The organism is Paraclostridium dentum, from assembly GCF_048568265.1.
Lineage (GTDB): Bacteria > Bacillota > Clostridia > Peptostreptococcales > Peptostreptococcaceae > Paraclostridium > Paraclostridium dentum.
The window spans coordinates 2,018,500-2,133,842 of the sequence record NZ_CP183813.1; the positions used below are offsets into that span (position 1 = coordinate 2,018,500).

The 115,343-nt window shown below is 27.8% G+C and carries 109 protein-coding genes and 4 riboswitches (2 of these 113 only partly in view); of the genes, 23 read left to right on the forward strand and 86 right to left on the reverse strand.

The annotated features are described in order from the left end of the window. The 7 genes from ACN6I1_RS09215 to ACN6I1_RS09245 all read right to left on the reverse strand — a co-directional run. Positions 1-428: the start of a PLP-dependent aminotransferase family protein gene (locus ACN6I1_RS09215; protein WP_419741711.1), read on the reverse strand. The gene continues 1,033 nt to the left of window position 1, outside the view; the window shows 428 of its 1,461 coding nt (coding positions 1-428); its start codon is at positions 426-428; its stop codon lies off the left edge, out of view. A gap of 139 nt (positions 429-567) precedes the next feature. Beyond that, positions 568-966: a hypothetical protein gene (locus tag ACN6I1_RS09220; RefSeq protein WP_085282065.1), complete on the reverse strand. Its 399-nt coding sequence runs from the start codon at positions 964-966 to the stop codon at positions 568-570. Positions 967-1,003: 37 nt separating this feature from the next. Then, positions 1,004-2,542 carry a YfcC family protein gene (locus ACN6I1_RS09225; RefSeq protein ID WP_419741712.1) on the reverse strand — a complete coding sequence of 513 codons (1,539 nt, stop codon included), beginning with the start codon at positions 2,540-2,542 and terminating at the stop codon, positions 1,004-1,006. 152 nt (positions 2,543-2,694) lie between these two features. Continuing rightward, positions 2,695-3,636 carry a carbamate kinase gene (arcC, locus tag ACN6I1_RS09230; RefSeq protein WP_021430501.1) on the reverse strand — a complete coding sequence of 314 codons (942 nt, stop codon included), beginning with the start codon at positions 3,634-3,636 and terminating at the stop codon, positions 2,695-2,697. An 89-nt stretch (positions 3,637-3,725) separates the two neighbouring features. Then, positions 3,726-4,721 carry an ornithine carbamoyltransferase gene (argF, locus tag ACN6I1_RS09235; RefSeq protein WP_021430502.1) on the reverse strand — a complete coding sequence of 332 codons (996 nt, stop codon included), beginning with the start codon at positions 4,719-4,721 and terminating at the stop codon, positions 3,726-3,728. A gap of 32 nt (positions 4,722-4,753) precedes the next feature. Beyond that, positions 4,754-5,974, reverse strand: coding sequence for an arginine deiminase (gene arcA / locus ACN6I1_RS09240; protein ID WP_029878201.1), 1,221 nt, complete (start codon positions 5,972-5,974; stop codon positions 4,754-4,756). A gap of 183 nt (positions 5,975-6,157) precedes the next feature. Further along, positions 6,158-7,348, reverse strand: coding sequence for a MerR family transcriptional regulator (locus tag ACN6I1_RS09245; protein WP_419741713.1), 1,191 nt, complete (start codon positions 7,346-7,348; stop codon positions 6,158-6,160). 359 nt (positions 7,349-7,707) lie between these two features. Between ACN6I1_RS09245 and ACN6I1_RS09250 the strand changes: the two genes are divergently transcribed. After that, complete coding sequence (locus ACN6I1_RS09250; protein WP_419741714.1) at positions 7,708-9,048, forward strand: alanine/glycine:cation symporter family protein; 1,341 nt, start codon at positions 7,708-7,710, stop codon at positions 9,046-9,048. Between the two features lie 73 nt (positions 9,049-9,121). Here ACN6I1_RS09250 and ACN6I1_RS09255 read toward each other — a convergent pair whose 3' ends face one another. The 3 genes from ACN6I1_RS09255 to ACN6I1_RS09265 all read right to left on the reverse strand — a co-directional run bounded on the left by ACN6I1_RS09255 (position 9,122) and on the right by ACN6I1_RS09265 (position 12,556). Further along, entirely contained in the window at positions 9,122-10,018 is an 897-nt protein-coding gene (locus ACN6I1_RS09255) for a D-alanine--D-alanine ligase (RefSeq protein WP_419741715.1), read from the reverse strand. Positions 10,019-10,114: 96 nt separating this feature from the next. Further along, a complete protein-coding gene (locus ACN6I1_RS09260) occupies positions 10,115-11,002 on the reverse strand; it encodes a cation diffusion facilitator family transporter (RefSeq protein ID WP_419741716.1) in 888 nt (295 codons plus the stop codon). A gap of 372 nt (positions 11,003-11,374) precedes the next feature. Next, a complete protein-coding gene (locus ACN6I1_RS09265) occupies positions 11,375-12,556 on the reverse strand; it encodes a M20 metallopeptidase family protein (protein WP_419741717.1) in 1,182 nt (393 codons plus the stop codon). A 159-nt stretch (positions 12,557-12,715) separates the two neighbouring features. Here ACN6I1_RS09265 and ACN6I1_RS09270 point away from each other — a divergent pair, with 159 nt between their 5' ends. Further along, positions 12,716-13,624: a LysR family transcriptional regulator gene (locus tag ACN6I1_RS09270; RefSeq protein WP_419741718.1), complete on the forward strand. Its 909-nt coding sequence runs from the start codon at positions 12,716-12,718 to the stop codon at positions 13,622-13,624. A gap of 26 nt (positions 13,625-13,650) precedes the next feature. Here the strand turns inward: ACN6I1_RS09270 and ACN6I1_RS09275 are convergent, their stop codons facing one another. From ACN6I1_RS09275 to ACN6I1_RS09305, 7 genes are all read right to left on the reverse strand, one after another. Further along, positions 13,651-13,836 carry a hypothetical protein gene (locus ACN6I1_RS09275; RefSeq protein WP_021430512.1) on the reverse strand — a complete coding sequence of 62 codons (186 nt, stop codon included), beginning with the start codon at positions 13,834-13,836 and terminating at the stop codon, positions 13,651-13,653. 151 nt (positions 13,837-13,987) lie between these two features. Then, a complete protein-coding gene (locus ACN6I1_RS09280) occupies positions 13,988-14,398 on the reverse strand; it encodes a flavodoxin domain-containing protein (protein ID WP_021430513.1) in 411 nt (136 codons plus the stop codon). A gap of 202 nt (positions 14,399-14,600) precedes the next feature. Beyond that, positions 14,601-15,464 carry an ABC transporter ATP-binding protein gene (locus ACN6I1_RS09285; RefSeq protein WP_419741719.1) on the reverse strand — a complete coding sequence of 288 codons (864 nt, stop codon included), beginning with the start codon at positions 15,462-15,464 and terminating at the stop codon, positions 14,601-14,603. Continuing rightward, positions 15,464-16,546 (reverse strand): FecCD family ABC transporter permease, encoded by a 1,083-nt coding sequence (locus ACN6I1_RS09290; RefSeq protein ID WP_247011456.1) that lies wholly within the window; start codon positions 16,544-16,546, stop codon positions 15,464-15,466. Before ACN6I1_RS09290 ends, ACN6I1_RS09285 begins: the two co-directional genes overlap by 1 nt. Further along, positions 16,546-17,574, reverse strand: a complete 1,029-nt coding sequence (locus tag ACN6I1_RS09295) for an ABC transporter substrate-binding protein (protein WP_419741720.1) — start codon at positions 17,572-17,574, stop codon at positions 16,546-16,548. The genes ACN6I1_RS09290 and ACN6I1_RS09295 overlap by 1 nt, the downstream gene beginning before the upstream one ends. Before the next feature lie 142 nt (positions 17,575-17,716). Beyond that, on the reverse strand, positions 17,717-17,971 hold the full coding sequence (locus ACN6I1_RS09300; RefSeq protein ID WP_021430517.1) for a hypothetical protein: 255 nt from the start codon (positions 17,969-17,971) through the stop codon (positions 17,717-17,719). A gap of 177 nt (positions 17,972-18,148) precedes the next feature. Beyond that, on the reverse strand, positions 18,149-19,171 hold the full coding sequence (locus tag ACN6I1_RS09305; protein WP_419741721.1) for a hypothetical protein: 1,023 nt from the start codon (positions 19,169-19,171) through the stop codon (positions 18,149-18,151). 191 nt (positions 19,172-19,362) lie between these two features. Here ACN6I1_RS09305 and ACN6I1_RS09310 point away from each other — a divergent pair, with 191 nt between their 5' ends. Continuing rightward, positions 19,363-20,295, forward strand: a complete 933-nt coding sequence (locus tag ACN6I1_RS09310) for a hypothetical protein (protein WP_220797841.1) — start codon at positions 19,363-19,365, stop codon at positions 20,293-20,295. A 112-nt stretch (positions 20,296-20,407) separates the two neighbouring features. Then, entirely contained in the window at positions 20,408-22,021 is a 1,614-nt protein-coding gene (locus ACN6I1_RS09315) for a hypothetical protein (protein WP_419741722.1), read from the forward strand. Positions 22,022-22,067: 46 nt separating this feature from the next. Here the strand turns inward: ACN6I1_RS09315 and nagZ are convergent, their stop codons facing one another. The 4 genes from nagZ to ACN6I1_RS09335 form a co-directional block, all read right to left on the reverse strand. Further along, a complete protein-coding gene (gene nagZ / locus ACN6I1_RS09320) occupies positions 22,068-23,207 on the reverse strand; it encodes a beta-N-acetylhexosaminidase (RefSeq protein WP_419741723.1) in 1,140 nt (379 codons plus the stop codon). A gap of 13 nt (positions 23,208-23,220) precedes the next feature. Beyond that, positions 23,221-23,736, reverse strand: a complete 516-nt coding sequence (locus ACN6I1_RS09325) for a S8 family serine peptidase (protein WP_419741724.1) — start codon at positions 23,734-23,736, stop codon at positions 23,221-23,223. A gap of 284 nt (positions 23,737-24,020) precedes the next feature. Then, positions 24,021-24,905, reverse strand: a complete 885-nt coding sequence (locus tag ACN6I1_RS09330; RefSeq protein WP_419741725.1) for a S8 family serine peptidase — start codon at positions 24,903-24,905, stop codon at positions 24,021-24,023. Positions 24,906-24,926: 21 nt separating this feature from the next. Next, complete coding sequence (locus ACN6I1_RS09335) at positions 24,927-27,134, reverse strand: S8 family serine peptidase (protein ID WP_419741726.1); 2,208 nt, start codon at positions 27,132-27,134, stop codon at positions 24,927-24,929. Positions 27,135-27,505: 371 nt separating this feature from the next. Here ACN6I1_RS09335 and ACN6I1_RS09340 point away from each other — a divergent pair, with 371 nt between their 5' ends. Beyond that, on the forward strand, positions 27,506-29,425 hold the full coding sequence (locus ACN6I1_RS09340; RefSeq protein WP_419741727.1) for an FUSC family protein: 1,920 nt from the start codon (positions 27,506-27,508) through the stop codon (positions 29,423-29,425). Positions 29,426-29,480: 55 nt separating this feature from the next. On the opposite strand, the gene ACN6I1_RS09345 is transcribed toward ACN6I1_RS09340, so the two are convergent. From ACN6I1_RS09345 to ACN6I1_RS09395, 11 genes are all read right to left on the reverse strand, one after another. Next, on the reverse strand, positions 29,481-30,350 hold the full coding sequence (locus ACN6I1_RS09345) for a uroporphyrinogen decarboxylase family protein (RefSeq protein WP_419741728.1): 870 nt from the start codon (positions 30,348-30,350) through the stop codon (positions 29,481-29,483). An 8-nt stretch (positions 30,351-30,358) separates the two neighbouring features. After that, on the reverse strand, positions 30,359-31,273 hold the full coding sequence (locus tag ACN6I1_RS09350; RefSeq protein ID WP_419741729.1) for a GTP-binding protein: 915 nt from the start codon (positions 31,271-31,273) through the stop codon (positions 30,359-30,361). An 11-nt stretch (positions 31,274-31,284) separates the two neighbouring features. Then, entirely contained in the window at positions 31,285-33,081 is a 1,797-nt protein-coding gene (locus tag ACN6I1_RS09355) for an ASKHA domain-containing protein (RefSeq protein WP_419741730.1), read from the reverse strand. 11 nt (positions 33,082-33,092) lie between these two features. Continuing rightward, complete coding sequence (locus tag ACN6I1_RS09360) at positions 33,093-34,112, reverse strand: methylcobamide:CoM methyltransferase MtbA (RefSeq protein WP_419741731.1); 1,020 nt, start codon at positions 34,110-34,112, stop codon at positions 33,093-33,095. Position 34,113: 1 nt separating this feature from the next. Further along, a complete protein-coding gene (locus ACN6I1_RS09365; protein ID WP_142729989.1) occupies positions 34,114-34,791 on the reverse strand; it encodes a corrinoid protein in 678 nt (225 codons plus the stop codon). Positions 34,792-34,804: 13 nt separating this feature from the next. Then, positions 34,805-35,878 (reverse strand): uroporphyrinogen decarboxylase family protein, encoded by a 1,074-nt coding sequence (locus ACN6I1_RS09370; protein WP_021431443.1) that lies wholly within the window; start codon positions 35,876-35,878, stop codon positions 34,805-34,807. 155 nt (positions 35,879-36,033) lie between these two features. Next, complete coding sequence (locus tag ACN6I1_RS09375; RefSeq protein ID WP_419741732.1) at positions 36,034-36,576, reverse strand: hypothetical protein; 543 nt, start codon at positions 36,574-36,576, stop codon at positions 36,034-36,036. 122 nt (positions 36,577-36,698) lie between these two features. After that, positions 36,699-37,385 (reverse strand): hypothetical protein, encoded by a 687-nt coding sequence (locus tag ACN6I1_RS09380; protein ID WP_419741733.1) that lies wholly within the window; start codon positions 37,383-37,385, stop codon positions 36,699-36,701. Between the two features lie 100 nt (positions 37,386-37,485). Further along, positions 37,486-39,171, reverse strand: coding sequence for a bile acid germinant receptor pseudoprotease CspC (gene cspC, locus ACN6I1_RS09385; protein WP_419741734.1), 1,686 nt, complete (start codon positions 39,169-39,171; stop codon positions 37,486-37,488). A gap of 15 nt (positions 39,172-39,186) precedes the next feature. After that, complete coding sequence (locus ACN6I1_RS09390) at positions 39,187-41,628, reverse strand: S8 family serine peptidase (RefSeq protein ID WP_419741735.1); 2,442 nt, start codon at positions 41,626-41,628, stop codon at positions 39,187-39,189. A gap of 138 nt (positions 41,629-41,766) precedes the next feature. Continuing rightward, entirely contained in the window at positions 41,767-42,135 is a 369-nt protein-coding gene (locus tag ACN6I1_RS09395; protein ID WP_021433496.1) for a VOC family protein, read from the reverse strand. Positions 42,136-42,288: 153 nt separating this feature from the next. Between ACN6I1_RS09395 and ACN6I1_RS09400 the strand changes: the two genes are divergently transcribed. Beyond that, complete coding sequence (locus ACN6I1_RS09400) at positions 42,289-42,612, forward strand: winged helix-turn-helix transcriptional regulator (RefSeq protein ID WP_035117583.1); 324 nt, start codon at positions 42,289-42,291, stop codon at positions 42,610-42,612. Positions 42,613-42,649: 37 nt separating this feature from the next. On the opposite strand, the gene ACN6I1_RS09405 is transcribed toward ACN6I1_RS09400, so the two are convergent. The 3 genes from ACN6I1_RS09405 to ACN6I1_RS09415 all read right to left on the reverse strand — a co-directional run bounded on the left by ACN6I1_RS09405 (position 42,650) and on the right by ACN6I1_RS09415 (position 49,921). Further along, positions 42,650-43,813, reverse strand: coding sequence for a class I SAM-dependent methyltransferase (locus ACN6I1_RS09405; protein ID WP_419741736.1), 1,164 nt, complete (start codon positions 43,811-43,813; stop codon positions 42,650-42,652). Positions 43,814-43,995: 182 nt separating this feature from the next. Next, the gene (locus ACN6I1_RS09410) at positions 43,996-47,919 is read right to left on the reverse strand and encodes a SpaA isopeptide-forming pilin-related protein (protein ID WP_419741737.1); all 3,924 of its coding nucleotides are present in this window, start codon (positions 47,917-47,919) and stop codon (positions 43,996-43,998) included. 53 nt (positions 47,920-47,972) lie between these two features. Next, positions 47,973-48,056: riboswitch (cyclic di-GMP riboswitch) on the reverse strand. Positions 48,057-48,095: 39 nt separating this feature from the next. Continuing rightward, a riboswitch (cyclic di-GMP riboswitch) is annotated at positions 48,096-48,179 on the reverse strand. Positions 48,180-48,218: 39 nt separating this feature from the next. Next, positions 48,219-48,302: riboswitch (cyclic di-GMP riboswitch) on the reverse strand. 39 nt (positions 48,303-48,341) lie between these two features. Next, positions 48,342-48,425, reverse strand: a riboswitch (cyclic di-GMP riboswitch). Positions 48,426-48,469: 44 nt separating this feature from the next. Next, entirely contained in the window at positions 48,470-49,921 is a 1,452-nt protein-coding gene (locus tag ACN6I1_RS09415; protein ID WP_419741738.1) for a DEAD/DEAH box helicase, read from the reverse strand. Positions 49,922-50,041: 120 nt separating this feature from the next. Between ACN6I1_RS09415 and ACN6I1_RS09420 the strand changes: the two genes are divergently transcribed. Together ACN6I1_RS09420 and ACN6I1_RS09425 are read left to right on the forward strand one after the other, a co-directional pair. Continuing rightward, positions 50,042-50,722, forward strand: a complete 681-nt coding sequence (locus ACN6I1_RS09420; RefSeq protein ID WP_419741739.1) for a hypothetical protein — start codon at positions 50,042-50,044, stop codon at positions 50,720-50,722. A 79-nt stretch (positions 50,723-50,801) separates the two neighbouring features. Further along, positions 50,802-51,134 (forward strand): hypothetical protein, encoded by a 333-nt coding sequence (locus ACN6I1_RS09425; RefSeq protein WP_419741740.1) that lies wholly within the window; start codon positions 50,802-50,804, stop codon positions 51,132-51,134. Positions 51,135-51,185: 51 nt separating this feature from the next. Here ACN6I1_RS09425 and ACN6I1_RS09430 read toward each other — a convergent pair whose 3' ends face one another. Beyond that, complete coding sequence (locus tag ACN6I1_RS09430) at positions 51,186-51,578, reverse strand: hypothetical protein (protein ID WP_278683618.1); 393 nt, start codon at positions 51,576-51,578, stop codon at positions 51,186-51,188. A 151-nt stretch (positions 51,579-51,729) separates the two neighbouring features. Between ACN6I1_RS09430 and ACN6I1_RS09435 the strand changes: the two genes are divergently transcribed. After that, complete coding sequence (locus ACN6I1_RS09435) at positions 51,730-51,882, forward strand: hypothetical protein (RefSeq protein WP_419741741.1); 153 nt, start codon at positions 51,730-51,732, stop codon at positions 51,880-51,882. Between the two features lie 17 nt (positions 51,883-51,899). Here ACN6I1_RS09435 and ACN6I1_RS09440 read toward each other — a convergent pair whose 3' ends face one another. The 6 genes from ACN6I1_RS09440 to ACN6I1_RS09465 form a co-directional block, all read right to left on the reverse strand. Beyond that, positions 51,900-53,309: an ATP-binding protein gene (locus tag ACN6I1_RS09440; protein ID WP_419741742.1), complete on the reverse strand. Its 1,410-nt coding sequence runs from the start codon at positions 53,307-53,309 to the stop codon at positions 51,900-51,902. A gap of 1 nt (position 53,310) precedes the next feature. Beyond that, positions 53,311-54,033 carry a response regulator transcription factor gene (locus tag ACN6I1_RS09445; protein ID WP_419741743.1) on the reverse strand — a complete coding sequence of 241 codons (723 nt, stop codon included), beginning with the start codon at positions 54,031-54,033 and terminating at the stop codon, positions 53,311-53,313. Positions 54,034-54,194: 161 nt separating this feature from the next. Continuing rightward, the gene (locus tag ACN6I1_RS09450; RefSeq protein WP_419741744.1) at positions 54,195-55,220 is read right to left on the reverse strand and encodes a hypothetical protein; all 1,026 of its coding nucleotides are present in this window, start codon (positions 55,218-55,220) and stop codon (positions 54,195-54,197) included. Positions 55,221-55,279: 59 nt separating this feature from the next. Further along, on the reverse strand, positions 55,280-56,038 hold the full coding sequence (locus ACN6I1_RS09455; protein ID WP_419741745.1) for an ABC transporter permease: 759 nt from the start codon (positions 56,036-56,038) through the stop codon (positions 55,280-55,282). Positions 56,039-56,041: 3 nt separating this feature from the next. Next, positions 56,042-56,929: an ABC transporter ATP-binding protein gene (locus tag ACN6I1_RS09460; RefSeq protein ID WP_419741746.1), complete on the reverse strand. Its 888-nt coding sequence runs from the start codon at positions 56,927-56,929 to the stop codon at positions 56,042-56,044. Between the two features lie 152 nt (positions 56,930-57,081). Continuing rightward, positions 57,082-57,969 carry a YitT family protein gene (locus ACN6I1_RS09465; RefSeq protein ID WP_419741747.1) on the reverse strand — a complete coding sequence of 296 codons (888 nt, stop codon included), beginning with the start codon at positions 57,967-57,969 and terminating at the stop codon, positions 57,082-57,084. 595 nt (positions 57,970-58,564) lie between these two features. Between ACN6I1_RS09465 and ACN6I1_RS09470 the strand changes: the two genes are divergently transcribed. After that, a complete protein-coding gene (locus tag ACN6I1_RS09470) occupies positions 58,565-60,202 on the forward strand; it encodes a Na/Pi cotransporter family protein (RefSeq protein ID WP_419741748.1) in 1,638 nt (545 codons plus the stop codon). A gap of 34 nt (positions 60,203-60,236) precedes the next feature. Here ACN6I1_RS09470 and ACN6I1_RS09475 read toward each other — a convergent pair whose 3' ends face one another. From ACN6I1_RS09475 to ACN6I1_RS09515, 9 genes are all read right to left on the reverse strand, one after another. Beyond that, complete coding sequence (locus ACN6I1_RS09475; RefSeq protein ID WP_419741749.1) at positions 60,237-61,064, reverse strand: ATP-binding cassette domain-containing protein; 828 nt, start codon at positions 61,062-61,064, stop codon at positions 60,237-60,239. A gap of 12 nt (positions 61,065-61,076) precedes the next feature. Next, positions 61,077-62,030, reverse strand: a complete 954-nt coding sequence (locus tag ACN6I1_RS09480; protein ID WP_419741750.1) for an ABC transporter ATP-binding protein — start codon at positions 62,028-62,030, stop codon at positions 61,077-61,079. A 1-nt stretch (position 62,031) separates the two neighbouring features. Beyond that, the gene (gene opp4C / locus ACN6I1_RS09485) at positions 62,032-62,850 is read right to left on the reverse strand and encodes an oligopeptide ABC transporter permease (protein ID WP_419741751.1); all 819 of its coding nucleotides are present in this window, start codon (positions 62,848-62,850) and stop codon (positions 62,032-62,034) included. 10 nt (positions 62,851-62,860) lie between these two features. Continuing rightward, positions 62,861-63,814: an ABC transporter permease gene (locus ACN6I1_RS09490; protein WP_419741752.1), complete on the reverse strand. Its 954-nt coding sequence runs from the start codon at positions 63,812-63,814 to the stop codon at positions 62,861-62,863. A gap of 82 nt (positions 63,815-63,896) precedes the next feature. Continuing rightward, a complete protein-coding gene (locus ACN6I1_RS09495; protein WP_419741753.1) occupies positions 63,897-65,570 on the reverse strand; it encodes a peptide-binding protein in 1,674 nt (557 codons plus the stop codon). A gap of 299 nt (positions 65,571-65,869) precedes the next feature. Then, the gene (gene eam, locus ACN6I1_RS09500; RefSeq protein WP_419741754.1) at positions 65,870-67,135 is read right to left on the reverse strand and encodes a glutamate 2,3-aminomutase; all 1,266 of its coding nucleotides are present in this window, start codon (positions 67,133-67,135) and stop codon (positions 65,870-65,872) included. Between the two features lie 201 nt (positions 67,136-67,336). Next, positions 67,337-67,978: an isochorismatase family cysteine hydrolase gene (locus tag ACN6I1_RS09505; RefSeq protein ID WP_220797917.1), complete on the reverse strand. Its 642-nt coding sequence runs from the start codon at positions 67,976-67,978 to the stop codon at positions 67,337-67,339. 120 nt (positions 67,979-68,098) lie between these two features. Beyond that, the gene (locus tag ACN6I1_RS09510) at positions 68,099-68,716 is read right to left on the reverse strand and encodes a HutD family protein (RefSeq protein ID WP_419741755.1); all 618 of its coding nucleotides are present in this window, start codon (positions 68,714-68,716) and stop codon (positions 68,099-68,101) included. A gap of 127 nt (positions 68,717-68,843) precedes the next feature. After that, positions 68,844-69,032, reverse strand: coding sequence for a hypothetical protein (locus tag ACN6I1_RS09515; protein WP_021429477.1), 189 nt, complete (start codon positions 69,030-69,032; stop codon positions 68,844-68,846). A gap of 187 nt (positions 69,033-69,219) precedes the next feature. Here ACN6I1_RS09515 and ACN6I1_RS09520 point away from each other — a divergent pair, with 187 nt between their 5' ends. After that, positions 69,220-69,744, forward strand: coding sequence for a 2'-5' RNA ligase family protein (locus ACN6I1_RS09520; protein ID WP_419741756.1), 525 nt, complete (start codon positions 69,220-69,222; stop codon positions 69,742-69,744). A 60-nt stretch (positions 69,745-69,804) separates the two neighbouring features. On the opposite strand, the gene ACN6I1_RS09525 is transcribed toward ACN6I1_RS09520, so the two are convergent. Both ACN6I1_RS09525 and ACN6I1_RS09530 read right to left on the reverse strand, forming a co-directional pair. Further along, on the reverse strand, positions 69,805-70,008 hold the full coding sequence (locus ACN6I1_RS09525; protein WP_021429438.1) for a hypothetical protein: 204 nt from the start codon (positions 70,006-70,008) through the stop codon (positions 69,805-69,807). Between the two features lie 138 nt (positions 70,009-70,146). Further along, positions 70,147-70,338: a DUF1450 domain-containing protein gene (locus tag ACN6I1_RS09530; protein ID WP_419741757.1), complete on the reverse strand. Its 192-nt coding sequence runs from the start codon at positions 70,336-70,338 to the stop codon at positions 70,147-70,149. A gap of 357 nt (positions 70,339-70,695) precedes the next feature. On the opposite strand from ACN6I1_RS09530, the gene ACN6I1_RS09535 reads away from it, so the two are divergent. The 3 genes from ACN6I1_RS09535 to ACN6I1_RS09545 all read left to right on the forward strand — a co-directional run bounded on the left by ACN6I1_RS09535 (position 70,696) and on the right by ACN6I1_RS09545 (position 74,920). Next, complete coding sequence (locus ACN6I1_RS09535) at positions 70,696-71,307, forward strand: acetate uptake transporter (RefSeq protein ID WP_021429465.1); 612 nt, start codon at positions 70,696-70,698, stop codon at positions 71,305-71,307. Positions 71,308-71,499: 192 nt separating this feature from the next. Continuing rightward, positions 71,500-72,921: a spore germination protein gene (locus ACN6I1_RS09540; protein ID WP_419741758.1), complete on the forward strand. Its 1,422-nt coding sequence runs from the start codon at positions 71,500-71,502 to the stop codon at positions 72,919-72,921. A gap of 301 nt (positions 72,922-73,222) precedes the next feature. Then, the gene (locus ACN6I1_RS09545; protein ID WP_419741759.1) at positions 73,223-74,920 is read left to right on the forward strand and encodes an oleate hydratase; all 1,698 of its coding nucleotides are present in this window, start codon (positions 73,223-73,225) and stop codon (positions 74,918-74,920) included. A gap of 37 nt (positions 74,921-74,957) precedes the next feature. Here ACN6I1_RS09545 and ACN6I1_RS09550 read toward each other — a convergent pair whose 3' ends face one another. Then, positions 74,958-75,518: a TetR/AcrR family transcriptional regulator C-terminal domain-containing protein gene (locus ACN6I1_RS09550; RefSeq protein WP_419741760.1), complete on the reverse strand. Its 561-nt coding sequence runs from the start codon at positions 75,516-75,518 to the stop codon at positions 74,958-74,960. Between the two features lie 259 nt (positions 75,519-75,777). Here ACN6I1_RS09550 and typA point away from each other — a divergent pair, with 259 nt between their 5' ends. Further along, positions 75,778-77,604: a translational GTPase TypA gene (gene typA / locus ACN6I1_RS09555; RefSeq protein ID WP_419741761.1), complete on the forward strand. Its 1,827-nt coding sequence runs from the start codon at positions 75,778-75,780 to the stop codon at positions 77,602-77,604. Between the two features lie 45 nt (positions 77,605-77,649). On the opposite strand, the gene ACN6I1_RS09560 is transcribed toward typA, so the two are convergent. Then, complete coding sequence (locus ACN6I1_RS09560) at positions 77,650-79,329, reverse strand: ribonuclease J (protein WP_419741762.1); 1,680 nt, start codon at positions 79,327-79,329, stop codon at positions 77,650-77,652. Between the two features lie 209 nt (positions 79,330-79,538). Between ACN6I1_RS09560 and ACN6I1_RS09565 the strand changes: the two genes are divergently transcribed. From ACN6I1_RS09565 to ACN6I1_RS09575, 3 genes are all read left to right on the forward strand, one after another. Further along, positions 79,539-80,084, forward strand: coding sequence for an NADH peroxidase (locus tag ACN6I1_RS09565; RefSeq protein WP_419741763.1), 546 nt, complete (start codon positions 79,539-79,541; stop codon positions 80,082-80,084). 159 nt (positions 80,085-80,243) lie between these two features. Further along, positions 80,244-80,615 carry a Fur family transcriptional regulator gene (locus ACN6I1_RS09570; RefSeq protein WP_419741764.1) on the forward strand — a complete coding sequence of 124 codons (372 nt, stop codon included), beginning with the start codon at positions 80,244-80,246 and terminating at the stop codon, positions 80,613-80,615. A gap of 120 nt (positions 80,616-80,735) precedes the next feature. Beyond that, the gene (locus ACN6I1_RS09575) at positions 80,736-81,590 is read left to right on the forward strand and encodes a DegV family protein (protein ID WP_419741765.1); all 855 of its coding nucleotides are present in this window, start codon (positions 80,736-80,738) and stop codon (positions 81,588-81,590) included. A 391-nt stretch (positions 81,591-81,981) separates the two neighbouring features. Here the strand turns inward: ACN6I1_RS09575 and ACN6I1_RS09580 are convergent, their stop codons facing one another. Then, positions 81,982-82,440: a metal-dependent transcriptional regulator gene (locus ACN6I1_RS09580; RefSeq protein WP_419741766.1), complete on the reverse strand. Its 459-nt coding sequence runs from the start codon at positions 82,438-82,440 to the stop codon at positions 81,982-81,984. A 163-nt stretch (positions 82,441-82,603) separates the two neighbouring features. Between ACN6I1_RS09580 and ACN6I1_RS09585 the strand changes: the two genes are divergently transcribed. Beyond that, a complete protein-coding gene (locus tag ACN6I1_RS09585) occupies positions 82,604-82,831 on the forward strand; it encodes a FeoA family protein (protein WP_021429491.1) in 228 nt (75 codons plus the stop codon). Positions 82,832-82,859: 28 nt separating this feature from the next. Further along, positions 82,860-84,986: a ferrous iron transport protein B gene (gene feoB / locus ACN6I1_RS09590; RefSeq protein WP_419741767.1), complete on the forward strand. Its 2,127-nt coding sequence runs from the start codon at positions 82,860-82,862 to the stop codon at positions 84,984-84,986. Between the two features lie 42 nt (positions 84,987-85,028). Here feoB and ACN6I1_RS09595 read toward each other — a convergent pair whose 3' ends face one another. The 17 genes from ACN6I1_RS09595 to ACN6I1_RS09675 all read right to left on the reverse strand — a co-directional run bounded on the left by ACN6I1_RS09595 (position 85,029) and on the right by ACN6I1_RS09675 (position 100,290). Next, positions 85,029-85,874, reverse strand: a complete 846-nt coding sequence (locus ACN6I1_RS09595) for a DegV family protein (RefSeq protein WP_419741768.1) — start codon at positions 85,872-85,874, stop codon at positions 85,029-85,031. A gap of 641 nt (positions 85,875-86,515) precedes the next feature. Further along, on the reverse strand, positions 86,516-87,385 hold the full coding sequence (locus ACN6I1_RS09600; RefSeq protein ID WP_035114892.1) for an NAD(P)/FAD-dependent oxidoreductase: 870 nt from the start codon (positions 87,383-87,385) through the stop codon (positions 86,516-86,518). Between the two features lie 99 nt (positions 87,386-87,484). Continuing rightward, a complete protein-coding gene (gene trxA, locus ACN6I1_RS09605) occupies positions 87,485-87,799 on the reverse strand; it encodes a thioredoxin (RefSeq protein WP_021433534.1) in 315 nt (104 codons plus the stop codon). Positions 87,800-87,966: 167 nt separating this feature from the next. Continuing rightward, positions 87,967-89,199: a sensor histidine kinase gene (locus ACN6I1_RS09610; protein WP_419741769.1), complete on the reverse strand. Its 1,233-nt coding sequence runs from the start codon at positions 89,197-89,199 to the stop codon at positions 87,967-87,969. Beyond that, positions 89,189-89,860 (reverse strand): response regulator transcription factor, encoded by a 672-nt coding sequence (locus ACN6I1_RS09615; RefSeq protein WP_035114899.1) that lies wholly within the window; start codon positions 89,858-89,860, stop codon positions 89,189-89,191. The genes ACN6I1_RS09610 and ACN6I1_RS09615 overlap by 11 nt, the downstream gene beginning before the upstream one ends. A gap of 115 nt (positions 89,861-89,975) precedes the next feature. After that, entirely contained in the window at positions 89,976-90,272 is a 297-nt protein-coding gene (locus ACN6I1_RS09620) for a hypothetical protein (RefSeq protein ID WP_419741770.1), read from the reverse strand. Beyond that, positions 90,262-90,681 (reverse strand): DUF1284 domain-containing protein, encoded by a 420-nt coding sequence (locus tag ACN6I1_RS09625; RefSeq protein ID WP_419741771.1) that lies wholly within the window; start codon positions 90,679-90,681, stop codon positions 90,262-90,264. The genes ACN6I1_RS09620 and ACN6I1_RS09625 overlap by 11 nt, the downstream gene beginning before the upstream one ends. Then, on the reverse strand, positions 90,675-91,217 hold the full coding sequence (locus ACN6I1_RS09630; RefSeq protein WP_021429426.1) for a biotin transporter BioY: 543 nt from the start codon (positions 91,215-91,217) through the stop codon (positions 90,675-90,677). The genes ACN6I1_RS09625 and ACN6I1_RS09630 overlap by 7 nt, the downstream gene beginning before the upstream one ends. A 185-nt stretch (positions 91,218-91,402) precedes the next feature. Then, a complete protein-coding gene (locus ACN6I1_RS09635; RefSeq protein ID WP_035115600.1) occupies positions 91,403-92,527 on the reverse strand; it encodes a sodium ion-translocating decarboxylase subunit beta in 1,125 nt (374 codons plus the stop codon). 35 nt (positions 92,528-92,562) lie between these two features. Next, positions 92,563-92,919: a biotin/lipoyl-containing protein gene (locus tag ACN6I1_RS09640; protein WP_419741772.1), complete on the reverse strand. Its 357-nt coding sequence runs from the start codon at positions 92,917-92,919 to the stop codon at positions 92,563-92,565. Between the two features lie 37 nt (positions 92,920-92,956). After that, positions 92,957-93,253 carry an OadG family protein gene (locus tag ACN6I1_RS09645; RefSeq protein WP_035114910.1) on the reverse strand — a complete coding sequence of 99 codons (297 nt, stop codon included), beginning with the start codon at positions 93,251-93,253 and terminating at the stop codon, positions 92,957-92,959. Positions 93,254-93,270: 17 nt separating this feature from the next. Then, a complete protein-coding gene (locus ACN6I1_RS09650; RefSeq protein WP_021429473.1) occupies positions 93,271-94,671 on the reverse strand; it encodes an oxaloacetate decarboxylase subunit alpha in 1,401 nt (466 codons plus the stop codon). Positions 94,672-94,906: 235 nt separating this feature from the next. Continuing rightward, complete coding sequence (lepB, locus tag ACN6I1_RS09655; RefSeq protein WP_419741773.1) at positions 94,907-95,440, reverse strand: signal peptidase I; 534 nt, start codon at positions 95,438-95,440, stop codon at positions 94,907-94,909. Between the two features lie 152 nt (positions 95,441-95,592). Further along, the gene (locus ACN6I1_RS09660) at positions 95,593-96,432 is read right to left on the reverse strand and encodes a YjjW family glycine radical enzyme activase (RefSeq protein ID WP_419741774.1); all 840 of its coding nucleotides are present in this window, start codon (positions 96,430-96,432) and stop codon (positions 95,593-95,595) included. After that, positions 96,432-97,910, reverse strand: coding sequence for a YjjI family glycine radical enzyme (locus ACN6I1_RS09665; protein ID WP_419741775.1), 1,479 nt, complete (start codon positions 97,908-97,910; stop codon positions 96,432-96,434). Before ACN6I1_RS09665 ends, ACN6I1_RS09660 begins: the two co-directional genes overlap by 1 nt. A gap of 161 nt (positions 97,911-98,071) precedes the next feature. Beyond that, positions 98,072-99,463 carry a YfcC family protein gene (locus ACN6I1_RS09670; protein WP_419741776.1) on the reverse strand — a complete coding sequence of 464 codons (1,392 nt, stop codon included), beginning with the start codon at positions 99,461-99,463 and terminating at the stop codon, positions 98,072-98,074. A 218-nt stretch (positions 99,464-99,681) separates the two neighbouring features. Further along, the gene (locus tag ACN6I1_RS09675) at positions 99,682-100,290 is read right to left on the reverse strand and encodes a DedA family protein (protein ID WP_419741777.1); all 609 of its coding nucleotides are present in this window, start codon (positions 100,288-100,290) and stop codon (positions 99,682-99,684) included. 277 nt (positions 100,291-100,567) lie between these two features. Here ACN6I1_RS09675 and ACN6I1_RS09680 point away from each other — a divergent pair, with 277 nt between their 5' ends. After that, positions 100,568-100,786 (forward strand): hypothetical protein, encoded by a 219-nt coding sequence (locus ACN6I1_RS09680; RefSeq protein ID WP_419741778.1) that lies wholly within the window; start codon positions 100,568-100,570, stop codon positions 100,784-100,786. A 42-nt stretch (positions 100,787-100,828) separates the two neighbouring features. Here the strand turns inward: ACN6I1_RS09680 and ACN6I1_RS09685 are convergent, their stop codons facing one another. From ACN6I1_RS09685 to ACN6I1_RS09700, 4 genes are all read right to left on the reverse strand, one after another. Continuing rightward, complete coding sequence (locus ACN6I1_RS09685) at positions 100,829-102,499, reverse strand: dynamin family protein (protein ID WP_419741779.1); 1,671 nt, start codon at positions 102,497-102,499, stop codon at positions 100,829-100,831. Further along, entirely contained in the window at positions 102,492-104,165 is a 1,674-nt protein-coding gene (locus ACN6I1_RS09690; RefSeq protein ID WP_419741780.1) for a dynamin family protein, read from the reverse strand. The genes ACN6I1_RS09685 and ACN6I1_RS09690 overlap by 8 nt, the downstream gene beginning before the upstream one ends. A 160-nt stretch (positions 104,166-104,325) precedes the next feature. Then, positions 104,326-105,210, reverse strand: a complete 885-nt coding sequence (locus ACN6I1_RS09695) for a sigma-70 family RNA polymerase sigma factor (RefSeq protein ID WP_021429490.1) — start codon at positions 105,208-105,210, stop codon at positions 104,326-104,328. A gap of 411 nt (positions 105,211-105,621) precedes the next feature. After that, complete coding sequence (locus ACN6I1_RS09700; protein WP_419741781.1) at positions 105,622-106,167, reverse strand: type I restriction enzyme HsdR N-terminal domain-containing protein; 546 nt, start codon at positions 106,165-106,167, stop codon at positions 105,622-105,624. Positions 106,168-106,516: 349 nt separating this feature from the next. Between ACN6I1_RS09700 and ACN6I1_RS09705 the strand changes: the two genes are divergently transcribed. Both ACN6I1_RS09705 and ACN6I1_RS09710 read left to right on the forward strand, forming a co-directional pair. Continuing rightward, positions 106,517-107,365: a CAP domain-containing protein gene (locus tag ACN6I1_RS09705; protein ID WP_195945711.1), complete on the forward strand. Its 849-nt coding sequence runs from the start codon at positions 106,517-106,519 to the stop codon at positions 107,363-107,365. Between the two features lie 184 nt (positions 107,366-107,549). Further along, positions 107,550-108,797 (forward strand): DUF1002 domain-containing protein, encoded by a 1,248-nt coding sequence (locus ACN6I1_RS09710; protein ID WP_419741782.1) that lies wholly within the window; start codon positions 107,550-107,552, stop codon positions 108,795-108,797. Between the two features lie 37 nt (positions 108,798-108,834). On the opposite strand, the gene fliN is transcribed toward ACN6I1_RS09710, so the two are convergent. The 9 genes from fliN to ACN6I1_RS09755 form a co-directional block, all read right to left on the reverse strand. Beyond that, positions 108,835-109,098 (reverse strand): flagellar motor switch protein FliN, encoded by a 264-nt coding sequence (gene fliN, locus ACN6I1_RS09715; RefSeq protein WP_021429427.1) that lies wholly within the window; start codon positions 109,096-109,098, stop codon positions 108,835-108,837. Between the two features lie 4 nt (positions 109,099-109,102). Further along, entirely contained in the window at positions 109,103-109,990 is an 888-nt protein-coding gene (locus ACN6I1_RS09720) for a flagellar motor switch protein FliM (protein WP_220797745.1), read from the reverse strand. A 118-nt stretch (positions 109,991-110,108) separates the two neighbouring features. Next, a complete protein-coding gene (locus ACN6I1_RS09725) occupies positions 110,109-110,462 on the reverse strand; it encodes a response regulator (RefSeq protein WP_021429429.1) in 354 nt (117 codons plus the stop codon). Positions 110,463-110,504: 42 nt separating this feature from the next. Next, positions 110,505-111,311 (reverse strand): CheR family methyltransferase, encoded by an 807-nt coding sequence (locus ACN6I1_RS09730; RefSeq protein WP_053831535.1) that lies wholly within the window; start codon positions 111,309-111,311, stop codon positions 110,505-110,507. Further along, on the reverse strand, positions 111,298-111,777 hold the full coding sequence (locus ACN6I1_RS09735; RefSeq protein WP_021429450.1) for a chemotaxis protein CheW: 480 nt from the start codon (positions 111,775-111,777) through the stop codon (positions 111,298-111,300). Before ACN6I1_RS09735 ends, ACN6I1_RS09730 begins: the two co-directional genes overlap by 14 nt. 18 nt (positions 111,778-111,795) lie before the next feature. Next, on the reverse strand, positions 111,796-112,281 hold the full coding sequence (locus ACN6I1_RS09740; protein ID WP_021429432.1) for a chemotaxis protein CheD: 486 nt from the start codon (positions 112,279-112,281) through the stop codon (positions 111,796-111,798). An 11-nt stretch (positions 112,282-112,292) separates the two neighbouring features. Then, positions 112,293-112,907: a chemotaxis protein CheC gene (locus ACN6I1_RS09745; RefSeq protein ID WP_021429539.1), complete on the reverse strand. Its 615-nt coding sequence runs from the start codon at positions 112,905-112,907 to the stop codon at positions 112,293-112,295. A gap of 17 nt (positions 112,908-112,924) precedes the next feature. Continuing rightward, the gene (locus ACN6I1_RS09750; protein WP_419741783.1) at positions 112,925-114,004 is read right to left on the reverse strand and encodes a protein-glutamate methylesterase/protein-glutamine glutaminase; all 1,080 of its coding nucleotides are present in this window, start codon (positions 114,002-114,004) and stop codon (positions 112,925-112,927) included. Positions 114,005-114,064: 60 nt separating this feature from the next. Beyond that, on the reverse strand, positions 114,065-115,343 hold the 3' portion of the coding sequence (locus ACN6I1_RS09755) for a chemotaxis protein CheW (RefSeq protein ID WP_419741784.1). The gene runs 896 nt beyond the window's last position; only the last 1,279 of its 2,175 coding nucleotides appear in the window; the start codon falls outside the window, past its right edge; the stop codon is at positions 114,065-114,067.

Below are 115,343 nucleotides of genomic sequence, written 5' to 3' on the forward strand. Positions count from 1 at the left end.
TTTAAAAAGGCCTTTTTAAACTCATCTATATCAAATAGCTCTCCATTTGGAGCTATACTTTTAAAAGATATTAAATCACTCCTCCATGGAATTTCATTTTTTACAATATCCATATCATTAGCTATTTTTGTCTGTTCATTTTCAAGGCATCTAAAATCTATATTCCAAGATTTATTCACAGATACATTTTTATGATTTACGAAAGTTCCTTTTCCATAAACTGAGTAAATTACACCATCTGCTTTTAATTCCTCATATGCAGAAATTATAGAATTTCTACTTACATTTAAAAACTGACTTAACTCCCTTGTTGATGGCAATTTACTATTGTCTGGTATTAACCCTTTATTTATCATATCATCTATATACTCTTTGATTTGTATATAGATTGGCTGTTCATCATTTAGTTTTAAATTTGAAAATAGCACTTAATCACCTCTTACCCTTTTTAGTCCTATTCAATATAATATCAATTATTTTATACAACTTGCAATTATATATTGATATTTTAATAATAAAAGGGCTTATTCAAAACATCTTAACATCTTGAATAAGCCATTATTATAATTATTTCAATTTTAAATTTAAATTAACCTTACTCTGTAACATATACACTAATATAGGAATATACATATAAGTTAAATATCCTTTGATATTAAACATTGTTATTATCAATAAGAATGAAAATATACTTGCTATTCTAATTGATGCTTTTTCACTTTTGTGTAATATAGTAAGTATAGTTCCACTCATTATGCCAAATAGAATTATCATAAGTGAAAATGCAATAAATATACTTAGTTCTTGAAATTTAATAGGCATCTTAGGTATCGATGAATATAAAATTACAAATGTATATGTCATTGCACCAAATGCAATATATGTCTTTCCCATAGTTTTTTTCTTTATTATAAGAACAAAAGTAAAAATTAAATATAATAAGCTAAGCAAACTTACCAAACTCATATACATCACCCGTAATTAATTTTATTTTGAATTATGTTTATATACCTAATATCATCGGCATTATAGCTAATATTAATAATGTAGCAATAAATAAAATTAATAGTAATTTGCCTATAAACTTCACCCATGTTACATAATCAATTTTAGATATTGCCAATCCTCCCATTACAACTCCGGATGTCGGAGTTATTAAGTTAACTATACCACTTCCTGCTGAAAACGCTGAAACTACAATTTCAGGTGCAATATTTAATTTCTGAGCAAGCGGGGCAAATATAGGCATAGATACTGATGCTAGCCCCGATGTGGATGGTACTAAAAATGATAGACCTATATAAATAATGTAAGTCATATTTGCAAATAAAATTCCTGATACTCCACTCAATACCCCAGATGCTTTATCTAATATATATATATCTAACCCCGCATTTGCCATCATAAAAGATATTCCTCTTGATATCCCAATTACTAAAGCAACTCCCACCATATCTTCGCAACCTGAAATAAATGAACTTACAATATCGCGTTCTGACATTCTATATACTAATCCTATTATCACAGCCATTATGAAAAACCATGATGTTAACTCAGGGAACCACCATGATCCTAGTGAAGCTCCGTTTAACCATGATGTTGAATTTTCAAATATTTTTATTCCAAAGTCACTCCATGGAACAACTCCTAAAATCATAACTACAAATGATAAAACAAATAACACTAGTACAGATTTTCTTTTTCCTGTAAGTTCTAATATTTCCTCTTTGTTTTTGCTAAATGATTCATTAGCATCCATAATTTCTTTTTTAGACAATATAGTGTTTGACTTATCCAAATGTACTTTCTTAGCATATCTCATTACATAAATTATAGATATAGACAAAGTTACAATCCATAAAACAATACCTATTATTATTATCGTTCCTTGATTTATTTGAACTCCTGCAGCACCCGCTGCTGAAACAGCTGCTCCTATAGCAAATGGATTAACCGTAGACCCTAATACTCCACACCCACATCCTAACAATAGTATAGACGCCCCTACAATAGGATCAAACCCAGCTGCTATCATAGTGGCAGTTATAAGTGCATAAAATGCTAATGATTCTTCTGCCATCCCATAAGATGTACCTCCTAGTGAAAAAATTATCATTAATACTGGTATTAGCATCAATTCTTTTCCTTTAAGACGTCTTACAAGACCTCCTACACCAGCATCTAATGCCCCGGTTTTAGTTACAACACCTAGAAACCCACCTATTATAAGAACAAATAGTGAAACATCAATAGCTCCCTTAACCTGCCCCACATTAGTTACACTAACTAATGCTTCTTCTTTATTATTTATTGTTTTGAGAGCACTTTCTACTCCACCAGAATTCATAGAATCATTTATTTCACTTTCTAAATTAGCATCTTTAACTCCTATCATCCCTGTAACAGGTGCCATAACAACATCTGATAATTTAGCATTTTTCACCCCTGGAACAAATTGTGTCGCTAAGGCTATACATATCATTATAGCTAGTAAAACTGTGTATGCAGAGGGGAATTTAAATTTATTTTTTTTATTTAACATTTTCCGTACCCCTTTATTGTTTATTTTACAAAAGGGCTGACTCAAAATTTAAATTGCTAATGGATAAATATATATTTCAATTATATGTTTACCATTTGCCATAGATTTCGAGTCAGCCCTTTTTAGTAATGTTTGTTTATATAATTTTACTTTTATTTTCTTTTATATATTATAGTTCCAGTTTTTCCATGTAAAGCTTCTTTAGCTTTTTCTAATGATGTTATTAAAGCTTTCCCATTTGTAGATGATTCTACAAAATCTATACAAGCTTCTATTTTCGGTAACATAGAACCTTTTGCAAAGTGTCCTTGTTTTGAAAATTCAATCGCTTCATCGAGATTTATAGAATCTAAATCTTTCTGGTTAGGCTTATTAAAGTTTATAGAAACCTTATCAACAGCAGTTAAAATTAATAGCATTTCTGCATCTAAATCTTTTGCTAATTGAGCACTAGATTTATCTTTATCTATAACTGCATCTACTCCTTGAAGTGATCCATCTGAATTTTGAATTACTGGTATACCTCCACCCCCAACAGTTATAACTATGCTTCCACTATCGACTAATTGTTTGACAGTATCTAGCTCAACTATTTTTTGAGGTTTAGGTGATGCAACAACTCTTCTATAACCTCTTCCTGCATCTTCTACAAACTTAAATCCTTTTTCATTAGAAATTTTTTCAGCTTCTTCTTTTGAATAAAACATACCAACTGGCTTTGTTAAATTTTTAAAAGCATCATCATTTTTATCCACTATAACTTGAGTTACAATAGATGCAACATTGCTTTTTAAATTTCTTGCATTTAATTCATTTTCTATAGACTGTTGTAAGTGATATCCTATATAACCCTGACTCATTGATCCACACTCTGCAAATGGCATAATTGGCGTATTAGCTCCATTTTGAGATGCAAAATCCATAGCTAAGTTTATCATCCCTACTTGAGGTCCATTGCCATGCCCAACAATTACATTATATCCATCTTCATGTAAGTCTACGATTGTTTTTGCAGTGTGTTTAACTAAATCTAACTGCTCCTTTGGGTTATTCCCTAAGGCATTTCCCCCTAATGCTATAACTAATCTTTTCATAATCTCATTCTCCCATTAAGTATATTTCAATGAAATTTACTTATCATATATATTTTTAATATGAAAAGTTTTTAATTTTATATTATTTGTTACTGGCCTATTGTAGCTGCCATTATAGCTTTTATTGTATGCATTCTATTTTCAGCTTCATCAAATACAACCGATTGCTTAGATTCAAATACTTCATCTGTAACTTCCATTTCAGTTATACCAAATTTTTCATGCATCTCTGCTCCAACTCTAGTTTTCAAATCATGGAATGCTGGTAAACAGTGCATAAATATTGCTTCTGGATTAGCATTATTCATAACTTGTTTATTAACTTGGAAAGGTTTTAATTGTTTTATTCTAGCTTCCCAAACTTCATCTGGCTCACCCATAGACACCCAAACATCTGTATATATAACATCAGCATTTTTAGTACCCGCCATAACATCTTCTGTTAATGTTATAGTGCATCCATTTTGACTAGCTATTTCCTTGCATGTATTTACCAAATCTTCCGCTGGGAATAATTCACTTGGAGCACAAGCCGTAAAGTTAAGACCCATCTTAGCACAAGCAACCATTAAAGAGTTACCCATATTGTTTCTTGCATCTCCCATATAAACAAAGTTAACACCTTTTAATCTTCCTAATTTTTCTTCTATAGTTAATAAGTCAGCTATCATTTGAGTTGGATGGAATTCAGTAGTTAATCCATTCCATACTGGCACTCCTGCGTAAGCTGCTAATTCTTCTACTATTTCTTGTGAAAAACCTCTATATTCTATACCATCATACATTCTTCCTAAAACTCTAGCAGTATCTGCTATAGATTCTTTTTTACCCATTTGAGAACCTGTAGGTCCTAAGTATGTAACTCCCATTCCTAAATCCATTGCTCCAACCTCAAAAGAGCATCTAGTTCTAGTTGAATCTTTTTCAAATAAAATTGCAACATTTTTTCCATTTAAAGTTTTATTAACCACTCCAGCTCTTTTTAAATCTTTTAAGTTTTTAGATAAATCTAATAAGTATCTTATCTCCTCGCTTGAAAAATCTAATAATTTTAAAAATGAACGACCTCTTAAATTAACTCCCATTTGTTATTCCTCCTAATAATATATTTTTAATTTTATAATTCTCTAATTAAAGGCATTGACATACATCTTGGACCCCCACGCCCTCGTGATAATTCACTTGACGGTATTACGTGTATTTTAATTCCATTATCTACTAATAATTTATTAGTAACATAATTTCTAGAATATACTATTACTTCTCCTGGTTTTATACACAATGTGTTTGAACCATCATTCCATTGTTCTCTGTCTGCTATAACTTTATCTCCCCCTCCACACTGTATTAATTTGACTTTGTCAACTTCAAGATGTTTAGCTAATATACATTCCAACTCTTCATTGACTTCTTTTATATTAAGTTCTTGGCATTTGCCTTTTGTTATTTCAAACACTTGTAATGGTCCTTGTATTCCTGGATGTATAGTAAATTTATCAACATCTATTTGTGTAAATACTGTATCTAGATGCATCATTGCTCTATTATTTGGAATGTTGACTGCTAGGATAGTTTCTATTTTTTGATTATTACTATTGAAGAAAATTTGCTTAGCTATATGCTCTATTGCTGAAGCTTCTGTTCTTTGTGATATGCCTATTGCTAGAGTTTTTTCAGTTAAATTTAATATATCTCCACCTTCTATATGAAACTCAAAATCTCTATCATAAAATCTTTCTACTTTTCCTTTAAAGTCTTTATGATATTTAAATATATAATCTGCATATAAAGTTTCTCTATTTCTAGTCACTGAATACATTTTATTTAAACTGACTCCATTTCCAATACTTGCAAATGGATCTCTTGTAAAATATAGATTTGGCATAGGATCAGCTACAAAAGGATATTCATCAGCAGTTAAATCTGATAAACTTTTTTTACTTAATTGTGGTAATTCATTTTTATTTATACCTGCCATAGTTTTTCTTATTAATTCTTCATTATTTTCAAATGTTTTGAGAAACTTATAAACGTTTTTTTGAAGTTCCTCACTTTTAATTCCAGCCTCTTGTATGAATTGATTTATAAATTTTTCTTTTATATCCTCATCTTCTATAGCTTCAGCTGCTAATTCATGTAAATATACAACCTCTACCCCATTAGATCTTAACGTATCAGCAAATGCATCATGCTCTTGCTGAGCTACTTCTAAAAATGGAATGTCATCAAATAATAACCTTTCCAAATATTCAGGCGTTAAGTTTTCTATTTCTTCCCCTGGCCTATGAAGTAGAACTTTTCTTAATGGCTTTATTTCACTTGTTACTGTAATTCCCATAATAATTCCCCCTTCATTCAATTAAATCTTATGTTTTTTTTATTATTAATATGTCAATAATTTAATGGTATATTTAAAAAATTTTATATTTTATAGCTGTTAATGTTTTAAATTCAATTTTTTTGTTTATTATTTAACATGGTTACTTATAGCTATAAAATCTAAATTTATTAAAACCTAATTTTATAATTTATTACTTTTAAATAAAATGTGACTATTAGTTATATTAATTGCATTATTTTTTTTTATATTTTTATCAATATAAAATTCAAAATCTTTTTTCTTATTATCTACTATTTCTAAAATATTACCTGGAATAGTGTATATGTACTCTAATATAGCTTTTGTGTCATTTACAATTAAGTTGTCTTTATACAAATATTTATCAATATTTTCAAAGTATTTATTTAGTATTAGTTCGGCATTATCAATTCCAAACTTAGCAGATAATCTTTCTTCAGAAATTTTCATCTTTTCATTAAATCCTAGCAATAATTGTTCTAATTCTCTCATATGATCATTTCCAATAGTTGAACAATAAAACTGTCCTTTTTTCTTTAATACTCTATGTATTTCTGATAATACTTTATCTAAGTCATTCATGTAAAATAATATATGATTTGCGATTACGATATCAAAACTTTCGTCTTCAAAAGAAATATCATTAGGATTTATTCTCTTAAATGATAAATTTTTATTATATTTGTCTAAATTTCCTTTAGCTTCATCTATCATGTCCTGACAAATGTCTGTTAGTGTTATGTCTATATCGATATCTATATTATTTAAATTTTTTAACCATAAGGCTCCATTACCACATCCAATTTCTAGTACTCTACATTTTTTATTTAAATCCATATTTCTAAATACCCAGTTATACCATCCATCTTTATTTGAGCTAAACTTTTCTTGCAAAATTATATTTGCATTTAAATTAGATGAATCTATGTACTGTTGCAATAATTGTTCTTCACTTTCCAGAATTTTTATTATATCGATTGTATTATTTAAATCTAATTCTGGAGCACTTTCCATACTAGTCTCTGCAGTCTCTATTATGTCTAAAATTATTTTCATATGATTTATTTTATTTTTAATGATATTTTTTTGTAATTTAAAAGAATTAGCCATGTCATCTTTTCCAAAGCTTTGAGTTTCAATTTCCATAACTTCATCTAATGATAGACCTAAATATTTTAATACTAGAATTTGTTTTAATTTCAGAAAGTCTTGTTCTGAATATAACCTGTGACCTTGATTGTTGTGATGTGATGGTTTTAGTATGCCTTTTGTATCATAGTACCTTATAGTTCTGATTGTTACACCAGCTTTTTTAGCAAATTCACCTGTAGTATATAATTTTTCCTCTTTCATTATATCTCCCCCAAATTCATTGCCTAATTATATTCTATAGGGTTACGTTACGTAACAGGCAATATATAATTTAAAAATTTTTTATTTTTTTTTATTTTTTTCTTATTACTATGCTTATGCATGTTTTATTTTTAAAATTAAGAAATATAAATTCTCATTAGAATTTTGCAATTATAACTAGTTAAATACTAAAAAATCTAACTACAGTTATTTATCACTTCAATAATTTAATTATAAATCTAATTAATTACTCTATAAATATATTTTTACATATTAAATTTTAATTCACATATATAATAACAAAGGACTCAATTAAAATTTATTAAAACAAGCATACAAATTTATAAGGGAGGGGTTTTATGTTTGATGCTTTCAAACATTTAGTAGATTGGCTCTGGCTTTATCCTATTTTAATCATATTAGTTGGTGGCGGGATAACAATGTCAATTACTTTAAGATTTTTTCAAATAACAAAATTGCCATTTATATTAAAAGAAACATTTGGAAAAATATTTAAAAAAGGAGAAGGAGATGGAACTATTACTCCATTTCAAGCTGCTACATCTGCTCTAGCTTCTACAATAGGGGCTGCAAATATAGTAGGGGTACCTCTAGCTATAGCTACAGGAGGTCCTGGTGCTATATTTTGGATGTGGATTATTGCCATATTTGGATGTGCACTTAAATACTCAGAAATTATATTAGGTATTAAATATAGAGTTAAAAATGAAAATGGTGAATATGTTGGCGGTCCTATGTACTACCTTAAAAATGGCGCAAAAATGCCTATTTTAGGTTCATTGTTTGCATTTTTCTTAATGGTAGAAATTGCTCCATCTATAGCTACACAGTCAGCTTCTATTGTCCAAACTGCAGAAACTATAAATATACCACCTGTAATATCAGGCATTGCAGTTGTATTTATAGTTGGATTAGTTGTTTATGGAGGTATAAAAAGAATTTCGAAAGTTACAGAAAAATTAGTGCCCTTTATGGCAATCGCATATTTTTTAATCGCACTTATAGTTGTATTGTTTAGCTTTGAAAATATACCATCTACATTTAGCTTAATATTTAAAGGTGCTTTTAATCCTACTGCCGCTGCTGGTGGTTTTGCAGGGTCTGTTGTTTCTGCAACAATAAGAACTGGTGCTGCTAGAGGAGCTTATTCAAATGAAGCAGGTATGGGTACATCAACAATTGCTCACTCTGCTGCTGTCACTGATTATCCAGCAAGACAAGCTCTTTGGGGTGTATTTGAGGTAATAGTAGATACTCTTTGTATATGTACAATAACCGCATTATTAGTTTTAACTACAGGTACATGGTCTGGTGTTGGCGCTGACAAAGCTGCTGCTATGCCTTCAATGGCAATTCAAAGCGTTTTAGGAACTAAATTCGGTGGTGGATTTTTAACTATCTGCATGCTTATGTTTGTTCTATCAACTTTAATAGTAATAATTTTTTACGGTGAAAAACAAGCTGAATATTTATTCGGATTAAAAACCTCTAAAATTGTTAGAGTAATTTATTTATGCTTTATAATGATAGGTGCATTATGTAAATTAGATAATATAGTTGTATTGTTAGACTCTTCCCTAGCATGTGTTATAGCTACAAACATGATAGGGGTAATAAAACTTCGAAAAGAAGTAAAAGAAGAATCAGATAAATTTTTTGAATCTCAAAATTTAAAATAATATAAATAAAAAACAAAACAAGCTAACTTGATTTAGAGATATATCTCTATTTTAAATTAGCTTGTTTTTTATATTAGTTTAAAGAATATTCTATTATTTTATTTATTAACTCACTAAATCCTATGCCGTTAGCCTTTGCACTTCTTGGAATTAAGCTAGTTTGTGTCATTCCTGGTAATGTGTTTAATTCTAATACATAAGGTACTCCATCACTTATTATTACATCTACTCTAACATAAGCTTTGCAGTTAAAAGCTTCCCAACATCCTTTAGATATTTCATTTACTTTTTCTTGTAATTCTTTTTCTAAATAAACCACTTCTTCTGTAGCGCCGTTTGAACTATATTTTGATTCAAAATCGAAAAACTCTGAATTTGCTGTTATTGATATAGTAGGGAATACTTCTCCATTTAATATAAATGATGTATACTCCCCACCTTTTATATATTTTTCTATCATAACACAGTCATCAACTTCCAGTCCTTTTTGTACTGCATTCAATACTTCTTCTTTAGACTTTATTAAAAATGTTGCTAGACTTGATCCTCCACTATTTGGTTTTATAAATACTGGATATCCTATTTTTTCTATTTCTTCGTAATCTATATCTTCTATCTTTCTAACTACTGTCCATGGAGCTGTTGGTAAATTAGAATCTCTTAATATTTTTTTAGTCATATTCTTATCCATACATAAAGCACTAGTTAATGGATTACATCCTGAGTATGGAATATCCATAGCTTCTAAAATAGATTGGACACATCCATCTTCTCCAAATTTACCATGAAGAGCTAAAAATGCAAAATCTATATCATCTGTTACCTTAGTAAATATATCTTTTTTATCATTTAATACAATCTTTACTGCTTCATGTTTATCTCTATCTATATTGTTAAAAACCTCTTCGCCTGATCTTAGTGATACTTCTCTTTCAGAAGATATACCACCCATTATAACTGCTATTTTCATCTATCTCACTCCTAATTATTATCTTTTACGTCATTACTTATATAAACAGTATATGATTTATGGATTATATCTTAAAGTACCACCCATAGTCAAGTTTTATATATCAGTGGTTTTCTTATTATAAAATGGTTCTATATGAATTATGACTTGAGCGCTTTTATTTATATTCTTTCTTATAGAGGCTTCAATATCATGGTTTAATTTATGAGATTTTTCAACAGTTATATTAGGTTCAACCATTATATGCATATCTATATGCACATCATTTTCACTACCTCTACTTCTAATGTTATGAACATCTTTTATTTCATTAAAGCTTTTAAGTATATCTTTTATAGCCTCTTCATCAACTATTGCTTTATCAACTAAAACATCTATAGTAGATTTAAAAATTTCATATGAGGCATGAAGTATAAACCCTGCAACAACTAAAGATGCAATAGGGTCAATTATAGCTGGTAACCCTAATCTAACCCCAACTAAAGTTAATAAAACTCCAATAGAAACAAATATATCGCTTTTAGTATGAAGTGAGTCTGATATTAGTATATAACTATTTAGTTTTTTACCTATTCTATATTCATAAGTACATACAAATACATTTATTATAAGAGTTAATATTAATACAAGCAAACTTCCAATTGTTATTGTTGGTTCAACTGGATTTTGAAATTTTAAAATACCTTCAAAAATAATTTTACCACCTATAAATAAAAGCATTGCCCCTATAAAAAGACCTGATATAACTTCAAATTTCTTGTGCCCATATGGGTGTTCTTTATCTTTTGGCTTAGATGCAATGGATACTCCTATTAAACCTACAATATTTGATGTTCCATCAGATATTGAGTGAAATCCATCAGCAGTCATACTTGCACTTTTTATAATACTACCTATTGCTATTTTTAATATTGCAACACCTATGTTTGCAAATAATATTATCCATAAAACTTGTTTTACTTTTTTATAATTATCAGATAACATCCCTAACCTCCTTAATTTTATAAACAAAAATTCGCTTTGCTTGAGCGACTACGTCTGCGAACCACTTCATGTCGCCAACGACTTTGTCCGTTGCTCAAAAACTTTTTTGCGCTTAAAACCAAACTTAAAAATTCCTATACCTGTTTAATCTACAATTTTTCGGTTCGTTAATTCCTAAAGCACAAAAAAATCCATGGAAAAGTTTTTAAACTATCCCATGGATTTATAATATCCACTGCTTCCTAAGAAACCCAGCACATAATAATACGTGCCTGATAACTCTATTTAACATGTTAAAATTAATTTTAATTCTATCAATTAAATATATCGCTGTCAATATTAATTTATATTCAAGTTAGACTAATTATGTTACTAATTATTTAAAAAATTTATTGCTCCTTCTACTAAAAGCTTGCATCCTTTTTCAAATACTTCTTCATTAAGTTTTACTTTTGGATTGTGAAGAGGATAAACTTCCTCTCCCTCTATTATTGTGTTTAATCCATAGTATACTCCAGGTATTTTTTCGAAGTAATAAGATGCATCCTCGCTACCCATAGCTCCTTTAGGTAGAAGTATCATTGCGTTTTCACCCCATATTTTTTTGCAAACACTTAATAATTCATCTACCATATCATTATTATTATTAAGTGCTGGATATCCATATTCATATTCATACTCATAACTTCCACCCATAGTTTTTGTTACCCCAGATACAATTTCTTCTAATCTTTTGTTTACAAAATCTCTTGACTCATTTTCTAAACATCTTACAGTTCCTAATATCTCCACATAATTAGGAATTATATTGTATACGGGAGTTGCTGGTTGTTCGCTTTTTATATTAGATATACTTATTACAATAGGATTTTGAACATCATTTTCTCTTGTTAATATTCCTTGTATCATGTTTATAATCTGATTTGTCATAAATATTGGGTCTTTTGAAAATTCTGGTGTTGATGCATGTGCACCCTTTCCAATAATTTTTATTTCAAATCGGTCTGATGACGCCATCATCCCTCCTTTTTTTGTTACAATCTGGCCAGGTTTAAAGTATGGTATGCTCATAACATGTTGAGCTATAATAGCATCTACTTTTGGATTTTCTAAAACACCTTCATCCATCATTACTTTCGCACCTCCCCCATATTCCTCTCCAGGTTGAAAAATAAGTTTAACTTGCCCATTTAATTTATCTTCATTTTCTTTTAATATTTTTGCTGCACCTAAAAGCATTGCAGTATGTGCATCATGTCCGCATGCATGCATATTTCCATTTGTTGACTTAAAATCTACTTTTGTTTCCTCAGTTATAGGAAGCGCATCCATATCAGCTCTTAATCCTATCACCTTTTTATTTGTTTTTTTACCTATCAATGCTGAAAGTCCTGTACATGTTTTAAACTCTTTATAATCTATTCCCATATTTTCCAATTCATTTTTTACGTAATCTAATGTCTTTGGTAAATTTAATCCGATTTCTGGTATTTGGTGTAAATCTCTTCTACATTTAATTATATATTCACTTATATTTTCTTTATATCTTAACATTTTAATTACCTCCAATATCAATAAATATTTAAAAATAAATTTGATGTATTCTTAACTTAATGTATAATTTAATATTACTACTTATTATTATTTTTAAAAAATCTAAAATATTTATACCTATATATAAATAATATTTATACCTATTATTGGAGGATTAATATGAAACTTGAACAAATTGTATATGCTCTTGAAATTGCAAGATGTGGATCTATATCTAAAGCAGCTAAAAATTTACTTCTAACTCAGCCTAATTTAAGCTCATCTATAAAGAATTTAGAGGATGATATTGGATTTAAAATTTTTCAAAGACTTCCTAGAGGTGTTTCTGTTACAACTAAGGGTACTCAATTTTTAGAATACGCTGAGTCAATTTGTAGAGACGTAGAAAATATCAATGCAATAGGATCAAATTCTAATTCATTAACTCCTATTAATTTTTCTTTATCTACTCAATCATTTTCTTACATAATGGATAATTTTTTAGCTCTTCATTCAAATTATAATAGCAATATTACTAATTTTAAAATTAAACATTCTCACTACTTTGAAGTTTTAGATGATGTTGTAAGAAAACAAGCAGATATTGGGATAATATCTATATCAAACGAACATATGGATTTATGGAATAAACTTTTTAAATCTAAAAATATTGAATTTAATACTATAACTTCTGGTAAATTACATGGTTATATATTAGATAGTCACCCTCTATTTAATAAAGAAAAATTAGTAATTGAAGATCTATTTGAATATCCATTAGTTACATGTAATCATGATGACTATAATGCTTTGTATTCAAATGATTTTTATAAAAATAAATTATCTTTTAAAAATAATATACTTGTATCTGACTATGGAGCCTTAATTTATACAATGGAATCTGTAAATGCTGCAACTATAATACTAAAATTGGAAAATAGTTATACAAAATTGTATTTTGATAGCTCTCACAAAGGTCGTTATGTCAATATTGATATCTTACCAAAAATTACACTTGGTTGGATTAAACTTATTGATTCTCCCATTTCATCTATAGCAAGTGAATTTATAGATTTAATAACAAAATAAAAAATAGGAGTATACACTCCTATTTTTTATTTTGTTAATGACCACTCGTCATTCTTTATATATATCCTTTTTGTATTACAACTTCTATCCATTACAAGTAAGCTATCATCTTCTATGTTATTGCTTAAAAGCATTAAATCATTATCCCTACAAAAATTTCTTGCAAGCTCTAACGCATCTGACTCCATATTTAGTTCTAATAATCTTCCCATTTATTTTCTCCTTAAAAATATAATTTAACTCAATTTTATTATAATATATATTACCCTTTTAAAAAAATAAAAATCACTAGATATATGTTTTCTATATAACTAGTGATTTTGTTAAATATATATTTTGTTGATATTACAATGGGCTATTTTATTAATTATAAGCTAATGCTAAATTATTATTTAAAACATCTACAAAATTATAAATTTTTTCTTCATCTTCTTTTTTAAAGTGTTCTTCAAAGTTTATAAGTCCTGTAAATTCTTTTGGTAGATTATTATCGATATAATTTATTTGTTTTTCATCTTTATTTACGGTGAAAAATCCTAATTTCTTAAATTTAAACTCTTCTATGTTATTTTCTATAAATCTTTGAATTTCAGTTGAAATTTCTCCATCTTCTAGGTTTATTCCTATTAACACATTCTCATATTTATCTAGGTAAAAAGATGAATTATATTTTGTATTTCTTACATCTACTTCTGAGTCTAATTTTTCTGATAAAGACATTGCTAAGTTTTTAGTTATTCCATTATTACTCCCATAAGCTATTAAAGTACACATTAACACTACCTCCACCAATATATAGTATATACTATTGATATTTTTTATTCCTTATACGTTATACTATATACTATCAACCATCTTTTTGCAACCATTTTCATGGAAAATTCTGTGTTATATATATAACATAATCCATATAGTACATCTCATTGGTTAAGTTATGTATACAAATAAAAAAATAAACTCTAAATTAGAGTTTATTTTATCCTTGATATGCTGCATGCTTATGGAAGTGTTCATGTTCCCCTGTAAATCCATCTTCATGTATATGATCATGTCCAATTCCGTTTATGTGTGAGTGACTATGCATAAATGATACCTGTAATTTATTATTCATAGGATTTACACCTACATATGCATTTACACCAAAAATTTCTTTTAACATTTCCTCAGTTATAACTTCTTTAACGCTTCCACAATTTTTAATTTTTCCATCTTTCATAACAATTAGATAATCACAATACATAGAAGCCATATTCATATCATGTATAGCCGATAAAATGGTTATATTTAAGCTCTTTACTAAGTCCATTAACTGTATTTGATATCCTATATCCAAATGATTTGTAGGCTCATCTAAAATCAAAAATTCAGTATCTTGAACTAATGCTCTTGCTATTAAAGTTCTTTGTTTCTCTCCTCCTGAAAGCTTTGAAAAACTTCTTCCAACATAATCTTCAAGCCCTACTCGTTTTAACATATTAGTAACCATATCCAAATCTTTCTTTGAATAATCTTCAAATACAGATTTGTATGGGTACCTCCCCATTTTTACAATTTGCTCTACAGTGAAATCGAATTGAGAGTTACTTTCTTGAGCTAAAACTGCTATTTCTTTTGCACAGTCTTTATCTTTCATATTAAGTAAATTTTTATTATCAAGTAGTATCTGCCCACTATCTGGCTTATACAGTCTATATATGTTTTTTAGTATAGTAGATTTTCCTGATCCATTTGGTCCAATAATTCCAACAAACGATCCTTTAGGTATTTCAAATGATATATCTTTTAAAATTTCTTTTTTATCTATACTAAATTCCAAATTTTTAACTTGTAATTTAAACATTAGTCTCTTCCTCCAAATGTATAATTTTTCTTAGAAATCAGATATAAGAAGAATGGTCCACCTATTAAGGATGTTATTATACCTATTGGTATTTCTACTGGAGGGAAAAGACCTCTAGCTAAAACGTCCGATGCAATTAAAAATATAGATCCTATAAGTGCAGATAAAACTATAAGTTTTTTATGATCACTTCCAGCTATAGTTCTACATATATGAGGAACTACTAATCCTATAAATCCTATAGCCCCAGTTATTGCAACCAGCGTAGATGTTAAAAGTGTTGCCAATATTAGTATTATTGATTTTATTAATTTTACATTTATTCCAAGTATTATCGCACTATCATCTCCTAAAAGAAGGATATCTAAAGATTTTGACATTGTAAATGCTACAATCATAACAACTATTAATACTAAAAATGGAATTAACAATACATCCCATTTAGCTCCGCCTAAACTACCTACAGTCCAAAACAATGCATTTTTAGCCTGATTTGAGTTTTTAGCTGAATATATAAGTAAGTTTGTTAATGCTGAAAATATAGTAGAAATAGCCATACCTGTAAGCACAAGCCTCGTAGTTGACGTAGTTTTACCCATTTGAGTCCCTATTGCAAAAACTAGTACTCCAGATAATAATGACCCTACAAAAGCCCCACTAGTTATACTATTTATTCCTACACTTGATACTCCACCTAAAACTATAACAAAAACCGCTCCACAAGAAGCTCCTGAAGATATTCCAAGTATATAAGGCTCTGCTATTGGATTTTTTGTTACACACTGCATTAAAACACCACATATTGCAAGCCCTGCTCCACATATTGCACCTAAAATCACTCTAGGAAATCTTATTTCCCATATTATATTTTGAGTCATAACTTCGCCTACACCGCTAAATAATGTTCCATTTGTCAATCTATTAAGTAATACTTTATATACTTCACCAGGTTCTATATAAGTACTTCCAACTGCTATTGCTCCAACTATTGTACCTGCTAATATTATAGTTAAAGCTATAACCCAAAATAAGAAACCTTTCTTTTTAGAAAGGCTTCTTTTGTTTTCAACCGAAACTTGCATTATTTTTTATCTCCATAGAAGTATCCATGCATTTCTTCTATTACCATTGGATTTCTAACACCTGGTGACAAATCAGCTAACTTAACTACATATATTTTATTATTTTTTATAGCAGGTACATCTTTAAGTGCTGGATTTGATTTTAAATAATCAATTTTTTCTTTTACAGGTTGTCCAGCTAAGAAATCTGTTACTAATATTACCTCTGGGTTTTTTTGTACTATGCTTTCCCAAGAAACATTTATATAAGGTTTTTTAGCATCCTTTCCAAATACGTTGTTTCCTCCAGCTATTTCTATTAAGTTATTTGCAAGGCCTGATCCAACTACCATTGCATCTTTTTCTCCAGAGTCATAAACCATCATTTTAACTCTATCTTCTTCTTTTACATTACCAACTTTATCCTCTACAACTTTTATATCACTTTTCATTTTATTTACAACTTCAGTAGCTTTATCTTCTACTCCAAATATTTTTCCAAGTAAGCTAAAATCATCATATACATTGTTTATTGTTGCATCCGGCTTATATGCTGATGCCATAAAGGGAGCTACCCCTTTATCTATAAGTTCCTGAGGAGATCCTGTCGTTTGCTCATTTATAGACGAGTCCCATCCACTAACAAAATCTGCTCCAGTAGCTACAAAAGATTCTTTTGATATAGAGTGACCTTCCCCTACTTTAAGTTCTGGTATTTTTTTATATGCAGCTTCAAATTGTGGAAGTATTGGGTTATCTAAAAGAGCCGTTCCAACCATTCTATCCCCTAAATCAAGTGCTAATAACATTTCTGTCATAAATTGAGATAATGTAACTGCTTTTTGCTTTGGTGAATCAACTTTCACATTATAATCTTTAGCTCCATCTGAATAAACATACTCTACTGTTTTAAAATTACTTGATTCGACTTTTGTATCTGATGATTTAGATTCTTTATTGTTGTTTGATGAACAACCTACAACGCTAAGTGTTAATCCTGCTATAGCCATTAATGCTATAAACTTTTTTAAACTTTTACTTTTTATCATTTTAATTTCCCCCATTTTTCATATGTTTAGTAAATTATCCCTAAAAAATATTAAAGCCATGAAGTCACTTAAATAAAGGTACAAAAACAGACCTTTTTCTTAAGTAAAACCTTCATGGCTTCTATTTCATAATATCTAATTTTTACTCGTGGCTATGCCCATGTTCCCCATTGTGGTCATGTCCATGCTCATGTGTATGATCATGATCATGTGAATGAACCCCTGTAAATCCATCTTCATGGTTATGATCGTGACCTAATCCATTTACATGTTCATGATCGTGTAAGTGATTGTGAGTATGTTCATGAGCATGTTCGTGTTCATCAGACCCACAAGTACCACAGCATCCATTTACATGTGGATTATGATGTAGTCTAAAATTTCTTTGTAAAAACATATTTTGTCCCCCTATAATGTTTTAGTTACTTCAGTAACTAACGTTTTCATTCTTAATTTATACTATATTATGTTTTTGCATAATAGTAAAGATTTCTGTATGTTTTTGGAAAATTTAGTTTTATACAGATAATTACATTTTTTTACATTTTTCTATATTTTATTTAATTTTTATATTTTATACAATACAATCTATTTCAAAATTATTATTTTTTATATTATCTAAATTCGTAAAAATAGTATTACATTTACATAATTTATCTTTTTCATAGTTTGATTTAAATATATATCTTCTTAGAGCTTTATCTGATTTTTTCTCATAAATATTTTCTATATCCCAAACCTCTCCTAAGTCATTTGACTTACATGTATACACATAGTTATATTCCCCCCATTGTATGTATAAATCATTTTTATAATTAATTAAATGAGGAAATAAACACATAGTTCTTGTCTTTATAGTTTCTACTCTCATTTCATTAAAACTGTTCTTATTTAAATTTAACTTTATGTATTTACAAAAATATTTTCCTCCACTGTTTTCTGAAAAAACTATATGACAGTTATTGTTTATATCCTTTAATACAGATAAATATATTTTAAGTTCTTTAGAGTCTGTTAGCTTCAAAGGTTTTGACCATGAAAGTTTGTTTTTGTCAAATGTTGTAGAAAATAATTCTTCACATCCATCTATAGATTTAAAATAAAATAAAATAGGACTATCATCTCTCCATACAACTTCAAAATTACTCATTATATTATAAGGTATATAATCAACTTTAGATTTTATAGTTTTATCTCCATCTATGTATATATGTATTAAATTGCACATTAATGGATTTTTTTTATTTATAGAATAATAAATTATATGTTTTTTATGTGAAAAAATTTTTATATAAGGAAACTTCACATAAAAATTTTTATAATCATATTTAAGTACAGTATTAAACTTTATACTTTCTTCTAATTTCATTTCTATTAACTTGCCTTTTTTATCACTTAAAATACCATATATATTATCATCTTTATCTATATCAGCATAAGCATCTATAAATGAAAACTCTCCGTTAATAACTTCTTGGCTACATACTTCATTTGAATCATTTTTTATAACATGATATGTTATACCACTACCTAAATTAAGTATGTTTAAATCTTGATTTGATTTTTTTATTAGTATATCAGTATCATTAAAAAGCATAATTTCATCCCCTTTTTAATAGATAATTTCATTCTATCATTTATTTATATCTATTATAAATCTTTTATTTTATTCATATTTTAGACAAATTTTCTTTAAAATAAAGTAACATAGTATATTCATATCTCATATATTTAATTAAAGAGAAAACATCTCTTTAAATATATTATGCATAGGAGAGAATATATAACATGAGTGAAAATAAAACTAATCATGAAGTATGTACAGAATGTAATCACCCACACGGTCCAGAAAACGATTGTTGTTGTACAAAACCACCAAAACCACAACCAAATGAATGTATGAAGTGTTGTGATCCTTTAGAATTTAAGTGCCCTGATATACGTAGAGCAACTTGTATACCTATACTAGGAGAAAGAATATATGACTTTAAATGTATAAATAAAAAGCAAGAAAGAGTTGCTTCTGCTTTAACATTTAGTGTTGTTTCTCAAGGACCATGCCCTTATACAAATGGAGATAAAGTATGTATAGAAAAAATTTCAGTTAAATATGATTGTCTAGGATTTACAAATACTGATCCTGCACTAGCTGAAAATTTATTACCAATAATAATAGATTCAAACGCTACTACACTTACTGCAACTCCATTAAGTTGTTCTACAACATTGAATTTATATTCTAGTTATACAGGCCAATTAACTCCTAATTTTATATGTTGTGAAGAAGGAAGAAATGTTAACTTAGCTCAAGGACCTATACAAGTTGGAGTAGTTAATTTCCAATATGTTTTACAAGGTAAAATAGGATGTATACCATTTGTAGCAACATATCCTGCTGCTCCTTTAACTGGTGAAGTCGCTTCATTTGGAGACATAACATTATATAATAATATTTGTCTTCCTCAAGTTACAGACCCTATTGATGTTAAAGCAGATTTCCAACTTGAAATACTTCCTAAGTGTGTAATACCTACATCTACGTATACTTCAACTAGTAATACATTTACAGCTAATGTATTTGATTGTCTTTCTATAAAAGAGAAATTCTATGTAACTATAAAAGACGAATTAGTTGTTTATACTGCATTTAATGGGTTAGAGTGCAAAGATGATTGTCATCATTATTCACATGAGTTTTACGAAGACTGGTGCAAAAAATAAACTCAATACAAAATTAGTAAAGACCTATGATTAGGTCTTTACTAGAGTTTGTAATAAATTTACTTTAATATACATAAAAATAATATATACTATTATTTTAGGGAGGCTTTTTATGTGTGATCAAAAAACTACCATACAAGCTCTTATAGATACAATTATATTAATTGAGGATTTGTCATACATAGTTGGTTATGAAAAATATTTTTTTGTACCTATTTCTATTACAACTGATGACGGCTCAATTATTGACATGGTAATATCAAACTCTAAAGATGATACAATTTTAATAAGTAATGATGTAATTATTTATAAAAATACAGCTATAAATTTAAGTAATATAACTAAAGTTAAAATTCTTACCCAAAATATACCTTCTAGTAAATTTAAATCTTTATTATTAAAAAAACTAGAAAATTTAGTTGCTTTTGACAATAACACCTATAACTTTAATTCATTTTCTAATTCAAACGAAATTAATAGTTTTAATCAATTTAATAGCACTTCTAATATCCAAGACTACATAAATGAAAATATAGAAAATATAAAAACTGTAAGTTTTAATACTCCTTTAAAAACTAGTCATACCTTAGATACAAAAACAATGTATGATAATGTTTTAAATGAATCTTCATCTTTAGATATAACAAAAGAACATATATTAACTGATTTTAATCTAGATGTAAATAATATTGATGTTGTAAGTCATATTGAAAAGTTAAATTCTAATTTAGTTTCAAATATTGAAACTGACGAAAAATTAGTTCTTACTGATAAGTCCAATGAAATAGAAGTTTCAAAGCCTATAGATACTAAGCCTATAGATGTCTTAACTGACTTAACTGTCCCAAATTATAAAGTCTCTATAAATCCTACATCTACTTCCGCTATAGATAAAGTAAATACATCTACTATTGATTGTTTATCTGATATAGATATATTTAACTTAAAAAATACTCTATCAAATATAGATGAAAATACTCAAATAATTAAGTCTCACACTATAGAAATTTTAGATTTTTCTCCTATTAATAAAGGTATAAATAAATCTGAATTTGATGGAAAACCTCTTATCGTTGATCCTACAGGAGAAAGATATATAGGCGTAGTATTAGAAGATGGGACCTTTGAACCTCTAAAAATAACTCTAAAAAAATTAACAGTAATAGATGAGGACGTTAACAACTTATTAGGTAACATAGATGTAGAAACTCAATTAAATAGCACAATTGCTAGTATATCTAAAAATCACACACCAGTTATAAACGATATAGATGTAAATTATAATACAAAAATAGCTGAGTATAATAACAAGAATATAGCTTCTCTCAACTCCTCAATAAAAATACAAAAACAACAAATTAAAAATATAACTAATTCGCCAGAAAGTACTAAAGCTGTTTGCAAGGGTAAATTTGAATCAGTAAGTAATTTAAATAGAATTGATAAAACTGATATATCTCATATCACTGATGTTAAGTACAATACTGCTATTGATACAATAGATGTTAAAAAGAATAAACACTATGTTGTAGAAGACCTTACTTTTAATAAAAAAACTTCAAATGTTTTATCAGGTTTTGAATTATTTAATATTGATCATATATCAAAATCATATGAAAACATTAATGGAACTGTTGATTATGTTGGAAATGGTATAGTAATTGTAAATAATAATGATTCTAACATAACTATATATCCAATAAGTAAAATAAGTGTTATAAATTAATAAAAATAACCTCATTTCAAGTTGAAATGAGGCTATTTTTATTAATTTATAGTTTTTCTTTTAATTTTAAAATTCTATATACACTTTCATCTATTCTTTTTTCTGAAATTTCATTTCTTTCGACAGCTAATTTTATTTTTTCTATAACCGATTTAGTTTTTCCTATATCACTTCCTATTAAAATTATGTCACTACCAGCTTTTATAGACTTTATACTTGCTTCTTCAACTGATAACCTGTTAGTTATAGCTTTCATACACATATCATCCGTAATTATAACATTGGAAAATTCCATGTCATTTCTCAATATCCTGGTTATTAGATTGTAGGATAAAGTAGCTGGGTTTTTATCATCAATTTGTTTCATTAGTATGTGAGATACCATTACTGCATCAGCTCCACTTTCTATAGCCTTTTTAAATGGTACCAATTCAAAATCATATAATTGATCTATGCTTTTCTCAACTACTGGTAATCCTATATGTGAATCTACTTCAGTATCTCCATGTCCTGGGAAATGTTTTATTACAGGTATCACGTCCTCGTCTTTTAGGCCCTGCATTGTAGCTATTCCCATAGTTTCTACAATTTTTTCATTATTCCCAAACGCTCTATCTCCTATAACCGTGTTTTTAGAATTACTATAGATATCTAATACGGGTGCAAAATTCATATTTATTTTATACGTCTTTAGAGTTTTTCCTATTTCTTTTCCATTTTCATATGCATACTTTATATCTCCTTTATCTCCAATTGATTTAGCACTTTCAAATCTTTTTATATTTTTAGCTAATCTATTTACTCTCCCGCCTTCTTCATCAATTGATATGAATACAGGTATATTTTTATTTGCTTCTTCAATATCTAAATTTAATTTTTTTAATTGATTAGAATCCTCTATATTTCTTGAAAAAAGTATTACTCCTCCGACTTTCAAGTCATTTATTAATGTATCTAATTCACCATTAAAATCAGTTCCATTAAATCCGCTTAATACCATTTGCCCAATTTTTTCATCTAATGTCATTTCGTTAATCTTTATCATAATTTCATCATTTGTATCCGCTTCTATATGTTGTTTATTTTTATATTTATTACTATTAAATAAATTTATCATAATAAATATTAACAGTATAATCAGTACTATAATAACTAACATATTAATATAGTTTTTTTTACTTTTCATTAGATACCTCTGCTTATCTTATATTTTTTGCAATTTGCTGTATAGTGTTTTTAAAATTCAAAACACCATACCCCATTCTTACATTTGGATACTTATAAATATCTAATCTATCAGCTCCTACCATTAAATAAGTTTTTATTACATCTGTAAAAATCAGACTTTTATTTAAATCACTTTGTGTAATTAAAAAGTCAACTATAAGTGCAGTTACTCCACTTGCAATAGAACTTGCTATTCCAGTTCCGCTTGCTTTTGTGTATGAATCATTTTCATAACATCCCATGATATCTACGCTAGGTGCGACAATGTCAGGTCTTATAGGTACTTGATTGAGCGTTCCAACAGAAGATTCAATCCACATACTGTCAGTTTTATTATTAAATCCACCTACTGCAATTACGTTTTCAGTTGTAGCAAAAATATTAGTTGTTGAAAAATAATTAGAATTTATAAATCTAGTTTCTTTATCTATTAAATTTTTGTTTGGTAAGTATATATTATATTCCCCTATTAAAATAAATTCTGGCATTAATCTTAAAGTCCATATGCCTTGCTTTACATTATTTAATGAAATTATTATTTCTTGTGTTCCAGATTTTATCCAAAGATAAATAAATTTACTACTGTATCTAGTTCCTTCTACATTAAAAGTTCCCTTATATATATTCTCATCTGGAGCATATTGAGCTGGATAACCTACTTCTCCGGATGGAGATATTAAATTTGCTGAAATTTTATCTGGGCCAACACAACTAATTGTTATATCTAAATTTTTTTGCTCCCCTACTTGAATAAGTATATCTTCAGATTCGTTTATATTCTCAAATTTTCCACTATAATGAATGTCTGTATTTCCTTCATTCCCAAGCCACTAACTAGTATATTCCCTCCTGATTTTAGTTCTTCAAATGTATCTAAAAAATTAGTTACAATTATTGATTTGCTTCTTTCTGCAACTGTCAAATTTAATATAAAAGTTTTTCTATAATTTTTAGATATTTCTATAATATATTTTACAGCTAATAAAAAGTCACTCAATTCGTAGCTTTTTATTCCTTCTTTGTATATGCCCTCGTACTCTCTTAATTTTACAATTACTAGCTCACTTCTAGGAGATATTCCTTTATATAATCTATTTATATTTCCACTTCCTGAACATATGCCTGCAGCTATTGTTCCTGTACCAGTGAGGTCTTTAGTTAAACTATCATCTTTTAATTTTATATATTCATTAATTTTTTCTTTTTTAAATTCACTTCCTAAATTTATATTATTAGGAGGTTTGCCAATCTTGCTCTCTTGATCCCATATAGATATTATTTTACTACTTCCATCATTATTTATAAAATCTGGATGTAAGTAATTTATTCCAGAATCAATAATTGCAATTACAGTGTCCTTTCCATATGAAGATATATATGGATTTTGATCAATATAATTTACCCCTGAAATTTCCCTTGGAGATTCCCCACTTTCTTTGTTATTGCTTATCTCTATAAGTGAACTTAAAGTCCTGGAAGCTGTCCAGTCATATATAGAATCAAAATTATAAAAATTAGATTCTAAGAAATTTTCATCTACATATATTATTGCAATTTTATTATTTAAAATATTGTATTCATTAATGTTGTTATCTTTTAATTCTTCTTCCAATTTCAGCTTTTTCCCATTGTATGTTACAATATATGGTTTTAACAACAATAATCCTCCTTATTATAATTACTTTAATTGATTAAACATTCCTTTTATATCTAAAATTCCATATCCATAAATATTATTAGGATATTTTAACTGATTATCTCGTTTTGCTCCACCTCTTAAAAAAGTTCTTATTTTTTGAACTACAGATTTATTTTTATAATTTTTATCAACAAATGTGTATTGCATAATTAAAGCTATTCCACCTGCTGTATATGATGCTGCAACAGAACTACCCGTAACTGTGCAATATTTTCCACCTGGATATGGTGCAATTATGTTTACCCCTGGACAGATTATATCCGGACTTATATTTCTTGCTACTGTTCCTATTATCGGGCCTCTTGATGAGTTTGCCCATATACTATTATTTAGACTATCATAAGTTCCTACGCTAATAGCATCTCTATATCCTGCTGGAAAATTTATTGTACATTCTGGACTATTTACTCTAAATTTTGTTTTATCTCCTATTAAAGTTTTATTTGGCAAATATACATTGTAAATTCCATTAGTTATAAATTGTCCAATCAGTCTAATTTTCCATGTTCCTTTTTTTGCATTTTTTAATCTTATAATAGTTTGTTGCTGTCCTCCATAAGGCATTGGATATATTGACCATATACTGTAACGAGTTCCTTCTAAATCAAACAAGCCATCCATTACACTATAATTTGATACAGAAGATAACTTGCTTTCTTCTCCTGAAGGAGATATTATTAATACATTTGATTTATCTGGCTTATTTACCCATAAATCCATTTCAAGCTCATCCTCATCTTCATCTAATTCAATTTCTATATCTTTAATATCTCCTTTAAATTCAATACTTCCTGTAGAGTGAGTAGTTCCTTTTCCCTCATTTCCAGCTCCTACTACATCACAAATTCCATAATCATAAAAATTATCATTTTCTACAATAGTAGTTCCTATTGCAACAGATTGATTACTTCCTAATGTTATATTGTTAACTAACGGTATATTCTCTTCCTTTGATTTTTTATACATATAATTTATTGCAGCTTCTAATGTTGCACTATTATAAAATCCATTTATCTTCTTTAACTTAACTATTATTAATTCACTTTCTTCTGCTACTCCTGAAAATTCATTTTTTACATTTCCCAGTCCTGCACATAATCCACTAAGTGCTGTTCCTACTCCCTCTTCATCAACAGATAAATTAGTATTTTTTTCTTTTATAGCTTTATTTATATCTTCTCTAGTATATTCTGTTCCAATATTAAATTTCTCAGGAGGACTCCCATCTTTTGTTTGATCCCATAAATATCTAATTTTAGATGTTCCATCTGGGTATATAAAGTCTGGATGTAAGTAATCAATTCCAGAATTGGCTATCCCAATTAAAACTCCACTTCCAGTTACACTTATATTAGGATTTGTTTTAAAATAATTTGAGCCTATTTCTTCTGTCGCAACTATCCCATTTTGGATACCTCTATTTATAGTGGCAAGCTGTGACATTTTTGTATATCTTTCTATATAATTTATTCCATCTAACCTATATAGTTCAGAAAACATCTCTATATTATTTTGGTCTATATATACTACCCCAAAATCATTACTTATTTTGTATAACTTAACTATATTTTGAAAATTTTCTAATTCTTTTTCTAAATTTTCATTAAAATATATATTAAACAGTGGGATATACTTGTCAGGATCAATTGCATTAAAATCCCTAACTATATTTATACTTTTTAAGTCGTTAAATCCATTGAATATAGCTATATGCCTATTAAAGTCATTTTTTGATAAACTTTTTAATGATTCCATGTTTTTTACTTTCAAATAAATTTCTAAATTAATACTTTTCAAACTAGTATTATCAAATATAAATTTCCACTTACCTTCTTCTATATCTTTGCTACTTTTCAATGTAATATTTAAATTTTCTTCTTTAATATAATTAGTATCTATACATGTTTCACGTACAAAGTATTTATTGCTTTCTTTTTTTATACCTTTAATTTTATAATTCGATGGAGTTATTAAGTCAATTGAACCTTTATTTACATTAAATATATCTATTTCTAATTCGTTTATTCCACTTTCAATATCAATTTCAAACTTACATTTTTTTCTATTTCCATCAAAGGTTATATTTTTTTTAAGATATATATTTGATTTATATTTTTCTATAAAATTTAAATACTCTTTATAAAAAAAGCATGGAATTTCTAAATCAACTATAATTGGTATTTTCAACATTTTACCTTTTTCTAATATAGTTTCAACTTCTTTTATTATGTATATAAATTCTGTTTCTTGAAAACTTCCAAGTAAACTTATGAAAACTTTCTTACATTTATCTATCCTGCTAATTTTATATTTTGTTTTAATATAGTTTTCTATATATATATCTTTTGCTAAAAACTTTGATATTATTTTAATTCTCTCATATATATTAATGGTGCATTTATCATATTCTAAAATAGCTTTACACTTTATAAAAATCCCCCCCTAAATAAATTCTTCTATCAAAACATTATATGTATATATTTGTATGTAATGATAGTTTTGTCACTAATTAATATGGGTAATATTTTTACTATACATAATTTTTAGGTGGTGGAAACATGGAAAGCATAATATCAAAAACAATTATTTTTATAGGTATGATTCCTACTGCATTTTTCTTTAAAGAATTTTTTGGAATGGATAATATGTTGATTGGAATAACAGGGTTTATGGCTGCTATTAATTTAATAGACAACGACTATACAATAAACCCTATAAAAAATACAATTAAGTTTATCATTATAGAATTATCAATAGGGACTTGTGCTTTTATATCCGTAATATCTCCTCCTTTAACTTTAATATCCACTTTTCTAATTGTATTTGCTGTAGTTTATATATTTACATATGACACTACTAAGCCTATATATATGCCTTTTGTTTTAGGATATTTGTTTATGGTTTATTTTCCTATTAAATCATCCATTATGCATGTTAGGGTTGAAGCCTTAATATTATCTGCTTTACTTATAATGTTTGTTCAATTGATTTCTAATAAAAATAAGTTTTGGAATAAATCAAAGCAGCAATTATGCAAAGACATAGGATTAATAGTTGATGAAATAGACATTTTAATTGCTAAAGAAAACTTCGATGATTTTAAAAAAATTAGTTTTACTTTAGATAATGATTTAAAAAATCTATCTCAGTCACTATATTCTAGGAAAGAAAAAACCTTTTTAATTTCAGATATAAGTAGACTTTATTTATGTATTACTCAAATATTAGATGGCACTAATTCTATTTTAGAAAAAATAGTAGATGATAAAAATAGTATTAAAGCTAATACTAATGAGTTAAATATTTTAAAATGTTTATTTTTAGATATATCGTACTTTTTAAATAAAGAAATAGGTCTCCTTGATTTAAAAAATAAAGTATATACATATATTCATAAAGATAATAAAAATGAATTTGATAACTATATAGCCTATGAGTTAAAACAAAATATGACTCTTTTAGATGATATATTAAAAAACATATCAAGCGGAGGATTATCTACTAGTGATAAAAAATATGGAGTTCCTGGAAAGGTAAAAGATATAGAAATTATAAAAAGACGCTTTAATAGAAATTCACTTAGATTTACTTTTGCATTTAGAATCGCTTTATGCGTTAGTTTAGGAGCTTTTATTGTTAATTACTTTAAATTATATGAAGGTAAATGGCTAGTTTTCACTTTAGCTTCAGTCATACAACCTTATATAGAGTCTAGTGAGTCGAAAATGATAGATAGGATAAAAGGTACTCTTATAGGGGTGTTTATATTTGAATTGACTTTTCATATTGTAAAAAATGTAGATGCAAAAATATTTATAGCATTCTTTTGCGGTTATATAAGTAATTACTTTAAGGACTATTCTAAAAGAATGACCTTCATGACAATATTTGCATTAGGAATAGGTTCTACTCACAATAACTTTAATATCTTATCATTTGACAGAATAAAATTCATTTTAATAGGATGTATTTTAGCATTTATAGCTACTCGAGTTATTTTTCCTTATAAAATTAAAGATGTTACATTTAATTTAGTAAATAGCTCCCTTGATTTAAATAAAAAAATAGTTAATTTATTAAAAGATTTAAAATTTAAAGAGTTATATCATTCTAAAATTGACAGCTATGATTTAAGAGAACTAGTTTTAACTAATAGGTTAACAAATGATAAAATTAGTATAAATAATAATACAATACGTTGTGATGAAATTAATAAGTTTTTATATAGTGAGCGAGTTATAATGAGTAATTTAATACTTCTAAAAAATAGTATTTCAAATGATAGAGTTAAATCATTAGATATATGTGCTACCTCTATTAAAATGCAACAGTATACAGATGGAAAATTAGGTAAGGATGATATGTTAAAAGAATTATATTCAATTGATAACTTAGATGATAAGTTAATTTTTATGAACATATACGAAATCTTTAATAACTTAAAAATTGCTCAAAATTTTTCAAAGTTAGTATGTTAAAACTAAAAAAGAAACTGCAATTAAATTTTATTAAAATTTGATTGCAGTTTCTTTTTTAATTAATCTCTACTATATAAATTTGTGAATTTTTCAAATTATATTGAGTCCTTTTCATGCAATTGTTACCTATAATCTTGACTTTTTTACTTTCTATAATATTGGAGATAGCTTCTCCATAGGTTAAACCACTTTCATATTCAACTTTTATAAATTTACATTTGTTTAAATTAAAAAGTGCTGAAGATGTCTTCCCACATATATGTATTACACCTTCTCCAATGCATTCTGAGGCTCTCTTTAATATGTTTATAGTTGTTTCACTAACTACTTCTTCATATACTTTTGGGCCAACAATATTTATATCTCCTACTGGGTCACTATAAGATATTATCTTAGCTCCTTTTTCATATCCTTTAACTATATAATTAACTATATTATCCTCAATAATATTCATTAACTTGTCTATACAATCAAGGTTCTTTCTAACACCTTTATAAAAATACTTTAAGTCTACAAGTAAAGATATAATTGTCATAGGTCCGCAAACATTCAAAGTTACTATTTCATTTTTTGAACTTAGTATACTTATTGATTCTAATACTTCTTTTATCCTTCCGTTGTCAAAATCTATATTATCTAATTTAGATAATTCTTCTAAACTAGAAAATGCATAAGCTCTTGACCTAGGACAGTTTTTTTCATCTCCTAAGTTTATACTTGCACCAAAAGCTTCAGCCTCTACTGTAGTACAAAATGGCAACTTGCAAATACTATCTTTTCTATAATCTTTTAAACTTTTAGATATGTATGCTATATCATTGGCATTTTTATGTAAATTAGGAAAACTTAAATTAGAACCCTGTATTATCTCTAGTGGTATATTTTCATTATCTATCTGATCACATTTAAACTCTAATTTTTCCATATTTCCCCCTATATAAAAGTCTTTTTTAATTCTTCAAACTTTAACTCTGTTCCTATTATACAAAGTTTAGGACAAATTTTTAAACAACTTTTTTTAATGTCATATTTTCCATTTACATAGTTGAACTCCAATAGACTATTTCCACTATTTACAAAACCTTTGCATCTTATTATTTTACCTAAAGACTCTGTTTCTAAAATTCCAAAGATTTTTTCTATATCTTTTGTAGAGTATGTTTTAATAGGCATTAAAGCTATAGATGAGATTTCTTTCATGCTTTCACTTATATCTTTAATTTTTATTTTTTTTATATCTTCATCGCTAAAATGTGCTAACTCATTAATATGTTTAATTGCTTTATAAAATTCTTCACTATTCCAATCTTCATAAATTATGTAGGAGTTTTCATTTATATTTTTCAATGAATTAATTACACTATTTAAATTTTCATGATCTATAAGTTGAGATTTACTTATTATTATTGTATTAGCATTTTTTATTTGATCTTCATAAAATTCACCAAAATTATCTATATAATCGAAATAATTAACTCCATCTACCACAGTAATTATAGAATTTAGCTTTAAATATTTTTTAATCTTTTTATCATTTAGCATTATTAATATTTCACTTAGCAAACCTACTCCAGTTGGCTCTATTATTATTCTATCCGGATTAAGTTTTTCTATAATTTCCTCTATAGTGTTTTTAAAATTTAATTTTATACTACAGCATATACATCCATTTTGAAGTTCTATAACTTCTAGTCCATCTTTTTTTATAAGTTCTCCATCTATTCCTATTTGTCCAAATTCATTTTCTAAAACTACAACTTTTTCATTCTTATTATCATTTAACATTTTTTTTATAAGCGTAGTTTTTCCAGAACCTAAGAATCCAGAGACTATATCTATTTTTATCATTTAATCACCTTTTAAAATTTTAAGCAGTCTGTAAATAATCTTTCATATCCTTCTTTTGTAGATAGTTCAAAATAATTTATATCACTTGCTATAAAATCCATATTTTTTCTAATGTCCTTAGATAATAAGCTCATAATAGCTCCTGTTTTTGAAGAATTACCTATGTATGTTATCCTATCTTTAAGCTCTTTTGGTATTATGCCAACCCCAACTAAACTTTCTATGCTTAGGTGTTTACCAAATTGCCCTGCTATTATTACTTCATCTAATTCATTTATTTCCATATTAACTTGATCTGCCAATGCGTATATTCCTGACAAAATAGCCCCCTTAGCAAGTTGAACTTGTCTTATGTCTTCTTGAGTTATAGATATTTCCTTATCAAGTTTAGATATTATAAATCGTCTCTTTTTATTTTCATCTACTATGTAATTACTTAAGTGACTTATTTTTTCATTATCTTTCACAGCATCTTTTTTTGCTATACGTCCTGTTTTTCCTATAAGCTTCACTCTTGCTAATTCACTAATTGCATCAACAATTCCACTTCCACATATTCCTACAGGTTGCTGATTTCCTATAGTATTGATACTTATTTCATTTCCAATTTTAATATTTTCAATAGCTCCATCTCCAGCTCTCATTCCACAGCTAATATTCATACCCTCTAACGCAGGCCCAGCTGCACATGAACAAGATACCAACTCGCCTTTTTTAGATAAAACCATTTCTCCATTTGTACCTATATCTATAAATAATACATTTTTATCCCTCTCTTTTAAGTTACTAACACACACACCGGCTACAATATCAGCTCCTATATAACTAGATACGCCTGGAAGTAAATATACGCTTCCAAACTTAGATATTTCTATACCTAAGTCTTTAGCTCTAATATTTTTACTTTTCACAAACGTAGGTGAATATGGAGATTTCCCTATAGACATAGGATTAATATTTAATAATACATGCATCATAGTTGTGTTTGCAGCTATTGAAACTTCATATATATTAGATTCATTTATAGAGTTTTTGATGCATAGTTTTTTTATTAAATCATTTATACAATTTATAATTAATTTATGTAAAGTTTCTAATCCATTTTCTTTGTTCTTGATAAAATGAATACGAGATAAAACATCTAATCCATATTCTTTTTGTGGATTTATTTCACTTTCAGAACTTATTTCACATTTATTTTTAACATCAATTAATGAACAAACCACAGTTGTTGTTCCAATATCTATAGCAACTGAATATAGTTTATCCTGTGTATCATTTACTTCTATTCCTATTAATTTTTCACCTATATACACACCTGTACATTTTTCACATTCAAATATATTAGGTATATCTTTCAATAAGTAGTAATCATCTTTAAAATCACATTTAAAATGTTTTTCAAGTATTTCTTCATAAGGTATGTTATTATCTAGAGTAGGTTTTTCTATATCATATACTTCTTTTCTAAGTAGTGGTTTTTTTTCAAAGTTTGGCATGTAGCCATCTGATAATATCTTATGATTTGTATCTTTTTTATCTAAAAATTCTATGTGTATATCACCTTGAGGATAAACTAAACATCCTAACCTTACTTTATTATCAATTTCATCTCTAGATAAAAATTTAAATTCTTCATTAGTTAAAGGATTAATATTTCCACTTAAAACTTTAACTTTGCACTTCCCACATAGCCCCTTTCCACCACAAGGACTTTCCATACCTAAGTTATTACTTTGTATTATATCTAAAAGATTTCTCCCGACTTCAAATTTATAACTTTTGTCCCCATCATATAAAAGACTCATAAAATCCCTCTTTATCTGCTATAATTTTTTGTACATTCTAATAGAACTTGTATATTATCTAATTTAGTTCTTACTCCTATTCCACAAGCTGGAGATATTATATCTACTCCATTTTTCAAACATGAATCGCACATAGCTTTTAAACTTTCTGTATCACTATTTTCAAGTGCAAAAGTACTTACATTTCCCATAATTGCTTTATTTGATACATTTTCAATAACTTGTTTAACACTAGTTATTGAGTCAAAACTAATTGCATCGCTATGTAATGAATTTAATTCTTTATATATGCTTTTTAACCTTCCACATATATGTATTATAGTTCCCCCATTTGCATACTCTTTTAATTCATCTATTATTCTATTTAAATATGGAACTGCAAATTCATTAAAGTTTTTAGCACCTAATATTTCGCCTGTCCCACTAGGGTCTGATATTGTTAAGATATCCGCACCTGCTTCAAGCTGAGCTTTTCCAAAAACTATAAGGTTATCAGTTACCAAGTTCATAAGTTCATGAATCATTTCAGGTTTTTTTCTTATTTCTTTAAAAAATATCATAGGTTCAAGTAGTGATGATGCCAAACTAACTGGTCCTGTTAAATTTGCAATTATTGGAATATCTTCATTTCTTTCTTTTAATATCTTAATAGCATCTACGACTACTTTTGCTCTTCCTTCATTAACATTTATATTTGTTAATTTTTTGTATTCTTCACTAGACATAATCGGATATTCAGTTACTCTAGGTTCTGTATTTTTAGTTCCCATATACACAGTAGCTCCCATGCCTTCAGCTTCTACTGTCATACAAAATGGAACTCCAAAGTTTTCAAATGCTTTGTTTTTATACATACCTTGTGTTAAGTCAGCCATCATTTTTGGATTTAAATGAGCTTCTGGCCAAGTTACACCCTCTATATCCATAACATCTTCAATTATCATATTCATCATCCCCCCAGGACATATGCATGGGGGTCTGTCTACATTCTCTTTTTTTAAAACTTTAAACAGTCGCTCTTTTGGGTTCATTTTATACCACCTCTTTAACTGTGGCTCTTTTTTTATCTACTAAATCTTTTGCAAGTTTTACTGCTTTAGAAGCTTCATGAGCATATCCATCTGCTCCAATTTGATCTGCAAAGCTTTGTGATATAGGCCCTCCACCTACCATGACAATTACATCATCACGCATATTTTCTTCTTTTAATAAGTCTATTACTACCTGCATGTTATCCATTGTAGTTGTCATAAGAGTAGACATTCCTACCACATCAGCATTAATTTCTTTTGCTTTGTTTACAAAATCTATTGGTGGAACATCTCTTCCTAAATCAAAAACTTCAAATCCTGAAGTTTCTAACATTATTTTAAATAAGTTCTTTCCTATATCATGAGTATCACCTTCAACAACACCTACTACAGCTCTATAATGCTCTCCTGTTTGATGTTTTTGTAAACGTGGTTTTAATATATTAATTCCTTCATACATTGCATCTGAACATAAAAGTAATTCAGGTATATAATACTCTTCTTCTTCATATAGTTTTCCAGCTTCCTCCATACCTGATGCTAATCCTTTAGATATACCTTCGTATGCATCAAAGTCATTTTCTATATATTCATTTGCTACATCTATAACTTCTTCATCTTCCATTTCAAGTACACATGAAGCTAATTTATTTAATAAAGATTCTTTTAAGTTTTCCATGTTTATATTCCCCCTATAAATTTTTTATGTTAATTGGGTATGCTCCAAATATTCTGGCAGCATCCATTAATGCTATAATTTTTTTAGGATCAGTTCCTATTGGGACATCGCAGCCTGTACTTAATATAAATCCACATTTACTATCATGAGCTTTTTTTATACATTCTCTAGCTTCATTATATATATCCTCAATACTACCTCTCATTATAGTTTCAACAGGGTCAACATTACCTATTAAGCAAACCTTATCCCCATAAGCTTCTTTTAATTCTCCAATATCATCTACATTATCTAAACTTAAATTAGATATTCCGATATCTACCATATGTCCCCATACTTTTTTAGTTTTCCCACATATATGTAAAGTTGTCCCACTTCCAGTTCTTTCAACAATTCTATCCATACATCTTTTTAAGTACGGTTTTGCAAATTCTACAAAGTTTTTCTCGCTTATCATAGTGCATGATGCATTTGGCTCTGCTAAGCTTGGGGCAAGCCCAATGTCACATGCTGCATCTATATAGTTTATAACACTCTGAGTTGAAAGCTCTAATAATTCATGAGCTTGATCTTTATTTTTAGTTAAATCTCTTAAAAATTTATCTGTTCCTCTTAAAAAAGAAGCTGTAGTAAATGGTCCTCCAACAGAAGTTCCAACACCAACTACTGAATTTAATTTATCTTGAGTGATCTTTAAAGCTTCTAAGAAATATCTTATTCTTCCATCTTTATAAGGATCTATAGGCTTTAATTTTCCTATTTCGCTATAATCATTTATAGCAGATTTACTTATATACGGTGTATTATGTGTTGGAAATGTAACTTCACTCCCCATGGCCTCCGGTATACCTTGTAACCCTGGTCCAAAGCCTATACTATCTGGTCTAAATAATTCATAGCTTCCTACTGCTACATCTACAAGTGCATCTACCGAGTGATTGTATTCATATATCGTATGCCCAAATATAGCTGATACACTTTCACCTAAAAAAGGTGAACATAAAATTCTATCCATTGGCTCTCCCTTAGAGAAAGCTTCCATTCTTTCTTTCGGCGTCATTTGATCTTTATTAATTTTATATTCCATAGCCCTACCTCTTTATCTTTTTAAATATTACATATTCATATTACAATATATGTTAATTTTCTACAAATTGATAATATCGATACACAAAAACAAAGCTATCGATATTATCAATATAAAAAAAATATCTAACTTAACAAAGTTAGATATTTCTTTATTTATCTAATACCATAAAATCTTTCAAGATAATTAATCATTTCATCTGCTATATTTAAATAATAATATATACTTACTAAATATTCTGAGAAAAACAAGTCTGTAGCTTCTCCCTGGGCTAATCTATCTACTAAAAGTGATTGTTGCTGTAGTGATGAATCTAGTATAAATGCTACTATTTCAATTTGATTTGCAACAAATAAATCTGAAGGTGAATCTTTGTATACAACTTTAAATCTAGCTATAAGATTTAAAATTGTTTTTAGTTCTGATGAATAAGATGTAATTTGTTTTTGTATAGTATCTGCTTTTTGTTTAGCTGTTTCTGAATTGATACTTATAGTATTCATATTATTTCTTATTCTTTTTATTTCACTAAAGTATTTTATTAATTCTTCTTTTCCCTTTAATTCTTTACTTATTTGAGGTGGAGCTGAAGAAATTTTATAGCTTTTATCAACTCCATATATTGTTGAAGATGTTATTGTTAATAAAATAATGGTAGCAATAAAAATTGATATGAATCTAGATGCAGTGTTCTTCATTGTTATCCTCCTAAAATTTTTCTTATCTATTATTTTCTTCATTAAAAAAATATATATTCCAAAAAAATAAAAAATACTATGCTCAAATTTGAGTATAGTATTTTTTATTTTCATTCGAATTTTTAATTGTTAATATTATTAAAATCTATAATCATATTTATTTTCAAATCTTTAGATTCTAAAGATATATTTTTCAATATTACTTCCTTGAAATTATTTTTATCAATTACGACATTTCCTTTTTCAAATTTAACATTTATATTGCTATCTTTAGAAAACCAATCTTTTATAAAGCTTTTCAATGCTATATCAACTATCCAATCATATAACTTTAAATCCAGTAATTTAACTTCTTTAATATTTAAAATCAAATTATTATTCTTATCCACAGTTGGCAAAAACTTAACTTCAATGGGAGTTGTTATGTTTTGATTTACTTTATAATCAACCTTTGCAATTATCCCATTCTCTTCTATGTCTATATTTACATTGTTTATTTTATCATTTTTAGTCTCCTTTAAAAAATAGTTTATTCCATTTAAAATAGACTTTTCAGGAACTAAAAATTCACCTTTTACGCCTACTGGATTATCTATTAATTCTATATTTGTTGCTTTAACTCCAGCTATATCTCTAAAGAAAGTTAAATTTTTTGATTCTGAATTTTCAACTATATCTTTATTTTTTTCTATTTTTTTAACTTGTTGAATTTGCTGTGTATCTAATTTTTTAATAGAAAATATTATAGTTGCAGATAAAATCAAAAAAATTATTATACCTAAAAAAATTTTTTGTTTTTTATTTTTCATTCCAATTGCTCCCCTTTAATATTCATTATTTATATATAATACCCTTATTTTCAAAAAAATAAAGTGTTTGAATATTAATTTTAATATTCAAACACTTTACCTATCTTAAATTCTCAGCTATACTTTCCATAGTTTTTTTAAAGTTTAAAACTCCATATCCTAAGTTAACATTTGGATAACTGTATATGTCCTGCCTATCTGCACCTATCATTAAGTAAGTTTTTATTACTTCTGTAAATAATAAATTTCTTCCAAGCTCACTTTGAGAACTTATATACTCCATTAAAACAGATGCCACTCCACTTATAATAGAACTGCTTACTCCAGTTCCCGTTCCCTTTGCATACTTATTGTTTTTATAAGGTCCTATTATATCGACTCCTGGAGCTACTATATCCGGTTTTAAAGGGTTTTGATTTAATGTTCCTCTTGATGACTGAATCCATATACTATCAGTATTATTATTATATGCGCCTACAGATAATACATTTTCAGTAGAGGCAAACCATGTTGTTGTTGAAAACGAATTTGAATTTATAAACCTTGTATCTTTATCTAATAAATTTTTATTTGGCAAAAATACGTCATATTCCCCAGATATTAAAAATTCTGCCTTTAATCTTAAGGTCCAAATTCCAGGTTTTATATCCTTTAAATTTATTACAATTTCTTCTGTTCCTGATTTAAGCCATGGGTATAAAAATCTCATGTCATAATTAGTTTTCTCTATATTAAATCTACCTTTATATATGAATCTGTCTGGTGAATATTTTATATCATAGCTCAACTCTCCTGATGGAGATATTAGAGATGCATTTATTTTATCTGGTCCAACACAAGATACTATAATATCTAAGTTTTTTTGTTCTCCAACTTGTATTAATATATCTACAACATCATTAATATTTTTAATATTCCCTTTATAATGAGTATCTGTATTGCCCTCATTTCCTAATCCACAAACAATAATTACTCCAGGAATTGTTAAGCTTTCAAATGATTCTAATAATGTCGTTTCAACAACACCTTCACTTTTACTTGCCACTGTCAAATTTATAACCAAACTTTTGGGGTGCTTTCTTAAACTATCAATAACATATTTAATTCCTGCTAAAAAGTCACTAAGTGCATAACTTATTCGCCCTTCTTTATATACACCAACTTCTTCTCTTAACTTAACTACTATCAATTCACTATCTGTTGCAATACCTTTACATTCAAAGTTTTCATTTCCCAACCCAACAGCAATGCCAGCTGCTAGTGTTCCTGTTCCAATATTATCTTCTGTTAGAGTTGAATCTTGTCTAGAAATATATTCATTTATCTGTTCATTTGTAAACTCACTCCCAAAGTTTAAGCCTTCAGGTGGATTTCCTTTATCAGAGTCTTGATCCCAAATAGATATTATTTTTGATGTTCCATCTTTTTTTATGAAATCAGGGTGCATATAATCTATCCCCGAATCTATAATCGCTATAATAGTGCCTTTTCCAGTTGGATTTATATATGGGTTTTTTTCAATGTAATCTAATGCTGAAATAGACCTGGCAGGCTTACCATTGTCACTGTTTAAATTTATTTCTATAAGTGAACTCATATGAGTTGAAACTCCCCAATCATATATACATTCAATTTTAAAGAAAATTTCTTCATCAAAGTCTTCACCAACATATATAGCAACAGCTTTTCTATTTAAAACAATATAGTTATTTAGGTTTTTTTGACTTAATTGAGTTTTTAACTCTTCCTCATTTCCATTGTATATAGCAACATATGATTTCCCCAAATAATCACCCCTTAACTATTTAATTTGATCAAAAGTATTTTTTATATTTAAAATTCCATACCCATAGCTTGCATCAGGATAACTTATTTTACTATCTCTCTTAGCCCCTGCCCTTAAGTATGTCTTTATTTTTTGAACTACAGACTTATCTTTATAATTTTCTTTAAAAAGCACATACTGCATTATTAAAGCAATCGATCCTGCCGTATATGATGCTGCAACCCCACTTCCACTTACTGTTGCATACTTATCATTTTCATGCGGTGCTATTATATTTACACCTGGTGCTACTATATCTGGACTTTCAACTCTACCTCTATTTCCAACCACAGGTCCTCTTGATGATTCTGTCCATATACTAGAATTTAAACTATTGTAAGTTCCTACAGTAACTGAATCCTTGTATATAGAAGGATATGTTAGTGTGTAGTTTGGATTTCCATCTCTAAACTTAGTTCCAGGATTTAACATCAAATTATTGGGCAAGTAAATATGGTACACTCCATTTGTTATAGACGCTCCAATTAACCTTATCTTCCATATCCCCTTACTTACATTTTGTAAATTTATTATTGTAGTTTGTTGTCCTGAATAATATAGTGGATATGTTGACCATATAGAGTAATATGTATTTTCAAAGTCAAACAATCCTTCAAGTACATTTAAATTTGATACAAGTGATGTTTTGCTTTCTTCACCTGATGGAGATATAATTAATAGGTTTAATTTATCTGGTTTATCTACCCATAAGTCAATTTCAATTTCTTTTTCATACTCTGCTATTTCAATTTCGATTTCTTTAACTTCTCCAGCAAAACTTATTTTGCCCATAGTATGTGTCTTTCCATTTCCCTCATTCCCTGCTCCTGTAACTTCACATACTCTATATTCATAAAATAAATCATTATCCATAAATCCAATACCTGGGGAAACCAAGTTATTACTACCCAAAGTTATATTCTGAACTATTGGCATATGTAATTTTTTTGATTTTTTATAGCTATAATCTATTCCACTTAAAAAAGTTCCATTATTATAAAATCCATCTATTTTTTTTAATTTAACAACTATTAAATCAGCCCCTTCTGCTACTCCTGCATAAGACTTATTTATACTCCCAAGTCCTGCGCATATTCCTCCTAGTGCAGTCCCTATACCTTCTTCGTCAGTAGATAAATTAGGGTTTTTTTCAGCTATTGCTTTGTTTATATCCTCTCTTGTATATTCAGTTCCTATGTTGAATCCTTCTGGAGGATTCCCTTCTTTAGTTTGATCCCATAAATATAAAATTTTTGAGGTTCCATCAGGATATATAAAATCTGGATGTAAATAGTCTATCCCTGAATTTACAATGCTTATTATAACGCCTCTTCCATCTAGGTTTACATTTGGATTTGTTTTAAAATAGTTAACCCCTATCTCTTCATTCGATGTATATCCATTTTCTATTCCTTTAGATAAGTTTGTTAGCTGAACCATCTTTGCATATCTCTGCATTTTATAAATATATGTAAATGAGTATAATCTCCCTAAATCTATAATTCTATCTTTTTGTATAAATACAATGCCCATTCCATCTGATAGCTTATAAAATTTAAATATATTTTCTAACGTTTTTAACTGCTCTTCGTATTTTGGATAATAATATATAATGAATATAGGTTCAAATTCATTTGAATCTATATATGATTTTGGAAAATCTCTATACTCTAAATTACTTTCTATTTTTTCTTTTTCCATAAACGATGTTTCAATACATTTATTTTTAGTTATTTCATTAAATTTAAATATCCAAATTCCTTTTTCTATGAATTTTTCTGATTTTAAGTTTATATTTATTTCATTTTTATTTTGTTCATATAACTTTAATTTAACATTGTTGATTTTAAATTTTTTTAATTTACTATTTAAACTTATATCTTTAAATTTAAAATTAGAAGGATCTGTAATATTTAGGATTAAGTCTTGATTACTTTTTAAAAATAATTTTATATTCATTATTTTTTGATATTTATTTACGTTTAATTTCAATTCTTTACTTCTTTCTAACCTAATATATAAATTGCTTTTATAATACTTTTGATTTAATTTTGAGTCTTCTAGTTTTTTTATATCTATAATTGTATCTATATTAAATTCATTAATAATATTAAAAATACTATGTATAAAACTTTCAATATTACTTTTTTCAATTTCTTTTATATTTTTTTCTATATGTACTTCTATAAACGCATTTGTTGAGTTTTGATTAAATATATTGGCTTCATTATATATAATATAACCATAGGGGTACTTTGACTTTAAGCCCTCCATAACTTCACTACCTATTTTCTGATTTTCTATAATTTGGGATTCTAGATAGCTCTTTATTATTTCTATACTACAACTTAATTTTTCATAAATTGATAGTGAGAATCTACCGTATTGAACTGTAATTGGATACTTTATAAATTTCACCCCCCAATTAATTATTCTAATAAAATATATATGTACTTATTTTTAATGAATGATAGTTTTATGCTTATTTTAAAATAAAAAAACCAGCTAAATATGCTTATATGCATATTTAGCTGGTTTTTTTATTTGCTTTTATGACTATTTTGAAGGTAAAATTTCTATCCAATAATTATCTGGGTCTGCTATAAAATATATCCCCATATCCTTATTTTCAAAACAAATGCATCCCATTTCTTTATGTAAATTATAAGCTGCATCAAAATCATCAACTCTTAATGCTAGATGGAACTCATTATCTCCTAAATTATATGCTCTATCCCATTCTTTAAGCCATGTTAGTTCTAACGTATGTGTAGTTTCTCCATCTCCTAAATAAGATAGTATAAAACTTCCATCTTTTGCTTCATGTCTTTTTACTTCTTTAAGCCCAAGTGCCTTTTCATAAAACTCTAAACTTTTTTCTAAATTTAACACGTTTATATTATTGTGACAAAATCTAAATTTCATATATAATCCTCCCTGTATACATTAATAATTGCTTATTTAATTATACTAATATTAATTTATATTATAATCAAGTACTTACTAAAAAGTTAGTATTATGTTAAATTGTTTTATAGGTTAAAATATAGTAAAGATCCAATAAAGGTTGTGATAATTTTGATTATTAGAGATGGTAAAAAGTATGTTTGTAAATTAGATTTGGCTTTTGAAGTAATTAGAGGAAAGTGGAAAGTAATAATCCTATGTCATTTACTAGAAGGTCCTAAACGTTTTTTAGAACTACAGAGAATTACTTGTGGTGTAAGCCATAAAGTTCTAAATGAAAAATTAAAAGAAATGGAAAACGATGATTTAATATGTAAATTAGTATACGATGAACTTCCACCTAAAGTAGAATATTATTTAACAGAAAAAGGCAACGATTATGCAAAAGTACTTAAAAGTATAGAAAGTCTTGGAGATAAGTATTTCGATATATAAAAAGGAATCAATTAAGATAATTGATTCCTTTTTCTCTTTATATTAATTTATCTTCTTTTAATAATTTTAGTAAAGTTGGATTTAAATTAAACTCTTTTATAAGATTATCAACTTCTTTCATTGCTCTCTCTTTCTTTTCTTGTGAAATAGAACCTTTAGAAGCTCTTATTAAAATATTTTTAGGGGAATGTGCTATATCTATAAATTCAAGAATTTGTGTTTTATATCCCAATGCTTCTAATAAATTTCCTCTAACCGCATCTGTCATAAGAGCTGATACTCTTTCCTTTATAATCCCATACTTAGTTAACATCGAAAACTCATCAGAATTTATCTGTTCATTAAATTCATGCTGACAACAAGGCACTGAGAAAATCATTTTTGTATTCCACTTCACAGCATTATAAAGTGCATAATCTGTAGCTGTATCACATGCATGTAAAGTTATAACCATATCCACATTATCAGTGTACTTATATCCATTTATATCTCCAAGTTCAAATTTTAAATTTTCATAATTATATTTTTGAGCTATATCATTACATTTCTTTATAACATCTGCTTTTAAATCTAAACCAATCATTTTTACATTTATTTTTTTTATTTCAACAAAATAGTAGTAAAGTACAAATGTTAAATATGATTTTCCACATCCAAAATCTAGTATAGTCAATTCTTTATAATCATTTTTCTTTATCTCATCATCAATTATTTCAATAAACCTATTTATTTGTTTGTACTTATCGTATTTAGATTTAACTACTTTTCCTTCTTTTGTAAATACACCTAAATCTATTAAAGGCTGTATTAACATACCTTCTTTAAGTATATAATTTTTTTCTCTATTATGATTTTTATTTATTAAATTTTCATTATTACTTTTTTTCTTCCCTAAAAACACCTTGCCTTTTTTAGATATTTTCAAATCATAATTAGTGCTTTCAGACCAAGCAGCTACTTGTTTATAACTCTCAAAAATCATTTCAAATAATTTTGTTCCTATCATTTCTAACTCTATATTTTCATGAAAAACTTGTTTATCTGTATATTTTTCTATCTGATAGTATTCCTTATTATTTTTTTCCTTTAATTCAATATTAATTTTATTATATTTAACATCTTTATTTAGCTTATTACTAATAACAACTTTTAAAAGCTTTTCATTTGTTATTTCTTTAATCTTAATCTTTAATTCTTCCATAATGTCACACCTTATCATTTCTAATTTTAGTTTTTGATACAACAAATACTATTATATATTACAAGTCTAATAAGTTAAACTATTTTGTATAAATGTATCTATTATTATTTCAATCAATAATGTATATAAAATAAAAAGTAGAGTACTAAAATAAATTAATACTCTACTTTATTTTTAAACCTTTACTTTCTTCTTTTATTGAAAGTACTTGCTGCTAATCCTATAGTTGAAATTGTAAATAACCCTATGTACGGTAACATGCTAGTGTCATATGTTTGTGGACTACTTGAACTGTTTGATTCATAACTGCTTTTGTTATTAGATGTATTTATTTTATCTTTTTGAACATCATCCTTAACTTGATTTGAACTAGTTGTATTTTCTTCATTCTTTGAGTTTGAATCATCCTTTTTAATTTCCTCTATAACGATAGGATCATTTGTAACTATTTTACTTATTACTTGATTTTGTTCCTTTATTTCAAATAGATACAATTTATCGTCTATTTTATATCCTTCTGGTGCTTTTGTTTCTTGGTAATAGTAGTTTCCATATCCTAAGTTATCGAATTCTACTTTTCCTTCTTTATTTGTCATAGCTTTCGCTATTTCTTTTTTATTACTATCAAATATAGTAAATTCTGTGTTCGCTAATACTTTTTTACTATCCTTTGAATCGGTCTTTGTTATCTCTATTTTTCCTATTATCTTATCATCTGATACTGTCTTACTTATTACTTGATTGTTATCTTTTATTTCAAACGGATACATTTTGCTATCTATTGTGTATCCTTCTGGTGCTTTTGTTTCTTGGTAATAGTAGTTTCCATATCCTAAGTTATCGAATTCTACTTTTCCTTCTTTGTTTGTCATAGCTTTCGCTATTTCTTTTTTATTGCTATCGAATATAGTAAATTCTGTATTGGCTAATACTTTTTTACTATCTTTTGAATCTGTTTTTGTTATCTCTATTTTTCCTTTGATCTTATCGTCTGATACTGTCCTACTTATTACTTGATTGTTATCTTTTATTTCAAATGGATACATCTTGTTATCTATTGTGTACCCCTCTGGTGCTTTTGTTTCTTGGTAATAATAGTTTCCATATCCTAAGTTATCGAACTCTACTTTTCCTTCTTTGTTTGTCATAGCTTTCGCTATTTCTTTTTTATTACTATCGAATATCGTAAACTCTGTGTTCGCTAATACTTTTTTACTATCCTTTGAATCTGTTTTTGTTATCTCTATCTTTCCTTTGATCTTACCATTTGTAACTGTCTTACTTACTACTTGCTTATCTGTTTCTATCTTAAAAGCATGTTTAGTATTATCTATTGCATACCCTTCTGGTGCTTTTGTTTCTTGGTATGTATATTCTCCATATACTAAGTTGTCAAATATAATCTTACCATCTTTATCTGTTACTGCTTTTGATACTTCTTTTCCATTCTTATCAAATACTGTGAATTCTGTTCCTGGTAAGAACTTCTTAGCATCCTTTGAGTCTGTTTTTGTTATTTCTAGCTTTCCTTTTATTGCATCATCTTTTGCTACCTTGCTTATTACTTGATTGTTGTCTTTTATTTCAAATGGATACATCTTGTTATCTATTGTGTATCCTTCTGGTGCTTTTGTTTCTTGGTAATAGTAGTTTCCATATCCTAAGTTATCGAATTCTACTTTTCCTTCTTTGTTTGTCATAGCTTTCGCTATTTCTTTTTTATTACTATCGAATATAGTAAATTCTGTATTTGCTAATACTTTTTTACTATCTTTTGAATCTGTTTTTGTTATTTCTATCTTTCCTTTTATTTCATCATTTTTAACAACTAAGTTGATATCTGAATCGGAATCTAATTTTATTTCAAATTGTATAGGATCAATATTTAAAATGTATCCTTGTGGTGCCTTTTTTTCAATAGCTTTATATTTACCTGGTGAAAGCTTTAAATTAGCTATCCCGTCTTTACCTGTTGTTACACTTGTTATCTTGCTTCCACTTAAATTTTGAATTTCAAATATAGCACCTTCTAATACTTTTTTTTCATTATCTGAATCAACTTTTTTAATAGTTGCATTATGATCAGATTGTGTATTTACTATATTTCCTAAATCTACAGTAGTTCCTATTTGATTTTCATTTACACTAAACTTTATCTCTTTACTATCTAAGTTGTATCCTTTAGGAGCTTTTGTCTCTTTTAAATAATATACTCCTGGATTATCTATTGAATGTGATAAGCTTCCATTTGAATCACTCTGTAATGTAGTTATGACTTTTTTATTACTATCCATTAAATCAAAAGTTGCCCCTGAAAGTGGAGATTTTGTTACACTATCAATTTTTTTTGCAGTAAATCTATACCCTTTTTTTGTTTCAACTTTATTAGTTGTAGAGTTGTTTATCTTTGCAACATTAGTTACAGTTTTTCCATCTTCAACTTTAGAAAAGTCCGTTTTTATTTTTACTTGAAGTGGTTCTCCATACTCTATTTCTTTTTTATCATTTGTAATTTTTATAGTATTGCTTTCTTTGTCTATATTTACATTAAAGTGTTCTGGAGTATCAACTCCTAAAATTTCAACTGCTGGATCTAGCTTATCTGTTAAGTTTAAATATCCTTTATCAAAATATCCATAACAATCAAAATCTATTGTATAGTTTACTATTTGATTGTCCCCTTTTTTAAGTAATGTCTTGTCTACTTTTTTTCTTGCATTTATAGCCCCTGCATTCATTTCGTATCTTACAACATTTTGAACATCTTTAGATGTGTTGTCATAACTTAATTTTGCTTTATTTGTGTAAGCCTTTTGTCTCTGTGTAACTTCTAAGTCATAATAAATTAAATAATGCTTATCTGTATTCCCTATATTAACAGTTAGCTTATTATTTTCAAATTTTATCTTATCTTTCATTTTATCTGTTACCCATTCAAAGTTATCAGAGATATCATATGTACCTACCATAATACTTCCATCTACTAATTTCATTCCATCTGGAATGTTATCTTCAATAATTGCATTTGTTACACTTTGATTATTAGGGTTTATATCAAGTGTATACTTAACCTTATTGTCATTAAGATTTACTATATTTATTGTATTTCCATTTTCATCTTTTGCTGTCTCATTTGTTCTACTATATTTAGTTAACATTTTACCATCGTCTTTAGGTTTTACTATTGCTTTTGATGATAACGTTTCATCATGTTTAATTAAATTAACAATATTATCATAGCGTTGCATATTTTGTCTTATTATAACGCTATAACTTACTCTATATTTGTTGTAAGTAGTTCCAAAATTTACATTAACTGAATTATTTTGAGTATTTATTTTGCTTTGAAAATCCCCTGTAACATCTTTCTCTGGTTGTCCATATTGTATTTCATAAACTTTTACAGAATCTTTTACTAACTCCATTCCTTCAGGAAGAGTGTCTTTTATATAAGCATTATACATATTTGCATATTTTTCATTTACATATACACTGTATTTAACTTTTTTTCCTATGACAGGATTGTTTATATTGTTTATTAATGTTCCATTTTCATAACCATCATATCCATCTGGATTGTCAACAGTTTTATAAACTTGTCTATCAGTTACAGTTGGTGGATCTACTGGTACTTTTTCATCTGGGGGAACTATTTCCACATCAATATATTGAACTGTCCCATTTAAATTAACTTCAACTCTTTGTGTTGTATTGGTTTCAACATCTTTAGCTGTAGCCTTTACACTCATGTATCCACCTATTGCATCATTTGCACCTTCACTAAACACAGCTGTAACAGTTGTGCCATCTACAGTTACATTTTTAAAATGTTCTGGCGGATATTTAGGCTGAATATTTTCAAACACATCAGGCAATTTAAATGTTATTGTATCTCCAGCTTTTATACTCCCTGGTCCATTTAACGCCTCATAATTTAGATTAAATTCAACTTGTTCCCCTGATTCCAATTTTGTCTTGCTACTCGTTAATGTCAGCTTAACATTATTGTTTTCAGCAAATACTGTCATCCCTGGAGATATAATGTTTAGTATTAAGTTCAATATTACAATCATACTAAGCATTCTATACTTTTTTTTCGTTCTCACAAAATCACCTCATCTTAATTTTTTATAAAAAAAAACTATACTTATAATTAATTTATAAATATAGCCGGTTGCACCACTGACTCCATATACCCCAGGTGCCCACATACAGGGTATACTTCTTTGTCTCTATTTTTTCAATTTTTATAACCCAAATAAAAAAGGCTATATTTATATTCAATAAATATAGCCGGTTGCACCACTAACTCCGTATATCCCAGGTGCCCACATACAGAATATACTTCTTCGTTTCTATTTTTTCAATTTTTATAACCCAAATAAAAAAGGCTATATTTATATTCAATAAATATAGCCGGTTGCACCACTAACTCCGTATATCCCAGGTGCCCACATACAGAACATACTTCTTCGTTTCTATTTTTTCAATTTTTATAACCCAAATAAAAAAGGCTATATTTATATTCAATAAATATAGCCGGTTGCACCACTAACTCCGTATATCCCAGGTGCCCACATACAGAATATACTTCTTCGTTTCTATTTTTTTAATTAACCTACGTAATTTTAGCATATTTTGACATTTTTTGCAATATTATATCTTATTATCTCTTCTTACTTTTACTAATTTTTTCTTTATATTTATTTGGTTATAGTCTTTCAAGAATTTCTCACCTTTATAATTTAATAAGTCAACATATGAATACAGATCATGAACTTCAATTACTCCTATATCTTCATTGGTTATTCCTTTTATATTGCTAAATGTCCCTACTATATCTATAATTCTTATTTTTTTCTTTTTACCCGCATTTAAATATATTCTTGTTACTTCACTGTGAATTTTTTCTTTATTATGTACTTTCCTTCTGTTTTTGAAAATTGCCGCTGATTTTTGTTCAAACTCATATTTGCCACTTTTTATTTTATCACTTGTTGTATCTTCTAAAACATCGATATCATACCCTATATATTCTTTTATTTCATCTATATATTTTTTATCTTTATCACTTACTATAGTCACTGCTTTCCCATATCGATCATGCCTTCCAGTCCTACCTATTCGATGCACATAATTCTCCTTATCCCTAGGAACATCATAATTTATTACTAAAGATATATCGTCTATGTGAATACCTCTGCTAGCTACATCTGTACTTACTAATACATTATATTTTCCATTTTTTAAATCTTTAATTGTGAATATTCTTTTATCTTGAGACATATCACCATGTAATTGTTCTACTAAAAACTTATCTTTTTTCATCTTTCTATATAATTCAGATACTCTATCTTTGGTGTTCAAGAATATGATTGTGGTTTCAGGTTTTAAAGTATATATAATATTTCTTAAAGTTTCATATCGATTTTCATCATTAGAGTACACCAAATTTTCTTCTATTTTATTTTTGAAAATGCAATTTTCATCAATAATAATTTGATTATATTTTCCCATATACATTTCGCATATATGGCTTATTTCTTTACCTATCGTAGCTGAAAATAATCCAGTAGTAGCCTTTGTAGGAATATTGTTAAATATAAATCTCATATCATCTACAAAACCTTTATTTAACATTTTATCAGCCTCATCTATAATAAAATATTCTAACTGTTTTAAACTTATTGTCCCTCTATTTATATGATCAATTATTCTTCCAGGAGTTGCTACCACTATATGTACTCTCTGCTTCAACTCAAAAATTTGCTCTTTTATTGGCTGTTTCCCAAATATAGCGCTACATCTGATTTTCTTTAACCTTCCTATATTTGAAATTTCATCTTTTACTTGAAGAGCCAATTCTCTTGTTGGGACTACTATTAATGCTTGTATGTTGTTATTTTCAATATTTATATTCTCACATATAGGAATTCCAAAACTAGCTGTTTTACCACTTCCGGTTCTTGATTTAACTACAATATTTTCTTTATTTAAAAGTTTTGGAACCACTTCTTCCTGAACTTTTGACGGTTCTAAGTATCCCATGTTAAAAAGCGCTTTAGTTATATATTTATTCAAATTAAATTTTCTAAAATTATTGTCCATTTTACCACCTTATTTTACTAAATTAAATTTTTATAGCTATTTATTATATCACACATCAGAACTAATATTACTTTTTTAACATATATTATATAATCGCTTTGATTTAGGAGGTGAATATATTTGTGTAGTCAAAAGGATTTTTTTAAATATTTGACATTTATGCTAAACAACTCTAACTTACCCAAAAATACCATAAATAATTATTTAAAAAATATTAGCTTTTTAAATAGTGAACTACAAATAATTTCAAGAAATAAGCCTAACTCATCAGATGAATACTATGTTAATTTAGACCTAAAATCAAATTTAAAAAATGCAATGTCTATAGAGAATAAACAAATCCATAAATTTCTAAAAAATAAAAATCAATTTGATAGAAATAATCTATATTTTAGTTTAGCTAGTTTTAATTTATATAACAGTATTTACAATAGCCTTTATTCTAGAAATGAATTTACATCTAAAGAATTATATTACTGTACAAAATTTGATACCCAAAGTAATACTGTAAATCTAATAATTAATAGCTTAAAAGAATCAAGTGATACTTTATATTTAGATGGGTATATCTTAAATCTAAAAAATTTTGCTATAGCTGACTTATTTAACTTTTATATAGAATTAAGGGATGCTAGAGGAATAGTTTTTGCAAGTAAAATTTTCAAAAACATAGATATCGCAGGTAACTTAGGCGTATACTCAGCAAAAAAAGTCTATTTACCTTTTTTAAGTAAAGAGTATGAACTTTTTAATGCTGACTTAAGCAGTATTACATGGTACTATACTTACGATTTTGTTTAAATTTTCAGAATTGACTCATAACTATAATCTTAATTTAATAAAATTAAATATATTAAATTTTAAAAGGAGAATTCTATTTATGTTTGAAATGATAAAGTTTCCTTATAATAGTATGCCTATAGCTAGGTTAGACTCAAATAATGTAGTTCATAATCATTTGTACCATAATTGCCCTATTGGAAAAGCTTATAATAACATTATTTATGATAATTTCAACAACATTGTAGGAAGTATAGATGGTGATGGATTTGTATACTCAAACAGCTCCAACTTAGATCCTATTGGAAATGTTGATAATAATGGATTTGTTTATAAAGGAAATAAATTAGTCTGTAAAATAAACTTTAATAATTCTATGTGTCCTAAACTAGCTGGAGCTTCATACCTTTTGCTAATTCACGAAAACAGATAACAAACAAAAAAAGGCCCCTTGTACAAATACAAGGGGCCTTACTTTTAAAAACTATTTTTTACAACATATTTTTTTAGCTGTTTTACATAGTTCCTTATTATCTTCTAGTATAGCCATTAATATTAACTCTTCTAAACCTGGATGCCCACATGGAAAATGTCCGCCATCTTCTAATATTCTTATTATTTCTCTTATTCCTGGGTGACCGCATGGTAAATCCATATCTGATAATAAATCATATACAAATTTTCCTAAAATTTCATACACATCATTTTTGTTTCTATCTCTACAAGTTGGGAATTTAACCCATTGCCATCCATTTGAACAATTACACTTGCATTTATTACATTTGTTACAACAATTACATGGTTTGCATTGATTCCATTGATTATTGCATTGACAAGTCTTTTTGCAAGAACATCCTTTTTTATATTTGCAGCTCATGCTTTCAGCTCCTATATAGTAATGTATGGATAAAATATCCATACATTACTATATGACAAGTTTCATTTTTTGACACTATTTTGCTTTTTTTATTTTTATTCATTTTTTTGCACCATATTTTACACTTATATATATATTAATATAAGGAGGTGTGTATATATGCAAAATAGAAACTTTTTATGTTGTAGATGTAAGTGCTGTGGAAGATGTTTTTTATTTTTTAAAATTTGTCCTAGATGTGGTTGCTGTAGATGTTGTTGTAGATGCAAATGTGGATGCTAATTGTATTAAAAAGTCGATCTAAATATAGATCGACTTTTTCTACTTAACAATTATTTTAATTTTAGTTCCTTTACCAACTTCACTATTCAAATCTATATCAAACCCATGGGCAACTATAATGTCTTTAGCTATTGCCATTCCAAGACCAGACCCTTTGTGTACCTCTCCAGTACTTGTGCCTCTATAGTACCTATCAAATATTCTTTCTAAATCCTTTTTTTCAATACCTTTTCCATTATCTTCAATATTTATAATCGTTTCAGATTCACTTATATATTCAACTTCAACTTTAATTTTCACCTTATCATTGTTATGAATTAATGCATTATAAACGAGATTGTTTATTACCCTCTTAAAAAGCATACTGTCTACTGATTTAGTTATTGAGTCTTTGTTTGAAGTAAACTCTACATCTCTATTTGAGTACTTAGGATCATTTAAAATCTGAATCACAGAATCTTTTATAATTCTAACTATATTTTCATCTTTTTTACTTAAAACTCTATCACTGCTTTTTAATTTCATCGTTAAGTTTAAATCATCAACTAATTCTTTTATATACTCTGACTTTTCATTAATTATAACCCCATAATCTTTAGCTTCTTCTCTATTTATATCATAATCTTCATCACTTAAAATTTCTGCATATCCTTTTATTGAAGATAAAGGTGTTTTTATATCGTGAGAAATATTTGCTATCCACTCTTGTTTTAATTTATCTAATTTATTTCTTTCAATTTCATTACTTTTTAGTGTATCTGACAATTTATTTAATTTTTTATATACACTTACGTATAATCCTTTTTCTTTATAATATACATCGAATTTTCCTTCTTCTAAATTTTCTACACCTTTTATAATATTTTTCATAGGTTTTGTTAATCTTCTACTAAAAATATAGCCGACTATTAAAGCTATTATCAAATCTATAAATAATATTATCCATATTACTTTTATTATAGTGCTCCCGAAATCTTTTGTTCTATATGTTATTATATATTTTTCTATTTTTCCTTTCTGAAACCCTAGTAAATACGTATAATCTGTATCCCCTATCTTTTTGCTTGAAACTAAAATATTATCTGCATTGGAATTTGGTAGTCCGCCTGCATACTTATATCCGTTTATAAGTTCCATTGGAGTATACTTTTTATTTAATTCCCTTGGAGTATTGTAACTATATACTTGAACTGCATTTTCATCTAAAATTTGTATCCAAACATCCTTTTCTTCTAATACTTTTTTTCCTTCTTGACTTATATCTAATTTATTATCCTCTAATTGTATATATTTACTAAACTCTCTAGTAAAATCAGTTTCTGGTATTTCTGAGGATTTTGCTTTATTTGATAAAGTAACTCCCAGTATCCCTATTATATTTAATATAGTTACAATCATAACTACACAAATAATACTAACTACGTATCTTAGTGTTATTTTCCACTTCATATTAATCTTCCTTTAAAGTTAATTTATATCCTAACCCTTTTATATTTTTTATATATTTAGGTTTAGACGGGTTATCTTCTATTTTTTCTCTAAGTCTTCTTATATGTACCATTATAGTATTATCATACCCTATAAAATCATCTCCCCATACTTCGTCACAAAATTTTTCTTTGCTTATAATTTGTTCTAAATGTCTAGCCATATATATAAACATTTTAAATTCTTTAGCTTTTAGTTCTAGCGGCTCCCCATTTTTTTTAACCTCTATTTTCTCTTCATCAATCTCAAATGGACCGAACTCTAACTTAGTGCTTTCAGGTTCTTCTTTTATTGAATTTAATATAATGTTTTTCTTTAAATTTAACTTTACCCTAAGTACAACTTCTTTTGGGCTAAATGGCTTTGTTATATAATCATCAGCCCCTAATGCAAGCCCTACTAGCCTATCCATCTCTTCAGTCTTAGCTGATAAAAATAAAACTGGAACTTGAGATATAGCTCTAATTTCTTTAAACACATCATATCCTTCTTTATCCGGCAACATTATATCTAACACTACTATATCTATGTTTTTGTTTTTAAATATATCTAAAGCTTCACTACCTGTTTCTGCTGTATAAATATTGTTAAACCCTTCCTTTTTAAAAACTGTACTTAATAACTTTAATATATCTACTTCATCATCCACTAGTAGTATATTTTTTTCTTTTATTGTACTTTCCATATAAACCTCCTATATGTAATTTTTTATAACGTTTATTTAATTGTATTTTATCGTAAAAAAAACTAATTTACAAATAATGTATATAAAACAAAATGACTAATATTTAAGTATAATTAAATATTAGTCATTTTTTATAAATCCTATAACTCGTTGCTTTAAGTTTATTTAGTTAGAACCTGTCTAAATACATATATGTTTAATCCAATACCTACTAACAACAATGCTCCTAATACTATATAAACCAAACTTACAATCCCTACACTTTGACCAAGAAAGCTAATATTACCCATATAATTTCCTATAACCATTTCTGGATGCATTATTATATCTATATAGTTTGAATAATTAATTATACTCATTAATTTTGCAGGTAAAAATTTCATTAAAGTTAGTAACTTTCCTATAACTAGGAATACAGTAATTCCAACTATAGATTCTACTGAGTTTTTAGTTATAAATGAAAATAAACTTGCAAATATGCCAGTGCTAATAAATAAAATCATCATTGTTAATATGCTTTGAGCAGTATATGCATTTATTGACACTGGCTTTATTAAAGCTACTACATCAATCATTCTATACACCTGTAAAGCTCCATTTGCTGGTTGCCCATATTGAATCATCGTTATACAACATATTAGTAATACATATATTAAATATAAAATGACTGGCAATATTATAGATAGTGAAAGTTTCGAAAATAAAGCTTTCAACTTATTTTTACTTGATAATATTATAGAATCTACATTAGATAATTTTTCATCTGTATATATATTTGAAAATATATATATTATAGTACCGACGATGACAACACTTGCAAGCATATTGCTAACTCTATAATTGAAAACTTTATAAAAACTTATATCTCTATATTCTTTCCCCGAATCCTTCTCAAGCTTTAAACTTGCCATTTCACTAATCTTTTTAGTTAATTCATCTGAGTTTTTTAATTTTTCTTGCGATTTAAGTTCTTTTAACTCACTAGTTTTATGATTTAATTTTTCATTTGCTATAGTAAATTCAGATCTAGTATCTGATATATAATTTCCTTTATCATCTATATATGAGTGTTCTGTTTCTAAATCAGGACTTAAAACACTCATCATTCCACATAAAAGAATTAAGATAATACTAGATATTAGTATCGATTTATTTTTAAATAATTTTTTAATTTCCCATTTAAGCATGTGTTACCTCCTAAAGATAATTTTATAGTTTTTAGATTCCATCCTATATGTTGTATAAATTATCTTTCTTGTAAGAAACCTATACTTGTAAGTCTATACAATACATAACTTCCTAATATGCTTATACCTATAAACACTACAAAAGCTATAGGTGATACTCCATATCTTATAAGTTCTGAACTATACATTCCAAACAATGGTGTAAATCCTAATATTTTTTTACTTATAAATCCACCTGCTATATATGGTACCCCCATTATTAATCCTCCTATAAAAAATGGCCCTACTGCTTTTTGACTTATAGATGATAACCATAAACCTAATTGTGCAAATAAGAAAGACCCTAAAACTACTGTTATGGCTAATATAGTTAACATTTGTAGTACCGTTAAATTGGATCCACTATTTCCAAAGTACCAAACATTTTTTATACTCATGTGTAATCCTTTAAAATTATTTCCTATTATTATTTTTAAACTCATAACTACAAGTATCGATAAATTTATTAAGCTTGCAGCTATTCCATATGCAATACTCTTAGCTAAAACTAATCTATTCTTACCATTTTTAGTTGATTTTACTATTGAGTCCATATTAGAACTGTATTCTAATACAAAACTTCCTGAAAATAAACTAAACATTAAAATTCCCATTAATGGAGATACTCCATAAAATTTACTAAATAAATCTCCATATCCATCAGATAATCCAGATCCGTTAATACATACATATACTAAAAATAAAGAAAATGCCCAAAATATCATTAATCCTTTTTTCTTCATTATCTTTTTAAATTCTGCATTTATAATATTAGTCATGATTTATACCTCCCTTGAATCTTCTAATTCAAAATAAAACATGTACACATCTTCAAATCTAGGATCTATACTCTTTGCATCAAAATCTGTTATTGAACTTTCACTTATAACTCTAAGTTCTATATCTTCTACTCCACGTTGTACATTAACTACTTTATATTTATTCTGTATTGCATAAACTTCATTTTCATTTCTAACTTTTATGCTATAAACTTTTCCATTCATATCATCTAATATTTCTTTATGAGTACCTTGTAATAATACTTTTCCATCCTTTATCATTATAGTTTCTTTAGCAACAGATTCTATATCTGATATAATGTGCGTTGATAGTATTACTATAGTTTCCTTACCTATTTGAGATAATAAGTTTCTAAATCTTGCCCTTTCTTGAGGATCAAGTCCTGCTGTTGGTTCATCTAGTATAAGTATTTTAGGATCATTTAAAAGAGCTTGGGCTATTCCAACTCTTCTTTTCATACCCCCTGAAAATTTCGAAATTGCTTTATTTCTTACCTCATAAAGCCCTACTAATTTTAATAATTTATCAGTTTTTTCTTTAGCCATGCTTTTATCCATACCTTTTAATGCACCTATATATAATAGGAAGTCTTTTGCACTAAAGTTTTTATAAGCATCAAAATCTTGTGGCAAATATCCTACTATAGCTCTATAGTTTTCATCTAAAGTATTTATATCTTTTCCATTGTAAAGAATTTTTCCACTTGTAGGCTGTTTTAATGTTGCAACTTGTTTCATTAAAGTTGTTTTCCCTGCTCCGTTTGGTCCAAGCAATCCATAAACTCCACTTGCTAAACTTAAGTTTATATTTTCATTAGCATTTTTGTATTTGTATGATTTCGTTAAATTTACTATTTCTAATTTATTCATAATTACCTCCATATATTGTGTTCGTTGTTATGGTTATATTATATTTAGGTAATCTTAATCCATTATAAACTCAATCTTAAATAATCCTTAAATAAATAAAAAAAACAAATAAAAAAGACACTATGCTTTTGAATATTGCATAGTGTCTTTTTTTATTTGATTCCAGGTAAATTTTTTCTTATAACATGCTCTATTGATGTCTTTTCTATATTATGACTATCTGCCAAGTAACTTGTCTCGATTATAGCATTGCTGTCTATATCTAAAATATTGCGTTTCAAAGTTGGATAAGTAAACTTATCAGTTATACATAAAATAACTTTCGATTCATTTCCTGAGTATCCTCCATACCCTTGTAAATATGTTATTGAAATACCTAAATTATTTACAATATGATTTCCTATATCTTCAATTTTATTAGACATTACTATAATAGATCTACCTTGATTAAATCCATCTAGTATTAAATCGACTAACTTAGTCATCATATATATTACAATTAAAGAAAACATCGCACTTTCAATACTAAGAACTATTGCCGTAACTACTAAAACAATAATATTTATACTCATTAAAAATGTAGACACTGGTATTTTAAATTTCTGATTAGCCCATACAGCTAGCATTTCACTACCATCTATAGCTCCTCCAAACTTAATAACAGTTCCTGCACCTAATCCTAATGCTACCCCTCCATATATTACTATTAATAGCTCTGATGTAGTAACTGGTGGAACTGGTGTTAAAAAATATAAAAATGTAGAGGCACAAATATTAGCCCACAAGGTTTTAAATAGAAATATTCTATCAAATGTTTTTGATGTAAATAGTAAAATTGGTATATTAAATCCAAGTAATAATATAAACATCGGAATCCCTGTTAATGAATGTATTATTACTGATAAGGCAGTTGTTCCACTATCAACCATCCCATTTGGAGACAATATCAACTCAAGACCCATAGCTACAATTAATGATCCAATTGTTATCATTATAAATTCATAAACCGTTCTTATTCTTTTTGCATTAACTTCTTTCATTTTATCACCTCTTTTAATTTCTTATAATTTTATAATAAAATTGTTCTGTTTTTATAATTATATTATATAATAATTTTGTCTAGTTTTCAAGAATTTTCTGAAAATTGAATACATTTTTTTTATAATTTATTAATTTAAAATTTTCTACACTTTTATTATGTCAAAAGTATTACTATCTATACATACCCTCGATACAGTGAAATATTCTCTTTATTAATATACCATCTTCACTGTTTATGTGCCTGAACTTTTTCAAATTTAACAATTAACTTTAATATAGTAAGTATTTGTAAAGAATTTTTAACTTTTTTCAAGATTATGTTAAGTCCCTATTAATACATGAAATATATTTTATTTCACTTATGATTTCAATAAAATTTGCTTTTATTGTATGATTCACAATCTTGATAAATCATTTTCATATTTTTAGCTTCACCACTATTAACAATTTCTTAATGTTTATCTAAACTTGTTAAGCTTAAATTTAACAAGTTCTTAACATAACTTGTCGAATTTTTTGGTATTATATTATGGTACATAAGAAAGTAAGAAAATTGAAAATAAGAAAATTAACATTTCCGAGGAGGGAACAATCTTGTCTATATTCATAAGTCTTATTGGAGGTCTTGGTTTATTCCTTTATGGTATGAACATAATGGGAGAAGGTCTTCAAAAATCAACAGGTCCTAAACTTGAAAAAGCTATAGAACTTTTAACTAGCAATGTAGTTATGGGAGTTTTAGTAGGAGCTGTTGTAACTGGTATTATACAAAGTAGTGGAGCTACTACTGTAATGGTAGTTGGATTCGTTAACGCAGGAATAATGACTCTATATCAAGCGATAGGTATTATAATGGGAGCAAATATAGGTACTACTGTAACAGCTCAGTTAGTATCTTTTGACGCGAGTATATTTTCATCTATAGCTTTAGGGATAGGTATTGTTTTATACATGATTGGTTCAAAATCTAAACCACAATTAAAAAACATATCTGAAATCCTTATAGGATTTGCAATACTATTTATAGGTATGGAATTTATGAAGGATGCAGTTGCACCTTTATCTGAATATGCATTCTTTAGAAATATGTTAGCAGGACTTGCAACACATCCAATATTAGCATTACTTGCTGGTTTTGCAATGACTACTTGCTTACAAAGTTCAAGTGCTTCAATGGGTATATTAATTGCTCTATCATCTCAAGGATTAATGCCATTAGCTGGTGCATTACCAATTTTATATGGAGATAATATAGGTAGTTGTACTACATCACTTATATCAAGTGTTGGAGCAAATAAAAACGCTAAAAGAGCAGCTTTAATGCATTTATGTTTTAACGTAATAGGAACATTATTATTTATGTTAGTTTTAAATAAACCTATAACAATGATAGTTACGCATTTAGATCCAACTGATACCGCAAGACAAATAGCTAACTCTCATACTTTATTTAACTTAATAAATGTTATAATATTATTACCTTTCTCTAAATATATAGTTAAATTAGTTATGTTACTTATACCTGATAAGCCAGGTGAAGAAGAAGAATATGATAGTCATGTAACTAAGTATTTAGATGAAAGAATGTTAGAAACTCCATCTATAGCTTTTGGAAACACAGTTAGAGAAGCTCTTAGAATGGGGAATAAGGCAAAGAAAAGTTTTACATGTTCTATGAATGCATTACTTGAACATTCTGAAGAAGATGCAAAAACTACATTTGAAAAAGAAAAAGTACTAGATGAACAACAAAGAAAAGTACTAGATTACCTTATAAAGCTATCTAATAAAACTTTAGATGATAAAATGAGATTTTCTCTAGACTTATTATTCCACACAGTAAATGATATAGAAAGAGTTGGAGACTTATCAGAAAATATAGCTGAATTAGCTCAGTCATCAATGAAACTTAAAGCTGTTATGTCAGATAATGCAAAATCTGAAATAGTGGATTTATATAATAAAGTTTTAGATGCCTACACTTTATCGCTTGAGGCAATGAAACAAAATAGTGTAAATTTAGCAAATGATGTTTTAAAAATAGAAGATGAAGTTGATGCTTTAGATAAATTATATAGAGCTAAACATATGAATAGATTAAACACACATTCTTGTAGTATAGACTCTGGAATAATATATTTAGATTTATTAACCAACCTTGAAAGAATTTCAGACCACTCTGCAAGTATAGCTAAAAGAGTTATAAAAATTAATCAAAATCAATCAGCTTAATTTATAAACTAAAAGACTCCAATTGGAGTCTTTTTTATTTCCTTAAACTTGGATGATTTTTAGGTATAGATTCAATTAGCTTCTTAGTATATTCATTTTTAGGATTTGAATACACACTTTGAGAGTCTCCCATTTCTACTATTTTACCTTCATTCATAACTATTATTTCATCACAAAAACATCTAACTACGTTCAAGTTGTGTGAAATAAATAAATATGTTAAATTAAGTTTTTCTTTTAACTCTAACATCAAATTTAAAATTTGAGATTGAATTGATACATCTAACGCTGAAGTTGGCTCATCACAAATTATAAACTTTGGTCTTAATGCTAACACTCTCGCAATTGCAATCCTTTGTCTTTGCCCTCCACTAAATTCATGGGGATATCTATCCATATAACTTTTATCTAGTCCACAAAGCTCTAGTGATTCCTTGGCAATATCATAGGCATCTTGATTTTGAATATTTTTATGCTTTTTAACACCTTCAATTATTGTTTTGCCAATACTCATTTTAGGATCTAATGAAGAGTACGGATCTTGAAAAATTATTTGCATATCTTTTCTTAATTCCGTCATTTCTTTTTTGCTCATATTATTTTTTTTAGATTTATCATATATCGTTTTATTTTCAAATTCAACTTTTCCGTCGCTAGCATCTATAAGATTTAATATGCATTTAGACAATGTTGATTTTCCACATCCACTCTCCCCAACTAATCCTACTATACTGCCTCTTTTTATATTAAATGATACATCATCTACAGAATTTTGAAACTCTCTTTTCCCAAATAATGACTTTCTTTTTAAATTGTATGTTTTGCTTAAATTGCTCACTTTCAATATATAATCATTTTCCATACATAACCCTTCCTATCTCAAATCTATATTAAAACAACTTATTTTATGATTGTTTTTTAGTTCCATTAGTTTAGGTCTATCATTCAGGCACTTTTCATTACAACACTCACATCTATTATTGAAACTACACCCATTAGGAATTTTATCTATTGTTGGTACATTTCCTTTTATTGAGTAAAATCTATTGTTAACTAATTCTTCACCTAACCTAGACATAAGTAAACCCTTTGAATATGGATGCTTTGGATTATCAAAAAATTCATATACATCAGCTTCTTCTACTATTTTACCTAAATACATAACATATACTTTATCAGCTATCTCTGCAACTACATCAAGATCATGAGTTATAAAAATCACCGACATGTTGTACTCTTTACTTATATCCTTTATAAGTTTTAGTATTTCCTTTTGAACTGTAACATCTAGTGCTGTTGTTGGTTCATCCGCTATTAATAACTTTGGTTTTAAAGCTATCGCCATTGCAATCATTATTCTTTGTCTCATCCCTCCTGAAAGTTCATGAGGATACTTTTTTAAAACATCATTATGGTTTTTTATTCTTACCTTTTCTAACAAGTCTATAATAATATTTCTTCTTTCCGCTTTCTTTAAATTAGTATGTTCTTTTATAACTTCTCCTATTTGATATTCAACATTAAATAATGGGTTTAAAGCTATCATAGGCTCTTGAAATATCATAGATATTTCCTTACCTCTTATATCACACATATCTTTTTCATTTAAATCCAGTAAATCTCTACCTTCAAATTTAATCTTTCCTTCTATCTGAGAATTTGCAGAAATTAACTTCATTATAGCTAATGAAGTTAAACTTTTTCCACTTCCACTTTCTCCTACTAGAGAAATTATTTCTCCATTTTTAACATCCAAATTTATATCATCTATAGTATAATTTTCATTATTCTTAAATTTTATTTTTAAATTCTTAACCTCTAATAACATTTTATCCCTCCTTATACTCAGGATCCAATTTTCTCTTAAGACCTTCGCCTAAAAAATTGATCGCTAAAACAGATATTATTATCATAACTCCTGGGGGAATCCACAACCACCATTCACTTCTTAATGTTCTCATATTTTGCGCGGCTGTAAGCATATTACCCCAACTTGGCATTGGAGGTTTTACTCCCATTCCTAAAAAACTTAATGCTGCTTCCATTAAAATAGCATTAGCCATGGCTAGTGTCATAGCTACTAAAATACTTGACAGTAAGTTTGGAATTATATGTTTTATTATTATTTCTATATTATTGAATCCAATAGCTTTAGATGCCATTATAAAATCTCTTTCCTTTATAGACATAACTTCAGCCCTAACAATTCTTGCTATATCTGTCCATGAAAGTATAGCGATTATTATAATTAAATTTGTTACACTAGGTCCTACTACTGCTGCAAGAGCTATTGCTACGATGAAAAAAGGGAAACACATAATAATATCTACAATCCTCATTATTATAGAGTCTACAACTCCGCCAAAGTACCCAGCTGCTAAACCTAAAATAACTCCTATTGTAACTTGTATTATAGTTGCAAAAATACCTACCATTAGAGAAACTCTCCCCCCATGTAAAAGTCTTATTAAAACATCACGTCCTAGCTCATCAGTTCCTAAAAGATGTTCTGCGTTTGGAGATGTGCTTATATTGAATAAATCTACAGACGAAATATCTTGATTTATAAATAATGGTCCTATAAAAGACACTACTGCTAATATTAATAAAATACTTGCTCCTAAAAAAATCAATTTATTTTTTTTCATACTATTCCTCCTATTTGTCATATCTAATTCTTGGATCTATAATCGCATATAATATATCTGCAATTAAGTTAGATATCAAAATTATTATAGAAAGAATCATTAAAATTCCCATTATCAAAGAGTAGTCTCTATTTAAAACAGCCTCATAACTAAGTCTTCCTATACCTGTCCATACAAATACAGTCTCTGTTAAAAGAGCTCCAGAAAATAAAAAAGGTATTTGCAAGCAAATTATAGTAACTATAGGTATAAGTGCATTTTTTAACCCATGTCTAAATATAGCCTTATTAAGACTCAATCCCTTTGATCTAGCTGTAGTTATATAAGCTTTATCTAGTACATCTATCATAGACGACCTCGTGTACCTCATAAATGCTGTACTTTGTAAAAATGATAAAACTATACCTGGAAGTATAATATGTTTTAATCCATCAATCATAGCTTTAATTCCAGTGTAATCACTTCCTAGTGTTTTCATTCCCGATACAGGCAATAATTTTAAATCAAATGCAAATATTTTTATTAATATAAGACCAAAGAAAAATGCTGGTATAGAAACCCCCACAAATGATATAGTTGTAAATACTTTATCAAATAAAGTATTTTTCTTTATTGCAGATATAATTCCTATGCCAATTCCTAATATTATACTTAAGCATAGTGAAAATGTAGCTAATATAACTGTATTCGACATCCTTGAACCTATTATATCTAAAACTGGTTTTCCATAGTAAATTGAATACCCTAAATCTCCTTTAATTGCCCTTGAAATCCACTTAAAATACTTTATATGAATGGGATCATTATAGCCAATTTTATCTAACATCTCTTTTACTACTTCTGGTGGTACAGTTGGATCTATCATTGTTGAATATGGGTTACCAGGTTGTAAGTGTATAAGAGCAAATATAATTATTGAAATTCCTAGCAAAACTACTACCGCCGTTAGTAGTCTTTTTATCATATATTTAACCACTTTAGCAACTCCCTTCTATTTTTAAATTTTAAAAAAAGTTATCCCTATGAAAGGATAACTTTTTTTAATTTTAATCTATATACCAATCTTTTACATTATTAAAATCATTAAATGTATATGGTTTAAAGTCTTTAAGATGAGGGTTATAAGCTTTTCTTATATTTTGAGAATATAAATATGCCCATGGAACTTCATCATTTAAAAGTTTTCCAAATTGAGAGTATATTTCTTTACGTTGTTTCTGATCAGATACACTTATTCCTTGTTCTATTAATTGATCTGCTTTTTCATTTTTAAAAGATGATATGTTCCACGCAGAATTTCCTTTTTCATCAGATGCAGATGTAGAATGCCAATAAGGTTTAGGGTCTGGATCTAATGATAAATTATTACCCATTAGATATAACTCAAAGTCATGATTTGCTACAACCTTATCCATAAGCGCTGTAAATTCCATGTTCTCAAGTTCCATTTTAACGCCTATATCTTTTAAGTTTGCTTGAATAATTGGAGCTGTCTGCTCTCTTAATTTATTTCCAGTAGGATATGTTAACTTAACTACTAGTTCTTTTCCATCTTTATCTTCTACTATACCGTTATTATCTCTATCTTCATACCCAGCTTGTTTTAAAAGTTCCTTTGCTTTGTCTTTATTATATTTGTAATTATTTAAAGTTGATTTATCTGGATATGACCATGAACTTGGTAGCATAGGTGTATCTACAACTTGTCCATTTCCTTCTAATAATTTATCTACCATAGCATTTCTATCTAAAGCATACATAAATGCTTGTCTTAAATTTTTATCTTGGAATTTTTTATCTCTAAGATTGAATCCCATGTACTGAACTAGGTTACTATCATATGATGTAACATCCATACCTTCTGACTCTAACACTTTTATATCTTTATTTTTTAGATTCGATGCATCAATAACATCTACTGTTCCATTTAATAGTTCTCCAGTAGCCGTATCTTCATTAGTAACCTTTAATATGAACTTTTCTGTTTTTACATCTCCGTCAAAATAGTTATCATTTCTTTTTAACTGAACATCTTGTCCTTCAGTGAAAGATACTACTTCATATGGACCTGTACCTACTGGTTTTGTAAGTAAATCTTTTTTATCTTTCCATTGAGCTATAGGTACTTCTACCCATATATGTTTTGGTATTATACCTATGCTTCCTAAGTTTGTAAGCCCCGGAGAATATGGTTCTGCAAATGTAAATTTAATTGTATTCTTATCAATAACCTCAATACCTTCTATTTTATCAACACTGCCTTCGTGGTAATCTTTCGCTCCCTTTAATTTTTCAACATAACCATATTTTGACCCTGTATATCCTTTATCAGCTAAACTTGTGAATGTAAATGCTACGTCATCCGCAGTTAACGTTTTCCCATCACTCCATTTAATATTATCGTTTAACTTAAATGTTATACTTAAGTTATCATCAGATATCTCATATGATTTAGCTAACTCTGGTTTTGGATTTAAATTTTTATCAAAACTTAAAAGTGAGTTATATGTAAGATCTATTACTGCATCATCGTATGTTGTGTCATTTAACAGTGGATTGAATATTCCTGTAGGTGAACTTGTTAATGCATATACTATACTATCTTTTGATTTTGGCTCTATAGCTTTTCCGGTTTCATCCCCTTTACTACACCCAGTTAAAATACTAATACCTAAAGTAGCTGTCATTACTAAAGATGTTATTCTTTTTCTTTTTTTCAATGTACATCCCTCCAAAAGTTACTCATATTTATGATTTCAGCTTTAAATGTTACATTATGTATAAAATTACGTCAATCTTTATAGTTTTTTTCTATTTTTCAATCTTATACGATAGTATTTAACTATAAAAAATTCGCTTCGCTCATGTCCCAACGACTTTGTCCGTTGCTCAAAAAGTCATTTTTTACTTTCACCAATATTTTGATGGTACTATATGTAGTAAGTGATTCACAAATATTAGTTAGGTATAATTTTCTTAAGCGTAAAAAAAGAGCAAATTTTTAAATTTGCTCTTTTTCCTAAATTATACTTTTATCTATAATATCTTTTATATTAACAGATTTATTATCTTCTACTTTAACAACTTCACCTTCCCAGGTTCTTATCATTATATAATCCGATCCCTTTGAGATTAAATATTGAGGTAATAAAGGTGTTTTACCTTTTCCTTTAGGAGCATTTATTATATATGTTGGAATAGCCATCCCAGATGTATATCCTCTTAGATACTCCATTATCTCCATACCTTCATCTACAGATGTATTAAAATGAGTAGTTCCTTTTACATGCTTACTATGGAATATATAATAAGGTTTTACTCTTATTTTAAGAAGTTCATGATTTAGGCATCTCATTAAATATTTATCATTGTTAACTCCATTTAATAAAACCGCTTGATTTCCTAATGGAACTCCGTTATTTGCTAGTTTTTCACAAGCTTTTTTAGTTTCTTTTGTTATTTCCATTGGATGGTTAAAATGTGTATTTATATATATAGGATGATACTTCTTTATCATATTGCAAAATTTATCAGTTATTCTTTGCGGCATAGTTACTAAAGTTCTGCTTCCTAATCTTATATAATCTACATGCTCGATTTTTCTTATTTCACTAATTATCCACTCTAGCATGTCATCATTAAGTGTAAGTGGATCTCCACCAGTTATAAGTACATCTCTTATTTCTGTATTTTCTTTAATATAATTTATAGACTCGCTTAATACTTCTTTGCTTTTTTTGCAATCTTCTTGTCCAATATTTCTTCTTCTTTGACAGTGCCTACAATACATAGCACACTCATTTGTAACATTTATAATTAATCTATCTGGATATCTTCTAGTTATGCTGCCTGCTGGATTGGTGAATTCTTCTCCCATAGGATCTAAATCACTTATTGATTCGTCTAGTTCTACACTAGCTGGAATTGACATTAATTTTATTGCATCATATGGATCACTAGGATCTATTAAACTTAGATAATATGGAGAAATCGCCCACCTAAATTTACTTTGCACACTTTTTATATTTTGGACTTCTTTTTCAGTTAAATTTAAAATTTTACTAAGTATATCAACATCCGTTATTCTATTAGATAACTGCCATTTATAATCATCCCAGTCTTTTTCAGTTGCATTTAAAACATCTAAAATTTTTCTTTTTCTATATTGTATCGATTCTTCATTTTTAATCCCAGTTGGAATTGTATCTTTAATTTTTATATAATCTTCTATTCTTGACTTCAATTGTGATGCTCTTTCTAAAGAAACTTTATTATTCTCATTCATAAGCAACTTACCTAAGCGTTATAACTTAGGTTCCCCCTTCCGTGTCATAGTTGTGTTTTTTAACATAATTAATGACCGATTACTTGCATTTTTTTCTTCTTTGAATTTATTCTATCATATTTTTTCTCTTTTTTCAATAAATTCTGAAATTTAACAAAATTAATAGGTCTTAATAAAATTAAGACCTATTAATTAATTAATTTATTTATATATTATGTTTTTTACGACTTTAATTCCATTTTGAATCATACTATTAAAAAATACTATGTTCATAATTTCAGCATTATGTACTTTCGGTATATCGTAAGTATCTACTAAATCCATTGGTACTATAATTTGTTTATAAATATTATTTTGATTAAAATAAGACTTCAATGTTACTGCAAATTGGTAAATACAAATGTCAGTACAGTCTCCAACAATTATAACATTTTCAACATTTTTAAAACTTATATCATTCAAGCAGAAAAATCCATTAGTAGAATTTTTAGGTACTATCTTTATGTTTCTAATAGATTTTATTTCGTTAACAACTTCACTTTCTTCATCATCACTTAAACAATGAGTTGGATAACTTTGTAGCTCTATAGATTCTTTAGTATGGCTATCTGTAAATGCTACAACTTTACAATTTTTACTTACTACATAATCACCTAATTTTTTAATGGGATTTATTAACTTTTCTACTCTATCTGAATATAGAGAACCTTTTTTAGCAAATCCATTATTCATATCCACAATAAACAATATGGTTTTTTCCATATCTAACTCATCAATATTTATATCCTCTAATTGAATTAAACTCTCTTTCATATATTTTAAATCATTTAATAGCTTTTCCACTTTTCCACCCCTTTTTAAATGTTTATTACAATAATATCAAAGTATTTATCTTCCATCAATTATAACAAGTTCAAAAAACTAAAAAGTATAATTGTATACATACAATTATACTTTTTACATTTAGTAATAAACTATACTTTCAATTATATCTAATTCTTCTTCTTGAATATTTATTAAAATTAATTTTCCTTTAAATCCTTTTTTAAATTTTACTATAGCTAAATCACCTTGTTCTACTTCAAGTATATTACCATTATCTAATTTAATTTTAAAGCTTCCATTTAAGCTGTAAAAACAATTAAATTCATATCTGTAGCAACTATCATTTAAATTCATTTTAGGTTCTAAAATTATTTCTGATTTTACATTTATGTATCTTAATTCCCCACTACAATCTTCACTTGTCATCAAGTTAAAGTCTGTAGCTTTTCCATAACTTGTAGTATTCCATTCACCACTAAAGCTATCTATATCAAATTTTTCAAGCTTTTTGTCATAATGATTTTGATGCCTTAATAGTAACCCACCATCTAAAACCATTATTTTCCTTTGTATATTTGGAAGTTTAGTAAATTCTGATTCTTCTGCTTCAACAGTTGCTGAGCTTATTCTCCATTTAAAATTTCTGTTTTCATACGAAGAATTTTCAGGATATATATACAATTGATTTGTGATTCCTCCAGACCATTTGCTAATTTTCTGACCTTGCTCTTTTACAATTTTAATTTTACAAGTCAAAATATCCCCCTCCTAATTTAAATACGTATTTACATTAATTATATATTAAATCTGATGCCTATATTACAATGTACTAAAATTATTTTAAAAATAAAACTGTAGAACATAATGTTCTACAGTTTTATTTTTAATATCTTGCTCTATCTATTCCTCCAAGTACTATATGTGCAACTCCTGCTCCTACTAAAAGAGCACCTGCCATATTTTTATAATCTTTTTTATCAAATTTATCATGCTTATTTTGCTTAACGTCTAAAACAATTCCTGCTGTCGTAACTGCTGTACCTAATGCTATTGGAATCATACCTTTTTTCATAAATTCACCCTCCATACAAATTAATAAGTTTTAATATTTAAAACTCTATAGTTAATATCTCACCAATTTTGCCTTTACATTCGAAGTAATATTTTCATAATTTGTATAAAAGTATTTTAATTAATATTTATTTATAAATTTTGGTATACTTTATTTATATATTAAATTTTAATTAGGAGATTATTTTATGAGATATGTTATAGTATCAGTAACTAAAGGAAATGCAGGTGAATTTAATAACAACCTTCGAAAAAATTTATTTGAAAAATTTGGCTCTAAATCCTCAAAACTTCCACCACACTTTACAATAAAATCTCCATTTGAATCAGAAGATTTATCATCACTTGAAAATATGTTAAAAAAGTTTTGCGATTCAAATCCTATTTCTGAATATAAAATAGATGGTTATGATCATTTTGATGATCGAGTTGTCTATATGAATGTATTAATGAGTCCTCAAGGAAAAATGATTCATGATAAATTAATAATAGAATTATCAAAATTTCAATATATTAAATTCAATGGTCACGATGGAAAAGATAAAATTTTTCATATAACTTTAGCATCTAAAAAGATAAAAAAAATTTATAACGACATTTTTAATTATGCAACCCAAATACCGTGTAGCTTTGATTGTAATTTTGATAACATATCAATATTCAAATGGGAAGATAATACATGGGTTTTACATAAAGAGTATTTATTTATTTAATTAATTAATTAATTAATAGTAAAAAAGGAAAGATAATTATATATTATCTTTCCTTTTTTACTATTCCTCATCTTCTTCATATTCCATATAATCTTCAACTTCATGTCCACATGCTGGACATTTATATTTATCTACACAGAACTCGAATTCTTCTTTTGTTTCATTATCAGTTCCTTCGTTTATTACTTCAAAGTCAGTTCCTTCTTCATGACTTATTAAATCCATAACCTCTACTATACACTTAGGACAATACATTGTACTCATATGTTAACCTCCGTATTTTTGCATATATATTCCCTACTATATTAACATTTAAATTATATTTTTACTATACAATACACATAAAATTAATTTATTTCATAAAAAATGAACTATATAAATATATAGCTCATTTTTTATCTTTTATTTAGAGATTTCTTTTAAAAACAGTTCTTCATTTTCTTTTATAACTAGTTCTCCATCTATAAATCCTACCGCTTCTTTCTTAAATGAACGACATTGACCTATACAACCTGTTTTTATATTTTCATCTCCAACAATTTCTTTTATTTTATTAACATCAACATTTGAACAAAATGGACATACTCTTATCATTTTTAAAATCCTCCTAAAACCTCTTTAATTTAATGTATTTAAAATATACCCGTTGCAAGTTAATCCAAACATATTTATTGAAAATTTTCAAAATTCCATATATAACTAATTTAAATTTCTGATTTATAAAAATTACTTAATAATTATTAACTATAGTTATATATACTTAGAAAACTTAATTTAAATAAATAAAATCGAGTAATTTTAAGGTTATTTGTAAAAAAATATAATTTTTTCGAAATTTTTATATACTTATCTAAAAAAAAATGATAATATATATAAGTATTTTTATTATATGTATACAAAATACAGCATTGAAATTATAAAATGATATTTATAAAATAGGAGGATTCTTAAATGACAAACGAAACAAAAGTAAAAGTTGTAACAGCTGATCCTTCAGCATTAGGACTTTTCGGACTAGCAATGATAACATTAGTTGCATCATCTTCTAAGTTAGGCTTAACTTCTGGAATATCTTTAGTTTTACCATGGGCTATATTCTTAGGAGCTACTGCTCAATTATTTGCATGTATAAACGACTTTAAACACAATAATACATTTGGAGCTACTGCTTTTGGTGGATATGCTTTCTTCTGGTATGCAGTTGGTTTTACTTGGTTAATACAAAACGGAGTTTTTGGACCTGAATTACAAGCTTCTGCTGATCCTAAACAATTAGGTTTTGCTTACTTAGGATATTTAATATTCACATTATTTATGACTGTTGGAGCTATGGAAACTCATAAAGTATTATTTATAATATTTGTTCTTATAGACTGCTTATTCATAGGGTTAACTTTAAGTTCATTTGGTATAATGGAACACGCTGCTCATCAATTTGCAGCATATTCTGAGTTAGGAATAGCAATATTCTCATTCTACGGTTCTGCTGCTGCTGTTTTAAACACTCACTTTGGTAGAGTATTTTTACCTGTAGGAAAGCCATTTGGAATATTTAAAAAGTAATTATTTTTAGGGGGAGCTAGATATAATCAATATTATATCTAGTCCTATTATATTGATATAGATCAATAGGGTATGTTCTAAACTTTAATGTAGAACATGCCCTATTTTTATTTGTATAAATGCCAAATAATAAATTTCAATATTTTGTACATACTATTATAGATTAGTTATTAAATTAGAAAGGGTGTTTTAATGATTCTAACTAAAAGTATTAAACGAAATGTAGAACTTATGAAAGAACACCTCCCTTTAGATAAAAGTTTTGATGTTATCCAAAGAGAGGTTATTATTGGCGGAAAAAGTTGCTATTTATTCTTTATTGATGGTTTTATAAAAGATGAGGTGATGGAAAGAATTCTTTCTGGCTTTTTTAAAATATCAGAAAAAGATTTCGAATCAATTCATGAGCTAAAAGATTTTATACATAAATATATTCCATATATAGAGGTAGCTAAAGAAAATAAATTAAAAAATATAGCTAAAGAAGTTCTTTCTGGCCCTATGGCTATATTAATTGATGGATTTGATGAGGCTATCATCCTAGACGTTAGGACATATCCTGTACGTGGCATAGGAGAACCCGAAAAAGAAAAAGCACTTAAAGGAGCAAAAGACGGTTTTGTTGAAACTATAGTTTTTAACACCGCTCTTGTAAGACGGAGAGTAAAAGATCCTGATCTTATATTTGAGATGTTTAGTGTTGGTCAAAGATCCAAAACAGATGTAGTTATTGGATATATAGATGGATTGGTTGATGATAAAACATTAAAACAATTAAAAAAACATATCGACGAAATAAATGTAAAATCATTAGTAATGAGTGAACAAAGTATAGTTGAGGCCCTTGTTCAAAGTAGATGGTATAACCCATTTCCAAAAGCTAGGTACACAGAACGTCCTGATGTTGCAGCTGCTCATGTTTTAGAAGGTAAGATATTGTTAATCATAGATAACTCCCCTAATGCAATAATATTACCGACTACAATATTTGATTTTTTACAAGATGTTGATGATTTTTATCAACCTGTAATCATAGGAAATTATTTAAGGCTAATTAGAAATTTTACATTGTTGGCTACTTTTATGATAACCCCTTTATATACCCTGGCTATAAGGTATGCATCCGATCTTCCAGTATGGCTACAATTTATAACCCCAAAAGACCCCTACGATGTTCCTATTTTTCTACAGTTTTTAATTTTGGAATTTTCTGTAGATGCACTACAACTTGCCTCACTTAATACTCCTGGTTCACTAGGTATGTCCTTATCTGTTATTGGTGCCCTTATTTTAGGTGATTTTGCAGTCCAAACTGGATGGTTTATACCTCACACCATACTGTATATGGCTATTGTTGCACTTGGAAGCTACTCTCAACCAAGCGTTGATTTAGGGTATTCTATAAAAATAGTTAGGATACTGCTCTTAATTTTAACAGCTGCATTTAATATCTGGGGATTTGTCGCTGGATTAATAATTACACTTGTACTTCTAATGACAAATAAAACAATCACTGGAAAAAGCTACTTATATCCACTTATTCCATTTGAATATAGTGCTTTAAAAAGATTAATTTTTAGAGTTAAACTAGATACTAAAAATGAAGGTAAATAGTCTTTTAAAAATGATGCCACTAAACGGCATCATTTTTTACGCTTAAGGAGTTTATGATTAACGAATATATGTGTATAACTTATGAAGTATATTACATCAAAATATTAGTGAAAGTAAAAAATGATATTTTGAGCAACGGACGAAGTCGTTGGCGACATGAGCGAAGCGAATTTTTTATTAAACAAATTCAATAAAATGTGCTAACTTTACACATTTAATCAAATTTGTTTATTTATAACCTATGGAAATTTAATTACTCTTACTTATAAGGAAATTTAATAAATTATGGGGGTGTAATATAATGGGCAACTTTCAAAATATTAAAACTTTAAAACCAAGTTTTATTGAAAACAAAAATGCATACTTGATAGGAGGTGGTATATCCTCTTTAGCTGCAGCTGTATTTTTAATTAGAGATGGTCACATGGATGGTACTCATATTACTATTTTAGAGGAAACAGATATTCTTGGTGGTGCTATGGATGGATGTGGTAGTTTTGAAAGTGGTTATTTAATTCGCGGTGGACGCGAAATGGAAGAACACTACGAATGTACATGGGACTTATTTTCTAGTATTCCATCTTTAGATGATCCAACTATAAGTATTTTAGAAGAATTTAGAGATTTGAATATTAAAGATCCTAATGAATCTACTTGTAGAATTTTAGAAAACTGTGGAGAAAAGGGCGACTTTTCATCTCTTGGCCTAAATGATTTACATATAAAACAACTAGCCAAACTTTTTCTTGCAACAGAAAATGAATTAGGCCAAACTACAGTTGATCAATTTTTTGATAAATCTTTCTTTGATACTAATATGTGGTGTTTTTGGCGTTCTATGTTTGCATTTGAGACTTGGCATAGTGTTGTAGAAATGAAAAGATACATGGAACGTTTCATACATCTGCTTCCAGGTATGAATTCAATGAAAAACATTATGTTTAGCAAATATAATCAATATGATTCTTTTATACTACCTTTAAAAAATTGGTTAAAGTCTAAAGGTGTTATATTTAATTTAAATTCTCAAGTCACAAATTTAAGTATGGAAATTAATGAAGATATAAAAAAAGTTACAGCTATACATTTATTAAGAGGTAAAAATAAAGAGATAATCAATATAACAGAAAATGATTTAGTTTTTGTTACTACAGGGTCTATGACAGAAAATTCAACTATTGGAAATATGGACACTGCACCTGTTTTAAACTCAGATGAAGGAGCTTGTTGGACTTTATGGAAAAATATATCTAAAAACCATCCATCATTCGGAAGTCCAGAAGTATTTTGTAGTGATATAGACAAAAGTAAGTGGGAATCATTTACTATCACATGCAAAGATTCTAAACTAATAAAGAAACTTAAAGATTTAACTGGGAGAGACCCATATTCAGGAAAAGTTGTTACAGGAGGAATTATAACTATAAAGGATTCTAATTGGCTATTGAGTATAACTTGTAATAGACAACCTCATTTTATAAATCAACCTAAAGATGTTGTTGTATTATGGTCTTATGGCCTTTTCCCTGATAACATTGGTAACTTTGTTAAAAAGAAAATGTCCGATTGTACAGGTTCTGAGTTAGCAATGGAACTTTTATATCATATGGGCTTAGAAAATGACATTCCTGAAATTTTAACTACAATCAATGTTATCCCATGCATGATGCCATATGTTACTAGCCAGTTTATGCCTCGTATAAAAGGAGACCGCCCAGATGTTGTGCCTAAAGGAAGTGTAAACTTTGCATTTTTAGGTCAATTCGTTGAAATACCTGGTGACTGTGTATTTACTGTTGAGTACTCTGTTCGTTCAGCAATGATGGGAGTATACAGTTTACTTAATATAGATAGAAATATCCCTGAAGTATATCCTTCAAAATATGATATACGTTCCATATCTGCAGCAACAAAAACATTATATGGTAAAAGACCTTTACCTGGCGAATTCTTAATAAAGAAATTATTACAAAACACAAGTCTAGATGGTCTTATATAAAATAAAAAACAATGTAGTCAGTTGACTACATTGTTTTTTATTTTATAGATTCACTCCTAAGTAATAGTTTATGTACATCTCCATTAACTATTTTATTGAGGTTTTTAATTATTTCCTCAGGATTTTCTTCCATTTTATTTTTTATCCACTCTATTAGTAAGCCAGTTAAGGAAATCTTATAGTAATTTAAAACAAACTCTTTTTCTATTTGTGAAATGTCAATTTCTTCAGAAAGATCATTTACTACTTTAAAAACTAGCTTATATACAGCTTTATGTACATGCATTTCTAATTGCTTTAAATCTATAGAATTATAAATATTAAAAATCATTTTTTTATTTTCAGATAAATAATTTAATATTTTCAAAAAACTTTGTTGCCATTCTTCAAATCTAATATTCTCTTTTATCTCTTTATTAATCTCTGTCTTTAAAATCCACTCTAAAAGATCGTAAATATCTTTAAAATGATAATAAAATGTACGTCTATTTACACCACAATCTTGTACAATATCATTAATTGTAATTTTATTTAACGATGTTGTATTCATTAAACTTTTTAATGATGAGGCCAAAGCTTTTTTTGTTATTTGCGACATAAACAAAATTTCCTTTCATCAATATAAATATATTATATTTTACATAAAATATATAGTCAACGATTACAAAACTCTAAAATTAGACAAAATAATTTTCAATTTAACAATTCTATTTTTTTAAAATTATATATACAGTAATATTATTTTGCAATTTAGGATAACCTTATCATTGTAAATACTCATTTTTTTAGTTTTACAATTTCTTTTGTATATGGTATACTTAATCAGTTATTTAATATCGGAAGGAGAGTTTTTGACAATGACAAACAAAAACAAAATAATAAACATAGCAGTTATCGCCCATGTCGATGCTGGTAAATCAACATTAGTTGATGCCTTCTTATCTCAATCAGGAGTTTTCAGAGATAACGAAGTTGTAAAAGATTGTGTAATGGATAGTAACGACCTAGAAAAAGAAAGAGGTATAACAATATACTCTAAAAACTGTGCTATAAACTATAATGATTATAAAATAAATATAGTAGATACACCTGGACATAGTGATTTCTCTTCTGAGGTTGAACGTGTTATAAAAACTGTTGATACAGTTATATTATTAGTAGATGCTAGTGAAGGGCCAATGCCTCAAACTAGATTCGTTTTACAAAAATCATTAGAGTTAGGTTTAAGACCTATATTATTCATAAATAAAATAGACAAAAGTGATCAAAGAGCAGAAGAAGTAGTAGACGAAGTATTTGACTTATTCGTTGACTTAAATGCAAATGATGAGCAATGTGAATTCCCTATAATATACGGAGTAGCTAAGCAAGGTATAGCTAAATTAGAAATGGATGATGATAGTACTGATCTTTCTCCATTATTTGAAACAGTAATAAACCATGTTTCTGCTTACCCTGATTATGATGCTGAAGATTTACAACTTCAAGTATCAGCTCTTGCATATGATGATTATGTAGGTAGACTTGGTATAGGTAGAGTCTACAAAGGAACTGTTAAAAATGGTTCTCAAGTTTCTATCTGTAAAGCTGATGGAACTGTTGCTAGAGGAAAAATATCTAAACTTACAGTTTACGAAGGCTTAGTTCAAGTTGAAAAAGACGAAGTAGGTTCAGGTGAAATAGTTGTTGTAGCTGGTATGCCAGATATATCTATAGGTGAAACTATATGTAATACGGATGCTCCAAAACCTATGGAAATGATACACATAGAAGAGCCAACATTATCTATGAACTTCTTAGTTAATGATTCTCCATTCTGCGGTAAGAGTGGTAAATTTGTTACTACTAGACATATAAAAGATAGATTAGACAAAGAATTAGAAGTTAATGTTGGACTTAAAGTTGAACCAATGGATACTAGTGACGGATATAGAGTATCTGGACGTGGAGAGCTTCATTTATCTATATTACTTGAAAACATGAGACGTGAAGGATATGAAATAGGTGTATCTAAGCCAGAAGTTTTACTTCATAAAGAAGATGGTAAGCTAATGGAACCTATGGAAAGAGTTATAGTTAACTGCCCAGAGACTTATTCAGGAACTGTCATAAATAAGTTAAACTTAAGAAAAGCTATGATGGAAGCTATGGAAATAGAAGGAGACTATGTTAAAATAACATTTATAGCTCCTACTAGAGGTTTATTAGGATACAGAAGCGAATTCATAAACGATACTCGTGGAGAAGGAACTATAGTTAGATCTTTCGCTAGATACGAAGATCATAAAGGCGCAATACCAGGAAGAACTAATGGAGTTTTAGTTGCTCACGGACCTGGAACTACTATGGCTTATTCTTTAGCTGCTTTAAGTGAAAGAGCTTCAATGTTCGTTGATCCAGGTGTTGATGTTTACGAAGGTATGATAATCGGTATGAACTCAAGAAAAGACGATATGGTAGTTAACCCTTGTAAGAATAAGAAATTAACTAACGTTCGTTCTTCTGGTACTGACGATGCAGTTAAGTTAAACCCTGCTAAACATTTCACTTTAGAAGAAGCTTTAGAGTTTATAGATGATGATGAGTTAGTTGAAATAACTCCAGATGCTATCAGACTTAGAAAAAGATTCTTAAATGAAAATGAAAGATTAAGATATAACAAATCTAGACAATCTAATAAATAATTAATAAAAAAGGAGCTGTATCTTAACAGCTCCTTTTATTTAATTTTATACTTCTACAATTATCGGGAATATACTAGTTCCTCTTTTTAATTTGATATACAGATGTCTATCAACAGCTTTTTTCACTCGAGATTTCATTACACTCCACTCTAATACATCATTTTCTAAGCATTTTTCAACTTCATTTAATACAATAGCTTTTACATCATCTATTAAATCTGTAGCTTCCCTTGCATATATAAATCCTCTAGTTATTATATCTGGACCTGCTATTATAGACTTGCTTTCTTTGTCTATACCTATAACAATTGTCATCATCCCATTTTCTGCTAAATACTTTCTATCCCTTAAAACGATATTCCCTACATCTCCAACTCCTATACCATCTACATATACAGTCCCTACTCTTACCTTTCCATTTTTTTTAGCGGTTTTTTTATTTAATTCAAGAACTTCTCCATTATCTAAAATAAATATATTTTCTTTTTTCATTCCCAATTTAACTGCTAAATTTTTATGGTGTACTAAATGTCTATACTCTCCATGTACCGGCATAAAAAACTTTGGATGAACCAATGTATGTATAAGTTTCAATTCTTCTTGATATGCATGCCCTGAAACATGTACAGCCTCTAAATCTTTGTATATTACTTCTGCTCCTTTTCTATATAACTGGTTTATAACTTTTGAAATAAGCTTATCATTCCCAGGTATAGGTGAAGCTGATATTATAAATAAGTCATTATTTTTTATTTTTATTTTTTTATGTGTATCAAAAGCTATTCTAGCAAGTCCTGCCATAGCTTCTCCTTGACTTCCTGTAGTTATTATAGTTATTTCATCATTATTATAATTTTCAATTTCATCAATACTTATTTTATAACCATCAGGAATGTTTAAATATCCAAGTTCTATAGCAACAGCTGATACATTTTCCATACTACGTCCGCTAAATACAACTCTTCTATTATTAGCTACAGATGCATTAATAATTTGTTGCATTCTATGTATATTAGATGCAAATGTCGCAACTATTATCCTTCCTATTCTACCATTAAAGATTCTATCTAATGTTTCTCCTATAGTTTTTTCAGATAACGAATGACCTTTTCTTTCTACGTTTGTGCTATCAGCTAATAACAATAATACTCCTTTTTTACCTATCTTAGATATACTCTCTAAATCCATTCTTCTACCATCTATAGGAGTGTAATCAACTTTAAAATCCCCTGTGTGAAGTATTACTCCTATTGGTGAATTTATACAAATAGCACATGCATCTGCAATACTATGTGTTACACTTATAAATTCAATTTTAAAATATTCCAACTGAACTAACTGTTTATCTTCTACTGAATTTAAATTGCATATATCTAATATATTATGTTCTCTTAACTTATTTTCAATTAGACCTATAGTTAATTTAGTTCCGTATACAGGCATATTTATTTGCTTTAATATGTATGGAATAGCCCCAATATGATCTTCATGCCCATGGGTAACAAACATACCTTTAACCTTATCTTTATTTTCTATTAAATAAGATATATCAGGAATTAATAAATCTACACCATACATATCTTCATCTGGAAATGATAATCCTCCATCTATAATAATTATTTCATCTTTATACTCTATCGCTGTTATATTTTTTCCTATTTCTCCGAGTCCACCTAATGGAATAACTTTTAGTTTGTCTATATTTGATTTTGTTGAACCTTCCATATTTAAAACACCTCTCTAACTATTTCTTCTATTTACATTTATTATGCATATTTTTCACATCTATTAGTCTCTTCTTTTATAAATATTCCGATAGTATTTATAATTTATTTAATTTAAAACTGTTGACAGAGCTATAACTTTATTGTATCATTAATTTGTAGTTAATAATAGTAATGATTACTACTTTTAATTCTAAGGAGGAATATATAATGAAAAAATTTGTTTGTACAGTATGTGGATATATACATGAGGGAGAAACTGCTCCAGAAATCTGTCCAGTTTGTAAAGTTGGAGCTGATAAGTTTAATGAAATGTCAGGAGAAATGGTTTGGGCTGACGAACATAGAATAGGTGTTGCTCAAGGAATAGATACTGAAATAGTTGAAGGTTTAAGAGCTAACTTCGTTGGAGAATGTACAGAAGTTGGTATGTATTTAGCTATGAGCCGTCAAGCTGATAGAGAAGGTTTCCCAGAGGTAGCTGAAGCTTATAAAAGAATAGCATTTGAAGAAGCTGAACATGCAGCTAAATTCGCTGAATTATTAGGAGAAGTTGTTGTTGCTGATACTCAAGCCAACTTAAAAGCTAGAGTTGAAGCTGAATACGGTGCAACTGAAGGAAAATTAAAAATAGCTAAAAGAGCTAAAGAATTAGGACTTGATGCTATACATGATACAGTTCATGAAATGTGTAAAGATGAAGCTAGACATGGTAAAGCATTCTTAGGCCTACTAGAAAGACACTTTACTAAATAACATTTTATTGCCATTTCTCAATTCACATAATCCTAGAGTAGCTTATTTATTGGGCTACTCTATTTTATTATTTTTAATTTTAGTTTATAATATAATTTGATTATAAATTAACTCTTTAGGGTATATTTATGATAAAAACAATGATAAGCAGGTGGTATTTTGAAATTTTCAAAACAAAGAGAACTTATACTAAACGCCGTTAAGGACAACACGGTTCACCCTACTGCAGATTTTATATATGATTATCTAAAAAAGGATAATCCAAACTTAAGTTTAGGTACCGTTTATAGAAATTTATCTCAACTTGTACATCACGGTTATATTCAAAAAGTTAGTATGCCTGGTCTTCCCGATAGATTTGATGCTAACGTAATAGAGCACAATCATATGATTTGCGACGTTTGTGGAAACATACAAGATATTCATTCAGATATATTAAAGAATATTCCTTCAGCTATTTCTAACGAACTCGATATAGAAATTACATCTTGTACTGTTATACTTCATGGTATTTGTAAAAATTGTAAATAATATTATATAATAAGAGGCACTGTATAGTGCCTTATTATATTTTACAATCCAATCATTTTATTATATAATGAATTATCGCAGTTTTTATAAATATATTTATATATATATAAGGAGGTTTTTATGGGTATTAAAATAATTACAGATAGTACATCTTACATACCTGCTGAATACATAAAAAAATTTGATATAAAGGTAGTCTCTCTTAATGTTTTTATGGATAATGAAAGTTTCCGTGAGTTGGACTTAGATAATAAAACTTTCTATACTAAAATGGATTCTTTATCTGAGATACCTAAATCATCTCAACCCGTTCCAGATGAAATGCTAAATGTATTTAAAAGTATAGTGGAAAATGGTGATTCTATTTTAGGAATTTTTCTATCTTCAAATATGAGTGGTACATATTCTAGTGCTAACCTAATAAAAAATATGATTTTAGAAGACTACCCTAATGCAGATATTAATATAATAGATTCAAAGACAAACTGCATGCAAATGGGATTTGCAGTTATTGAAGCTGCGCGTTTAGCAATTGATGGTAAATCTATGGATGAAGTTATAGATAGAACAAATAAAGTTTTATCTAATAGTAAATTTATATTCTCTCCTGATACTCTAGATTATTTAAAAAAAGGAGGCAGAATAGGAAGTGCTTCTGCTCTTTTAGGTTCTATATTGCAAATAAAGCCTATTTTAACAGTTACAGATGGTACCACTTCTGTTTTTACAAAAGTAAGAACCAGAAAAAAAGCTATAGACAAATTAGTATCTACATTTTTTGAGGAAATTGATAATAAAGGTCTTGGAGATGTAATAGTCCACCACATAAATTGTGAAGAAGAAGGTCTTCAACTTGCTAGTTATTTAGAAAAAAAATTAAATACTACAGTTAAAATACAATCAATAGGTCCTGTAATCGGTCTTCATGTTGGTCCTGGAAGTATTGGTATAGCTTTTTATACAAATATAGACTAAAAAATAAAAGCCCTAGGAAAATTTCTAAGGCTTTTTATATATTATCTTTCTATTATATACTGTCATCAACTACGTTTTCAGATATATATGCAGCAACATATAATCCGTACATTAATACTAATAAAACTGCAGTTATTAAAACTATAGTCATATCCTCTCACTTCCTTCTTAACTCTAATTGTAGTTTTTCAATGTGAAATCTATATGATTTTGATATGTTTTTTGAATTAATTATTTTTCCTAAATTAAAACTACATATTATTCATTTGAATTTTATACATATAATTATTATTTACCTTATATATGTTATATCATTAATTAAGATTTTCACAGTTACATTATTGTAATATTTTTCAATTTAATAATTTTTGACTAATATATGTAATATGTCTTACAAATTTTGATATACTTTTAACCTTTCCAATATCCTTTCATTTTCTTCAAAAAATTTAATCAAATTGTTTATTCTTACTAAAGTTTCTAGACTTATCGTATGTTCTATTTTTTCCGTTTCTTCATGCAAGTATTCATCCAATCCAATTAATTTTAAAAATTCGTATATAGTATTATGTCTTTCTAAAAATTTTTTCCCCATATCTTCGCCTAAATCGCTTAAATTTATCGATCCATAAAGTTCATGTGTTAATAATTTTTTTTGCTGTAATTTTCTTACCATATTACTTACAGATGATGGTTTTATATTTAAAGCTTTTGATAAATCTTTTATTTTTACATTTTCATTTTCACTTTGTAATCTATAAATCATTTCAATATAGTCTTCTTCATTAGGACTTAGACTATTATCTTTCATATATTCTTTAAATGTATAAAACTGATTAAGATCTCTCAAACTTTCTCCTCCTAAATCTAATCTCATATCTACTATATTAGATTTTCATGTAATATATTCTAAATTAATGTAACATCCTCATAAAATTTTTCATAATATTTATTGTAAGAAATTTAGCTTAGGCTAAAATTTTTTCTTACTTTATTTAAATGGAGGTATTTTTATGGTAAAGCTTACTGATGTAGATATTTGTAGCACCGTTAAGGTAGAAGGACTTTTATCAGAAGGTTACCTAAGAGAGCGAATGTTAGCGCTTGGTTTAACTAATGGTGCTTTAATAGATGTCGTTAGACGTGGTCCTAAAGATAATTTAACTGTATATAATATACGAGGTGCTATGATTGCACTTAGAAAAGAAGAAGGTCAAAAAATTTTAGTTTCATATATATAAACCTTAAATTTAAAGGGGGGAGAAAATTATGGGGTTAACTTATAATTCAACTAAGATAAAATCATTAAAAGATATGTTTAATATAGACAAAAAAGATAATCAATATATAATAGCTCTTGCTGGAAATCCTAATACTGGAAAAAGCACTGTGTTTAATTATTTAACTGGACTTAAGCAACATACTGGAAATTGGCCGGGAAAAACAGTATGTACAGCTAGAGGGGACTTTAAGTATAATTCAAAAGATTTTGCTTTGATTGATTTACCAGGTACTTATTCATTATTTGCAGCATCTCAAGAAGAAATAGTAGCCCGTGATTTCGCTTGCTTTGGAAATCCAGATGCAGTTATAGTTGTGGCTGATGCCACTTCATTAGAACGTAATTTAAATTTAGCTTTTCAAGTGATGGAACTTACAGATAATGTTATACTTTGTATAAATCTAGTTGATGAAGCAAGAAAAAAAGGTATTTTTATAAATAAAGAAATTATAGAAAATCAACTTGGAATTCCTGTTGTTTTAACATCAGCTAGAAGCGGTGAAGGTATGGATAATTTACTCAAAACTTTAGATTTAGTCGTAACCCATTCTTACCACTATAATAATAAGATAATAAAATATAATGAAAATATAGAAAGTTTGTTAAAAATTATAGAAAGCGATTTATCTTCAAGTATACCTTATATAAAATCTAGGTGGCTAGGTCTTAGGTTAATTGATGGAGATAATAGTATATATGACTCTATGAATAATTATATAAATGGAGACTACAAAACTGAAATAGATAAAATAAAAGCAAAATTACCAGAAGATATTAATAAAATTTCAATTAGAGATTCTATGAGTATGAATATGTATGAATATGCAAAAAAACTTTATGATAAAAGTGTCATAATACAAAATAAAAACAAATTCCATAGAGATGAAAAAATTGATAAAATAATTACATCTAAAATACTTGGATTGCCATTAATGCTTTTAATGCTTTGTATAATCCTTTGGATTACTATTGAAGGTGCCAACGTTCCATCAAATCTTCTATCTAATTTACTATTCAAATTTGAACCTATTTTATATAGTCTTTTATCATCTATTCATTGTCCTTTGTGGTTAAACGAAATGATTAGTTTTGGAATGTATAGAACTCTTGCATGGGTTATTTCAGTTATGCTTCCTCCTATGGCAATATTTTTTCCACTTTTCACTCTTCTTGAAGATTTCGGATATTTACCTAGAGTGGCCTTCAATCTAGATCATATGTTTAAAAAAGCTTGTTGCCATGGTAAACAATGTTTAACTATGTGTATGGGATTTGGATGCAATGCAGCAGGTGTTATAGGATGTAGAATTATAGATTCTCCTCGAGAAAGGTTAATTGCTATACTTACAAATAACTTTGTCCCTTGTAATGGGCGTTTCCCTACATTAATAGCTATAGCTACAATTTTTTTCACATATTTTATCAAAAACTCTTTTGTGAGTAGTACTATTGTTGCCCTTTGTATAGCACTTTGTATAATATTTGGAATTGTAACTACTCTATTAGTTTCTTATATTTTATCTAAAACACTATTAAAGGGAGTTCCTTCAACTTTTACATTAGAACTTCCACCTTACAGAACACCTAAAATAGGCAGAGTTATATATACATCTATAATAGATAGAACTATTTTCGTATTGGGTAGAGCTGTAGTAGTTGCAATACCTGCAGGTCTTATTACATGGGTATTTGCAAATATTTATATAGGTGATATGAGTGTATTATCACACTTAGCAAGCTTTTTAGATCCAATCGCAAGCTTCATTGGACTTGATGGGTTTATATTACTTGCATTCATTTTAGGATTCCCTGCAAACGAGATTGTAATACCAATACTATTAATGTCTTATTTGGCAACAGGTTCCATGATTGAATTTGATAGTTTAAATGCACTTGGAGAGGTTTTGAAAGATAATGGCTGGACTTATTTAACTGCCATAAATACAATGCTATTTAGCCTTTTACATTGGCCTTGTGCAACAACACTATGGACAATAAAAAAGGAAACACAAAGTCTTAAATGGACTGCAGTTGGATTTTTAATGCCTACTCTAGTTGCGTTTATAGTATGTTTTTCAACAACTTGTATATTTAATTTATTTGGCTTAGCTTAATTTATTAAAAAGACTGTTTCAAATTAATTTGAAACAGTCTTTTTATATATCAGAACAAACTATACCTATTATGCCAGGTCCTGTATGTGAACATATACTTGAACTAACATTTTCAACTATTATATTACTTACATCGAATTCTTCTTCTATTTTTTCTTTAAATGAAATAAGCTCAAGTTCATTATCTCCATAAGTAAGCATTACTCTTTTTTTGCTTAAATCATTTCCTATATTTTCTTTTATTGTATTTATTATTTTATTTAAAACTTGCTTTTTTCCTCTTACTTGCGCTACAGACTTTACAATACCTTCTTCTACAGAAAGGATAGGCTTTATATTTAACATATTTCCTATAGTTGCCTTTGCTAAAGACAGCCTTCCACCCTTTTGCAAATAATCTAATGTATCTACAGTAAAAAATATTTTTATACTTTTCTTAACTTCTTCTAGATGATTGATTATATTAGATACAGGTTCTCCATTTTCAATCATTTCTGCTGCTGATAAAACAAAGCAAGAACTACCTATAGATAAATTTTTTGTATCAAATATATATACCTCTCCATCTAAATCGTTCTTTGCCATAGTTGCGCTTTGTAATGTTCCTGATGCAGCTGATGAACCGCCTATATAAAGTATCTCTTTACCTTGACTTATATATTTTTTAAAAGTATCTAAAAATTGTATATATGTACATTGAGATGTTTTAGGCATATTTTCACTATTTCTTAACATTTTATAAAACTCGTCTTTGCTTAAATCAACTCCATCAATGTACTCTTTATTATCAAATATAACAGTTAATGGAACTACATGTATATCATATTTATTTATCAATTCTTTAGGTATATCCGACAAACTGTCACATACCAATTTTATATTACTCATTTAAATTCCTCCAAAACTAGAACTTTACAAGTATAATACTTTCTTGTATTATGTTTTAATATAATAACAAAGTATTATCACCTGGTATTAATTATAATAGCACATATATTTTTTTATTTCTACTATAATATTTTTCTAATTTAATAAAGTTTTAAAATTTGTTAAATCAAATCATATTGTAAGTTTATATTCAAATATTAACAATAGGAGGTGATAGATTTGTTTTTGTAAAAGAACAATCTATTTTTTAAAGCAAAAGAAAGTAGATATTTACCAAATTTTATTTTAGGTCCAATTTTAGCACTTTCAATGATCATATTAGGTCAAATTTCGGGAGGATTTTTAATACCTGTTATATATAGCCCTATTACCAAATTAGCTTAAATGTTAAACCTAAGTTCTAATTTTGCAAATTTATTTTTAGACCATATATCATTAACTTTACCAACTATATTAATGGTATTCTTATGGGTTAGATTTATTGAAAATAGAAAATTTTCTTCTATAGGTTTTACTATCAATAATTTTATTTTCAAGTATCTAAAAAGATTTTTTATAGATCTTTTAATGATGGCTTCAACTGTAGCTTTATTATAATTATAAAAACCTCCTTTAAAGATAAAAGGAGGTTTTCTGTATTTTTATTTTAGGCTTTCTCTCTTCTTTTTATCCAAATAGCTAACTGCGTTAAGTGCAGCTATTTGGCCTTGACCTGCTGATTTTAAATATTGATATGGCTTACCTGCACAATCCCCACAAGCATAGCATCCTGGTATATTAGTTTCCATATTTATATTAACTTTTATATGTACTCCTTCAGTTTCTATTCCTGGTACTAAAGCCTTTGGAGAAGCACTATCTTTCATAACAAATACACCATCAACATCTAATTCTTGATTTCTAAGCTTCAATTTATTAACTAAATTATCGCCTTGTATCTCAAGTGGGAAATCTTTTATAACATCTATATTTTCATTTAAATTAAGTTCATTTTTATGCATAGGTATAAAATATGTTTTAGCCGCAATTTCACTCAAGAAGTTTGCATCTTCTTCAGCCTCATGATTGTAACCTATTACTGCAACATTTTTATCTCTATATAATGGTGCATCACAAGTTGCGCAATATCCTACACCTTTTCCTAAAAATTCTTCTTCACCTTTTATAGGCTTTCCATATTCAACACCTGTTGCTATTATAACAGTGCTAGCTTCAACCATTTCATCTCCAGCCATTAGTGTAAAATACTCTCCCATAGCATATACATTATTTATTTTTAACTTAGTAATTTCAATATTCATATCTTCTAAATGTTGTTTAAATTTATCCTTTAAATCATTTCCACTTATATCATAAAATCCTAAGTAATTATCTATTGATGGAGCTTTAACTAATTTAGCACTTAAATCATCATTTCCAAATAAAATTACTTTTTTATTTCTTATCGTTCCATTTATTGCTGCAGATATTCCTGCTGGACCGCTTCCTATTACAGCTATATCATATCTCATTAAATCCACCTTCTTTCAAATTATTTACCCATTAAATATATGTAATTTAGGGTGCTAATATAACTTAGCACCCTAATAAGTCTAATCATTTAATAAATTTTATAAATGAGCTTCTACTTTAGCTTTTAAACTTTCTTTTGGCATAAATCCAACTAATTTATCAACTACTTTACCATCTTTAAATATCATCATAGTTGGAACTGTTGATATTCCAAATTTTTGAGCTAATTCTAAACTTTCATCTATGTCAACCTTTACAAATTTAGCATTATTTAATTCTTCTGAAACACTTTCAAATACTGGAGCTAACATTTTGCAAGGTCCACACCATGTTGCAAAAAAGTCTACAACTACAACACCTTGATTATCTTCTACTGCACCTCTAAAATTCCCTGTATTTATTATTTTAGCCATAATATTTTCCTCCTAATATATCTATATATTTATTTTAATTTTTACTATTTAATTCTTTATTATATTATATTTTATAAAGAACTTTTATTCTGTAACTTTATCACATTTCTGTAAATTAATTACTCTTATTAAGATATTCTAATTATACCCATACACTGTTTTCTAAATCAATTATTTTTTAGCTTTTTCGGTAAAGTTATATTAAATTCTGTGCCCTCATTTAGTTTAGAATAAACTTTTATATTTCCTTTTAAACTCTTTACAATCATATTGGCAATACTAAGACCTATTCCCGATCCATCAATTCCACTTTCTCTTACAGCCTTACTTCTAAAAAATCTATCAAAAACTAAATTTATATCTTTTTCATCAATTCCTATTCCACTATCTCTTATAGATATGATGCATATATTTTCTTTATTGTTTACACTTATATTTATATTGTCACCTTCATTTGTATATTTAAATGCATTATCAATAAAAATTATTAATAACTGTCTTAACTTGCATTTATCACTTACTATAAAAGGATTATTTCCATTAAAACTGTAACTAAATTTCTTTTCATGTATATCTGAAATTTCCATATAGTCATTACTTATATTTTTTATTAATTCATATACATCAAATTCCTCTAGATTCAATTTGGTTATACTTTCTTCTTTCGTTAAATCTAGTAAATCGTTTACCATTTTTTTTAATCTTCTATTTTCTTTCATCGCATCTGCAATAGTTTCAATTTCGTCACTTATAGAGTTTTCAGGATTTTTTAATAAACTTTCTAGTTTAGATGAAATTATAGTTATAGGTGTTCTCAGTTCATGAGATGCATCTTGTATAAATTTCACTTGATTATTCCATGTTTTTTCAATTGGAACAAGTGCTTTTTTTGTTAAGTATAAAGCTATAAAATAAGTTGTTACTATAGCTAAAACTGTTCCTATAAAAAATATAACTAATAGTTTGTTTAGAAGTCCCATTTCAGAATCTATATTTCTTATAATTTGAATTGTATATCCATTTACATTAAATTTAAGCTCTCTAAATGTATATGAGTTATGTTTATAGGTATTAAACCCTAATCCATTACTGTTATTATATGGTATAGAATCTTTAAAATAACCATTTGGAGTAAAGAATTTCACCTTACTATCTTTATATATATATACCATATTTTTAGGATCTAATAGTTTAGGCGTAGAATATAAATTATTTACATCCAGCTGCATTCCTATATATTCTAATTCTTCTTTTAAATGTGTATCTACATTATTATATGTTTGAACCTTAAAATAACTATATATACAAAGTGAAAATATTATTAAAAAGCTACCAACAACAGCTATATTTATTTTTATAAGGTTTTTTCTAGTGCTATATAAAATATCATTATTTATCATCAAACATATACCCCACTCTTCGTTTTGTGATTATGTATTTATGATACCCATATTTACTTAGCTTTTTCCTAAGATTACTTATGTATACTTCCACTATATCTATAGTTGAATCACTTTCCATTCCCCAAATTCTATCAAAAATTTGCTCTTTTAACAATATCGTTCCTTTATTTAGAAGTAAATATTCTAATAAATTGAATTGTTTATTTGGAATTTCTATCTCATTGTCATCTATAGTTACAATTTTTTTATTTAAATCAAGCTTCAACCCTTTAAATTCTAAAGTATTTTTACTATCAATTTTGCCTTTAGTTCTTAACATTGCATATATTCTAGCTACTAATTCTTCCATATAAAATGGTTTAGTTAGATAATCATTAGCACCTAACATAAATGCTTTAACTTTATCATCTAAACTTTCTTTTGCTGTTAAAATTAAAACCAATACATCTTCATTTTCTTTACGTATTTTTTCTAATATCTGAATTCCATCCATTCCAGGAAGCATTAAATCTAATACTACAAGATCATAAATATTTTGCTTTATAAGAAAATATGCATCTTCACCATTACCTGTACACTCAACTTGAAAGTGATTTTCTAATTCTTTTTTAATACTTTTTAATAAACTTAAATTATCTTCTACCACAAGGATTTTCATAATTTTTCCTCCATAATATTTATATGTATATATTATTATAAAGAATAGATTTTTTCTATATTTAAACATATAAAATAAAAGTGTTATCTAAAATATTTTAGATAACACTTTTATTTTAAACCATATATTCTTTAAGATAAACACTTGAAAATTCAATAATTTCCTTATGAATAATATTTAACTCATGAAGCTCTCCATTTTTCAAATTATATACTCTATTAGATATTTCATATAGTAAGCTAAAGAAATTTTCACATTCTATATCTCCTAGATTATCTATTTTTTCACTTATATCATTAGTTATATTTAATTCATCACTTTCTATACCATAAATTGATTCATTTTTTATATCTTCAATCATAGCCATAACAATAGTTATTATTTCATTTGTATTAAATGTACTACTTACCATTTACTAAAAGTTCTCCTTTTGATTTTAATAGTATAAGTTCTTTACAGTTTGTCTTTTTATACCAACTACAACTTTTGCAAACTTCTTCAATTATCTCTTCACTTATATTATTATATATCAAATTTTCAATTTTTTCATATTTATATATGCCTTCTTCTATATTGAAATAATTCATTATCTTTTTATCCATTTCAATTACTTCTTTATCTGTAGTACAAAACTTATAATCTATATTATTAGGACATTTATAACATACACTATCTAAGCTAGGAGTAATTTTTATATCTTGATTTTTAGATTTATTTAAACTTAAAATAATATCTGTCATATTATCAGTAAAGTCTTTACTGTAACCTCTTCCTATGAAAGCTTTCATGCAAAAAAAGTGGTGAGGTCTGATTTCTAACATAAAAATGCCTCTTTTTTAATTCTTCTTTTTACATTAATGCCAATAGTAGTAGCTAGTGCTACTTTAAATAAGTCTACCACTATAAAAGGTGCTACACACACCATAAATCCTTCCATAAATCCAACTCCAGCTACAAATGAATACCATAATGTTCCTATGGTATAATTTATCATAAGAGACACAATCATAGCTATCATTATAGGTAATATAGTGTCATATTTATCGCTTACATATCCTATTAATAATGCCATTAATGGAAAAGCCATTATAAACCCACCTGTATATCCAAATAATATACCAGCTCCTCCGCTCATTTGTGCAAATACGGGCATTCCTATAGCTCCCAATAATATATATATAACCTGAGTTACAAATCCTTTTTTAGCCCCAAGTATTACTCCGCTTATTGTTACTGCAAATACTTGCATAGTAAGTGGAACTGTTGAAAACGGAAGGGGTATTGCAATTTGGGCTAAAATAGCGGTTATACTTGCAAACATGGCACAAATTATTAATTCTTTAGTGTTTAGTTTCATATATCCTCCTTATTAGTTAACCATACAAATTAAATAGTTTACATTTTTATTGTACATAGATTAAAACCTTTTTGTCAACCATTTAAATTTTTAAGTTAACGATAACTACAGCTAAAAAGCTATTTCAATGTAAGAAGCTCTAAAGCTAGAACTCATATCTTATATCAAAATAGCTTTTATTTTTATTATTTAACAAATAGTTGTAATAAAACTCCTGCTGCTACAGCTGATCCTATAACACCTGCAACATTAGGTCCCATTGCATGCATAAGTAAGAAGTTTGAAGGATTTTCTTTTTGCCCAACCTTTTGAACAACTCTTGCTGCCATAGGAACTGCTGAAACTCCTGCTGCTCCTATCATTGGATTAACCTTTCCGCCGCTTACTTTGTACATTATTTTACCAAATAAAACTCCTGCTGCTGTTCCTACTGCAAATGCTACAAGTCCCATAGCAGTTATTCCTAACGTTTGTGAAGTTAAAAATGTCTCTGCATTTGCTGTCGCTCCAACAGTTAATCCTAATATTATAGTTATTATGTATAGCATAGGCCCTGTTGCAGTTTCAACTAACTTTGGAACCACTCCACTTTCCTTTATTAAGTTTCCAAACATAAGCATTCCTATAAGAGGTGCTGCTGTTGGCAATAAACCTATAACTAATATCATTATAACTATTGGGAATATTATTTTCTCTGTCTTTGAAACAGGTCTTAATTGCTCCATTTTTACCATACGTTCTTCTTTAGTAGTCAGAGCTTTTATTATTGGAGGTTGTATAACTGGAACTAGTGCCATATAAGAATATGCTGCAAGAGCTATAGTTCCTAATAGATGTGGCGCTAATTTTCCTGTTAAATATATCGCTGTTGGACCATCTGCTCCCCCAATTATACCTATAGATGCCGATTCTGGACCTGTAAATCCTAATAATATAGCTCCCATAAATGCAAAGAATACACCAAATTGAGCTGCTGCTCCTAGTAAAAGTGTTTTAGGATTTGCAATTATCGGACCAAAATCTGTACTTGCACCTATGCATAAAAATATTAGAGGTGGATAAATTCCTAATTTTGTTCCTTGATATAAGTAATATAAAAGTCCTCCATTTTCCGAATCGGTAGCTGCTTTCATTAAGTCAACTCCTGGCATATTAGCAAGAAGCATACCTATAGATATAGGTATTAAAAGATATGGTTCATACCCCTTTGCTATAGCTAAGTATAAAAATACACATGCTATTAAAATCATTATTATTTGTCTATAATCTACTATTGCAAATCCAGTGTTTGCAAAGAAAGTCTGTAACATTTCTAACACAGTAACGCCCCCTATTTTCTATACGATTATCCTATTTGTAATAAGCTATCCCCAAGATTTACATTTTGACCTTTTTCAACATCAACAGAAATAACTGTTCCATCTATTGGAGCTACTATTTCATTTTCCATTTTCATAGCTTCAAGTATAGCTATAACTTGGCCTTTCTTTACTTTGTCACCATTACTAACCATTATATTTACTATAGTTCCTGGCATTGGAGCATCTATAGCTTCTCCTGAACCTGCAACTTGAACTTCCTTCTTAGGTTGTGGTGCTTTCTCTTGGATTGTAGGCTGTGGTCTTTCTCCTTTTTTTACTTCTTCAATTTCAACTTCATAAACTTTTCCATTTAATGTTATGTGATATGTTTTAGCGCTCATTTTTATCTCTCCCTTAAAAAATTCATTATTATAGCTATTATTTTATTCTTGTTATTCTCTTTACATGAAGATTAGGATTTATTTTTCCTTCACCTGCCATTATAGATGCTGCAAGTGCAACTACTACTCTATCTTCTTCATCATCTTCATCAAAAGCTATTTGTTCTTTTTCTACTTCTTTTTTAATAACTGTCTTTACTTGTGGTTTTGCTTTAAATATATATTTAAACGAAGACAATACAAGAGATATCAATATTAAAGTTAAAAATACTATAGTCATACTAGATATAGTTATATTGATAGCTTCCATTATACTTATTTCATTACCAAACATTAATTATCACCCATTTTCTACATAGTTACTGTTATATAGTGAATTTTATTTTCTTCACTTAACTCTTCTTCTTTTTTTGGATTGTATTTATTTTCTAAGAAGTTCGGTGCTACTTGTGGGAATAATGCATATGTTAATACATCTTCATCACACTTAGCTAATTTTCCAGCTTCAGACTTTATCTTTTCAAATTCTGGTTCTAAAAGATCTGCCGGTCTTATAGTTATAACTTCTTCTTCACCTATTATTTTTTTCTTAATATCTTTATCTATAGGTGCTGGAGCTTTTCCATATTGTCCTTTTACATAATCTTTTATTTCTTTTGGAACTAGTTTATATCGCTCTCCAGTTAATACATTGAATAAAGCTTGAGTTCCTACCATTTGACTCATAGGTGTAACTAATGGAGGGTATCCAAGATCTGCTCTAACTCTTGGAACTTCTTTTAATACATCTTCGTATTTTTCAGTTGCATTTTGTTGCTTTAACTGAGAAAGTAAATTAGAAAGCATTCCGCCTGGAACCTTATAATTTAAAGTTTGAGGCTCTGTCAATAACACTTTTGGATTTAAAGTACCTTGTTCCATATATTTATCTCTTATAGGTTTAAAGTATTCTGCAACTTCTAGTAAAGCTTCCATATTTAATCCTGGATTTCTTTCCATTTCACTAAATGTTACAGCTAAGGATTCTGTTGGAGGTTGAGATGTTCCTCCCGAAAATGGAGATATTGCGGTATCTATTATATCTACTCCAGCCTCAACAGCTTTCATATATATCATATCCGCTATCCCACTAGTACAATGCGTATGTAATTCTATTGGCAGGTTACTTATAGATTTCATCTTTTTGACTAGCTCATAAGCGTTATACGGAGTTAAAACTCCAGCCATATCTTTTATACATATAGAATCTGCCCCCATAGATTCCATGTCCTTTAAAAGACCTAAGTAATACTCTGTTGTATGAACATCACTTGTAGTGTAAGAAATTGCACACTGGCAATGCCCCCCATATTTTTTGATAGCTTTCACAGATGCTTCGATATTTCTAACATCATTTAACGCATCAAATACTCTTATTATATCGATACCGTTTTCCAGTGAAAGTTTAATAAATTTATCAACTAGGTCATCTGCATAGTTTCTATATCCAAGAAGATTTTGTCCTCTTAAAAGCATTTGTAGTTTAGTATTTTTTACTCTTTTTCTTATTTCCCTTAATCTTTCCCATGGGTCTTCGTTTAGAAAACGTATGCATGCATCAAACGTCGCTCCACCCCAAACTTCCATAGAGTGATATCCTACCTTGTCCATAGTTTCTAATATAGGTAGTATTTCTTCTGTGGTTAACCTTGTAGCAATTAAAGACTGATGCCCATCCCTTAATGCTGTTTCAGTTATTTTTAACTGATTCACTATATCCTCACACTCCTAATTTTTATAAATATATACCCAATTTAAAATTTTACCTCAATTACATTATATATTGTTTTGTTTAATTTCTAAAGCCTTTTTAACATTTTTTACTATTTTTATTAGTGTTTCTTCTATTTCAGACTTTTTTATTAAGCATTTCTTATTATTTTATTTACAAATAAAATATGCGTACTATAATACATATGTATTATGGTACGCACTTTAATATTACAAATTATCCAATAGTCCCAACTTCTTTAAATGGAAATAACCTCATACTTACTTCCCCAACTATTTCATTTTTATTCACAACTCCAACGTCTGAATCCCTACTATCTTTACTTACTAATCTATTATCACCCATAGCAAAATAACTATCACTTGGTATTTTTATATCTATATCTCCAGCTGTGTAAGTATCGTCTAGATAAGGTTCATCTATTAGTTTATCATTTATATAGACTTGCCCACTTTTGATTACTAAATGATCATTTGGAAGTCCTATAATTCTTTTAACTAAACTTTTTTTCTCTCCATCGCTACTTTTCAAATCAGTTTTAAATACTACTATGTCTCCTCTATTTGGATTTCCAGTTTTATATGCTAGCTTATTTATTATCAAGTAATCCTTAGTATTTAAAGTTGGGTACATCGATTCTCCACTTACAACTGTAGGTACAATAAAATATGTAACTATAAGCCCCATACATATAGCTAACGTTATAACCTTTGCCCATTCAATAGTTTTTTCTATAACTTTTTCTTTCATATTATCCCCCCATACATTTATTCATGTAATTAGTTTTCTATTTTTATAAATGTATATCCTTCGCTAATTCCAAGCTTTCGTACTCTATTTTATTGCATAAAAAAAACCTAGATAACAATTTGTTACCTAGGTTTACATATATATTCATTATATTAAATAATAGGGTTTATCATTCTCTCTTTTAATACTTCTTTCGCTTTTTCATGGTATTTCATGTATTTTTCTTTCGGATAATCTCTAAAATTAGAAAGTTCTCCTTTTACTCCATATTTCCTAAACGGTATTAATTTAAATTTAGTATATCCATTTAAATTTTTTATATATTCAACCTCATCTATAAATGTATCCCAATCATCATTTATATTTTCGATTAATACAGTTCTTATTTCATATAGTTTTTCAGTCTTAGCACATTTATTTATATTATTAAAAACTATATTACTTTCTATTCCTGTAACCTTGATATGAGTATCCCCTTTAAACGCCTTTAAGTCAAACATAAATCCATCTACATGTTCTATAAGCTTATCGATATCTTTTTCTTTTACATTTCCATTTGTATCAACAAAAACATTTAGATTTGTTTTTTCATGAATAGTATCAGCAAATTCTACTATAAAGTCACTATAAATAGTACACTCCCCTCCAGAAAACGTAATACCATCTATAAGGTTTTTATATTTATTGATATAGTTAAATAGTTCAGTTGTATCGTAATAAGTAATTTTAGGTGAAGCAAATTTCTTACACACACCTATACATTCATCACAATTTATGCATTTATTTTTATCATATTTTATTTTTCCTTCAAATGTAAGTGCCCCCGCCTTGCATACATCTATACACTCTTTGCATGAAAAGCAAATATTTTGGGTTTCTGGATTATGACAATATATACACTCCATATTGCAGCCTTGCAAAAATATACTTATCCTACATCCAGGGCCATCTATAAAACTCATATTTATAATTTTATTAACAGGAGCTTTCATTAAACAGTTCTTACCTTTCTTTCTTCAATTCCATTTTTCATACTTAATGCACCTAAAACAACTGAGTCTTCTCTTAAATTTTTGCCTTCATTAAATTTATTTATATCAGTCTTTTTAACTAAGTATCCAGTTATTCTTACGAATTCTGAAGAATCACTGTTTATAGATAATACTCTTATTCCATTTTCAAGAGCTCCTTTTACAACTCTAAGCATTCCATCTATATTATTTTTTGCAGTTTCGTCAAATAAATATATATCACTACACCCTGTATCAAAATACTTGTGAAGTTTTCCTGATAAATTAATGTGATCAAATATATCAGGCTCACACCCATATTTAATTCTAATTGCTGGAGTTGTATCTGTATCCGATTCTAATCCCCCTTGTGCATGGACTCCATGCTTACCTTTTGTTCCTCCACAATATAGCGCATCTTCATTTCTAACTAACTCAGCAAATCGTTTGCATATTTCTTCTGCCACATCATTGGCTCTTTCATCATGACCCATTTGTTTTCCTGTAAATATTTCAACACATTCAAAAGTTCCATATATAGCTAGCATAGATGTAAATTTATTTAAATCTATTAACCCCTCTTTTGCTAAGAATGAACTTTCAAAGAACTTAACGTCTTCAACTAAATATTTAATTCTAGCATTTGTAAGTTCTGATAGTGATTTTACTGCCTTTGGAAGTTGTACATTCATAAAATCTTCATAATCTTTACTTTCTTCTGCTAATGCTTTTAAATTTAATCTAGTTAGTGTATGTGCTCCACCACCTATTCTAAGTGAGTTATAACAACTAACTACACCATAATCTTCCCCTAAATCATTAGTCATTAATTTATGATTTACAAAATATGGTTTTATATTTTCAAGAGCTGATTCTATACCATACTTTATAAGATCATCTGGAGTTTCTTCACTACACTTTAAAGTAACATTAGGTATAGCTTTTCTAAGTTCTCTTTCTATTTGTATGACTAGTCTTCCCACTCTACTATCTTTTGGTCCTATATTCATATGAACAAATGCATCAGGTAACGTTCTATCTATGTTTATAAGTAGCATTTTTATTAGATTGTAAGCTTCTTTTTCACTTACAGTATCCATAAATGGTTCTAATACATCGTCTATTTGCCCTACATAAACAGGATACCCAGTTATAGATGGTACATATTTATAAAGTATTAACATTGCATTAACAGCCTCATATAAATCTTTTGGTGGCTGTATATCTAAGTACTCACTACCTTGTTTTATAAACTTTACATAGTCAGGTAATACGTATCTAGGTCTATATGGTCTAGCACCTTCATTCATATCACATAATATTTTTCTATCTAAATAAGACTTTGTTTCTTCGCTTATTTTTAAAGGCGCTAAAGAATCTTCTGCTAATCTTGCCATATTAGCTCTTTTTTCATGATATTGCATATCCATAGAGTGTAATATTTGTTCTATACTGTTCATTATTTAGTCCCCCATTATTTTATATTTATTATGTCAATTCTACCACACTAATAAACATTTGTTAATAGGAATAAACATTTATTTATATTTTTTATAATTTAATTTTATTATGCACTTAAATAAAATAGCAGCTTAATCATATCGATAAGCTGCTACTTTTATTAAAATCCTATGTATAACCCAATTGTTAAAAATGCTATACATACTACAATTATTCCTCCTATTAATGGAGCGATATACCTTAACCATTTAGACCATGGTATTTTAGCAAATGCTAGTGCCCCCATTAAAACTCCTGATGTAGGTGTAATTAAATTAATAATACCAGTTCCAAATTGATATGCAGTTATTATTAACTGACTAGATACTCCAACTAAATCTGAAAGTGGAGACAATACAGGTATTGTAAGTGATGCAAGTCCTGAAGACGACGGTATTAAAAATGCCAATACAGATTCTAGCGCAAAAGATAAATTAATAAATATAAATTTAGGCAATCTACTTAGTAAATCAGCTGAATAATTTAATAAAGTATCTATTATATGTCCATTCTGAGCTACTATGACTATACCACGAGCTAATGCAATAGCAAGTGCTGCAGATATTAAATCTGAAGCTCCATTTAAAAATGAATCAACTATTTCATCTTGCTTAAGACCTCCAAATATACCTGAAAAAATTCCTATCATACAAAATATCATAGCTATCTGAGGTATGTACCAGTCTAAATTTAAAACCCCATAAACCATCATGCACATTCCACCTATAAATATAGCTAGGACAATACCTTCTTTTTTTGTAAACTGCTTTATTGATGAATCCTCTACAATAAATTCACCTTTATTTTTTTGATCATAATCATATACAATCGACTTTTTAGGATCTCTTTTAACTTTATGAGCATGTAACATAACAAAGCTTATTGAAAGCGACATCAATTCCACAAAAATTAAGCTTCTATATCCTATTCCAGATCCAGGTGTTATATTGGCTAAAGCTTGCGCAATTCCAACTGAAAATGGATTTATAGTGGATGCTATTACACCTGTTCCAGAACCTATGAAAACTGTACTTATGGCTGTTAACGAATCATATCCTAAGTTCATCATTAAAGGTATAAATATCATATAAAATGGTAGGGTTTCTTCATTCATACCAAAAGTAGACCCCCCTAACCCAAATAAAATCATAGACACCGGTATTATTAATACTTGTAGTTTGTTGAGTTTTTTAACAGTATGATTAATTCCTGATTCTATAGCTCCTGTTTTATTAACTATTCCAAAAGCACCTCCTACAAGAAGTACGAACCCAACTACTTCAGCAGCATCAATAAATCCATCTATAGGAGCTTTGAACACATCTTGAATTCCCTGAGGATTTGGTGCTACCTGTCTATATGTTCCTGGTTTTACCACCATTCTTCCATCTACATTTATTCTTTGAAATTCCCCACTTGGAATAATCCATGTAAGAATAGCAATTACTACAATAAGTAAAAATATTATAGTAAATGTATGTGGTATGGTGATTTTTTTCTTAAGTTTACTCATTTCCATTTCTCCTATTTTTTTACATTTTAAATTTTATGTAGAATTATATCATAATTTGTAGAAGAAATAACTATACTTTTAAAATTTAGAAATAGTCTAAACTTTCACCAATTTCACATTTATTATAAATTTTCACTTATAAAAATTAATTCTCAACTAAATATCATATGTATGTATTTTATAATCATAATTACTTTAGTTTTAATCAAAAAAAGACACTAAGTGTCTTTATGAGCTTTTTTTATTCTACTTTTTATTATATAAACTATCGTAAATATAACAGCTATTATGCATACTACTAAAGAGTACTGTTTCAATATAGTTGTTATAATATGTATTTTATGTCCTAGCAAGTATCCTGCTGAAATTAAAGCCAAGTTCCATATTCCAATACCTATAGTTGAGTAAATTATAAAAGTTATTATATTCATTTTTATAACCCCAGCTACTATAGAAATAAATGTTCTAGCTACTGGAACTACTCTTGAAATCATTACAGATATTTTATCGTATTTTTTTATCCATGAATATGACGACATTACAGATTTTTCAGTCTTAGGAAACTTTCCTATTATAATTTCAATTAAAGGCTTACCAAATTTATATCCTAAATAATAATTGACTATACACCCAGTTATTCCGCCTAATATGGATATAGTTACTACTTGTGTAAAATTCATATTATATTTAAATGCAAATATCCCTACTAATGGTAAAACTAATTCACTTGGTAGAGGAAGGTTTGCATATTCTAATGCTACTACAATAAAAATACTAATTAATCCATAGTTTATTATAAACTCTTCAACTAATGACCTAAACTCCAACCTCTCCACCTCTTTTACTAAACTTTCTAACTACTGTGTTTTAAACAGTACTATATTTACTATCATATCATAGCTATCCTAAATATATCAATATTATATTTTTACCCCATATTTTATAATCATAATTATAATTTAGTTATTATAGTTTTGAATTTTAGGGATTTATATAATTTTTTCTCGCATATTGTATTTATTAATTCTTTGAAATTTCAGACTATAGGTTGTACAATTTAATTATAGGAACATATATTTATAAACTTTGTGGGGGGGTTTCTATATGTCTATATTTTTTTTAATTTCTTTTATGATTTTTTTAATATATTTTTTATCTATGGTTTGTATAAGGTATAGTTATATATCTAATTTAGCTATAAAAAACAAACTTGATTTTAATTCATTTTACATAAGAAACAATATTTTAGCATATGATACAGGGTTTAATAAAGTTACAGATAATATAGCATTTTCATTATATAAAATATATAATAGATGTTAGCTTAAAAAAAGCGTTAATTAAGTTTAATTAACGCTTTTTTTGTTAAAGTTTATCTATATATTCCTTCAAATCAGCTTGAAACTCTTCTATTTCGTATTCATTCATACATACATCTTTTGAATTTTCAAATATTCCTTGATCTATTTTTATAATTTCTTTGCTAGCTTTTTCGTATATATCTATTAATATATTTCTTATCTCAAATTTTATATTATCTTTGAAGCTTTCTATATCTTCTATTATATCTTTATTCATCTGATCTTGTTTTAACTTATCATATAATATTTTTCCAATTCCTCCAGTTACCGTACCTGCTAAAAGTAGTGGTGGACAATAAGTAAGCATCGCTGCCCCTATTGTTACGCTTGGAGCAGACGCAGATAAAGCAGCTGCATATACAGCTAGTGCACTACCAGATGTAGCTCCAAGTAAAGCTCCTGTTCCAATAGTTGCTAGCATTTCGTTCATATCTATTTCTTCTTCATTTAATTTAACCTTAGGTAAGTCTATATTGTAATCTCTATAGTTTATATCTTTTATAAACTCTTTTATTTTATTATTAGTAATGCTATTAACTTCTTTTATACATTCATTCCACTCTTTAAAAAATAATTCATCCAATTTTACCTTTTCATTATTTATGACATTATTTATATAGCTATCATTCATATATTCTCTAGCTATATCCGTATTTTTATTTATTCGATGTATTTCATCTTCTAAAAAGCTTTTATCCAACCACTCATTTATCTCAAACTCCATTTTAGCTTGTATATAATCAAACTTTCCATTTAATAAATTTTTATGATTTGATAATTCTTGTGATAGCATTTCTAATGACTTTAAGTATTCATAATGATATACCTTTTCTTTGTGTTTTAAGGCTTCTATAGATGAGTTTACACTTTGAAGTTTTATTTCATCATTACTAGTTCTAATACTTTTTAAAAATTCTATTAATGATACAAAGTTTCTTTTTAATTCATCCGAGTATTCTGATACTAAATCATGTTCTTTCGCTACGGCATTTTTTATTATATTATTTTGATATTCTAGATGAGATGATATTATAAAAAATTTATCTATATATAGATCATACTCATCTTCTATATAATCTAAAACTTCTTGATGATTATCATGCAGCAAATCTCCTTTGTTTAACACTCCAACTATAGGTTTCCCATAAGATGCAATTGATTCTACAGCATCTTTTATATCTTCTTGCCCTATGTGAGTTGAATCAAAAACATATAATATTATATCGGCATTTTGTATATATTTTATAGATTTATTTTCATTTTCTGATGTAATACTTTTTAATCCAGGTGTATCCACTATGCTAATATCCTTTAATACATCTGAATTTATACCTATATTTATGCAGTTTTGGTCTATATCATAAGTTTCTTCTTCATTGTAAAAAATATTTATAATCGATGATGTAGCTTCTAATACATCTACCTCAGATACCTCTCTTCCTACAATAGCGTTAACTAATGTAGATTTTCCTGATTTAACTTCTCCCATAATCGCTAATTTTAATTGGCTATATGGTTTCTCTAACAAAATATCAAAATTATTCATTACTTCTTCTAGGTTATGTTTAATAATCTTTTTAAAAGGTACATTTTTTTCTTTCATTAAATAATTTCTAACTGGAGATTCTATAAAAGTACATCTAGCTTCTTCAATATAATTATTTAAGTTACCCAACATAATCCCCCCATTTTTTTAAAATATTATCGATATCATTAACTTGCCTTAAATGTTTTTTTATTATCATATAATCTGTATATTTTATTCTAAATGCTTTGGTGGATTTGTTAATTATATCCTTTTCTATACTGTTTAATTGGTTATCTAAATAATTTAATAAATTTGACCTTAATTTATTCCTTTCATCTATAATTAAGTACACATTTGTTTCATAATTTTTTATTTTTTTAAGTTTACTTAGAAAAGCTATTTCTTTATATTGATTGTTTTCTTCTTTTATTAAATATTCAATATTTAATATTTCTTTTGACTTGCTTATATTTACATTAATATGGTTTAAGTCATCTGTTTCATCACAACATAAAATTTTCTTATTTAAACTTAAATACATATTATTAAGTTCTATTTCTAGTAAGTTTTCTAAATCTTTTAATTGAGTGTACACACCATTAGTTTTTAAATTTTCAATATTTGTACATATGTTTATTTTCTTTTCAAAATATGATTTTAACTTTTCAATTTCATAGTTTATACTTCTTTTTACCTCGTCAAATTTGTATAAATCCTCATATAAATCTCTTTTATAAGTATTGATTAGTTTTTTTAAATATTCTCCACTAATTTTTAAATGCATATACTTTGACTTAATTTGCATTTTTTCTGAATTTATTTTAAAATTGCTATCTATACTATTTCTTAGTTCTTCTATATTGCTTAAATTGGTAAGTTTCTTATCATTGCTTATATATCCATCAATTGCTTCTTTTGAAGATACAAAAACTATATCTACAAAATAGTTTTTATATAAATTTTTGACCTCTTCCTTAACTTTTGATAAATCATTGCCTTTATTTCTTATCTCATCGACTTTGTTCACTGCACAAATTATATTATTATAATCATCGCTTAATATATAATTTTCATTCAACTCAACTATCATATCATTACTTGATTTTGAAACTATATTCTTTGCATCTAAAACCCAGATTATACCATCTGCTCTTTTATAATAATCAACCATTCGTTCTTTGGTATTTTTTAGTAAGTTTTGATTTAAACCAGGAGTATCTACTATAATAAAATCATTTAAAACTCCGCTTTTGTTTATATAATGTTTTACCTCTACAATATCATATTTATATAAATACTTTTCTTCTAAAGACTTTTTACACTCCTTTAAATCATAAATACTTAAATCATTATGCTTTTTTATTTTTTCAAATTTGTCTTTTATAACTTTTTTTGAGTTCTTAACTTTTTCTTCTTCTGCTTCTAAAATTGATAGTCCTTCATTATAATTATAGGATTTTGTTTCATATCCACTGACAATATCCATTTTTTTATAATTAGATGATGTTAATATATCTAATCTCCAGGTATTCGGAATATCTTTTGTCTTTAATTTATTATCTTTTATCAAGGAGTTTATTAGAGTTGATTTGCCATATTTTCCAGGACCCATAACAAATAATAAAAATGGTTCTTTAAGTTCAATTATACTTTTAGAAATTGTATTTATTTCTTTTTCAATTTCAGCTATAAGCTTATACGTTTTACTTGACTCTAAAAAAGATTGTATCTTCATATTTTTTAGATTATCTTTAATAATTTGAATATCCGAATGAATTTCCATATAAACTTTTTCTCTATTTGAATAGTACATAGCATCAATCCTTGAAATAAGTTTTTTATATACTTTACATTATATTAATATATATCCTATTAATATGACTTACTTTCTAAAACTAATTTAATTAAGCATAAAAAAGCTATGCAAACATTTAAATAACGTTTACATAGCTTTTTAAATAAATAGATATATTTTAATAAAAATGCTTTAATTGCTTTAATCTACTTGGATGTCTTAACTTTCTTATAGCCTTAGCTTCTATTTGTCTTATTCTTTCTCTAGTAACTCCAAATACCTTTCCTATTTCCTCTAATGTCTTAGGTATATCATCATCTAATCCAAATCTCATTCTAAGTACTCTTTGTTCCTGTTCGCTTAGTCCAGTTAGTAGTTCTTCGATTTTCTCTCTTAGATTATGTTGTTCTACTTCATGCATAACTACATCTCCAAAATATGCATCTGAAGGTATAAACTCAACTAAACTACTATCTTCATCTTCTTTTATAGGTGTATCCAATGAAACTATGTTTTTATCTCTTTTAAGTAAATCTATTATTTTCTCTACTTCTATCTCACATGCTACGGCTAACTCTTCTATTTTAGGTTCTCTTTGTAGCTCTAGTGATAATTCCTGTTTTTTTCTTTTCACAAAGTTAATTCTTTGATGAAGATGAACAGGTATTCTAATAGTATTCTCACAATCATCTATGTATCTAGTTATACTTTGTTTTATCCACCATGTAGCATAAGTACTAAATTTATATCCTTTTTTATAATCATACTTTTCTACAGCTTTTATAAGTCCTATATTTCCTGCTTGAATTAAATCAAGCATATCGATATTTTCTTTTCTATATTTTTTAGCAATACTAACAACTAATCTGTAATTTGCATTGATAAATTCTTCCTTAGCTCCTATAAATGACTCATCTATTTTTTTAGCTAATTCAACTTCCTCTACCGCAGACAACATTTTGTACTCTTCAATTTCTTTTAAGTACATTTTCATAGCATTTGATGAATTTGATGAATCACTGTAAATGTAATTTTCATAAGTATGTTCTCTTTTAGCCCCCATAATCTACCCCTTCTATCTCTAATAATTTGTTAATCAAATTTAAAAAGTGTCTGTAGTTTCATCCTCATGTTAATAGTATGTAAACTTTTCTTAAAAAATACTTTTTAGTTGTCAACAAATTCCTATATCTATTATTCTACACTTACATATCAAATTCCTTGATTTTTTTTATATTTTTTTAAAATAATATTTTATTAACTACAATATTACTATAAAGAACAAAAGACTGCACAATGTGCAGTCTTTTACCCTCGAACGACAAAGTCAAATCCCTATTAATAAGTCCAATAATAATCTTGCCCCTATATTACGGTAAAATATTAATGAGATTATAACAGATTTATAATACCATTAATAAAAGGGTTTAGTCAAGCTAAACCCTCATATCATCGCAAATTTAAGCATATTTTATTATTTATTGTCGTGGTTACATCCGCAACTTCCACCACAGCATTCATGATCTTCATCATGGCTGTGTCCACCGCAACATTCATGATCTTTATGATCATGATCTTCTCCACATCCACAATCATGAGATGCTTCATGCTCTTTTACTAATTCTTCCATTTCGAAGAATTCTTTTACCATTACATCATACTCTGGAAGTGATTCTTCTGTATCATATTCTTCACCAGTCCAATTTGCATACATCATTTCATTTCCATTAGTTAAAACAGCTCTTCCTGCTAAAGTTATATTATCTACATCTTCTAAGAAATCTACCGCTTCTTGAGCTGCTTCCCCTTGTAAAGGTGTTTCTTCATCTAAACATTTTATAATCATAACAGGAGCGTAAAAATCTTCATTATCTTTTACGTTTACCATTATATCTATTACACCTTCTGCTCCTTCTTCAAATTCTGATAATGCTACATCTGTATCTATCATCTCTTGTGGAACAAATAAATCTTCCATTAAGTATTTTATAACTCTATCTTTTACTAATTCTTTTGACATAGTAAATCTCCTTTCATCTTTTGGTAATTTTACCTTTTAATAGTATACCATTTTTTTAATAATTTAACTAAATTTTTTGCTATTTATATTTAAATTTAAAGGTTTAATGCTTTTATACCCATCAATATAGTTTTTACTCTATTTTTGTATATATACTCTAATTTTTACATTATTGTAATTTATATATAATATTGACATAACTTAACAATGCATAAATGCTAGGCTTTATGATACTATAGTTACATCCAAGATATAGGCGCTGGGGGTAGCGCATCTTGTAGGTTACAATTCGGTAACATTTTCAAACAATTCATTTATAAAACTATAACATTAAAGAGGTGACTTAATTATGAATATCAAAGTAAAAACATTATTATCATTAGGTGTAGTATCTATAATAGGAGTTTGTTCTACACTACCTATCAATGCTGCATCAAATGAAACTGTATGCAAGAAAGTTCTTTGCGACAATAAAAGTTATGAGGAATACTTATCTGTTAACGTAAATGGTAAAGACTGTGCAACACCTATAAAGCCTTTACACTATTTAATACAAGATATTTTAAATAATAAAGGGAAGTGTCCTACTTCACAAGCTAAACCATCTACTCCTAATGTAGATAACAATACTGAATCTAAGCCTGATTCTAAGCCAGAAGGTAATACAGGTTCTAATGCAAGTAAACCATCTACTCCTAATGTAGATAATAATACTGGATCTAAGCCTGATTCTAAACCAGAAGGAAATACTGGTTCTAATCAGGAATCTAAACCTGAAGTAAAACCTGAACAACCTTCTAATCCATCTGGTAACTTTGCAAGTTTCCAAAAAGAAGTATTAGATTTAGTTAATAAGGAAAGAACAAGCAGAGGGCTTCAAGCTCTTAAGTTTAACTCAGAATTATCAAATGTAGCTACTTTAAAATCACAAGATATGATTGATAAAAACTACTTTGACCATACATCACCAACTTATGGTTCTCCATTTGACATGATGAAAAAATTCGGTATAAGCTATACTTCAGCTGGAGAAAATATAGCTATGGGACAAGAAACTCCACAAGAGGTTATGAATGCTTGGATGAATTCGGACGGTCATAGAAAGAATATACTTAACCCAGATTTCACTGAACTAGGTGTTGGTATAGCTGCAAAAGGTTCTTCTTTATACTGGACACAAATGTTTATAGGTAAATAATATAAATAAAAAAGATATGGATAAAATCCATATCTTTTTTTATTTTATTAATCAAATTTATATCAAATGCATATATACTATTTGAGTAAGAACTCTAAAAATGTTATAATTTTGTAATCGTCAAAATTTACAAAATGCTTTATTATATTAGTATCTGTTTAAATTATTTTAAAGGAGATTAATTATGAGTCTAAAAAAGAGAGTTACGTCAATTATTATATGTTGTACTGTTATATTAGGAAGTTTTAGTTTAGTATTCGCAGATTCTTCAAGAGTTGTTACTTTAGGAGCTAACTTAAGTTCTGAGCAAAAGCAAACTATGCTAAAATACTTCGGTGTAAATCAAAATGATGCAGTTATACTTGAAGTAAATAACCAAGAAGAAAGAAAGTATTTACAAGGTATAGCACCTGAAGCTCAAATAGGAACTAAAACTTATTCTTGTGCTTATGTTGAACCTACTAAGGCAGGAAGTGGAATAAACGTAAAAACAGCAAATATTACATGGGTTACTTCAGCTATGATAGCTAGTACACTTGCTAGTTTAGGTATAACTGATGCTAACTGTGTAATAGCTGCTAATTTCCCTGTAAGTGGAACAGGAGCCCTTACTGGTGTAATGAAGGCCTATGAGGATGCTACTGGCAAGCCTCTAGATGAAAACAAGAAGGAAATAGCTACAGAAGAACTAGTTGTAACTGGGGACTTAGGCCAAGATATAGGTCAAGATAAAGCTACAGGAATAGTTAATGATGTAAAAACACAAGTTATTAAGAATAATACTAGCGATACAGTTCAAATCGCAGATACAATAAATAATATTACTAATAACTATAATGTAACATTATCACCTGAACAACAAAAACAATTAGAAGATTTAATGCTTAAAATTTCTAAGCAAGATTATGACTACGGTAAAATGAAAGATGCTTTAAATAGCGTATCAGATACTGTAAATGAAAATTTAAAAGATCTAGGCGAAAGTGTAAATAATTCAGGTATATTAGATACCGTTAAAGGATGGTTTACTGGAATTGGAGATTGGTTTGCTGGATTAACAGGTTCTAAAGATGAAAATCTAGGTATATTAGAAAATACAAATGATAGTTTACTTGGTGAAAATGCACACATAGATGCTACTAACAAAGATGCTATAAATTTACCTTCTAGTGAGCAAGTTGAAGGATTCTTTGGTAAGGTATGGCATTGGTTTACAGGATTATTCAATGGAGATTCTAACAACTCAGAAAATAGTAACAACAATAATACAACTGAAACAAGTTCTCCAAATGAAAGCCCTGATCAATCTAATGAATCTAATACTAATGAAGTTAACACCAATGAAAATGTAGATTTAAATAATAATGCAAATACAAATCCAGTTGAAAACCAAAATAATAACACAGACAATAATACACAACAAAATAACTAAAATAAAAAGGCAGATAAATTATTATCTGCCTTTTATATTATCCTATAGTCTTTACTAACTCTTCTTCACCTAATATGCGCGTTATTCTAACTCCGAAATTTTCATCTACAATTACAACTTGTCCATAACCAATTTTTCTACCATTTACATTGATTTCAACTTCTTGCCCTTCAAATGTATCTAGCTCAATTAAAGACCCTTTTGATAACTCAAATATGTCTTTTAATGCTATTTTCGTTCTACCAAGCACTGCACTTACTTTAAGTTCTATATCTAATACTCTATCAAAATTTTCACTCATATGATTACACTTCCTTTTTTACACTATCTGTTATAATAACACCACGCTTATTTTTAATAAGCCCTGGTTTGCATTTAAAAGATCTTGCGCCTCCTACATTAAGGTCTATATCTCCATCTATTTTAGTATCTAGAGTTATAACATCTCCAAGCTTTAAGTCTAATAACTCTTCTACACTTATTTCAGTTCTACCTAATACTGCAATCATTTCTGCACTTGTTCCACAAATTTTATTATAAATAGCATTTGTGAATTCAAAGTCATATTCAATATTTTTACTTTTAAAAAGTCTTTTGGGTTCTAATTGCTCTAATACAGGTTCCATACAACTGTATGGGTTGCAGAAAGACATTCTACCTACTTCTTTGTTTCCATCCATCATTCTCATGTGAGAGATTAATACTGACTCACTAACTGGATATTTTTTACTAGAACCTACATTTGTGTAAACATTAGAAACATCCCTATGATCACAACCTTCAAATATATGCATTTTAGTTAAAAACTTACTACCTATATAAGATATTAACTCTCGGTCTACTTCTGTTAACTCTCTATTGTAATCACTGAATACTCCATCTCCTCCAAGTATTAAATCTACAAATGTAAGCGCAACACTCTTATCAATTTGATATATAAGACCTTGAATTAGTGGCTGTATTGAATGTTCAATAATTACTGAGTCATTAGAAATCATATTCATAAACTCTTCGTAGTTTGTTTGTTCTATTTTTTCTAATTTACACACTATATTAGGTCTTTTTAATTCATAAGCTACAAATAAATTTATATTCTTGCAAAATTCTTCTTCTATTATAGATAAGAATCTCATATTTCCTGTAGAATATCTTTGTGGCTTTTTAAAGTCATATACAACAATTCCTTGGCTCATAATATTCTTTATCTCCTCTATAAATTTCATTGATTTAAAAGGTCATATACAGTTTTTCATACTTTAAGACTATAAATAAATCTTTGGATAATATAAAATAACCTCTTATACTTTAATTTTATAACTTAGATAAAGCTGATACTATGATTTCCTCTTTAAATGGCTTTACTATAAATCCTTTTGCTCCATATATTATAGCTTCTTTCATTCTAGCTTCTTGTCCTAACGCCGAAACCATTACTACAGAAGCTGCTGGATCAATTTTTTTAATTTCTCTTAATGCTTGTAATCCATCCATTTCCGGCATAGTTATATCTAATGTTACTATGTCTGGTTGTAATTCTTGATATTTTTCAATGGCCATTACTCCATTTTCTGCTTCTCCTACTATTTCAAAATCATAATTTTGAAGCATCGTACGTATAGACATACGCATAAATGCTGCATCATCAACTATTAATACTCTTTTCATAATTTCTTCCTCCATTTATGTCAATTATTATCTTTTTTTATTTTATATTTTTCTATACACTGATGGTTTAACTCTTTGAAAATCGGTTTGCAGGTTAGATAAATTTTCTGACATACCTATAATCAAATACCCTCCAGGCTTAAGTGAGTCATACAATCTCTTTATTAATCTTTGCTTTGTAGGTGTATCAAAATATATCATTACATTTCTACAAAAAATAACATCGTATTTGCATTTTTCCCAACCTAAACTATTATTTAAATTAAAGTATTTAAAATCAATTAACTCTTTTACATTGTCATCAATCACATAGTTTTTTTCACTTACTTTTTTAAAAAAACTCTTTTTCCATACAACTGGCAATTTTGATATTTTATCTTCTGAATAAATTCCAGCCTTTGCTTGTTTTAATACATTATCAGAAATATCTGATGCAGTTATACTAACTTTAAATTTTGAACTTTTTCCAAGTATAGATGATACTAACATCGCAATACAATAAGGCTCTTCTCCTGTAGATGATGCTGCTGACCAAATTTTAATTCCACCAGCATGAGGTCTTTTTAAGCTAGGCATTAGTATTTCATTTTTTAAAAAATCATAATGTTGCTCTTCTCTCATAAAATATGTAAAATTTGTAGTAAGCTTCTCTACAAGTGTTGATGCTTGTTCTCCTGTGCTATCTTTCATTAAATTATCTATATAACTTTTAAAATCCGTAAATCCTAGTTTTTTTACCATTAATAATAATCTAGTTTCTATTAATGTTCTTTTGTTTTCTAAGTTTATTCCATAGTTATTATACATATAATTTTTTAGGCGTAAAAAATCTTGATTAGTTAGTTCCATCGTTAACATCCTCTATAATTTTCACTAAAGAATCGCAGTCTAATATCATTTGAACATCATCATTAATTTCACTAACACCTTTTATAAAGTTTTGTTTGTAGTCTTCTTTACTTGAGTTCATTTTCATAATTTGATTAGGTAAAATAGTAATAACTTCATTTACTGCGTCAACAATCAGTCCAATTTTTTCCATACCATTCTCTATTATAATTATACACGTTCTTTCATTATAGTCTATAGGTTCTATATCAAATCTCATCCTAGCATCCATAACAGGTATAATATTACTTCTTAAATTTATAATACCCTTCATATATTCAGGAAGAAAAGGAACCTTTGTTATTGGTAATACCTCAATAATTTCTATAATGTAATTTGATGATAGTGCATATTTTTGACCGTTTATAATAAACACCATGTATAAATCATCAATTTTACCTTCTATTATTTCATCATTTGCATTCACAAATAATACACCCTCCTTTTAAATAACTTTTTCGCGTTTTCCAACACTCTTAATAGTTAGCTTATTTGTAAGAGTATCAAAGACAATAGTCCTTCCACAAGAACCTAATACATCTTCAGAAACAATAGAAATATTCAACTTAGCTAACGTCTCTTTGCATGATTTTACATTTTTTTCTCCAATAGTAAAAATACTACTACTAGAGTTTTTAAAATTAAACATATGTGCACCACCAGCTAACTTAGCTCTTATAAGCCTTTGGTTAGCTCCAGATTTTATCATTTGTTCATATAATAAATAAATTCCACTATCTGCATACTTCGATTTGTTATCCATTTTTTTATCAACCTTTGAATCTGGAAGCAAAATATGTACTAATCCTGCAATTTTATTTATTTCATCATACAAAACTACGCCACAACATGACCCAAGTCCAACAGTCATTATCTTTTCTGGTGCTCTTACAATGTTAGATTCTGCTATTCCTACTGTTATAATTTTCATTAACTGTTCTCCTAACAAGCAAAACCTAGTGAGGATAGTAATTTTTCACATGACTCAACTTTAGGAATAAAATAATATTTACCTTCTATATTGTTATCTGTCGTAAAGAAGTCAGTCTCTATACATAGTATTGAATCTGAAACTGGTCCATATAATGATATAGGTAGATTCATAATTGCTCTGACCATATCTACACTGAAATATGGAATAGAAGGATCAATGCTTAAACTAGTCATATCTGATATTGCTGTTAAGTATGTCCCACATAATATGTTGCAAATTTCTCCTATTGAACTTAATTCTTTACGTACTAAATCATAGTCTTCTTTATCAAATTCTAGGTTAGTTCCAGTTACTTTTGATAGTAAATTAATAGCAGAATCGAGTTTCATTATAACTAGTATAAAACCTTCCATGTCTCCTGATAATTGTAAAACAGTTCCTACAACTAACTCTTCTGGAGAATCATAACTATTAGTTATATCAGAAAAACTGATTAAATCACTCTTTGGTATTCCTATATCTACAATCTCATTTAACATCATACCTAATGAAGTAGATGCATTTCCTGATCCTATATTACTAATTTCTCGAAATACATTTAATTTATCACATTCAAAGTTCATATATACCCACTTTCTATCTACTCTTTATCTCTTATTGTAGATTCTGATCTTTTTAATTGATTTAATATTGCATTTGGTATCATATCTAAAGAAGTTTCTTTCAAAACTGCTCCAATATTTTTTGCTGCCATAGGCATTCCATAAACAACACATGAATGCCTATTTTGTCCTAATGTATATCCACCTGCATTTTTTATATCAAGTAGCCCTTTAGCTCCATCGGATCCCATTCCCGTTAAAATAATACCTATAGTATTTTTTTTAGAAGCTTTTGCTACTGATTGAAATAAATAATCTACTGAAGGGCAGTGTCCAGTGACTTTTTCACCCTCTTTAATTTCTAATACATATTTATTGTTTCTTTTTTCAACTCCCATTTGTAAAGCTCCAGGAGCTATATATGCATGTCCGCTTAAAATTTCTTGTCCATCTTTACCTTCACATACATTTATAATACACTCTTTGTTTAGCCTCTCTGCGTATCTTTGAGTAAATACAGGCGGCATATGTTGAGTTATTACTATTCCTGGTAATCCAGCTGGTAACTGTTTTAAAAGTTTTCCAACAGCTTCTACACCTCCCATGGAAGCTCCAATAGCAATTATATCTGTATTAGATTTAGTTCTTATATTTTTTGTTACACTTTTTTTATTTGCAACAGTAGTAGGTTTATTTAAATTATTTCTTGAATAATTATCTTTAACTAACTTAGCTACAGATGCCTCTTTTATTTTACTCGCTAATTCATTAGCAAAATTGTTCATTCCTCTTGAGTCTGGCTTTTCTACAAACCCAACGGCTCCTGCATTTATTGCCTCAAAGCATCTATCATCTGCACCACTTATAACAATAGTGGGTATTGGACATTGTTCCATTAAAATTTTCAAAAACTCAATGCCACTCATACCTGGCATTTCAATGTCTAATGTCAATACATCTGGTCTTAGTTCAATTATTTTATCTCTAGCTTCATAAGGGTCTTTAGCTGTTCCTACAATCTCTAATTCTGAAAATTCTTGAAGATACTTAGCTATGACACGACGAAATATACTAGAATCATCAATTATTAGAACTTTTATTTTTTTGTTTACTTCCATATAACGTCTCTCCTTCTGAGTATTTACGATGTCTTCTATCTCTAGTTTGATCTTTTTTTATTACTCACTTATAATTGCATTTGCATCAATTATCAAGCTAATAGATCCATCTTCTAATATAGAACATCCAGACATATATGATTGAATTTTTTCAAATTGTGTTAATAGTTCTGGTATAGGTTTTATTACCACTTGTTGTTGACCAATAATTCCATCAACAATTATACAAACATTACCTATCTCAGATTCAACTAAAATCATAATTCCATTGTCATTTTTTTCAGCGTCTATTCCTAATATATTTGATAATCTTCTAATCTCATAACAGTTGCCTCTTATTATACTGTGTTCTTCTCCATTTGGATTTTTAACTATCTCATAGGCTCCTTGTCTAAATACTTCTTTTATGTTAAGTGCTGGTATTATATATATTTCATTACCTACTCTAACTTTCATTCCATCAACAATGGCTAAAGTTAAAGGAATTCTAATTACTATATTAGTTCCTTGACCTTTTTCGCTATCAATAGCTATTGAACCTCTTAGTTGTCTTATGTTTGTATATACAACATCCATTCCAACCCCTCTACCAGAGTACTCACTTACAGCTTCTTTTGTAGAGAATCCAGGTGCTAGAATGAAATTATAAGCTTCTTTATCGCTTATTTCATCTATACTTTTACTTGTGATTCCCTTTTCTATAGCCTTTTTAACAATTGCTTCTTTATTTAAACCTCTACCATCATCTTTTATTATTATAACTACATCTCCACCAGTATTCCTAGCTTCTAATAATATAGTTGCTTTTTCTGGTTTTGAAGTTTGTTGGCGTTCTTCTGGAGTTTCTATTCCATGGTCCATACTATTTCTAATCATGTGCATTAATGGGTCAGATATGTTTTCAAGTATATTTTTATCAACTTCTGTTTGATCTCCCACTAATTTTAAATCTACTGATTTCCCAGTCTTTCTACTCATATCTCTTACAACTCTTTGCATTTTTGTAAAAGTTGAAGATATAGGAACCATTCTCATAGACATAACTACATCTTGTAATTCAGTTGTTAATTGATGTAATCTTCTAGCTTGCTTTTCAAAATTATCACGATTGAAGTTTTCAAGCTGAGATTGTTTTTCTACCATAGATTCAGTTGTTACAATCTCGCCTACTAAGTTCATCAACATATCAATTTTACTTATATTTACACTTAAGTAGTTATTTTTACTATGTGTGTGATGTTGATTTTCCTCTTGTTTTGAATCCTTTTTTGTAACCTTATTTTCATCATTTGTTTTTTCATTTTTTTCTTCTTTATTAGCTTTACTTTCTTCTTCAATA

Excerpts from the sequence above, each read along its gene's own strand:
- ACN6I1_RS09220 (WP_085282065.1), bottom strand. The coding sequence starts at position 966 with ATGAGTTTGGTAAGTTTGCTTAGCTTATTATATTTAATTTTTACTTTT.
- ACN6I1_RS09225 (WP_419741712.1), bottom strand. The coding sequence starts at position 2,542 with ATGTTAAATAAAAAAAATAAATTTAAATTCCCCTCTGCATACACAGTT.
- arcC (WP_021430501.1), bottom strand. The coding sequence starts at position 3,636 with ATGAAAAGATTAGTTATAGCATTAGGGGGAAATGCCTTAGGGAATAAC.
- argF (WP_021430502.1), bottom strand. The coding sequence starts at position 4,721 with ATGGGAGTTAATTTAAGAGGTCGTTCATTTTTAAAATTATTAGATTTT.
- arcA (WP_029878201.1), bottom strand. The coding sequence starts at position 5,974 with ATGGGAATTACAGTAACAAGTGAAATAAAGCCATTAAGAAAAGTTCTA.
- ACN6I1_RS09245 (WP_419741713.1), bottom strand. The coding sequence starts at position 7,348 with ATGAAAGAGGAAAAATTATATACTACAGGTGAATTTGCTAAAAAAGCT.
- ACN6I1_RS09250 (WP_419741714.1), top strand. The coding sequence starts at position 7,708 with ATGTTTGATGCTTTCAAACATTTAGTAGATTGGCTCTGGCTTTATCCT.
- ACN6I1_RS09255 (WP_419741715.1), bottom strand. The coding sequence starts at position 10,018 with ATGAAAATAGCAGTTATAATGGGTGGTATATCTTCTGAAAGAGAAGTA.
- ACN6I1_RS09260 (WP_419741716.1), bottom strand. The coding sequence starts at position 11,002 with ATGTTATCTGATAATTATAAAAAAGTAAAACAAGTTTTATGGATAATA.
- ACN6I1_RS09265 (WP_419741717.1), bottom strand. The coding sequence starts at position 12,556 with ATGTTAAGATATAAAGAAAATATAAGTGAATATATAATTAAATGTAGA.
- ACN6I1_RS09270 (WP_419741718.1), top strand. The coding sequence starts at position 12,716 with ATGAAACTTGAACAAATTGTATATGCTCTTGAAATTGCAAGATGTGGA.
- ACN6I1_RS09275 (WP_021430512.1), bottom strand. The coding sequence starts at position 13,836 with ATGGGAAGATTATTAGAACTAAATATGGAGTCAGATGCGTTAGAGCTT.
- ACN6I1_RS09280 (WP_021430513.1), bottom strand. The coding sequence starts at position 14,398 with ATGTGTACTTTAATAGCTTATGGGAGTAATAATGGAATAACTAAAAAC.
- ACN6I1_RS09285 (WP_419741719.1), bottom strand. The coding sequence starts at position 15,464 with ATGTTTAAATTACAAGTTAAAAATTTGGAATTTAGTATAGATAAAAAA.
- ACN6I1_RS09290 (WP_247011456.1), bottom strand. The coding sequence starts at position 16,546 with ATGCAAGTTTCGGTTGAAAACAAAAGAAGCCTTTCTAAAAAGAAAGGT.
- ACN6I1_RS09295 (WP_419741720.1), bottom strand. The coding sequence starts at position 17,574 with ATGATAAAAAGTAAAAGTTTAAAAAAGTTTATAGCATTAATGGCTATA.
- ACN6I1_RS09300 (WP_021430517.1), bottom strand. The coding sequence starts at position 17,971 with ATGTTTTTACAAAGAAATTTTAGACTACATCATAATCCACATGTAAAT.
- ACN6I1_RS09305 (WP_419741721.1), bottom strand. The coding sequence starts at position 19,171 with ATGCTTTTTAATGATACTGATATACTAATAAAAAAATCAAATCAAGAT.
- ACN6I1_RS09310 (WP_220797841.1), top strand. The coding sequence starts at position 19,363 with ATGAGTGAAAATAAAACTAATCATGAAGTATGTACAGAATGTAATCAC.
- ACN6I1_RS09315 (WP_419741722.1), top strand. The coding sequence starts at position 20,408 with ATGTGTGATCAAAAAACTACCATACAAGCTCTTATAGATACAATTATA.
- nagZ (WP_419741723.1), bottom strand. The coding sequence starts at position 23,207 with ATGAAAAGTAAAAAAAACTATATTAATATGTTAGTTATTATAGTACTG.
- ACN6I1_RS09325 (WP_419741724.1), bottom strand. The coding sequence starts at position 23,736 with ATGCCAGAATTTATTTTAATAGGGGAATATAATATATACTTACCAAAC.
- ACN6I1_RS09340 (WP_419741727.1), top strand. The coding sequence starts at position 27,506 with ATGGAAAGCATAATATCAAAAACAATTATTTTTATAGGTATGATTCCT.
- ACN6I1_RS09345 (WP_419741728.1), bottom strand. The coding sequence starts at position 30,350 with ATGGAAAAATTAGAGTTTAAATGTGATCAGATAGATAATGAAAATATA.
- ACN6I1_RS09350 (WP_419741729.1), bottom strand. The coding sequence starts at position 31,273 with ATGATAAAAATAGATATAGTCTCTGGATTCTTAGGTTCTGGAAAAACT.
- ACN6I1_RS09355 (WP_419741730.1), bottom strand. The coding sequence starts at position 33,081 with ATGAGTCTTTTATATGATGGGGACAAAAGTTATAAATTTGAAGTCGGG.
- ACN6I1_RS09360 (WP_419741731.1), bottom strand. The coding sequence starts at position 34,112 with ATGAACCCAAAAGAGCGACTGTTTAAAGTTTTAAAAAAAGAGAATGTA.
- ACN6I1_RS09365 (WP_142729989.1), bottom strand. The coding sequence starts at position 34,791 with ATGGAAAACTTAAAAGAATCTTTATTAAATAAATTAGCTTCATGTGTA.
- ACN6I1_RS09370 (WP_021431443.1), bottom strand. The coding sequence starts at position 35,878 with ATGGAATATAAAATTAATAAAGATCAAATGACGCCGAAAGAAAGAATG.
- ACN6I1_RS09375 (WP_419741732.1), bottom strand. The coding sequence starts at position 36,576 with ATGAAGAACACTGCATCTAGATTCATATCAATTTTTATTGCTACCATT.
- ACN6I1_RS09380 (WP_419741733.1), bottom strand. The coding sequence starts at position 37,385 with ATGAAAAATAAAAAACAAAAAATTTTTTTAGGTATAATAATTTTTTTG.
- ACN6I1_RS09395 (WP_021433496.1), bottom strand. The coding sequence starts at position 42,135 with ATGAAATTTAGATTTTGTCACAATAATATAAACGTGTTAAATTTAGAA.
- ACN6I1_RS09405 (WP_419741736.1), bottom strand. The coding sequence starts at position 43,813 with ATGGAAGAATTAAAGATTAAGATTAAAGAAATAACAAATGAAAAGCTT.
- ACN6I1_RS09415 (WP_419741738.1), bottom strand. The coding sequence starts at position 49,921 with ATGGACAATAATTTTAGAAAATTTAATTTGAATAAATATATAACTAAA.
- ACN6I1_RS09425 (WP_419741740.1), top strand. The coding sequence starts at position 50,802 with ATGTTTGAAATGATAAAGTTTCCTTATAATAGTATGCCTATAGCTAGG.
- ACN6I1_RS09430 (WP_278683618.1), bottom strand. The coding sequence starts at position 51,578 with ATGAGCTGCAAATATAAAAAAGGATGTTCTTGCAAAAAGACTTGTCAA.
- ACN6I1_RS09440 (WP_419741742.1), bottom strand. The coding sequence starts at position 53,309 with ATGAAGTGGAAAATAACACTAAGATACGTAGTTAGTATTATTTGTGTA.
- ACN6I1_RS09445 (WP_419741743.1), bottom strand. The coding sequence starts at position 54,033 with ATGGAAAGTACAATAAAAGAAAAAAATATACTACTAGTGGATGATGAA.
- ACN6I1_RS09450 (WP_419741744.1), bottom strand. The coding sequence starts at position 55,220 with ATGCTTAAATGGGAAATTAAAAAATTATTTAAAAATAAATCGATACTA.
- ACN6I1_RS09455 (WP_419741745.1), bottom strand. The coding sequence starts at position 56,038 with ATGACTAATATTATAAATGCAGAATTTAAAAAGATAATGAAGAAAAAA.
- ACN6I1_RS09460 (WP_419741746.1), bottom strand. The coding sequence starts at position 56,929 with ATGAATAAATTAGAAATAGTAAATTTAACGAAATCATACAAATACAAA.
- ACN6I1_RS09465 (WP_419741747.1), bottom strand. The coding sequence starts at position 57,969 with ATGAAAGAAGTTAATGCAAAAAGAATAAGAACGGTTTATGAATTTATA.
- ACN6I1_RS09475 (WP_419741749.1), bottom strand. The coding sequence starts at position 61,064 with ATGGAAAATGATTATATATTGAAAGTGAGCAATTTAAGCAAAACATAC.
- ACN6I1_RS09480 (WP_419741750.1), bottom strand. The coding sequence starts at position 62,030 with ATGTTATTAGAGGTTAAGAATTTAAAAATAAAATTTAAGAATAATGAA.
- opp4C (WP_419741751.1), bottom strand. The coding sequence starts at position 62,850 with ATGAAAAAAAATAAATTGATTTTTTTAGGAGCAAGTATTTTATTAATA.
- ACN6I1_RS09490 (WP_419741752.1), bottom strand. The coding sequence starts at position 63,814 with ATGATAAAAAGACTACTAACGGCGGTAGTAGTTTTGCTAGGAATTTCA.
- eam (WP_419741754.1), bottom strand. The coding sequence starts at position 67,135 with ATGAATGAGAATAATAAAGTTTCTTTAGAAAGAGCATCACAATTGAAG.
- ACN6I1_RS09515 (WP_021429477.1), bottom strand. The coding sequence starts at position 69,032 with ATGAAAAAAGGTATGATTCCAATAGCATTAGGTACAGCAGTTACGACA.
- ACN6I1_RS09520 (WP_419741756.1), top strand. The coding sequence starts at position 69,220 with ATGAGATATGTTATAGTATCAGTAACTAAAGGAAATGCAGGTGAATTT.
- ACN6I1_RS09525 (WP_021429438.1), bottom strand. The coding sequence starts at position 70,008 with ATGAGTACAATGTATTGTCCTAAGTGTATAGTAGAGGTTATGGATTTA.
- ACN6I1_RS09530 (WP_419741757.1), bottom strand. The coding sequence starts at position 70,338 with ATGATAAGAGTATGTCCATTTTGTTCAAATGTTGATGTTAATAAAATA.
- ACN6I1_RS09535 (WP_021429465.1), top strand. The coding sequence starts at position 70,696 with ATGACAAACGAAACAAAAGTAAAAGTTGTAACAGCTGATCCTTCAGCA.
- ACN6I1_RS09540 (WP_419741758.1), top strand. The coding sequence starts at position 71,500 with ATGATTCTAACTAAAAGTATTAAACGAAATGTAGAACTTATGAAAGAA.
- ACN6I1_RS09545 (WP_419741759.1), top strand. The coding sequence starts at position 73,223 with ATGGGCAACTTTCAAAATATTAAAACTTTAAAACCAAGTTTTATTGAA.
- ACN6I1_RS09550 (WP_419741760.1), bottom strand. The coding sequence starts at position 75,518 with ATGTCGCAAATAACAAAAAAAGCTTTGGCCTCATCATTAAAAAGTTTA.
- typA (WP_419741761.1), top strand. The coding sequence starts at position 75,778 with ATGACAAACAAAAACAAAATAATAAACATAGCAGTTATCGCCCATGTC.
- ACN6I1_RS09560 (WP_419741762.1), bottom strand. The coding sequence starts at position 79,329 with ATGGAAGGTTCAACAAAATCAAATATAGACAAACTAAAAGTTATTCCA.
- ACN6I1_RS09565 (WP_419741763.1), top strand. The coding sequence starts at position 79,539 with ATGAAAAAATTTGTTTGTACAGTATGTGGATATATACATGAGGGAGAA.
- ACN6I1_RS09575 (WP_419741765.1), top strand. The coding sequence starts at position 80,736 with ATGGGTATTAAAATAATTACAGATAGTACATCTTACATACCTGCTGAA.
- ACN6I1_RS09585 (WP_021429491.1), top strand. The coding sequence starts at position 82,604 with ATGGTAAAGCTTACTGATGTAGATATTTGTAGCACCGTTAAGGTAGAA.
- feoB (WP_419741767.1), top strand. The coding sequence starts at position 82,860 with ATGGGGTTAACTTATAATTCAACTAAGATAAAATCATTAAAAGATATG.
- ACN6I1_RS09595 (WP_419741768.1), bottom strand. The coding sequence starts at position 85,874 with ATGAGTAATATAAAATTGGTATGTGACAGTTTGTCGGATATACCTAAA.
- ACN6I1_RS09600 (WP_035114892.1), bottom strand. The coding sequence starts at position 87,385 with ATGAGATATGATATAGCTGTAATAGGAAGCGGTCCAGCAGGAATATCT.
- trxA (WP_021433534.1), bottom strand. The coding sequence starts at position 87,799 with ATGGCTAAAATAATAAATACAGGGAATTTTAGAGGTGCAGTAGAAGAT.
- ACN6I1_RS09610 (WP_419741769.1), bottom strand. The coding sequence starts at position 89,199 with ATGATAAATAATGATATTTTATATAGCACTAGAAAAAACCTTATAAAA.
- ACN6I1_RS09615 (WP_035114899.1), bottom strand. The coding sequence starts at position 89,860 with ATGAAAATCCTTGTGGTAGAAGATAATTTAAGTTTATTAAAAAGTATT.
- ACN6I1_RS09620 (WP_419741770.1), bottom strand. The coding sequence starts at position 90,272 with ATGGTAAGTAGTACATTTAATACAAATGAAATAATAACTATTGTTATG.
- ACN6I1_RS09625 (WP_419741771.1), bottom strand. The coding sequence starts at position 90,681 with ATGTTAGAAATCAGACCTCACCACTTTTTTTGCATGAAAGCTTTCATA.
- ACN6I1_RS09630 (WP_021429426.1), bottom strand. The coding sequence starts at position 91,217 with ATGAAACTAAACACTAAAGAATTAATAATTTGTGCCATGTTTGCAAGT.
- ACN6I1_RS09635 (WP_035115600.1), bottom strand. The coding sequence starts at position 92,527 with ATGTTACAGACTTTCTTTGCAAACACTGGATTTGCAATAGTAGATTAT.
- ACN6I1_RS09640 (WP_419741772.1), bottom strand. The coding sequence starts at position 92,919 with ATGAGCGCTAAAACATATCACATAACATTAAATGGAAAAGTTTATGAA.
- ACN6I1_RS09645 (WP_035114910.1), bottom strand. The coding sequence starts at position 93,253 with ATGTTTGGTAATGAAATAAGTATAATGGAAGCTATCAATATAACTATA.
- lepB (WP_419741773.1), bottom strand. The coding sequence starts at position 95,440 with ATGAAAGAAAAAGTTATAGAAAAAACTATTGAATGGGCAAAGGTTATA.
- ACN6I1_RS09660 (WP_419741774.1), bottom strand. The coding sequence starts at position 96,432 with ATGAAAGCTCCTGTTAATAAAATTATAAATATGAGTTTTATAGATGGC.
- ACN6I1_RS09665 (WP_419741775.1), bottom strand. The coding sequence starts at position 97,910 with ATGAACAGTATAGAACAAATATTACACTCTATGGATATGCAATATCAT.
- ACN6I1_RS09670 (WP_419741776.1), bottom strand. The coding sequence starts at position 99,463 with ATGAGTAAACTTAAGAAAAAAATCACCATACCACATACATTTACTATA.
- ACN6I1_RS09680 (WP_419741778.1), top strand. The coding sequence starts at position 100,568 with ATGTCTATATTTTTTTTAATTTCTTTTATGATTTTTTTAATATATTTT.
- ACN6I1_RS09690 (WP_419741780.1), bottom strand. The coding sequence starts at position 104,165 with ATGTACTATTCAAATAGAGAAAAAGTTTATATGGAAATTCATTCGGAT.
- ACN6I1_RS09695 (WP_021429490.1), bottom strand. The coding sequence starts at position 105,210 with ATGGGGGCTAAAAGAGAACATACTTATGAAAATTACATTTACAGTGAT.
- ACN6I1_RS09700 (WP_419741781.1), bottom strand. The coding sequence starts at position 106,167 with ATGTCAAAAGAATTAGTAAAAGATAGAGTTATAAAATACTTAATGGAA.
- ACN6I1_RS09705 (WP_195945711.1), top strand. The coding sequence starts at position 106,517 with ATGAATATCAAAGTAAAAACATTATTATCATTAGGTGTAGTATCTATA.
- ACN6I1_RS09710 (WP_419741782.1), top strand. The coding sequence starts at position 107,550 with ATGAGTCTAAAAAAGAGAGTTACGTCAATTATTATATGTTGTACTGTT.
- fliN (WP_021429427.1), bottom strand. The coding sequence starts at position 109,098 with ATGAGTGAAAATTTTGATAGAGTATTAGATATAGAACTTAAAGTAAGT.
- ACN6I1_RS09720 (WP_220797745.1), bottom strand. The coding sequence starts at position 109,990 with ATGAGCCAAGGAATTGTTGTATATGACTTTAAAAAGCCACAAAGATAT.
- ACN6I1_RS09725 (WP_021429429.1), bottom strand. The coding sequence starts at position 110,462 with ATGAAAAGAGTATTAATAGTTGATGATGCAGCATTTATGCGTATGTCT.
- ACN6I1_RS09730 (WP_053831535.1), bottom strand. The coding sequence starts at position 111,311 with ATGGAACTAACTAATCAAGATTTTTTACGCCTAAAAAATTATATGTAT.
- ACN6I1_RS09740 (WP_021429432.1), bottom strand. The coding sequence starts at position 112,281 with ATGAAAATTATAACAGTAGGAATAGCAGAATCTAACATTGTAAGAGCA.
- ACN6I1_RS09745 (WP_021429539.1), bottom strand. The coding sequence starts at position 112,907 with ATGAACTTTGAATGTGATAAATTAAATGTATTTCGAGAAATTAGTAAT.
- ACN6I1_RS09750 (WP_419741783.1), bottom strand. The coding sequence starts at position 114,004 with ATGGAAGTAAACAAAAAAATAAAAGTTCTAATAATTGATGATTCTAGT.